We start from the raw sequence: 114757 nt of genomic DNA, 5'->3' as shown, positions 1-114757 counted from the left end.
CGGAAGGACTCGGCGGGGATCTCGGGCAGGTCTCGGGTGTCGGTCCACGCCGACAGCGGGCCGGGCATGCGCCGGGGGACGAAACGGCGCAGCCGTCCGGCCATGCGCTCGGCGCGGGCCATCCGTTCCGGGCGGTCGAGGACCCAGCCGGCCGCGCGCATGCCGAACCGTTCCGCGCGCGGGTGCGGGGCCCTGCCACGCAGGCTGACCAGGACCTCGGGGATGTCGATCGCGACCGGGCAGACGTCGAAACAGGCGCCGCAGAGCGTCGAGGCGTAGGGCAGCGAGGCGTCCAGGGGTGAGGACATGCCGCGAAGCTGCGGGGTGAGGATCGCCCCGATGGGACCCGGGTAGACGGAGCCGTAGGCGTGCCCGCCCGCGCGTTCGTAGACGGGGCAGACGTTCAGGCAGGCCGAGCAGCGGATGCAGCGCAGCGCCTGCCTGCCGACCTCGTCGGCCAGGACCCGGGTGCGGCCGTTGTCGAGCAGGACCAGGTGGAACTCCTGGCCCTCGGTCGCGCCCGTCCAGGTCGAGGTGTAGGGGTTCATCCGCTCGCCGGTCGAGCTCCTGGGCAGCAGCTGCATGAAGACCTCAAGGTCCCGCCAGGTCGGCAGCAGCTTCTCGATGCCGACCACGCTGATCAGCGTCTCCGGAAGGGTCAGGCACATCCGGCCGTTGCCCTCGGATTCGAGCACGACGAGTGTCCCGGTCTCGGCGATCATGAAATTGGCGCCCGAGATCGCGACCTTGGTGGACAGGAAGCGCTCGCGCAGGTGGCGGCGGGCGGCCTCGGCCAGGGCGCGCGGGTCGTCGGTGAGCTCCTCGGGGGCGGGACGTCCCCAGGCGGCCATCCTCTCCAGGAAGATCTCGCGGATCTCCGCGCGGCTGCGGTGGATCGCGGGCACCAGGATGTGCGAGGGCAGGTCGTCGCCGAGTTGCACGATCAGTTCGGCCAGGTCGGTCTCGTAGGCGGTGATCCCGGCCTCGGCGAGGGCCTCGTTGAGCCCGATCTCCTGGGTGGCCATCGACTTGACCTTCACCACGTCGCTCTCCCCGGTCTCCTTGACGAGCCGGGTGACGATGCGGTTGGCCTCCCGCGCGTCGGCCGCCCAGTGGACGTGGCCGCCGGCCGCGGTGACCGCCTCCTCAAGCTGGAGGAGGTAGCGCTCCAGGTTCCGCAGCGTGTGGTCCTTGATCTGCTTGCCCGCCTGCCTGAGCCGCGCCCAGTCGGGAAGCTCGTCGACCACGGAGGCCCGCTTCTCGCGGATCGTGTGGGTGGCCTTGCGCAGGTTGAACCTGAGCTGGGAGTTCCCTACGGCCGCCGCCGCGTTCGCCGGGAAGGCCGGCATGCCGAGGAAGGTCACCGGCCCCGTCGCCGGCCTCATCGGGCGGCCTCCGTCGAGGCGAGGATCTCGGCCAGGTGCATGGTCCTGACGCCGGTGCGCTGGCGGCCGAGGGTGCCGCCGATGTGCATCAGGCAGGAGTTGTCCGCGGCGCAGAGCACCTCGGCGCCGGTCGCGGTGACGTTGCGGGCCTTGTCGGCGCACATGGCGGCGGAGACGGCGGGGTTCTTCACCGCGAAGGTGCCGCCGAAGCCGCAGCACTCGTCCGCGGCGGGCAGCGGGACCAGTTCGAGGCCCCTGACCTGTTCGAGCAGCCGTACCGGACGGTCGCCCAGGCGCAGGCCGCGCAGCGAGTGGCAGGTCGGGTGGTAGGTCACCCGGTGCGGGAAGTAGGCCCCGACGTCGGTGACCCCGAGGACGTCCACCAGGAACTCCGAGAGCTCGTGGACCTTCGGCACCGTCTCGGCGACCCGTTCGGCGAAGGCCGTGGCGGCGGGGGCGAGTCTCGCGTACTGCTCGCGGATCATCGCCGCGCACGACCCGGAGGGCACGACGACCGCGTCGTGTCCGGCGAAGACGTCGGTGAAGTGCCGCGCCAGACGTCCGCCCTCCTCGGGGTATCCGGTGTTGAGGTGCATCTGGCCGCAGCAGGTCTGCCCCATGGGGAAGACGACGTCGCAGCCGAGGCGGCGCAGCAGCGTCACCGTGGCCCGGCCGGTTCCGGGGAACATCGTGTCGTTCACACAGGTGACGAAGAGGGCGACGCGCAAGGCGCGCTCCTTCCGGTAAAGGTCGCGATCAACCGCCATGATGCCCGATCCGCCCACTTTTCGTTACGAATGACCGGGAGTGAGGGAGGGCGGTTCGACGGAGTCGGCCGTACGGCAGGTGGCTCCCGAGCATGAGGCCAGGGCGTCGAGCTGCCGGTTGAAGTCCGTGATCACCGAGGGGGGAACCCGCGCGGCGAGGTTGTAGAGCTGGTAGGGGTCCCTGCCGTCGTCGTAGAGCTGGTACTCGCCGGTCGAGTAGCGCACGAAGGTGTAGCGGGCCGTGCGCATGCCCTGGTAGGCGGGGACCGGGGTCTGGCGGGCCGAGCTGCTGTTCGTCGGCCGGTAGAACTCAAGCAGGACGTTCTGCCGCCACGGGGCCGGGGTCTGGCCGCGCAGCAGCGGCAGCAGCGAGCGGCCCTCGGCGAAGGGCGCCGGTGTCGCGCCTCCGAGCTGGGCGAAGGTCGGGGCGAGGTCGACGTTGGCGGCCATCGCGCCGACGGAGCCGCCCGCCCTGACGCCGGGCCCCCTGACCACCAGCGGCACCCTGATCGACTCGTCGAAGGGGGTCGTCTTGCCCTGGGCCAGCCGGTGCTGCCCCAGGTGGAAGCCGTTGTCCGAGGCGAAGAAGAGGTAGGTGTCGTCCAGCTTCCCGGCGACGCGCAGGGTCTCGACCAGGGAGCCGACGAGGTCGTCCACGCCGAGCATGGCCCTGAGCCTGCGGCGGTAGCGCTCGTCGATGCCCGCGATCGTCCTGTCGCCGAACCGCTCGCGCGAACTCAGCCAGTGCGGTTCGGCGCTGACGTCCTCCTGGTCGAAGGACGGGGTCCGGGGGGCGGTCGCCCCGGCGAAGGCGTCGCGGTGCCTGGCGGCGAAGTTGGACGGGTTGTGCGGCGCGATGGGGGCGAGGTACAGGAAGAACGGCCTCTCCCCCGCCTGCGAGACGAAGGCGTTGGCCTTGCGGGAGAGCACGTCGGGCAGGTAGTCGGCGTCCGCGGAGCCGTACGGCCTGAGCGTGCCGTTCTCGTTGAGCGTGTAGCCGTACTCGTTGTAGAGCTTGCGCACCGGCACGTCCCACTCGTCCCAGCCCGGCGGCACGTAGGTGGGTTCGGCGGCGCCGCCGGGATAGTGGTTGAGGTATTTGCCCATCAGGCCGGTGCGGTAGCCAGCCGCCTTCATCCAGGTGCCGATCGTGGAACGTTCCAGATCGGAGTCGTGGAACTTGGTGAAGCCGCCCTCGGGGGCCGTGTTGGTCAGCACCCCGTGACTGTGCACGTACTGCGAGCGCAGGATCGACGACCGGGAGGGACAGCACCAGGAGTTGGAGACGAAGAAGTGCTCGAAGGAGGTGCCGCCCCGGACGAGCTCGTTCCAGATGTTCGGGAACTTCTGCAGGTCCCCCGCCTCCTGGTCGTCGACGAGGATGAACACGATGTTGGGCTGGGCGACCGTCCGCGCCACCGCGGGACCGAGTCCCGAGGCTCCGAGGCCGGACAACAGGACCAGGCACATGAGCTTGCGGACAGCATTAAGCACACACATCACGCTTCCCAGAAGGCCGAATCCCGACACCTCACCGAAGGGGCACCGGTACGGAACGAGCTCTGCTTCCGGGGAGAGAGACGGCCCGGCCGCGGCGGGCGCGCCACAGCCGGAGATCGGCGGAGACCGGCGGTCAGGCCGCGACGCCCTGGACCCGCCGGGGCTCCCCAAGCCGCGCGGCCACGACCTGGTCGAGGGCGGGCACGACCGCCGCCCGCGCGTCGACGCGGCCGGTCAGGAACCCGGCGTCGTAGAGCACGTCGGCGGCGTCCTGCTGCTCGGCGACGAACGTCCCGCTCACCGGTTCGAGCCGCCAGGGGAGCCGTCTGAGCGCGGTCGTCCAGGAGTCGACGGAGCCGCCGACGGCCTCGACGACCAGTTTGGCGGCCTCGACGGGATGCTCCGCCGCCCACCTGTCCGCCTCGCGCAGCGCCGAGACGACCGCGGCCAGTTCCTGCGGCGCCGACTCGGCCAGGCTCCTGCGGGTGAACAGGACCGAGCGGTCCGCGACGACCCCGGCGGTGCCGGAGAGCCTGGTGAAGTGCCCCGCGCGTTCGGCCTCGACCAGGTCGGCGCCCTCGGCGACCCAGCCGGCCACCACCCCGTCACGCAGCCAGAGCCTGGCCTCCGAGGCGGCGGGCCTGGGTTCGATGTCCTGGTAGGACAGCCCGGCGTCGGCGAGGACCTTGGCCAGGAAGTGGGTCTGCCAGGAGCCGACACGCAGTGAGACCGGCTGGTCCCGCAGGTCGGTCACGGTCATGACCGGCCCGTTCTTCGCCACCAGCAGGGCGCCGTGGCCGTGGCGCGGCGCGGAGGCGGCCACGTAGGCGACGGGCAGGTGCGCCGCCTGGGCGGCGAGCGGGAGCGTCGAGCCGGTCCCGCCCAGGTCGATGACCCCGTCGGCCAGCAGTTCCCCGGTCCTGCCCGCGTCGGAGTAGCGGTGGATCTCGATGCCTTCGAGCAGGTGGTCGAGGTGGGACAGGAAGAACAGCGAGGGATTGTCGACGTGCACCCCGACACGGATCGCCATCGAATCGCTCCTTGATCTTTTCCCGGAGGGCCCGAACGGTCTTTTCCCGCAGGGCCCCGAACCGGAGCCGGCGAACGAGGCGAGCCGCCGGCTCCGTCCCGCGGGCGGCGCCCGTGGCCGTGAGGCGCCGTCCCCGTCTTCGGAGAGATCCCGGCGGGAAGGTCAGCGCCCGCCGCGGCACCTTCACCTGCCGGGGTCTCCGTGGGTCCTACCGTAACGACCCGTCGGCATATTTACAACTTTCCCTACCAGTTGAATAGGGATACTAGTCGGGTCTGGGCGCGGGGTTGGCCGTGACCGAGCGCAGCAGCGGCGCGCTCGCCGCCCCCGCCGCGGCGACCCCCGCGAAGCCGAGCCCGACGCAGACGAGCAGCGTGACCAGGCCGGAGACGTTCATCGTGGACAGCGCGAACGGCAGCGCGCAGAACATGCCGACCGCGATCGCCCCGCCTCCCATGACGGCCAGCGGCAGGAGCGTCTCGGTACGGCGGGCCGCGTCGAGCACCTTCATCGGGGTGCCCGCCAGGTGCAGCAGCGCGTAGGTCTGCCTGCGGTCCAGGATCGAGGAGGCCGCGGTGATGCCCGCGCTGGCGACGGCCACCAGGAACGACACGGCGAGCACGGTGACCGTGCCGGTGCGGATGTCGTCCAGGACGCGGAAGCCGGAGCGGTCGTCGTCGGCCGCGGTGGTCGCGCTGCGGCCCGGCACCAGGCCGTCCAGGGCGGTGCGCGCCCGGTCCGCGACGGCGACGTCGGAGGTGCCGAGGGCCGCGACCAGCACCCTGCCCTGCCCTTTACCGCGTCCGCCGCCTGCCTTGACGGTGACCGTGGCCCGCACCCCCGCGGCCGACAGCCGTTCCCTGGCCGTCGCCGAGAGCTCGGCCGCCTTGGCGGGCGGCACGGACAGGCGCAGGTTCTCGGCGTCGGCGTGACCGAGCAGCCCGGCCCCCGGGGTGAGCAGGCCGATGAACCCGGCCACGAACCCGGTCAGCGCGACACCGCTCACGGTCCGCCAGGCGGCTCGGGGATCGTCGATCATGCGGCGCCCGGCGAGGAGCCCCGCGGGACGTCTGGCCGAGGCCGCGACGATCCTGCCCAGCAGGCCGACCACCCACGGGCCGACCAGGTTGACCGCCAGGAAGGCCAGACTCAGGACGACCGTGACCACGCCGACGCTCGCCCCCATCCCGAGGGTGGGCACCACGGCCAGGACGGCCAGCAGCGCCAGGACCCGGACGAAGCGCATCGCGGGCGGCGTCTCCCTCTTGGCGACGCCGAGCGGGCTGACCACGACCCGGCGCAGGCCGACGACGGCGGACAGGCCGACGAGCAGCGGCACCACGGCCAGCACCCCGAGCACGGGGAGCACCCCCGGCCAGGTGTCGGCGACGAACCAGGGGCCTCCGTCGATCGAGATCCTGGTGAGCAGCGGGGTCATCAGGAAGTAGAGCACGGCGCCGAGCACCGCCCCGGCGAACGCCGTGATCATCGCCTCGGCGACGGTCATCGTGACGACCTGCCCGGGAGTGGCCCCGACCAGCCGCAGCGCGGCCAGGCGCTGGTCCCTGCGGGCCACGGTGAGCCTGGCCGCCGCTCCGCCGAAGACCAGCAGCGGCACGACCATCAGCACGCTCGCGATCAGCGCCAGGATCTGGTAGCCGATCGCGTTGTCCGTCCTGGTGCCGGTGAAGCCGGAGATCCTCGTGGGGGCGATGTCGTCGTGCCCGTCGACGGCGGGTCCCGCGGTCATGGCCGGGGAGCCGGGGGCCTGCCCCCGGACGGCGACCAGCTCGTCCGGATGGACCAGGGCCGCGTCGCCGACCCTGCCGCCGCCCTTCCCCGTGAACCGTCCGGCGAGCCGGTCCTCGGGCAGCCGCTTCACCAGCTCGGCCAGCGCCGGGGAGAGCCACACCTCGCCGGGCGCGGGGAAGCGGTCGAGCCCCGGGGGCGCGGGCGCCCCCGGTTCGAGGGCCGCCACGTCGACGACGGTGATCGGCCGGTTCTCCACGTGGTCCAGGTGCACGGCCTGGATCGCGACGGCGTCCCGGGTGGCCTCGACCGGGTTGCGCCACGCCCCCCGGTCCGCCCTGCCCTGGAAGGCGAGGTTGGCGGTCACGGCGAACAGCAGCAGCCCGGTGGACACGGCCACCGCGACCACGGTCAGCGCGGAGCCGAGCAGTCCTCTGCGACCGCCGCCGCGCAGCAACCGCCAGGCGAGTCCGACGACCCCGTTCATCCCCCGACCCCGATCGCCTGGGTGGAGCCGGGGATGACCTGCCCGTCGCGGACCTCGACGACGCGGTCGCACCAGCGGGCCACCTGGAGGTCGTGGGTGACGACGACCAGGGAGGCGCCGTTGTGCTTGGTCGCCTCGACCAGCAGGCTCATCGTGTCGTGTCCGGTGCCCTGGTCGAGGGCGCCGGTCGGCTCGTCGGCGAAGATCACCGCGGGCCCGGTGACCAGCGCGCGGGCGATGGCGACCCGCTGGGCCTGGCCTCCCGACAGCTCACCCGGCCTGCGCCCCTCCATGCCGCCCAGGCCGAGCGGGCCGAACCACTCGCGGGCCCGCCGTACGGCGTCGCCCCTGGACACGCCGCCGAGCATCAGCGGCAGCGCGACGTTCTCCTCCGCGGGCAGTTCGGGCAGGAGCTGCCCGAACTGGAAGACGAACCCGAAGCGGGTACGGCGCAGCTCGCTGCGGCGGCGCTCCCCCAGCGCGTCGATGCGCTCGCCGAGCAGCCTGACCTCGCCCGCGTCCGGCTTCATGATCCCGGCGAGGCAGTGCAGCAGGGTCGACTTCCCCGACCCTGAAGGCCCCATGATGGCCAGCGCCTCCCCTCCGGCCAGGGCGAGGCCGACCCCGCCCAGCGCCACGGTCGGGCCGAACCGCTTGACCAGGCCGATTCCCTCAAGAACAACACTCATGGCCAAGACCCTCTCCCGGCGGGGCCGTACGGCGGATCGGCCGACCGGCCCGACAACCGGACTCCCTTATCAGCCGAAAGACCGACATCGGCGTTGGGCTGGCAGAATCGATCGCGTGACGATTCGGGTACTCATCGCCGACGACCAGGAACTCGTGCGGACCGGCTTCCAGATGATCCTGGACGCCCAGCCGGACATGGAGGTCGTGGCGACCGCCGCGAACGGCGCCGAGGCGGTCGAGCACGCGCGCAGGCTCCGGCCCGACGTGTGCCTGCTGGACATCCGGATGCCGAAGCTGGACGGCCTTGAGGCCACCAGGCTGCTGGCCGGGCCCGGGGCCAGGGACCCGATGCGGGTGGTCATCGTCACCACCTTCGACCTGGACGAGTACGTCTACGGCGCGCTGCGCGCCGGGGCGACCGGGTTCCTGCTCAAGGACAGCGGGCCCACCCTGCTCATCGAGGCGATCAGGGCCGCCGCGGCCGGGGACGCCCTCGTCTCGCCCTCGGTGACCGTACGGCTGCTCGAACACCTGGCGCGTCCCCGCCACGGCGGCGGCAGGCCGCCGAGCGAGCCGCTCACCGAACGCGAGTTCGACGTCGTCCGTCTGGTGGCCAGGGGAAGGACCAACCAGGAGATCGCCGCGGAGCTGTTCGTCTCGCTCTCGACGGTCAAGACGCACCTGGGGAGCATCCAGGCGAAACTCGGCGCGCGCAACCGGGTGGAGGTCGCGGCCTGGGCCTGGGAATCTGGCGTTGTGGGCTGATTAGCCGGGCGGCCGACGGGATACAAGAAGGGCAGGTCCTTCAGCGCGTCCCGGGGGGAGAGACACATGCGCTTCGTCCCGCCGGTGCCCAGGAGATCGGCCCTCGTCGTCCACGTGACCCTCGCCGCCCAGGTGCTCACGGTCGCCGCCCTGGTGGTCTTCGAGCACGTGCGGGGCAGGCGGCTCGCCCGGGAGATATCGGCGCTCGGCGGTGACCCGCACGCCCCCGGCGCGCAGGCCGTCGTCGGCGCGGTGACCGTCTTCGCCGTCCTGGTCATGCTGGTCGCGGTCGCCACGGTCGCGGGCGCGGCGGCCTATCTGACCTGGCTGGTCCAGGCCAGGCAGAACGCCGCCCTCTCCTGGACGCCCGCCCTGCCCGTACTGGCCGCCTGGCTCGTCCCCGGGGTCAACCTGGTCCTGCCTCCGCTGCTGGTCCACCGCCTGTGGCGGGCCTCCCGCCCGCCCGCCGACCGGCGCCCGCGCTGGGTCGCGCTGCTGGCCGCCTGGTGGCTGAGCTGGCTGGCCACGCTCGCCGTCGCCGTGATCCGGCTGCCCTTCGGCGCCCCGCACGGGAACTCCGACCTCACCGGCCTCGGCCTCGCCGACCTGGCGGTCGTCGCGCTCGGCGCGCTGCTGTGCTCGGCGACGGTGCGGCAGGTCACCGCGATCCAGACGGCGGGCGCGCGGGCCTCGGCGCACGCCCTCACCCTGGCCGCGCAGGCGGGGCCGTTCCACGTGGCGGCCGGAGGGTGGCGTCAGTCCCAGGCCCGCATCAGCAGCCAGCCCTCACCCGCGGTGTCGAAGCGCAGTTCGTAGGTGCCCCGCCCGTCTCCGGGGTCGGCCTCGACCCGCCAGAAACGGCGCTCTCCCGGGTCGCCCTCCGAGGTCTTCCACCACTCGCGTGCGACCACCCACCGGTCGAGCACCTGGCGCACGGCGTAGAGCCGGTCGCGCCAGACGAACTGGACCGGCTGGCCGTCACGGGTCCAGACCTCGATCGGATCACCGTAGAGTCTGCTCACGGCACATCTCCCCGCGGTTCGCGTCCGCGCCCGGGGGAAGACGGGCCTGGCCCGTCGAACATACGTTCTCATGACATGAGGCGCAAGTCCCCCATCTGTCTCACCAGTGGGTTGGCGTCAACCGAGTTGCGGATGCTGAAGGTCACACTGCCCGCACGGTAGCGGTCGTCGGACCACTCCACGGGACGGCCCTCGTGGGTCGTGGTGACCCGGCGCTGACGCAGCAGCGGGCTGCCACGCCGTACGACCAGGAGGCGGGAGTCCTCGACGCCGGCGGAGACCGCGTCGATGAGGTGCTCCCCGTAGGCGAAGACCAGGCCGACGTCCTCGTAGAGGGCCTGGGTGATCGACTCGCAGTCCGGGGGGATCCGTTCGACGGCCGGGGCGATCCAGCCCGCGTAGACGGTGCGTTCGAGCATCACCGGTTCGCCTTCGAGGGAGCGCAACCGCAGCACGGAGAGCACCTGGTCACCCGGCTGGAGCGCCAGCCGTACGGCCTCGGCCGCGTCCGCGCCCCGGCGGCGCTGTTCGAGCACCTGGCCGCTGACCCGGTAGCCCATCGCCTGCGCCCACTGCGCGAAGCTGTTCAGCTCGGCGAAGCTCTGGCTGCGCTCGCGGCCGACCACGATGCGCCTGGCCCCCTGCCGGGAGCCGACCAGGCCCTCGGCCGCGAGCAGGGCGACGGCCTGGCGGACGGTGCCGCGCGAGACGTCGAAGCGGGTGGCGAGCGTCGTCTCCGAGGGGAGCTGGGAGCCCACGGCGTACTCGCCGCACATGATCGCCTCCCTCAGCTCGGCGGCGATCCCCACGTAGCGCGCCGCGGCCCGGCCGCCGGGCTCCGCCCCGTTTCCCGTGTCAACCAAGGCCCCGTCCATTCCTCGTGTCCGCGCTGCGCGCATCGGACGCATCGGGTGCTTCGCCTTCCTCACCCTAGACAAGGGTGAATGACTCATGAAGCCACAGCTCATGCGTTCCCCTGACGTACTTCGAGCGTTCATCGAGGGGCAACCGGGAGCCGACCCGCCAAGGCTAGCTTGTTTGGACAAGTTCGTGAATTTCTGTGCTTAGTGCACGACATCCCCTCTGGGAGAGAACGTGATCTCATCTCGCGTCCGCCTCGCGGGCCTGGCCGCCCTCCTCGCCGCGGGCGTCACGGCGTGCGGCGCGGCCCCGACGACCGCGTCCCCCGCCGCGTCCTCCTCGGACGCGGCCTCCGGCGCCGCGGGACAGGCCCCGGCGGCGGGCGCGGCGGCCACCGCCACCTCGGCGGCCGACCTCGGCGGGCTGGACAAGCTCGTCGAGGCCGCCAAGAAGGAGGGCAGGCTGCACGTCATCGCGCTGCCCCCGGACTGGGCCAACTACGGCAAGATCATCGAGGCGTTCACCGCCAAGTACGGCATCGAGATCGAGAGCGAGACCCCGGACGCCGCGAGCGCCGACGAGATCAACGCGGTGAAGACCCGCAAGGGCCAGGACCGCGCCCCCGACGTGCTCGACCTCGGCCAGTCCTTCGCCATCAGCGGCGCCGCCGAGGGCCTGTTCGCGCCCTACAAGGTGCAGACGTGGGACAAGATCCCGGACAACCAGAAGGAGCCGACCGGCCTGTGGTTCAACGACTACGGCGGCTACGTCTCGATCGGCTGTGACGCCAAGAAGATCGCCAAGTGCCCCGAGTCCTTCGCCGACCTGCTCAAGCCCGAGTACAAGGGCAAGGTCGCGATGAACGGCAACCCCACCAAGTCGGGTTCGGCGTTCGCGGGCGTCTACGCGGCGGCCCTGGCCAACGGCGGTTCCTTCGACGACATCCAGCCGGGCCTGGACTTCTTCAAGAAGCTCAAGGCCGCGGGCAACTTCAACCCCGTCGAGACCACCCCGGCGACCATCGAGAAGGGCGAGACCCAGATCAGCGTCGACTGGGACTACAACAACGCCGCCTACGCCCCCAAGCTCGTCGACAAGGGCCTCGACTGGAAGACCGTCATCCCCTCCGACGGCAAGTACTTCCAGCTCTACGCGCAGGCCATCAACAAGGACGCCCCGCACCCGGCCGCCGCCCGCCTGTGGCAGGAGTTCCTCTACAGCACCGAGGGCCAGAACCTCTACCTCGGCGGCTTCGCCCGCCCGGTGCTGCTGCCCGCGATGCAGGCCGACGGCTCGGTGGACAAGGCGGCCGAGGCCAACCTGCCTCCCGTCGAGGGCGAGCCGACCTTCCCGACCGACGCCCAGGTCGCCAAGGCGAAGGAAGTCCTGGCCACCGGTTGGGGCGCCGCAGTCGGCGGCTGACCCATGGCCGAAACCATGTCCCCTCCCGGTACGGCCGCCGCGGGACGCCGTACCGGGCGCGCCTGGCCCGCCGCCGTGCCCCTGCTGGCCTTCATGGCGTTCGCGTTCGGGATTCCCGCGGTGGCGCTGCTGTCGGGCGCCTTCACCGTCACCGACCCGGCGAGCGGCCGGACCTTCCTCGGCACCGCCAACCTGGCCGAGAGCCTGCGGGGCAACTACCTCACGACCCTGCTGGGCAGCGTGCGCCTGTCGGCGGTGGTCGCGGCGCTCGGCGCGCTCCTGGGCGCCCTCCTCGCCCAGGCGGTGGTCACCTCCTCCTCGGCGGCGCTGCGCGGGGCGGTGCTGTCCGCCTCGGGCGTGCTGGCCAACTTCGGCGGGGTGCCGCTGGCGTTCCTGTGGGTGGCGACCCTGGGCAACTCCGGGGTGGTCACCACGGTCTTCGGGCTCGGCGAGTCGGGCTGGAGCCTGTACGGCTTCTGGGGCCTGGTCCTGGTCTACATGTACTTCTCCGTGCCGTTGATGGTGCTGGTCATGGCGCCCGCCCTTGAGGGCCTGAGACCGCAGTGGCGGGAGGCGGCCGACAGCAGCGGGGCCAGTGCCTGGCAGTACTGGCGGCACGTCGGCGTCCCGGTGCTCGCCCCCTCGCTGCTCGGCGGTTTCGTGCTGCTGTTCGGCGGCGCGTTCGCCGCGTACGCGACCGCGGCGGCGATCACCGGCAGCACGGTCCCCCTGGTGACCCTGCAGATCGCCGACGCCCTCACCGGTGACGTGCTCGTCGGGCACGAGAACGTCGCGCTCGCGCTCAGCCTCGACATGGTCGTCGTGGCGGGCCTGGTCATGGCGGTGCACCTGCCGCTGCAGAGAAGGAGCGGCCGATGGCTGCGGTGACCCCCGTCCTTGAGGCCGCCCCCCGGAGCCTCGCCCCCGCCGGGAGGCGGCGGGTCCGCCTGTGGCGCGGCCTGGCACTGGGACTCGCGGCGGTCTACTTCCTGCTCCCGCTGGCCACCTCGTTCTGGTTCACCGCCTACAACGAGCGTCAGGGGTTCTCCCTGGCCCCCTACCCGAGGATCGTGTCCGCCGAGGGCTTCGGGGCCAGCATGCTGCTGTCGCTCGGCCTGGCCGTGGCGACGATCGTGGTCACGCTCGGGCTCACCCTGCCCGCGACGCTGGCCGTACGGCTCGGCGCGCCCCGGCTGCGGCCGGTGCTGGAGGTGGTCTGCACGCTCCCGCTGGTGGTGCCGCCGATCACGTTCGTCTCCGGGATCGGCACGGTGCTGCGGTTCGGGCCGGACGCGCTGGCCGCGACGCCGTTCTGGGGGACGCTGATGGCGATCCAGGACGAGCGGTTCCCCGTGGTGCTGGTGCTGGCCTACGTGGTGCTGGCGCTGCCGTTCGCCCACCGGTCGCTGGACGCGGGGCTGCGGGCGATCGACGTGCGCACCCTCGTCGAGGCGGCCCGCGGCCTGGGGGCCTCGTGGCCGTACGTGCTGCTGCGCGTGATCGTCCCCAACCTGCGTTCGGCCATCACCGGCGCCGCGTTCCTCACCCTGGCGCTGGTGTTCGGCGAGTACACCGTCGCCGCGCTGCTCGGCTACCGGACCTTCCCCGTCTGGATCGTGACGGTCGCGGGCTCCGAGGGGCAGCTGTCCGTCGCCGTCTCGCTGCTGAGCCTGTTGATCATCTGGTTGCTCTCGCTCGCCCTGTCCGGCGCGGGCGTCGAACGAAGGAGGTCGTCGTGACCGCCGGTGTCGAGTTCCGCGGGCTGCGGCGGGTGTTCGGCCGTACGGTCGCCCTGGACGGCCTCGACCTGACCGTCCGGCCCGGTGAGCTGATGGCGCTGCTCGGGCCGTCCGGCTGCGGCAAGACCACGGCGCTGCGCTGTGTCGCGGGCTTCGAGCACCCCGACGAGGGCGCCGTGATCGTCGACGGCGAGGACGTCACCCGCAGGCCGGCCAACCGCAGGGACACGGGCATGGTCTTCCAGTCCTACAGCCTGTTCCCCAACCTGAACGTCCGCGACAACGTGGCCTTCGGCCTGCGGGTCCGCAAGGTGCCCGCCGCGAAACGGCACGCCAGGGCGGCCGAACTGCTCGAACTGGTCGGGCTTCCCACGCACGGCGAGCGCTACCCGCACGAGTTGTCCGGCGGCCAGCAGCAGCGCGTCGCGCTGGCCAGGGCGCTGGCACCCGAGCCCCGGGTACTCCTGCTGGACGAGCCGCTGTCCGCGCTCGACGCCAAGGTGCGCCTCACCCTGCGGGAGGAGATCCGGCGGCTGCAGCTCGACCTGGGCATCACCACCGTCTTCGTCACCCACGACCAGGAGGAGGCGCTCTCGGTCGCCGACCGGGTCGCGGTGATGCGGGAGGGACGGCTCGAACAGTGCGCCCCGCCCGCCGAGGTCTACGACAGGCCCGCCACGCCGTTCGTGGCCGAGTTCGTCGGCACGATGAACCACCTGCCGGGCCGCCTCTCCGGCAGGGAGGTCACGGTCCTCGGCCTGAGGCTGCCCGTGGAGGGCCCGCTGCCCGCCACACCCGAGGTGGACGTGCTGGCCCGCCCCGAGGCCGTGCTCCTGTCCCCCGACCCGGAGGGGGAGGGACTCGTCGTCGCCTCCTCCTTCCGCGGTTCCTCGGCCAGGCTGCGGGTACGGCTCGGCGACCTGGAGATGCTCAGCGACGTGCCCGGCCACGACACGGCCCGGCTGGCGCCCGGCACCAGGGTCGGCGTCGGTCTCGTACGGCGGCCCGTCCTCGTCGCGGGCCGCGCCGATGCTCCCTGAACCGCCGCCCCCTGAACTGGGCGCCGTCCTGTTCGACATGGACGGCACCGTCGTGGACACCGAGGGGCTGTGGCGGCGGGCGTGCGCGGCGGTGGCCGCCGAACTCGGCCTGCGGCCCGGTGAGGTCGACCCCGAACACGTGCACGGCCGCCCCGCCGAGCACACCGCCGCCCACCTCCAACGGCCCGGCGTTCCCCTCGGGTGGATCAGCGAGCGGCTCACCGGGGAGTTCGCCCGCCTGATCGCCCTCGGGGTGACCCCGCTGCCCGGCGCGCTCGCGCTGCTGGACGGCCTGGCCTCGGCCGGGGTGCCGACCGCCCTGGTCACCGCCTCCTCCCGGCGGATCGTCGAACCGGTGCTCCGTACGGTCGGGGCTGAGCGCTTCCGTCTGGTGGTCGCCGCGGAGGACGCCCCGCGCGGCAAGCCCGCGCCCGACCCCTACCTGCTGGCCGCAGCCGGTCTCGGCCTCGACCCCGCCGTGTGCGTGGCCGTCGAGGACAGCCCCGTCGGCCTGGCCTCCGCCCTGGCCGCGGGGTGCAGGGCGGTCGCCGTCGCGGGGGCGCGCGCCGTGCCGTACGGCGTGCTCTCCGTGAACAGCCTGGAAAAGATCGACGTCACGCTGCTGCGGAGGCTGGTGGCGGGGGAGATCTCGATAGGCTGAGCCGTTCGTGCAATGGCGGATGCGGTGGTTAGGTGTGGCGGTGGACGATCTGGATGCGGGTGATTCCTTCCAAATAGGGCAGTACCGGGTGGTCGGCCAGCTCGGCAGAGGGGGAATGGGCACCGTCTACCTCGGTGAGGCACCCGACGGGCAGCGAGTCGCCATCAAGGTCATCAACCCCGAGTACAGCCGCCACGACCAGTTCAGGATGCGCTTCCGCCGCGAGGCCGACGCCGCCCAGCGGGTACGCAGGTTCTGCACGGCCGCCGTGATCGAGACCGCGCTCGACGGCGACCAGCTCTACGTCGTCACCGAGTACGTCCCCGGCCCCAACCTGGAGGAGGCCGTACAGAACGGCGGGCCGCTGCGCGGCTCCAGCCTCGACTCGCTCGCGGTCGGCGTGGCGACCGCGCTGGCCGCCATCCACTCCGCCGGGGTGGTCCATCGCGACCTCAAGCCCTCCAACGTGCTGCTCTCCCCGGTGGGCCCCCGGGTGATCGACTTCGGCATCGCCCGCGCGCTCGACACGCTCGGCGGGATCACCGGGACCGGAGAGATCCTCGGCACCCCCCGCTACATGGCGCCCGAGGCCCTGCGCGGCGAACCGCTGTCGGCGGCGTGCGACGTCTTCTCCTGGGGCTGCCTGGTCGCCTTCGCCGCCAGCGGCAAGGCCCCCTTCGGCGGGGAGAGCCTGCCGTCGGTGCTCTACCAGGTGCTCAACACCGAACCCTCCCTCGACGGCCTTGAGGGGTCGCTGCGCGAGCTGGTGACCCACGCCATCGCCAAGGACCCCCTGCGCAGACCGACCTCCCAGCAGATCCTCGACCACCTGGTCGGCCGCTCGGCCCCGCACGAGCAGGCCGCGGACTCGGTCCAGGCCGCCTGGCAGCGCGGCCCCGCGGTGCCCGACTTCGTCGAGGCGGGCGGGACGGCCGTGTGGACCGGCCAGGAGCCGCTCGGGACGACGGTCCTGCCGGGCACGCCCCCTCCGCGGCGACGCCGTACCACGAGGACGGTCGTGGTCGGGGCGGTCTCCGCCCTGGCCGTGGTGGTCGCGGGAGCCGGGCTGTTGCTCAGCCTGGCCTCGGGAGGGCCGCCGGAGAACCTCCCCCTGCTCTACCAGGAGGACTTCACCCAGAGCGGCAACGGCTGGAGCGGCGGCGTCTACGACGGCACGTCCGACCGGTACGGCTACTCCCCCGACGGCTTCTACGCCGTGGACGTGGACGGCGGCTACCCGGTGGGACGGCAGAAGGCGCCGATCGGCTTCCTGACCGCCCCGCCCGTGGTCCCCAACCTCCTGGCCAGCCCGACCCCGGTCATTCCCGACCGGTTCCTGCTGGGCGTCGACGCAGGGACCCGCCCAGGAACCGAGGGGCCCGGCGAGTACGGCCTGTTCTGCCGCGGCGAGGAGAGCTACGAGGCGACCCGCTACGAGTTCCTGGTCGACACCCTCGGCACGGCCCGCATCCGCAAGGCCGTCAAGAGCGGCGGCGGCGAGCTGATCAAGGCCGTCCCGGTCGACCTGCCGGAGAAGGGCCCGGTGCGCATCCAGGCCGAGTGCGCCGGCGGCCCCGACGGCGTGCGGCTGACCATGTGGGTGGACGGCGAGCAGGTCGGGACCGTCCTCGACGCCAACCCGCTGCCCAGCGGCCAGGTCGGCGTGCTCGCCCGGGTCGGGGAGAAGAGCAGCGCGACACTCAGGGCGTCCTTCGACAACTTCACCATGCGCGGCGTCCCCCGCGAGGACGACTCCCCCACGCCCTCCGGCGGGAACAGCGAGTGACCCCCACGGGGTTGGGGACGATGATCGAACCATCCAACGAGCGAAGGAGCCAGCACGATGCGTGCCATAGTCGTCTCCGCGACCGGCGGTCCCGAGGTCCTCGCCTACACCGACCACCCGGACCCGGAGCCGAATCCCGGTGAGGTGCTCGTCGACGTCGCCGCCAGCGGGGTGAACTTCATCGACGTCTACCACCGGATCGGCCGCTACCCGCTCTCGCTGCCCTTCGTCCCCGGCAACGAGGGCGCGGGCACCGTGGCCGCCGTCGGCGAGGACGTGACCGGTCTGTCCGTCGGTGACACCGTGGCCTGGGCCGGGGTGATGGGCAGCTACGCCGCCCGCGCGGTGGTGCCCGCCTCGCAACTGCTGGCCGTACCCGAGGGGATCGACGCCGAACAGGCGGCGGCGGTGACCCTGCAGGGACTGACCGCCCACTACCTGACCCACTCCACCTACGAGGTGAAGCCCGGCGACGACGTGCTGGTGCACGCGGCGGCCGGGGGCGTCGGCCTGCTGCTCGTCCAGATCGCGAAGCTGCGCGGCGCCCGGGTGATCGGCACGGTCTCGACCGAGGAGAAGGAGACACTGGCCCGCCAGGCGGGCGCGGACGAGGTGCTGCGCTACGACGGCTTCGCCGAGGCGGTGCGCGACCTGACCGGTTCCGGCGTGCACGTCGTCTACGACGGCGTCGGCGCGGCCACCTTCGACGACAGCGTCGCCTCGCTGCGCCCGCGCGGCATGATGGCCCTGTACGGCCAGGCCAGCGGCCCGGTCCCGCCCGTCGACCCGCAGGTCCTGGCCAGGGGCGGCTCCCTGTTCCTGACCCGCCCCAGCCTCGGTCCCTACGTCGCCACCCGCGACGAGCTGGCCTGGCGGGCCTCGAACATCTTCGGCTGGGTGGCCTCCGGCGACCTCAGGGTCCACATCTCCGCCCGCTACCCCCTGTCCGAGGCCGCCCAGGCCCACAGGGACCTGGAGGCCCGCCGCACCACCGGCAAGCTCCTCCTGCTCCCGTAGGGGCCCTGCGAGGGTTCAGCCCCGCAGGACCCGCCACATGACGGACGGGCGCATGAGGGCGGACGGGGGGTCGAGCAGGCCGGTCACCCGGGTGAAGGCGACCGCGGCCTCGGCGTCGTGCGAGGCGGCCCGCTGCAGCCTGCGGACGTAGGCGTCCATGAACCTGGCCTGCGGGGTCATGGGCACCCCCGTGTCGCGCGCGGCCAGGTCGGCGCCCGTCGACAGCTGCCAGGCGGGGTCGAGGGCCTTGGCCGCCGCGGTGAAGTAGCGGCGGGCCAGGCCCTCGGTGCCCTCGCGCAGGCACTCGCGCATCGCGGACGCCTCAAGCGCGGCGACCGACATCCCCTGCCCGTAGATCGGGTTGAAGTTGCACAACGCGTCCCCGGCGACCAGCAGCCCCTCCGGGAAGCGCGTCAACCGCTCGTAGTGGCGCCGTACGCTGGCCGGAATCCTGGCCAGCCCGATCTCTCCGAGCGGTTCGGCGGCGCGCACCGCCGCGGCCACCTCGGCGGGGACGACCTCATCGACCCAGGCGAAGAAGTCGGCGGGGTCCGCGGGCGCGGGCGCGCCCGCGTTGCCGCCGAGCGTCGCCAGCCAGCGGTCCCCCTCGACCTGGCACAGCGCCACCCCCTTCGGCTGGCCCGGGTAGGTGCCGACGAGGACCAGCCTGTCCTTCATCGACCCCTCGGGAAGGCGCAGGTACCACGTCGCGTAGGACACCTCGACCTTGACGACCTCCTCCTCGGGCCGCTCGAACCCCATCGTCTCCAGCCAGGCGAGCGTCCGCCCTCCCCTGCCCATGACGTCCACGACGAGGTCGGCGGGCAGTTCCTCGTCGGCACCGGCCCGTCCGGCGGTGGCGATCCGCACCCCGGCGACCCGTGCCGTCCCGGAGGAGTCGTCCGTCATGAGGCCGGTGACCTGGCTGCGGTCCCGTACCGTCACCGTCGGCAACGCCCGTACCCTGCCCAGCACGTGCCGTTCGAGGAAGGGCCTGGTCGCCGAGATGCCCCGCTCCCCGGTCGGCGTCCGCGCGAACTCGTGGCCCCCCATGATCATCCGTAAGTGCACGATCATCTCGTACGACACCGCCCCGGCCGCCACCATCTCCTCCGTGACGCCGGGGAACAGCTCCTCGATGATCCGTAACCCCCTGGGCAGCAGGGCGTGGGCGTGGAAGCCCTGCGGCACGCCCCTGCGCGGCCCGTCCGGTCCCTCCCCCGACAGGTCGTCCCGCTCGACGAGCGTCACCCGGTCGTAGAAGTCGGCCAGCGCCCGCGCGGTGAGCAGCCCGCCCATCCCCGCCCCCAGCACAACCGCGTGTTTCCCAGCCCTGCGGATCATCATCGCCTCCCGTCGCCGTACCAACGGTTCGAATCTGCCGGAAAGATCACCGAAGATCGAGACTTGACGTCAGGAAACAGCCGGGACGAAGCCGTCTATCGTGAAGCCATGGATGTGGACACCGCTTTCGTGCTCGGCGGCGGAGGCGTGCTCGGGGCCCACGAGGTGGGCATGCTGCGCGCGCTCGACGAGGCGGGCGTCAAACCGGACGTGGTCGTCGGCACCTCCGTCGGAGCGCTGAACGGCGTGGTGCTCGCGGCCCACCCCGGTGACGCGGTCAGGCACCTCACCTCCCTGTGGCGCTCCGAGGTCGTCCGTACGGCCTTCGCCGGATCGTGGGTCACCCGCCTGTCCACGCTGGCCAGGAGCGGCACCCACCTGCACTCCCCGGAGCCGCTGCGCGAACTGCTGACCCGGACGCTGCCCGTGTCCCGCATCGAGGAGCTGGCGGTGCCGTTCCAGTGCGTCGCCGCCTCCGTGGAGCACGCCCGCGCCCACTGGTTCACCGAGGGCCCGCTGGTCGAGGCGGTCCTGGCCTCGTGCGCGGTGCCCGGCCTGCTGCCGCCGATCCGGGTCGGCGACGACCACTTCCTCGACGGCGGCCTGGTGCACAGCATCCCGGTCGGCCGGGCGGTCGCCCTGGGCGCCCGCCGCGTCTACGTCCTGCACGTCGGCCGGATCGAACGGCCGCTGACCGTCCCGCGCCGTCCCTGGGAGGTCGGCCTGATCGCCTTCGAGATCGCCCGCAGGCACCGTTTCGCCGAGGAGATGGCCGCCCTGCCCGGAGGGGTCGAGGTGCACGTCATGCCCTCCGGCTCGGAGAACAGGCCGGGCGTCGACCTCTCCCAGCTGCGTTACCGGGACTCCTCGCAGATCTCCGGACACATCCGGCGGGCCTACGAGGCCTCCTCCCGCTACCTCGCCGAACTGGCCCGATAGAAGAGGGGGTGGCCATGCTTCCTCCGCGCATCATCCGCCGGTTGGTCCTCGCCCCCCTCGTCATCGTGCTCACCGTGGCCGCGGTGGTCACCCTGCCTGTCTGGCTGCTGGTGGTCACCGCGGCCTCACTGCGCCTGCCGCCCCCGCAACGGCGCGGCACCCGGCTCGTCTGGTTCGCGGTGGCGTGGCTGACGCTGGAGTCCATGGCGCTGATCGCCTGCCTGTGGCTGTGGATCATCGACCTGGGCGGCAGGCTGAGCCACGACGAACGTGAGGAGCGGCACTACGCCCTGGTCAGATGGCTGCTGTCCAGCGTGTACGGCGCCGCCGTACGGATCTTCGGGCTGAGCGTCGAGATAGACGAGCCGAGGGCGACCCCCGAGGAGCTGTCCCGCCGCCTGACCCGTCCGGTGATCGTCCTGTCCCGGCACGCGGGCCCCGGCGACTCCGTCCTGCTCGTCCACCACCTGCTCACCCGGTACGGCAGGCGCCCCAGGATCGTGATGAAGGCGGCGCTGCAGCTCGACCCGTCCCTGGACGTCGTGGTCAACCGGCTGCCGAACGCCTTCGTCCCGCCCGACGTGGAGACGGGCGGCGTCGTCACCGAGATCCGCCGCCTGGCCTCGGACATGGAGGCCGACGACGCCCTGGTGATCTTCCCCGAGGGGGGCAACTTCACCCCGAAACGCCGGGGACGGGCGATCCTGCGCCTGGAGGACCGGGGGCTGCGTGAGGAGGCCGCCCGCGCCCGGCGCCTCGAACACCTGCTGCCGCCCCGCCCCAACGGGGCCCTGGCCGCCATCGAGGCCTGCCCGTCCGCCGACGTGGTCTTCGTGGCCCACACCGGCCTGGACGACCTGGTCACCCTCGGCGACGTCTGGCGCAGGCTGCCGGTGCGCGCGGAGGTAAGGGCGGGGTGGTGGCGGGTGCGGGCGGAGGACGTGCCCACAGGCCGGGAGGAACGGATCACCTGGCTGTTCGACCAGTGGGACAGGATAGACGCCTGGATCACCGAACACCGCTCGGCCCCGGTCGCCGGGGCCGAGGGTTAGGACCTCTCGATCTTCGCGCTGCGGTGCAGCAGGTGGACGTTGCGGAACTTCTGGGTTGGGTCAGCGATCACGCGAAGCCCCGGCTTCCCGGCCAGCGGGGCCAGGTCGAGGTCGGATGTCATGCCTCGCACACTGACCGACCGCAGCTCGGTCAGAGAAGCGAGCGGCGACAGATCCGTCACCTGGGAGGATCTCTCAAGGGAGAGAAACTCAAGTTTCGACAGCTCGGCCAGCGGACCGAGGTCGGAGGCCGGGGTCTCGTAGAGGGTCAGGCTTTCGAGGCCGCGCCGACGGGCCAAGGGTGACAGGTCCCTCACCGGGCACGTCCCGAGACGCAGCAGGAAGAGGTCGTCGAAGGCGTCGAGCGCGTCCAGGTCGTCGACGGTGGTGTCCCACAGGCTCACCGAGCGAAGCCGCGGACAGTGATCGGCCAGGACGCGTAGCCCGCCGGCGACGTCGCCGCCGGAGAGAGCGAAGCTCCCCAGCCGCGGAAGATCCGCGAGGAATCTCAGGTCCTTCAGGCGGGGAGCCTGATGGAGGTGCAGACTCCTCAGCTCGGTCTGCCTGGCGACCGGACCGAAGTCGTCGATCAGCGCCAGACCCGCGAGGGTCAATATGTCGAGACGGGGCATCCGGTCGAGGAAGGCGAGATCTCCGGTGAAGCCACGGCCCTGCAGGATCAGATCCTCCAGCGCGGACAGCCGGGTGAGGGGCTCCAGGTCGGCGGGAAGTGACGACTCCACGTCGATCGACAGCCACTCCAGGCCCGTCAGAGTCCCCACGGCGTCGAGGTCGGCCTCGTCCATGGAGTCCATGGAGTACACGGTCAGCCCGCGTAACCTCGGCAGGCCGCGCAGGAAGTCCAGCCCACCGGAAACGGGACAGGACACGTGGAGGCTGCGCAGCCGCTCCAGACGGTGGAGGCTGCCCAGCAGACGCGGGTTGTCGACCTCCAGCCTTTCATCGAGCAGTGGCGCGTCCGCGAGGACCTCGGTGGCGTAGTGGTCGGGGTCGAAGTAGTCCCACCCGGCGACGAGTTCCTCCTGGACCTTCCCCCGGGGGTCGTCCCGGTACCCGGCGAGCCTGCGCAGCGCGCGCGGGCCGTTGACCAGCCAGCAGGTCCGCACCGTCGCCACCGCCCGCGCCTGCGACAGGCCGCCCAGGTCGTCGGGAAGACGGCGCAGGACCTCCTCTCCCGCGAGCGCGAGCACCCTCGCCTCGGCCGCGTTCCTGGGCGGGATCACCTCGGCCAGGCACGCCTCGACCCGTTCCTCCAGGTCGCGCGGGAGTTCCTGGATCGTCTCCAGGCAGCCGGCGACCAGCAGCCGCAGCCTGCGCGCGTGCCTGTCCCGGCCGTCGATCCGGTCGAGCAGGCCGCCGAGCAGTTCCCGCCGTACCGGGGCGTTGGCGTGCCCGGCGGCCATCACCACCGTCTCGCGCCACTGGTCCAGGTGGGCCCGCTCGACCAGCGGTTCGACGTCGGCGTCGTCGGCCGCCTGCTTGGCCGCGAGATACTCCTGGACCGTCCGGTGCACGAAGTCGATCCGCCCGGGAACCGGCTCCCTGATCACCCCGCTGCGCTGCAGCAGATGGTCGAGTACGGCCCGCGCGGGTGCCTCGACCCTGGGCATGGTCCCGATGCGCTCCTCGACCCGTTTGAGCGCCGTGGCCGAGGAAAGTTCTGAGCGGCCCAGCATCGTGAGCCGCCAGGCCAGGTCCTGGAGGATGCGGACCTTCTGCTCGGGTTCGAGGGTGACCTCGACGGCGATGCCGCGTTCTGCGTCCCGGCGTTCGAGCAGCAGTTCCAGGGCGGCCTCGTACAGGCCCATCCGGTTGCGCGGCAGCTGTTTGCCCCGGTCGAGGTTGAGCGCGCACAGCATCGCCGCGAGCAACGGCGTCGAGGCCAGCGCCCGCAGGTGCGGGCTGCTCTCGAACCTGGCCAGCAGCGCGCCCTCGTACTCGTCGAGCCGCTCCGGCGCGCACGGCAGGCTCCGGGAGCCCCGCATCGCGACGTGCCACTGCCGTACCAGCTCGCGCAGGTCGGCGGGGGTCATGGGCTCCAGCAGGACCGGGGAGAAGCCCTCCTCCGCCAGCCAGCGCGCGTCGGCCGCCGCGGGCCGGGAGGTCACCACGGTCACGGTCCCCGGGTAGGCGGCCAGCAGCCCGCCGAGCCACTGCCTGACCGCAGGCCGGTGCCGTACGGCCAGCTCGTCCACCCCGTCCACGAGCAGCAGGGCGCGTCCCGCGTCGAGAATCCGGTGCGCCCAGCCCTCGGGCATCCGGCCCGCGAGCGGCGCCGCGACGTCGGCGAGGAGGTCCTCGGGGCCCGGCAGCCTGCCCGAGGGGTGGCTGCGGAGCTTGACGAAGAGCGGGACACGGCCCTTCCAGGGGGCCAGGTCCCCGAAGAAGCCGTTCCGCGCGGCGGTCACCGACAGCCAGCGCAGCAGCGTGCTCTTGCCCGAGCCCGCGTCGCCCCGCAGCAGCACCCGGCGGGAACGGCCGAGGGCACTCTCCACCCGCAGGGTCGCCGCCTCGTACCCACCGCCCGCACCGGGCAGGTCGGTCAGGTCGGCGAAGCGCATCCGCTCGGGGACGCGCTCGCGCGAGCGGTCCTCCAGCGAGACGTTGAGGCTGATGTAGGCGACGCTCAGCGTCGCGCGGGGGCGGTAGTTCTCCACCCGGACGCCGAACAGCTCGACCTCGTCGAGGGTGGTGCCGAGGTGTTCGAGATAGCGGCGTTCGAACTCCGCGTCGTCCTGGGTGCCGGTCGGCGCGTCGAGCGAGCGGGCGGGCAGCCTGGCCAGTCCTGAGGCGACCTGCTGGCCGAGGGCGGCGATCCGCTCCTCCACGGCGGACAGGCGGCTCAGGGCCTCGGTGGCGGCCCTGGGGAGATACTGCGGCAGCTGCCTGACGATCCTGAGCAGGCAGTCGAGGCACTCGTCGAGCAGCACGTCGTACAGCCTGGCCCCGGCCTCGCCGAGCTGGCGCGCGGGGTCGCCGAGGCCCTTCCTGAGATCTTTGGCGAGCTTGACGGGGTCCATGTCGGCGGCCATGAGGGCCCTGTCCGACAGATCGGCCGATTCGAGGGCGGCGACGACCTCGTGCAGCACGGCCGTCCTGTCGTTCTCGGTGAGGCCGCCGTACTCCTGCTCGGCGAGGACCGCGATCCGCCGTTCGACGCCGTCCGCGATGGCGGCGAGCTGGCGTTCCAGGCTGCGCCGTACGAACCGGTCGGGGAAGCCGGCCCGGATCAGCTCGGACAGGTCGGCGTCGCGTTCGGCCTTGGCGGCGCGGGCGGCCAGGCCCTCCCGCAGGGCGCGTTCGGCGACGGCTCTGCCCGCTGCGGCGACGACGGCTTCCAGTCCGGACATGCTGCTCCTCGGCGCGCGGTGATCCCCTCCAATGATCAACCAAAAAGACGCCGGTTACTGAAAAATCCGGATAACCACGGAGCTACCAGTCCTGGGAGAGCCCCGACATGCGACGGAAGTACTCGTCCTCGTCGATCTCTCCCGCCGCGTAACGGCGCTTGAGGATCTCACGAGGGTCTTCTTCGAGCGCGGGCCGCGGCTTCCCCCGCAGCATGCGCACGAGCGGCCCCGGGCGGACGACCACCAGGACGATCACCGCGATGACGAGCAGGGGCAGTACGAGCCGGAGCATCACTCACCTCCCATGCTTCTGTTGTGCGAAATTCTGCGAGAAGTCCGGCGCTTCACGCAAGGACCCGCCCGGCGGCAGCACCGGCAGACCCCGGGGGGCACCGCCGTCGAGCAGCCGGAGCAGGGCGCCGGTGTCCAGGTGCCGCTCGACCATGTCGCCCAGGGCGTCCAGCCTCTCCTGCCGCAACGCGGCGAAGGAGACGTCCGGAGCCGGGACGAAGTCACGCCCGCTGACGGCCGCGACGTCGGCGAGGAAAGCCCTGCGGAAGTCGTCGTTCTCCAGCGCCCCGTGCCAGGTGGTACCCCAGACCGAGCCGGAGCGGCAGCCGTCGAGGAAGGGCTCTCCCCCGTGCGCGGTCACCACGCCGTGGTGGATCTCGTAGGCCTCGACCCGGCAGCCGTAAGCGACCCCCGAGGGCCGCCCCAGCGTCTTCTCCGCGGCGAACTCCACCGTCGCCGGCAGCAGCCCCAGCCCCTCGACCGTCCCCTCCCCCGACTCGACGTCGTCGTGGATCGTCCCGGCGAGCATCTGGTAACCGCCGCAGATGCCCAGCACCGCCCGCCCCGGCAGCGCGCCGGCCAGTCCGCTCGCGCGCAGCCACGCCAGGTCGGAGACCGTGGCCCTGGACCCTGGCAGCACCACCAGGTCGACGTCGTCGAGTTCGGCGGGCGAGGTCACGAACCTGACCGTCACCCCGGGCTCCGCGGCCAGCGCGTCGAAGTCGGTGAAGTTGGACACCCTCGGCAGTCTCACCACCGCGACCCTCAGGGTCTGCCGGCCGTACGGCGGGCGGGTGGCCGTGGGCCTGCCGTTCAGGGCCAGGGAGTCCTCCACGTCCAGCCACAGGCCGTCCAGCCAGGGCAGCACGCCGTACACCTCGCGGCCCGTCAGTCCCCTGATCATGTCGAGGCCGGGGGCGAGGATCTCCGGTGCCCCCCTGAACTTGTTGATCACGAACCCGGCCACCAGCGCCTGGTCGTCCGGATCGAGAAGGGCGACCGTGCCGTACAGCGAGGCGAAGACACCGCCCCTGTCGATGTCCCCGACCACGACCACCGGCAGGTCCGCCGCCCTGGCCAGGCCCATGTTCGCGATGTCGCCCCTGCGCAGGTTGATCTCGGCGGGACTGCCCGCCCCCTCGCAGACCACCACGTCGTAGCGTTCCCGCAGCCGCCCGAGCGCGTCCACGGCCACCTGGCGCAGCCGTTCCTTGACGTCCCAGTACTCCATGGCGTCCACCTCGGCCAGCGGTCTGCCCATGACCACGACCTGGCTGCGCCGGTCGCTGCCCGGCTTGAGGAGGATCGGGTTCATGTCCGCGGAGGGCTCAAGGCCGCACGCGGCGGCCTGCATCGCCTGCGCCCTGCCGATCTCGGCGCCGTCGGCGGTGACGAAGGAGTTCAGCGACATGTTCTGCGCCTTGTACGGCGCCACCCGCACCCCCTGCCTGGCCAGCCAGCGGCAGATCCCGGCGGTGACGACGCTCTTGCCCGCGTCCGAGGTGGTCCCGGCGACCAGCAACGCCCCTTTGACCGGGGCCGGAGCATCATGTGGGGGAAGGCTCGTCATACCTCACAGCATGCCGTACCGCCCATGTCGGCCTGGCGGCGTGGGCGGACCTGCCGGCGTGGGGCCGAAAAACGCCGCCTTCGTCGATGCAGGCCAGGGAGCGGGGCCTGGGGCTCGCTCGCACCGCCGGGGACCGCTCTCGCCTCTCTTGCCGCCGCAGGCGCAAAGGATCGCTCCCGGCGCCGTCGGCACAGGAGGCCCTTTCCGGCGCCGTGAACTCAGAGGTCCCCTACCGCCGTCGGCGCAGGAACGTCGCCAGCACCGCCACGCCCGCCGCGGTGAACCCGACCGCCCTGGCCAGCCGTACGGCGCGGCGGATGTCCGGCACCGAGGGCTTGGGGCCGTCGCCCATCTCCGGGCGGTGCTCCACGCGGTCGCCGTACACGTTGACGCCGCCGAGCGTGACGTCGAGCGCCCCGGCGAAGGCCGCCTCGCAGCGACCCGAGTTCGGGCTGGGATGGCGGTGGCCGTCCCTGCGCAGCATCCGCGCAGAACGCCGGGCCGAGCCGCCGACCACGGGCGCGCACACGGCCGTGAGCAGGCCGGTGATCCGTGCCGGGGCGAGGTTGGCGACGTCGTCGAGCCGGGCGGCGGCCCAGCCGAACCGCTCGTAGCGGGCGCTGCGGTGGCCGACCATGGCGTCCAGGGTGTTGACCGCCCGGTAGGCCAGCAGCCCGGGAACCCCGGCCACCGCCCCCCAGAACAGTGGCGCGACCACGGCGTCCGAGGTGTTCTCCGCGACCGACTCGACCGTCGCCCTGGCCAGTTCCGCCGCCTCAAGCCGGGAGGGGTCGCGCCCGCACAGGTGCGAGAGCCTGCCGCGTGCGCCCGCGAGGTCGTCCGCCTCAAGGAACTCCGCCATCGCCACGCCCTCGCGCCCCAGCGTCGTGCCGCCGAGCACCGCCCAGGTGGCCACCGCGCTCAGCGCGCCCCGCAGCACCGGATTGCCCGTCCTGGCCACGGCCACCCCGAGCAACGCCACCGGGCCGACGCACAGCGCGACATGGACGACCCCGGCGGGGCGGGCGTCGCCGTACAGACGGCTCTCCAGCGCCGCCGCGGCCCGGCCGAACAACGCGACCGGATGTCCACGCCTCGGATCACCCAGTACGGCGTCCGCGACGACCCCGGCGAGCATCCCCAGAGCCTCTGCCCGGGTTTCAGATGAGATGGCCATGAAGCCGGTCCTGGTTCCTCTCAAGCCAGGCGCACGCCCGACGGATGCGTGCCCCGGCGCCACCCTCCCACATCCGGGCCCAGCCACCGCCCAGGGACTCCGCCCTGGCGCGCATGGCGACGTAGGAGCGGTTGAAGCGAAGCCTGGACAGGTCGAGCAGGCGGCGACGGTCCCGGGCCGCCAGGCCGTACGCGTCGCAGAACAGTCGCAGCCTCGGCCCGACCGCGAGATCGGCCTGGAGCGGCTCCAGGTCGACGGGGTCGGCGATCGGCGCCCAGTGCCGCAACGTCGTCACCACGTCGAACAACCGGGTCGTCGGCCTGGCCATGTCGAAGTCGATCAACGCGGCGGGCAGCCCGTCCCTGAAGATCACATTGTCGAGGTTGACGTCGCAGTGGCCGACCAGTTCGGCGGGCGCGTCGTCGTTGGACCCCGTCTCCCAGCAGGCGCCCCGGGGCGGGACGAACCCGGCGCAGGCGTCGTGGAAGCGCCGCAGCAACTCCGCCAGGGCGACCAGTGACTCGTCGGTGAGCGCGTAGGCGGGCAGCGGCCTGGGGGCCGACTCCCCCACGACGTAGGTCAGGATCTCCCTGCCCTCCTCGTCGAACCCCATGGTCCTCGGCGCCCCGTCGAATCCGGCGCTCTCCAGGTGCCGCAACAGCGCGTGCACCGACCGCGTCGAGGTGCGGACCGGTCTGCGGACGGTGTCGCCGACCCGCACGACACCGTCGGTCACGTCACCGCCCAGCAGGGGAATCTCCTTCTGGAACGTGACGGCGAACATGGCATACGAGCGTAGACCGCCTTTCCCTTCGAGGAGAACGATTTCCGGTGAAACGCCCAACGCGCCGCAGATCACCGCCCCTACGACCACTCCGCCGGGCAGATGTCCCCTGGGTACGCTCCCCGGCCTCCGGCCTGCGGAGTGATCCTCGCGACACAGACGGGAAACCGATGCGTACGCACTCCCCGGATCATGCACAATTAAGCGGGAGCGCCCTTAGCTCAGCTGGATAGAGCACCGGACTTCTAATCCGACGGTCGCAGGTTCGAATCCTGCAGGGCGCGCTTCGCATGACCAGCCAAAAGAGCCTCTGACCAGCGGCGACGCCGGGCGGAGGCTCTCTTGACGTGTGCGGTTGGGGGCGGGCGGCTGCGGCTGGTTGTGCCTAATGTGTGCACAAGTTTCCAGGCCTGCCGCGGATCACGCGCCGTCTCCTCCCGGGCGCTTGGCGATTCGGCGCTTGGCGGCCTCGTCCTGGCCGGCGATGCACTTGGCATAGATCCTGAGCAGGACTTCGGTTTCGGTTTCGGCGTCGAGCTCCTGCCCCGCTTTGTTCAGCTGCGGCCCAGCCCTGTGAAGAACAGCGACAACGGCCACGACCGTGAGAGCCGTCAAGGTGGAGCGGCACGCGCTCCTCACGGTCGATGTGAAGACCCGCGTCGGCGGTGTCTCCGTCTTCGGCGTCATGGTCATGGCGGCTTCGAGAGCGTCGCGGGTAGTGGTGTTCCTCGATCGGGTGGTGGCTCTTCGTACCTGGGTGAGGCGCAGAAGCCGCCTGGCGGGTTGCATGGGCAGGGTGATCGTGCGCAGGCGAACAGCAGGATGCCCCCGCCTCCGGCCGGAGACTGCGGGGGCGCCAACCGCGCCGGCCATGGGACAGGCGGACGGGATATGTCCCGTTCGTCACAGGTATATGTCGTAGTAGTACCCCCGCATCCCCGGGCGCGGATCGCCGTTGTAGTAGTAGCAGTCGGTTATCAGCAGGTCGGTGAACACCTCCAGCAGCGCCGCATTGCAGGCGGCCAGGGTCGGATAGGGGCCTCTTCGATACCACTGCTCCATCAGGGAGGGGTGCTCACCGGCAGAGGCGGTGGTGGCGCTCGCCCGGCTGGAGGCGACGGCGGGTGTCGCGCCGGCCAGGACGCCGGCGCTCATCGCCACCAGTACGGCTGCGGTGGACAGTCGACGGATTTTCACGAGGTCTCCTTGCGGCCGGCGGGGGGACGCCTTCAGATGAGCACCGATCGGCCGGGGCGGGGAGTTCCCGGTTTCCCGTATTTCGGCGGCATGGTCCGATGAACGGGCCGGTTTGTGCCGTGCTGAGGGTCATGGGAGGTACACGTCGAAGTACCAGCCCGTCGGCCAGCCCTGGTCGCCGTCGTAGTGGTAGCAGCCGCTCGCCGAGGTGTAGTCGCCCCGGTCGGCGCCCTCCTGCCGGGCCGTCCGGCATGCCTCCTGGGAGGAGAAAGGTCCCTGCCGGTACCAGTCCGGCGGTAGGGACACAGAGGAACGGGCCTCAGCAGCGGACGTTGTGGCGGTGTCGGCGGCGGTCGCGGTCATCGCACCGGACAGGGCGCCGGACAGGGCGCTGACTCCCGAGACGAGCACGAGCACCGCTACGGCGCGCAGGATGCGGATCTTCACCACATGGCTCCTCTGCAAGGCAGGAATGATCGCCTCAAGATGACCATCGAATGCCCGGGTCGAGGAGCTAACGCTTTCTCATATTTCGGTCGCATGGTGCCGTTCCGCGACCTGCCGGACCGGGCCCGAATCAGTCGCTTACCCGGTCGGCTGTCACGCCGCCCTCGTGCCCGGCCTCGGCGGCGTTCGTGAAACAGCGAGGTTCACGCAGCCGGTGACTCTGGACCCGTCACCGAGGCGGCCCGGTGGACGGCGGGACGCCTTCGCGCGACATCACAATGTCCTGCCAGCCTTCGACTGACAGGACATTTGATATTTCAGACACGGCGAAGAGGGTCGGTTTCTTGTTTTATCCGGGGCATTCGCTGCGGGCGATGAATGCCGGAGGGGTCAGCAGGGTTCGATCACGGAAATGCGGTCGTTCCAGGAGCCTCCGCCCGGATAGGTGTCCTTCGTGAGGTTCTTGTAGTAGTGGCCGTGGTCAACGGCCAACTCGAAGCTTGCGCCCGCGGTGTCTCGTGCGCACAGCAGGTATCCGGTGTCGTTGTACACCGAACTGACCTGGTTGTCGTTGTATGTGAGAGCCCCGCCGGGCGCCGAGAAGCACTCGCGCGCGCCGCCGAAGTCCTTGTGCTGGTAGGTGCAGAACAATCCGGCCTGAGGGGCCGTTTGGGCTGCCGAGGCTGGAAGCGCGCCCATCCCTGCGATCACCGCCACGGCCAAGGCGGTCAACGTACGCGCGGCGAGACGCGCGGATTCCTTGCGCATGAGAGCGCCCTTTCTTCATGGGGATTTCATTTACTTAGACCCTGCTGGAGGCCGCGGCCGCGACAGACATAGGGTGGCATTTCTTCGGGAGCCGCGCAATGGTGTTTACGGTAGCCCGAAAACACTTTCCGAAGCTTCCTTATTAATTTCGCTCAGGCGCGGGCGATCGGTGGCGCTCTCGACTTGGCGAAGGCACAGAAAGCGCTTACCGAACTCTTTAATGTCCGCTTCTGGCCAAGGGGTGAGACCGCTCTCCCGGGTTACCTTCGAGGCGCTCCCCCGAACGGTCTCGCCGGCCCCCTCCGTGAAAGGGCGCCCCCATGTCCTTCAAGCGCTTCGCCGTCACCGCCGCGGCTGCGGTGCTCGCCGCCCCGCCGATGGCCGTTGCGGCCGCTTTCTCCGATCCTCTGCCGGAGTTCGTCTGCGCGACGGCGAGGTGGTGGGACGGCGGCAGCCTGACCTGGTCCGGGAGGCCGACGCCGTTCCTGGACGCCAATGGCTGTGACGGGCCCGGACCGGTCAACGGGCCCGCTCGGATCGCGGTCACGTCTTGGGGCTATGTCTTCGTCTGCCGTGTGACGATGGCCGGAGTAGGGCAGCCCAATGTGACGGGCTATGACTGCGAATTCGCCGGCTAGCCGGGAGTCTCGCCCGGCGCGGCCCCCTGCCCGGCCTTCCTCATCATCCTCATCGCCCCTGTGAGGGGCCGGCGCCCCGCCTCCAGCATGGAGGCGGGGGCGCTGTCGCTTGCGGTCGTCGACGTCGCGGAGCAGACTGAGGGGGCTCATCATCCTCAGAGGGGTCGCAGCAAGAACACCGGAACCGGCGACTCCCCGACCTTGCCTCATCACCCTTGTGAGGGTTCGCGACATGTAAGGCCAGACGCCGCCGTTCTGGTACTCGCCTCATCACCCCGTGAGGGGTCACAGCGCGCAGACGCCGTTCACGCCCCGTGCGGGACGCCGCGTCCTCATCGCCCCCACGAGGGGTCGCAACACGTCCGAGCAGGAGCCGTCTGTGGCCTGCAGCGAGACTTCCTCACATGAGGACGCCCGGTCCTTCTGGACGGAGGCGTTCCCGGCTTGGCGAAGGCGCGGAAAGCGCTTGCCTCGTCCTTCCTGGTGCGTATCGTCCGCTTAGGAAAGTTTCTTACTGGAAGTGCCATTTACCTTCGGAATCGGAGGAAGCGCACATGAGAAGAAACCGGGTTACGGCCGCGTCCGCCACCGCCCTGCTCACCGCCTCCCTGCTGGTGGGCTCCGCATCCCCCGCCCACGCCACCCTGACAGGCTGCACCGCGTGGCACTCGGGTAACACCGCCTACAGCCAGTGCACGGGCGGCACGGGCCGGCAGGCGATCCACGCCGAGGGCCTGCACGTAAACCCCCAGGTGGGGTACATCTACCGCGATGGCGACCCAGTAGGGGTGGGCGAGATCTCGTCCGCGTACATCTCGGGCACCCTCCTCGGCTACAGGATCATCCTGCTCGACTGACGCGGCACTGAACGGCATGACGGCGCCCCCGCCTCCACGGAGGACGGGGGCGCACCGTTCGTCAGGCCACGGGCGCGGTCACCACATGCCGACATCCTTGGCACAGCCGCAGGAGCCTGGAACGTCGTTCGAGAGTTCCGGAGCGTCCAGGGCGGGCAACGGGACGGGACCGGTCAGCGCGGAGGCGTCCAGCCGGGACAGAGTCACGGTGCCGGGGTCGGCTTTCTTGTAAGCGGCAGGGAGGGCGGCGGCGTGCGCACGCGACGCGGCGTCGGCCCGCTCGCCGTCGAACTCTCCGTTCGCGTCCAGTTCCCAGGCGTGGGTGCGCATCGGCATCGTGATCCGCTCATTACGGCTGTCCGCGGTTCGTCCTTGGCGAAGACGTCCGGCTCATGGGGTGAGTGGTGGGGCTCCCGCCCAGTTCGGCAGTGGTTCGCATCTGCTTGCCCACTCCGGAGGGAGGAAACCGGTGGTGCCCGAAGCCGCGACGATGCCGCCGACGATGGCGCAGGTGGTGTCGACGTCGCCGCCGGCTGTCGCGGTGGTCCACATGGCCGCTTCGAAGTCACGACGTTCGCGGGCCGCCACCCAGAGCGTGAAGGGAACCGTGTCGTGGGCGCTGACCTGTCGCCCGTTCCCCAGGGTCTGAGCGGCGAGCACGGGATCACCGATGGTGAGGAGCCTGCGGGCTTCGTCGATGCCTTCCCGGACCAGGCTCGCGGGCACGTGTTCCCTGACCCTGTCGAGAAACCGCCCTGGGGAGAGGTCGGGTTCCCTGACCACCGTCGCCGAAGCCACGGCTACGGCGACGGCTCCGGCCACCGCTTCCGGGTGTGTGTGGGTGACCTGCGCCGACAGGGCCGCCTGTCGGACGACCTCCGCGAGGTCATCGGCGAGCCAGGCACCGAGCGGTGCCACTCGCATCGCGGCGCCGTTGCCCCATGAGCCCTTGCCGTCGAACAACTCAGCCGAAAGCGCTCGCCAGTCGCCGCCTTCACGGACAAGGCGAAGCATCCGGTTGGTGGCCGGGCCGTACCCGCGGTCGAAATCGTGACGGGCCGCGAAGCTCGCGGCGAGCCTGTCCTGGTCGGCGACACCGTGATCAGCCAGGACACGGTAGATGGAGCACGCCATCTCGGTGTCGTCGGTCCACTGCCACGGGTCGGGCGGAAGCAGACGGCCGGAGAGAGCGTGACGACTGGCCGGAACGAAGAACTGGGAACCGAAGGCGTCGCCGAGGGCCAGTCCGTGCAGAGAGGCCGTGGCGCGCGCGAAGGGAGTGGATGGCATCCCCTTCATTGTGAGGGGTGACGGGCCGGATGTGTCCGACCGTGGGAGCGCCTGCGAACCGCCTTCGGCACTCCCCAGGAGGGTTCGGCCACCTCGTCCCGGCTGACGATGCGGTTGGCGTACCGACCGGAACCTCCGGCCCGTGCGGCTGCCTGCGGCCGGAGGATCCTCGGTGACCTCACGCCGTACGGCGGTGATCAACCGCAACGGTGGCGGTTGCCTGCGGTGCGGTACGGTCTGCTCTGGTCCGTAACGATCCTGGTGAAACGTGAGGAAGGAGTCGTCATGGACGATGACCGGCTGCCGGACGAGGTCGTGTTGGATATGGTCGCCCGGCGGTTGACCGAGGCCACGGACAAGCCCTGGCACGTCACGGACGGCATGGTCAGAGGGTCCGGCTCGGTCGCCGTCGTGCTCGGCGAGGATCACACCGGCAGTCCCGGCCACCTTGACCTTGATTTCGTTCTCAACGTCGACCGGCCGGACGACACCACGATCAGCGACTGCGTCGCGGGGTACGGCGGCACCACCGAGGAGGCCGTGGATCGTGCGATCCAGCTCTGGCTGGGCACCACCGGCAGCGCCCTCTTCGAACTTCTCAGCCAGGACGGCTCCTTCGCCGGGCACTTCGCCGCCGACGCGCCCGACGGGTTCCCCGGCTGGCATGCCATCCACGGCGGTATCACCGGGTGGGGCACGGGCGACGACTTCCTGGCCGTCCAGCACTGGGCGGTGGACAACCCGCTTCTGCCCCGGCTGGCCCCGGTGCTGGGGAGCACGTTCGAGCGTGACCACCTGATCGGCATCAAGGCGTTCTTCGGCGGCGGCAAGGACACCGAGACCACCGAAATCCGGGTCAACGGCGTCCGTCACGAGGAGGCCTCGGAAATGCTGGCCGATCTGGACTGGCCTCGACCGGCCGAAGGTCTGTCCTACGCTCGGACGTTCGTGCTGCTCGTGCACAACGAGACCGGGTGAGAGCGGGACACCGCGGTTCTCGAACGAGAAGGCCGGCGAAACAGGTGGGACGCCCCGGCTTTCCACGCTCGGCCTGCTTCGCCGTACCGTAGATCCTTCGCGCCCGCCGCCACGCCGTACGGCACGGCATCCGCGTCCGGTTCGCCCGCGTCCTCACCGAAACCACATCCCTGGCCGGATGACCCAGGCGGAACCGCTGCGAACACGGCCAGGCCGCGGTTCACGAGGCCTGGCATCCCGAGGCCCTCGCCCGCGTCTCCGGCGGACGGACCCACGTCCTGCCGTGCCCCTCCAGCGTGTCCACGCCCCCGCCGGTGCCCGGTGTTCAGCAGGCCGGGTCGTGGCGGGTCGGGGTGAAGGCGTGGGCGACGAGGGAGCGGAGGGTTTCCAGGTCGCCGTTGGCGAAGCCCGCGGAGCGGGCCTGGATCAGGACGTTGCCGATGGCCGTGGCCTCCACGGGGCCCGCCAGCACCGGCAGGCCCGAGCGGTCGGCCGTACGTTGGCAGAGCAGCGTGTTGAGCGCGCCGCCGCCCACGACGTGGATCGTCTCGACGCCGACGCCCGAGAGGGCCGACGCCGTGCGCACGGCGTTCGCGAACGCCTCGGCCAGGCTTTCGACGATCGAGCGGGCGAACTCCGCACGGCTTCGCGGCGCGGCGACCCCGTGTTCCGCGCACCACCGCGCGATGCGCCCCGGCAGGTCGCCCGGGGCGAGGAAGCGCGGGTCGTTCGCGTCGAACACGGGCACCGCGGTCGTGACCGCGGCCGCCTGCGCGAGAAGCCCGGGCAGGTCGATCGGCGACCCGTCGCGTTCCCACCAGCGCACCGACTCCGACAGCAGCCAGAGCCCCATGACGTTGTGCAGGAAGCGCACCCGGCCGTCGACGCCGCCCTCGTTCGTGAAGTTCGCCTCGCGCGCGGCGTCCGTGGTCACCGGCCGTTCGAGTTCGACGCCGACGAGGCCCCAGGTGCCGCAGGAGATGTAGGCCGCGGCCTCGGGGCGCATCGGCACGGCGACGACCGCCGAGGCCGTGTCGTGCGAGCCGACGGCCACGACCCGCGTCCCGGCGGGAGCGCCGAGTTCCGCGGCGACCTCGGGCCGCAGGCCGCCGAGCGAGGTGCCCGGCGAGACGAGACGCGGCAGTACGGACGCGTCGAGCCCGAGCCGGTCGGCGAGTTCGCGGTCCCACTCGCCCGTCCTGACCTCCAGCAGTCCGGTCGTCGAGGCGTTGGTGCGCTCGGCGGCCTTCTCGCCCGTGAGCTGGAAGCCGACGAGGTCGGGGATGAGCAGGAGCGAGTCGGCGAGGCCGAGGCATCCGCCGGCCCGTTCGGCCGCGAGCTGGTACACGGTGTTGAAGGGCAGGAACTGCAGGCCGTTGCGGCGGTAGAGCTCCTCGAACGGCACCCGCGCGTGCACCGCCTCGACCGCGGCCTCGTTGCGTTCGTCGCGGTAGTGGAACGGCTCGCCGAGGACGCGGTCGCCGCGCAGCAGCGCGTAGTCGACGGCCCAGGAGTCCACGCCGATCGACGTGACGCCGGGCTCGCGGCGGAAGGCGTCCGCGAGCCCGTGTGTGAGGTCGCGGTACAGGCCGGTGAGGTTCCAGTGCAGGCCCGACGCCAGGCGCACGGGCCCGTTCGGGAACCTCGCGACGTGGTCGAGTCCGAGCGCGCCCGCCGCCTGGTCGACGTGCCCGACGACGACCCGGCCGCTGGTGGCCCCGAGGTCGACCGCGGCGACCGACCCGGCGGTCATCGCAGGAACGCGGTGGCGACCCCCGCGTCGACCGGGATGTGCAGGCCGGTGGTGTGGCCGAGTTCGGGGCCGGTGAGCACGAACACCGCGTTCGCGACGTGTTCCGGCAGCACCTCGCGCTTCAGGATCGTGCGCTGGGCGTAGAACCTGCCCAGGTCCTCCTCGGGGATGCCGTAGGTCTTCGCCCGGTTGGCGCCCCAGCCTGAGGCGAAGATGCCCGAGCCGCGCACGACGCCGTCGGGGTTGACACCGTTGACCCTGACGCCGTACTCCCCCAGTTCGACCGCGAGCAGACGCACCTGGTGGGCCTGGTCGGCCTTCGCCGCCGAGTAGGCGATGTTGTTCGGGCCGGCGAACACCGAGTTCTTCGAGGAGATGTAGACGATGTCACCGCCGAGTCCCTGCTCGATGAGCACCCGCGCGGCGGCCTTCGACACGAGGAACGAGCCCTTGGCCATGACGTCGTGCTGCAGGTCCCAGTCGGCCTCGGTCGTCTCAAGGAGCGGCTTCGAGAGCGAGAGACCTGCGTTGTTCACCACGAGGTCGAGGCCGCCGAAGGCGAGCACCGCCTCGTCGATCGCGGCCTTCACCTGGGCGGCGTCCGTCACGTTCGCCGACACTCCGATCGCGACGTCCGTGCCGCCGAGTTCGGCCGCGACCGCCCGCGCCTTCTCCAGGTCGAGGTCGGCGACGACGACGCAGGCGCCCTCGGCCGCGAGCCGGGTGGCGACGGCCTTGCCGATGCCGGAGGCCGCGCCGGTGACGAGCGCGACGCGCGTGGCGTGTGTCCTGGGCTTCGGCATCCGCCGCAGCTTGGCCTCCTCAAGCGCCCAGTACTCGATGCGGAACTTCTCCTCGTCGGAGATGGGGGCGTAGGTCGACAGCGCCTCGGCGCCGCGCATCACGTTGATCGCGTTGACGTAGAACTCCCCGGCCACGCGCGCGGTCTGCTTGTCCTTGCCGAAGGAGAACATGCCGACGCCGGGCACGAGCACGATCGCCGGGTCGGCGCCGCGGATCGCGGGAGAGTCCTCGGTCGCGTAGGCGTCGTAGTACGCCTGGTAGTCGGCGCGGTAGCGCTCGTGCAGTTCCCTGAGGCGCGTGATGCTCTCCTCGACGCTCGCCGACGCCGGAAGGTCGAGCACGAGTGGCTTCACCTTCGTGCGCAGGAAGTGGTCGGGGCAGCTCGTGCCGAGCTCCGCGAGCGGCCGCAGCTTCTCTCGGGAGAGGAAGTCGAGCACCGCCTCACCGTCGGTGAAGTGGCCGAGCTGCGGCCTGTCGTGCGACGCGAGGCCGCGGATCGTCGGCGCGAGCGCGGCGGCCTTCGCGCGCCGTTCGGCCTCGGGCAGCGGCTCGTAGCCCGGTACGACCGCGCCGAACGGTTCCGGCCTGCCGTGCTCGGCGATGTACGCCGCGGCGGTGTCGATGATCCAGAGCGAGTTCCGCTCGCTCTCCTCGGAGGTCTCGCCCCACGCGGTGATGCCGTGGCCGCCGAGGACACAACCGACCGCCTGCGGGTTCTTCGCCTTGATCTCCGCGATGTCGAGGCCGAGCTGGAAGCCCGGGCGGCGCCACGGCACCCACACGACCCGGTCCCCGAAGATCCTCTTCGTGAGCTCCTCGCCCGCGGCGGAGGTCGCGACGGCGATGCCCGAGTCCGGGTGCAGGTGGTCGACGTGCGCGGCGTCGACGAGGCCGTGCATGGCCGTGTCGATCGACGGCGCGGCGCCGGCTCCGCCGTACGGCCCGCCAAGGCCGAACAGGCAGTGGTCGAACGCGGCGACCATCTCGTCCTCGCGTTCGACGCCGGGGTACACCTTCACGAGGTCGCGGAGCCGGTCGAGGCGCAGCACCGCGAGTCCGGCCTCGGTGAGGGTGCCGAGGTCACCTCCTGAGCCCTTCACCCAGAGCAGTTCGACGGGCTCGCCCGTGACCGGGTCGGTCTCGGTGCCCTTCGCCGAGGTGTTGCCTCCTGCGTAGTTCGTGTTCTTCGGGTCGGCGCCGAGGCGGTTCGACCGCGCGATGAGGTCGGCGGCTGCCTGGTTCGTCATGAGTGGAGTCCTTCGGTGTGGCGGATGGTGGTCACAGGGCCGTACGGGTTCACGCGCCCCAGCCCGCCTGTGTGCCGCCGACGCGTTCCTCGGCGGTCCTGGCGAGGTAGCCCGACGCGGCGAAGGCCCTCATCGGGTCGGCGGGCAGGCCTCGCGACTCGCGCCACCCCGCGAGGGCCGGGCGCACGTCGGTGTGGAAGGCGTCCATGAGGACGCGGTTGGCCTCCAGCACGTCGCCGCCGCGCTGGGCGGCGGCCAGGGCCGCACGGTCGACCAGCAGGGCGCGCGCGGTCATCTCCTGCACGTTGAGCACCGAGCGGATCTGGCCGGGGATCTTGTCCTCGACGTTGTGGCACTGGTCGAGCATGAACGCGACGTCGGGGTGGTTGAGGCCGCCGCCGCGGATGACCTCGAAGAGGATGCGGAACAGCTGGAACGGGTCGGCCGCGCCGACGATGAGGTCGTCGTCGGCGTAGAAGCGCGAGTTGAAGTCGAAGGAGCCGAGTTTGCCGAGGCGCAGCAGCTGCATGACGATGAACTCGATGTTGGTGCCGGGCGCGTGGTGGCCGGTGTCGAGGCAGACCACGGCCCTGTCGCCGAGCGCGGCGACCTGGACGTAGCTCGTTCCCCAGTCGGGCACGTCGGTGTGGTAGAACGCCGGCTCGAAGAACTTGTACTCAAGCACGAGGCGCTGCCCGTCGCCGAGCCGGTCGTAGATCGTCCTCAGTGACTCGTGCAGGCGGTCCTGGCGGCCGCGCAGGTCGGCCTGGCCCGGGTAGTTCGAGCCCTCGGCGAGCCAGATCTTCAGGTCGCGGCTGCCGGTGGCGTGCATGACGTCGATGCACTCGAAGTGGTGGTCGATCGCCTTGCGCCGGATCCTCGGGTCCTCGTGGGTGAGGGCGCCGAACCTGTAGTCGTCGTCCTGGAAGGTGTTCGAGTTGATCGTGCCGAGGGCGACGCCGAGCCCTTCGGCGTGCCGGCGCAGGTCGTCGTAGGAGTCGACCCTGTCCCACGGGATGTGCAGGGCCACGGTCGGCGCGAGGGCCGTGTACGCGTGTACCTGTGCGGCGTCGGCGATCTTCTCGTACGGGTCGCGCGGTGTGCCCGGCGTCGAGAAGACCTTGAAGCGGGTGCCCGAGTTGCCGAACGCCCAGCTCGGCAACTCGATGGCCTGCCGTTCGAGCTCGGCCAGGATGTCGGGGGAGAGCGTGGTCACGGTCGTCTCTTTCTGCCGGTCGGATGCCGCCGTCGAACGGGCTTCGCGGTGGCGGGGCTTGGCCGAGAGCGTGAAGGGTAGAATTGAAACGTTTCAAACTGTAGTTACAACGACCCGGCGCGGGCAAGTCACGTCGGCCGCGGCGCGCTATCTTCTCGAAGAGTCCCGGCGATCCGGGGCCGGACCGACGCAGCGAGGGAGAACCCATGACGGTGAGCGTCCGCGACGTCGCAGCCGCGGCGTCGGTCTCGGTGGGCACCGTCTCCAATGTCCTGAACCATCCGGACAAGGTCGCCCCGGCGACCGTCGAACGCGTGCTCTCCGCGATCGAGGAACTGGGCTTCGTCCGCAACGACGCGGCCCGGCAGTTACGGGCCGGGAGGAGCCGTTCGATCGGCCTGGTCGTGCTCGACGTGCGCAACCCCTTCTTCACCGAGGTCGCGCGCGGCGCCGAGGATCGGGCCGCCGCGGAGAGCCTGACCGTGCTGCTCGGCAACAGCGGCGCGAACGGCACCCGCGAGGCGGCGTATCTCGATCTCTTCGAGGAGCAGCGGGTTCACGGCCTGCTGATCACGCCGCTCAACGAGGATCTCGCCAGGCTCGAACGGTTGCGCCGCGGCGGCACCCCGGTCGTGCTCGTCGACAGGCAGGCTCCCCCTCGCAGCTTCTCCTCGGTGGCGGTCGACGACGTCGCAGGCGGGTTCCTCGCCGCACAGCACCTGCTTGGGCGGGGCCGCCGCAGGATCGCCTTCGTGGGCGGGCCGCTGGGCATCCGGCAGGTCTCCGACCGTCTTGAGGGCGCCCGCCGCGCCGTCGCCGAGGTCGCGGGCGCCGCGATCGAGGTGGTCCCGACCGGGAGCCTGACCGTGCCGGAGGGCTGTGCCGTCGGCGAGGCCCTGCAGGAGCGCTCCCCCGCCGAGCGCCCCGACGCGGTGTTCGCCGCCAACGACCTGCTCGCGATGGGGCTGCTGCAGGCACTCATGCTGCGGGGAAGGCTCCGGGTTCCCGAGGACATGGCGCTGATCGGGTACGACGACATCGACTTCGCCGCCACGGCGATCGTGCCGTTCTCCTCGATCAGGCAGCCGGCGGCCCTGCTCGGCCGGACGGCGGTCGACCTGCTGCTCCAGGAGGCGTCGGGCCAGGGAACGGAGGAGCCCAGGCAGGTCGTCTTCCGGCCCGAACTCGTGGAGCGGGCCTCGACGCGGGCCTGACTCCGTCCCCGCTCCGACGGCGCCACGCGGGCAGGGCGCCCGTGGTCACCACCCGAGACGAGTGGTGACCGCGGGCCTCATGACCGGTTCACCGGCCGAGCCCGAGCAGGCGCACGCCCTCCTCGCGCATCTCGACCTTTCGGATCTTGCCGGTGACCGTCATCGGGAACGCGTCGACGACGTGGACGTAGCGCGGGATCTTGTAGTGGGCGAGTTTGCCCGCGCAGAACTCCCTGACGGCCTCGGCGGTCAGGGGGACGCCGCCCTCGCGGATGACGATCCAGGCCATGAGCTCCTCGCCGTACTTCTCGTCGGGCACGCCGACCACCTGCACGTCGGCGATGTCGGGGTGGCGGTAGAGGAACTCCTCGATCTCACGCGGGTAGACGTTCTCGCCGCCCCTGATGACCATGTCCTTGATCCGGCCGACCACGTTGACGTAGCCGTCGGCGTCCATGGTGGCCAGGTCACCGGTGTGCATCCAGCGGGCGTCGTCGATGACCTCGGCCGTACGCTCCGGCTCGTTCCAGTAGCCGAGCATCACCGAGTAGCCGCGCGTGCACAGCTCACCCGGCTCGCCGCGCGGCACGGTCAGCCCGCTCTCCGGGCTTGTGATCTTGACTTCGACGTGCGGCATCACCTGTCCGACGGTCTCGGTGCGGCGCTCCAGGCTGTCGTCGAACCTGGTCATGGTCGAGACGGGCGAGGTCTCGGTCATGCCGTAGCAGATGGCGACCTCGGCCATGTTCATCTCGGTGACGACGCGCTTCATCACCTCGACGGGGCAGGGCGAGCCCGCCATGATGCCGGTGCGCAGGCTGGACAGGTCGTACCGCCCCGCGAGGGCGAGTTCGGCGATGAACATGGTCGGCACGCCGTACAGGGAGGTGCATCGTTCCTGCTGTACGGCCCGCAGCGTCGCCTCGGGGTCGAAGCCGGGCGCGGGGATGACCACGCACGCGCCGTGGGAGGTGGCGCCGAGGTTGCCCATCACCATGCCGAAGCAGTGGTAGAAGGGCACCGGCAGGCACACCCTGTCGTGCTCGTCGTAGTGGAGGAGCTCGCCGACGAAGAACCCGTTGTTGAGGATGTTGTGGTGCGAGAGCGTCGCGCCCTTGGGGAAGCCGGTCGTGCCGGAGGTGTACTGGATGTTGATCGCGTCGTCGGCGCCCAGCGAGGCCATGCGCTCGCGCAGCCGCTCCTCGGGGGCGGTCAGCGCCAGCAGCCGGTCCCAGCCGGGGTCGCCGAGGTAGACGACGTCGGTGAACCCGATCTCCTCGACCATCGCGCGGTAGTCGCTGCCCTTGTGCGTGAGCGCGCTGACGAGCAGGCGCAGTCCCGACTGCCTGACGACGTAGTCGAGCTCGTGACTGCGGTAGGCGGGGTTGACGTTGACCAGGATCGCGCCGATCTTCGCGGTGGCGTACTGGACGATCACCCATTCGGCGCAGTTGGGTGCCCAGATGCCGATCCGGTCGCCCTTGGCGATCCCGGAGGCCAGGAGCGCGAGGGCCAGCCGGTTCACGTCGGCGTCGAGCTCGGTGTAGGTCCAGCGGCGACCGGAGGGCACATCGACGAGCGCCTCGCGGTCGCCGAAGCGCCGTACGGTCCGCTCGAAGTTGTCGCCGATGGTCTCGCCCAGCAGCGGAGTCGGCGCCGCCGCGTTCGAGTAGGACTGCATGTCACAACCTCCGGTCGTCGGTGGGTGCGTTGAAGATCATGGTGTGCCCGGACGGCCGGGGGCGCCGGTGCGCGTCGCGTGGGCCACGGCCCGCGGCGTGTCCGGCGCCCGGCGCCTCGGAGACGAAGGGCGGCGTACCGGGGAGGACCGGCCCGGCGGTGGTCCGCGTGATCACGCGCGGCGCCGTCCGGTCGCCGCCCCGGCGAGCGGGTCCGCGCCGCGCGTGATCCGCCACGATGGTTCTCCTAGGTGAGGTTCTTGAGGGCCTGGTTCTGCCAGGCGGTGTTGGTGGGGAGTTCGGCGGTGGCGCCGACGAACGCCCCGCGGGCCTGGGTGTCGGCCTGGAGGCGGTAGCGCAGCCAGGCGGTCACGTAGCCGAGGAAGGCCCCGCCGGTGTTCTGGATGTCGTTGTGTCCCGCGCCCTTGAGCAGTGCCTTACCCGCTCCGGCGCCCGCCTGGTCGTAGTAGCCCTGCAGGGTCCCGGCCGAGGAGATCAGCCAGTCGTCCGCGCCGCTGAGGAAGAGCACCGGGCAGGTCAGGGCGGCGACGGAGAACTCGTCTCCGGGGCCGGCCATCCACTGCGCGGGCACGGCGATCGGCACGACGGTCTTGATCAGCCCGGCCGACTTGTTGGCCGCGTTGATGGACCCGCCCGCGCCCTGGGAGTGGCCGACGGCGGCGACCTGGGCGGTGTCCAGTTTGCCGTGGAAGACGCTGGCGGGGTCGGTGTTGAGGCCGACGAGGTGCTGGGCGGCGTCGATGATCTCGGCGCCGGTGCCCGTGGTCGTGTCGGTCGAGGCGACCACGGCGAAGCCCCACGAGGCGAGGTGGTTGAGCAGTCCCGGATAGTTGTCGGGGGTGGCCCACGAGCCGTTGCCCCAGGTGACGATCGGATGGACGACGCCGCCCGCGCCCAGGGTCGAGGGGTAGTAGAGCCGGTGGCCGCCCGAGGTGCCGGTGGCGACCGGCCACGGACCCGCCGCCTTGTAGATCGTCTCGATGGTCGAGGCGGCGTTGGCCTCGGCGGTCCACGACAGGAATCCGGCCGACATGAGGCCGAGCGCCCCTGCCCGCAGGGCCTGCCGACGGGTGAAGTTCTCCATGGTCACCTCGTGGATTGTCCGGAGGCGCGAACGCCTCCAAGGAGAGGGAAATGCGATCGGTGAGTGGTGTCAAGGAACGAACACGCCCGGTGCCGGTCACGTCCAGGACACGGGCGAGGACATGTGCGCGGACTCAGGTGGGGTCGCGGCGTAAGCCGTACGGCGTGCGCGTGCGTGGTGTCTGTCGGATCTGTCCGGGTACCGCCGTCGCCGGCGGCGGTGCGCCGACGCACGGGCGTCCTGTCGTCCACGCTCACGCGCATCCCGGCGTGCCGGAGGCGCGCTGCTGGCGCATGGCGGTCACGTCGCCCGCGACGGCCGTCTGGGCCATCGGGCCGAGGTCGAGCACGACGTCGGTGAAGGCGAGCGACGCCTTGCGCATCACCTGCAGGTCGATCGCCTCAGGACCGAACTGCGGCGAGAACAGCGTCTTGGGCGCGGCGATGGGCGAGATGACGGGCAGCAGGTGCTGGTTGTACGGCGTGCCCTCGCCACCGAAGCTGCAGTGGCGCGGCACCGTGCCGAGGTCTGCCGCCGACAGGCCCTTGAGGATCGCGGTGCGCCTGACGTCCCAGTACTCGATGTGGCCCTTGACCAGCTCGCGCAGCGGCGTGCTCTCGCTGACGGGGACCAGCAGCAGTTCGGTGAGGTTGGGGCTGGCGACGAGCTGCTTGCCCGGCAGGCCGTTCGGCCTGGCGACCGCGTCGTAGCGCTTGGCGCCGAGGTGTTCGAGCACGACGACGGAGGAGACCTTGCCCTGGTCGTACTCGGCGTCGAGCTGGGCGGCGAGCTGGCCCGCGCCGCCCTCACGGACGTTGGGGCCGGTCAGGTGCTGGTAGAGGTGGCCGGTCACGAACGCGAACTGCACGGTGCGCGGGCGGCACTCCACCGGCAGCGACGACAGGTAACGGGCCATCTCGATCATGGTGAGCGGGCCGTTGTCCCACACCGGGCTCATGCCGTCGGTGTGGCTCTCCACGACGATCTTCTGGGCGTTCCCGCCGGGAAGCGTCGCGAGCAGGGTTCGGGTCGGCGTCGGCGTCCAGGCGGCGTTCACGGTCAGCGAGGCCTGGACCGGCTGCCCGGCGGCCAGCGCGTCCTTGATCTGCTTGCCCTGGTCGGCGCCGACGTACGCGCCCGGCACGCCGTACGGCAGGCCCTCGTAGGGGGCGTACATGTCCTTGATCTGCGCGTGCGGGAGCTGGCTGATCTCGATCACGCCCAGCGCGCCCGCCGCCGCGGCGGCCTTGAGGTCGGCGTCGGCCGCGGCCGGGGCCTCCATCGACTCCGAGCCGAGCAGGTTGATCGTGAGGCCCGGGTCGTACATGGAGTAGCCGAGGGTGGGCGGATAGAACAGCAGGTTGGGCACGTTGGTCCACGGCAGGTCCCGGACCACGATCTTCCCGGCGGCGTTGGCCGCGGTGATGTTCGTCCCCGCCGCCAGGTGGACGAGCGGGGCCGAGACGCCGCCCGAGCCGGTCGAGGAGGAGAACGGCACGGGGGCCGCGACCTGCACGGCCGTACCGCCGACGGTCAGGCCGGTGCCGAGGTTGTCCCAGCGGTCGATGGTGTAGGGCAGGGCGGAGAGCTGGATGCCGGGGATGGCCGACATCTCCTCCTCCAGCCAGTCGACGTAGTCGGCGTGCGCGGGCGAACCGGTCGGCCTGGCGCCGAACGTCGCCTGCTTGTCGGCCAGGGCGCTCAGGCGGGCCTCTGAGGCGAACGCCGCGGGGTCGACCCTGACCGGGCAGGTCACGGCGGACGGCTGGGCGATGGCCGGTTGCGCGGGCACGGCCACCAGTGGGAGGAGAAGGGCGAGGAGGGAGAGTCGTCTCACGTGGGGGGTCCTTCCATTGAATCGTTTCAACACTTGATCCGCGACAGTCCCCCCGACGTGCGGTCGGTTCTCAGGGGCGAGGCGGTCCTGTGGTTCCGCGGACGATCAGCGTGGGTGACACCGACGACGTCACCGATCGTGAGCGTCCCTCGATGCGTTCGACGAGCAGTTGCGCGGCGGTGGCCCCGATCACGTGCCCGTCCTGGTCGACACTGGTGAGTGAGATGCGCTTGAGCGAGGCGATGCCGATGTTGTCGTATCCGGCGACGGAGAGGTCCTCCGGCACCGACAGGCCCGCCTCGTCGGCGGCGCGTAACACGCCGAGCGCCGCGATGTCGGCCCCGGCGAAGATCGCGGTGGGCCGGTCGTCTCGCGCGAGTAACTCCCGCGCGCCCTCGAAGCCGCCCTCCTCGGTGAAGGAGGTGGCCAGCACGTCGTCGGCGAGTCCGTGGGCGCGCATCGCCTGGCGGTAGCCTTCGGCGCGCACCGTGTGCGGCAGTCCCTGGGCGTGGGCCCGCTCCAGGTGGGTGATGTGCGCGATCCGGGTGTGCCCGAGCCCGACCAGGTGGTCGACCACGAGCCCCGCCCCCATCACGTCGTCGTTGACGACCGCGTCGTAGGTCGTGGCCCCGCCGTGCCTGCCGACCACGACGACCGGGATGGCCGTCGCGATGGCGGCGAGTTCCGCGTCCGTCATGACCGGTGAGATCAGGATGAGCCCGCCCATGCTCCGGTCGATCATGGCGTCGGTCATCCTGGCCTGCGTCTTGGGCTCGATCCCGCCGGGCCCGAGCAGCACCTGGTACTCGGTGTCGCCCAGCCGGCCGGTGACACCCTCGATGATGTCGGGGAAGAACGGGTTACGGGTGTCCGAGAGCATGACACCGAGGGTGTAGGTGCGTCCACGCAGGGCACGGGCCGCGGCGTGCGGGCGGTAACCCAGCTCGTCGATGGCCTGTGTCACCTTGGCCTGCATCTCCGCGCTCACGCCGTAGGCCCCGCGTACCACCTTGGACACGGCGGCCGTGGAAACCCCGGCCCGCCTGGCCACGTCGGCGATCGTCACCCGTCGGCTCGTCACGCGTCATCCTTCGCAGAGTTTTCGTAGAACGAACTACACACTTTTCTTGTGGAGGGAGGCTAGCCCGTCATTGATCCTCAGGTCTACCTCTTGACGGACGATTCTCTCGTGCCCTACCAATGGAGAACGTTCTACACGATACCTCCCAAACGAACAGGAGCACGGGCGTGAACGCACCATCCCGTATGCTCAGCGCGGCGATCGGCGCCGTCCTCGCCCTGTCCCTCTCCGGCTGCGGATCCTCCGCCCCGGAGGGGACCGGTCAGGTGAAGCTGACCCTCTGGCACAACAGCGCGGACCCGGCGCCCCTGCTGGAGATGTACAAGAAGTTCGAGAAGCAGTCCGGCCACAAGATCGAGCTCGTGTCGATCCCGTCCGACGGCTTCGAGGACACCACCCAGACCAAGTGGGCCACCGGCGAGCGCCCGGACATCCTGGAGTACCACGCGACGGCGAGCGGCCTGCTCGCCCTCAACCCGGCCGAGAACCTGCGCGACCTGACAGGCGAGGCGTACATCGCCAGGTCCGGTGACCTCTACCAGAGCGCCGGAGCCGTCAACGGCAAGGTCTACGCCGCCATCACCGGCTTCCCCCAGGTCTTCGGCCTCTACTACAACAAGAAGGTCTTCACCTCGGCCGGGCTGACCCCGCCCACGAACTTCACCGAGCTCTCCGCCGCCTGCCCCAAGCTCAAGGCCGCCGGGGTCACCCCGGTCTTCGAGTCGGGCGGGTCCATCTGGCCGGTGCAGATCCTGCCCATCCTCTACCTGGCGAGCGCCAACCAGTCCAACGCGTACGGCAAGGCCATCTCGGGCCACACCAGCACCCTGGCCGACCCGGGCTCGCCCTTCGTCGCCGGCCTGACCGCCTACGCCAAGCTGCAGGCCGACGGCTGCTTCAACAAGGACATCGTCACCGCCAAGTTCGAGGACTCCATGAAGGCCCTCGTGACCGGCAAGGCCGCCATGGTCGCCCAGCACTCCGACATGCTCCCGGCCCTCCTCGCGGCCGCGGGCGGCGACCAGAAGACCGTCGACGAGTCCGTCGGCTTCGTCGGCCTGTCGAGCGAGAAGCCGCTCGCGACCTACGCGCCCGGCCCGATTGGCACGTTCTATCTGCCCAAGACCGGTGACGCGGCGCGGGAGAAGGCCTCGCTCGACTTCGTGCGCTTCATGACCGGCCCGGCCTACAACGAGTACATCACCGCGTCCAAGACCTTCCCCGTCTTCAAGGACGTGCCCAACCCGCAGGGCGTCTCGTCGGTGCTGCAGGACGTCAAGAAGGCCTACGACACCGGCGCGGTCATCGCCTTCAACTCCGACATCCCCGGCATGGGCGGCCTGGCGCAGCTCATGTCCGAGCTGATCGCCGGACAGAAGGACCCGCAGAAGGCGGCGACCCAGCTGCAGGGCCAGGTCGAGCAGGCGGCCAAGGCGGCAGGGCTGCCCGGATGGTGATGCGGAACAGGGCGGCCTGGCTGCCGTGGGCACTGCCCGCGATCGTGCTGGTCACGGTCTTCTTCGTCGCCCCGTTCCTGCTCAACGTCCGGTTCGCGTTCTCCTCCTGGACGAGTTTCCGAGCCGAGATCACCTGGAACGGGCTGGAGAACGTCCGCACCCTGATCGAGCAGGACCTGCTGGCCAACGCGGTCACCGTGACCGTGCTGTACGCGATCATGTGCATGGCGATCCAGAACACGGTCAGCCTCTCGCTGGCCATGGCCCTCCAGCGGACCAGCGGGGTCAACACCGTCTTCCGTTCGGCCTTCTTCCTGCCGACGCTCATCTCGCCGCTGGCCGCCGGATACATCTGGCGCGGGCTGCTGGCCCCCGACGGGGCGATCAACTCCTTCCTCGGCATCGAGTGGGCGTGGCTTGGCGAACCGTCGACCGCGCTGGTGACGGTCGCGTTCATCGACGCATGGAAGTGGAGCGGGCTGATCACCCTCGTCTACATCGCGGGCCTCAACTCCATCCCGAAGTCGCTGCTGGAGTCGGCGACCGTCGACGGGGCCGGGCCGTGGACCCGGTTCCGGCGGGTGGTGTTCCCGATGCTCGCCCCGGCGCTGACCTTCAACGTGGCGGTCACGCTGGTGGGCGCGCTCAGCGCCTACGACGTGATCGCCGCCACCACCGGCGGCGGGCCCGGCGACCACACCCGGGCCCTGAACGTGGTGATGCGCCAGCAGTGGGGGCAGGGCTTCTTCGGCTCCGCCAGCGCGCTGGGCTTCACCGTGACACTGCTGGTGATCGCCACCGCCGTGCCCCTCGTGTGGTGGCTGCGGCGTAGGGAGGTGACGGGATGAGGGCGGTCCTCAAGTACACGGCGCTGACGCTCTTCGCGATCCCGTGGGTGCTCGTACCCGTCTGGCTCGTGGTCGTCAACTCGTTCAAACCCGCGGGTGAGGCCGCGGAACTGGGCCTCGGACTGCCCAGGACGTGGGCGGTCGCCGAGAACTACGGCATCGTGCTCGACCGGGGCGGCTACCTGACGGGGTTGTTCAACAGCCTCAAGGTGACCGTGCCGATCGTGGTGGCCGTGGTACTCCTCGGCGCGGCGGCGGCGTGGGCGTTCGGACGCAGCCGGTCGCGGTGGCTGCAGGCGGCCTACTTCGTGATGGGGCTGTCGATCCTGCTGCCGCCGTCGATCATCCCGACCGTCTACCTGCTGCGCGCCCTGTCGCTGGACGGCGGCACGCTCGGCTACGTGCTGACCATGACCGGCTGCCGCCTGGGCGTCGTGATCTTCCTGGCGACCGGGTTCGTCCGCGCGTTCCCCCCCGACCTGGAGCACGCCGCCTCCATCGACGGCGCCTCCCGCCCGCAGGTCTTCTTCCGCATCCTGCTGCCCCTGCTGCGGCCGGTGCTGTTCGTCGGCGGCGTGATCCTGATCATCAACGTCTGGAACGACTTCTTCTTCGCCCTCTTCCTGCTCCAGGGCAGCGCGAACGCCACGCTGCCGCTGAGCCTGTTCCAGTTCGCCTCGGGCACCCTGCAGAGCCTGAACTGGAACCTCGTCTTCGCCCACGTCCTGCTCACCACGCTGCCCCTCGTGGCGGTGTACGTCGCCGCGCAGAAGCGCGTCCTGGCCGGCCTCACGGAAGGTTCCCTGAAAGGATGACCACTCACGACATCGCGCTCGACTGGGTCAGGCGCGAGATCAAGGAGGGGCGGCTGCCCTGTGCGGTGTTCGGCGCCGCCACCTCCGACGGGATCCAGGTGCTGGAGGCCTTCGGCGAGCACGACGGCCGGGCGACCCGGATCGAGGACCACTTCGCATTGTTCTCGGTGACCAAGCCGCTGACGGGGCTGGTCGCCATGCGTCAGGTCGAACGCGGGCTGCTGTCACTGCGCCGCCCGCTGCGGGACGCGCTGCCGAACTTCGCGCGGCCCGACGTGACACTCTGGCACCTGCTCACCCACACCGGCGGCATCGCCGAGCAGACGCTCACACCCGACGACCTGCTGGAACACCTCGCCACCGCGCCGTCGATGTTCGAGGCGGGCACGCTCAGCCACTACTCCAACCTGGCCTTCGCCGGCATCGCGGAGATGGTCCGCGACGTCACCGGGCGCGACCTGGCCGACCTGATCGACTCCGATCTGAACACGCTGGTGCCGGGCGGCGGGCGCATCACGTTCGACCCGGCGTGCGACGCGGCCGAGGTCCACGGTGTCGAACTGCTCGGGCCCGGCTTCGACTTCGACAAGTTCGTACGGCTCCGCCATCCGGCGGGGGCGCTGTTCTCCCGCGCCGAGGACCTCCTGGCGCTGGGCGGGGCGCTGCTGCGCGGCGACCGCGGGCTGGTCCACCCGACCACCCTGGCCGCCATGACGACCCCGCAGACGACGGGCCTGGTCAAGCTGCAGCCCGACCCGGTCAACGCCGGGCAGGACTGGGGCCTCACCTGGAACCTGCGCCACTCGGCTCCCGGGCTGCTCGAACGGCGGCTGTACGGACACGGTGGCGCCTCGGGGTGCCAGTGGTGGATGTACCCGGAGCAGGACGCGTGTTTCGTGCTGTTGATCAACGTGCTGGCGCCGCACCTGTCCGGTGTGGACATCGACGGCCTGCACAACGCCTTCACCACCGGGCTAGATGCGTGAACCGGGATTCGGGGGTGCTGGAGGTGCAGGTCTCAGGCGCGCAGACGCCGTTCATCCGTTCGGCCCCGCCCCGGTCACCGGCGGGCCTGACGTGCGGCCTGGCGGATCCGGTCGGCGTGGACGAGCCGTCGCCCCGGCTGTCATGGAACGCCCGGCTGTCCGGGGAGGCCACCGTGGTGGTGTCCTCGGACGGGCGCGAGGTGTGGCGGTCGTCCGTACCCGCCGGGTCGCACGACGTGGACGTGCCGGATGGGCGGCTGGAGCCGCTGACGCCGTACACGTGGAGTGTGGAGGGGCACGCGGCCGGCGCGTTCACCACGGGCCTGCGGGCGCGCGGCGCGTGGGACGCCCCCTGGCTGGCGGGTGACCCCCAGGCGGCGGTGAGCCTGCGCGGGTCGTTCACCTGGCGTCCCGCTCCCGGGCGCGCCTGGCTGGCCGTCACCGCGCTGGGCGTCTACCGGGCGCTGCTCAACGGGGTACGGCTGAGCGAGGAGGAACTGGCCCCCGGCTGGACCGACTACGCCCACCGGACGCGTTACCGGCTGCTGGAGCTCACTGAGCTGCTCGTGCCCGGGGAGAACGAGCTGGAGCTGTGGCTCGCCCCCGGCTGGTACGCGGGCCATGTCGCCGGCGGAGGCCCGCGCCGCTACGGCGACCGGCCCGCCGCCAGCGCCCAGGTGCTCGTGCGCGACGACGACGGGGTCCGCCGCGTGCTCGCCACCGACGTGGCCTGGACCCGGCGGGACCTCGGCCGCCCACGCGCCGACCTGGTGATGGGCGAGACCGTCCAGGCCCCCTCCCAGCGGACCGCCGAACCCGCCGAGACGACGGCCGTCCCGGAGATCCTGGTCGAGGCCGACCCCGCTCCCCCGGTGCGGGTGATCGGCACGGTGCCCGCCGTCTCCGTGACCGAACCCGCGCCGGGCGTCCAGGTGGCCGACTTCGGGCGCAACGTCGTCGGACGGGTACGGCTGCGCGTCGACGCGCCGGGCCCCGTACGGATCGTGGTGCGGCACGGGGAGGAGCTGACCGCGACCGGGCGGCTCTACACCGACAACCTGCGCACCGCGGACCAGCGTGACGAGTTCGTCCTCGGCCCCGGCTCGCACGTCGTTGAGCCCGCGTTCACCCTGCACGGGTTCCGCTACGCGGAGGTCACCGGCTGGCCGGGCGCGCTGACGCCGGACGACCTGGAGGCGGTGCTGCTGTCCTCCGCGCTCGCCGTCACCGGCTCGCTGACCGTGAGCGACCCCGCCGTACGGCAGCTCGTCGCCAACATCGGCGCGTCGGCGGACGGCAACCTGGTGAGCGTGCCGACCGACTGCCCGCAGCGTGACGAGCGGACCGGCTGGACGGCCGACATCTCGGTGTTCGGCTCGACGCTCAGCTTCCTGCGGCACACGCAGGCGTTCCTGTCCGGCTGGGTGACGACGCTGATCGACGGGCAGCGGGCCGACGGCGCGATCCCGCACGTCGCGCCGGTCCTGCCCGAGTACGGATACGACTCCCCCGTGTGGTCCGACGCGCTGGTCGAGGTGCCGTGGCTGCTGTGGCGGCGCTACGGCGACGACCGCACGCTGCGCCGCGCGTACGACCCGATGCGGCGGTGGGCCGACTACTGCCTGGCCCAGGCCGAGGACGGCATCAGGCCGGGCAGGGCCCTGGGCGACTGGCTGGCCCCCGGCACGGTCGAGACGCCCAAGAGCCTCATCTCCACCGCCGCCCTCGCCCGCAGCCTCCGCCTGGTCGCGAACGTGGCCGACGTGCTCGGCGAGCCGCACGCGCCGGAGTACGGCGAGGCGTTCACCCGCGTGTCGGGTGCCTTCCAGCGGGCCTTCCTCAGCGGGCCGAGGCTGCACACCGAGACGCAGACCGGCTACGCCGTCGCCCTCGCCTGGGACCTGGTCCCGCCCGAGGACCGGACCGCGGCGGCGCAGGCGCTGGCCGACCTGGTCCGCGCCGACGGGCACCGGCTCATGACGGGCTTCGTCGGCACCGCCCTGCTGCTGCCCGTGCTGTCGGAGACCGGCCACCACGACCTGGCGGGCCGGATCTTCAACCAGGAGGGCTACCCGTCCTGGCGCTACCAGCTCCGCGCCGGGGCGACGACCATGTGGGAGCGCTGGGACGCCTGGCACCACCGGCACGGCCTGCAGACCCCGGCCATGAACTCCTTCAACCACTACGCCTACGGCTGCGTGGGCGACTGGCTGTTCCGGCACGTGGCGGGCCTGGGCGACGACCCGCGCGGGACGGGTGGCGGCTTCGGCGAGCTGCTGCTGCGCCCCGGCCCCGTCCCGCTGCTGCGCCAGGCGCACGCCCGCTACGAGAGCGCGTCGGGGACCGTCGAGTCGGGCTGGCGGGCCGGGCCCGACGGGGTCCAGTTCACCTTCTCCGTCCCGGAGGGCGTGACCGCCCGCGCGGTGCTGCCCGTGCGGGGCGCGTGGGACGGGATGACCGTCAACGGCACCTTCCTCATGGGCCTCAACGAACAGCTGCCGACCACCAGGCTGGCCGACGGGGGCTGCGCCCTGAACCTGCCGCCGGGCCGCTGGTCGTTCACGGCCCCCGCCGCGGCCACGGCCCACCTCCTCCAGGAGTGGGACGACCTGGCCCGGTGAACCTCCGCGCGGACGTCTCTCCGGCTCACCGGCTGGAGGGACGTCCTTCGGCGGTACGGTTCCGGCGCTACCGGGGCGCCGGAACGCGGTCGGGAACCTCGCCCGTGGCCGGGCGCACCGTACCCCCGCCCGCCGCCAGCGCGACGATCGTCTGGCCTGCCGCGGCGGCGCACATCACCACGATCGGCACCCGCCACCCGGCGCTCACCGTGTGCAGCAGCCCGAAGACCACCGGCCCCGCCGCGGCCAGCAGGTAACCGATCGACTGCGCCATCGCCGACAACGCCCCCGCCACGTTCGCGTCCTGGGCGCGCAGGCCGATGAAGGCCAGCGCGAGCACGAGGCAGGCTCCGCCGCCCAGCCCCAGGACGACGCTCCACAGCGGCGCCGCCCCCGGCGCCACGAGAAGCCCGAGGTAGCCGAGGAACATGACCGCCGAGCAGATCGCCGCCAGCACGCGTTGGTCACCCGCCCGGCGCATCACACCGGGTACCGCCAGGCTGGTCAGCACCGCGACCGCCTGGAACAGGAACAGCAGCCATCCCGCGGTGGCCGCGCTCGTGCCGTTGTCCTGAAGGAACCGGGGCAGCCACGTCACGACGACGTAGAAACCCAGCGACTGCAGCCCCATGAACGCCGTGACCGCCCACGCCAGCCCGGAGCCCCACGGCAACCGGTGCCCTCGAACGGCCTGTACGGCACGCCGTGGAGCCCGCATCTGCGGAAACCACAGCAGGACGGCCACCAGCGCGAACAGGACCCAGCAGCCCAGCGCGGTGTACCAGCCGCCGGGAGCGACCTCGCTGATCGGCACCGCCACCCCGGACGCGACCGCGGCGACGCCGCCCATCACCGTGGCGTAGGCGCTGGTCAGCATCCCCACCCTGGTCGGGAAGTCGCGCTTTATGAGACTCGGCAGCAGCACGTTGCCCACGGCGATGCCCGCCCCGATCAGTACGGTTCCCGTGAACAGGCCGGCCGCCACCGGCACCCACCGCAGTGCGATCCCCAGCGTCAGCACCATGAGCGCGCCCCCGAGGAGCCGCTCGGCCCCCCACCGCGCGGCCAGCCGGGGCACCAGCGGGGACAGCGCCGCGAACGTCAGCAGCGGCAGTGTGTTCAGCAGGCCCGCCACGGCCGGGACCAACCCCAGATCGGCCTGCACCTGATCCAGCAACGGCCCGACACCGGTCAGACTCGCCCGCAGGTTCGCCGCCACCACGAGCAGCCCCCACACCAGCAACGCCTGACCGGAACGTCGTGTCGACACATTCTCCATGCGCACCACGATCACGCCACACGGTGTCCGGCGGCCAGACCGAACCCAGGCTGGCCCCAGGAGGGCCACCCTCCTGGGCGCACGACCGGATACCTTTTCGGAGTGGGAACGCCACTGGGGGATTTCATCCGGGCCAGACGTGACAGCATCCAGCCGGAGTCCTGCGGGCTGCCGGACCGTGACCGCCGCCGGTCACCCGGTCTGCGGCGGCAGGACCTCGCCGCGCGGGCCGGTGTCAGCGTCGAGTATCTGACCCGTATCGAGCAGGGCCGCGACCGCAACCCGTCTCCGGCGGTCGTCAACGCCCTCGCCGACGCGCTCCGTCTCAGCCCCTCCGAACGCAACCACCTGCGCTACCTCGCGAAGATCACCGGCGAGGGGTGCTCGGTCCACATCCGGCCCGTGCCGCCGTCCCGGCACGTGCGGCCGTCCGTCCTGCGGACACTGAGTCTCCTCGAACCCGGTGTCGCCATCGTGACCAACCGGCTGGGTGACGTCCTCGCCCACACCAGCGGCTACCGGTCGATCACCGAGGGAACCGGCCTGCTCGACGCCGCCCGTCCGAACCTCAACCGCTACCTGTTCACCGACCCCCGCGCCCGGACGTTCTTCGTCGACTGGGACGACGTCGCGGACGAGCAGGCCTTCGACCTGTGGCAGGCGCCGTCCCTTGAGAACCTGGAGTGGCTCACCGCCGAGCTCACCCCCGTCGCCGGGCCTGACCTCACCCGCCGCCTGAGGCGTCACGCGGTGCCGCGACGTGGTGTTCTCCGGCTCGACCACCCGGAGGGACACCGGCTTCGCCTGCTTCGCGAGACGTTCGAACTGCCCGCCGAGGCGCAGCAGCTCGTCGTCTTCCTCCCCGCCGACGACCGGACGGCCGAGGCCGTCGACCACCTCCGGCGCCGCTCCCACGGCCGTCTCCGGTCCATCTCCTGAGGGATCTCAGGAGACGGGCTTCGACCGGGCCGGGCAGACCTCTCAAGCCGGGCCGTGGCGCCGGCCGCGGACACAGATCACTCCCTGAACTGCTCGGCGTACTCGGCGGAGGGCTCGATCGGTGTGATCACGTCGATCAGCACCCCGTTGGGGTCGGCGACGATGAAGTGCCGCTGCCCGAAGTCCTCGCTGCGCAGCTCCAGTTCGGGCCGCAGGCCGTGCCGTACGACCAGCCGCTCCCACTCCGCGTCGACGTCCTCCACCTCGAAGTTGAGCAGCAGTCCCCGCACCGGCGCCCGGTAGGCCTCGGGCAGCGACGGGTGCCGGTGGTCGAGCAGAGCCAGCTCGTACGGCTGCGCGCCGGGACGCCGCAGGCTCACGTACCAGTCCGCCTCGAAGGTCGGTTCGAAACCGAACAACTCGACGTAGAAGTCCCGGCTCTCGGCCAGGTGCTCGGTGCAGACGACCGGATAGAAGCTGGTCAGGATCATGGCGAACCCCTTTCACATACCGTTGGTATGCGAAAGCTAGTTGGCGTACCATCGGTATGTCAAAAGCGCGAGGAGGGACATGGGCAGAGCAGAGCAACGCGAGCAGACCAGGCGCGCACTGCTGCGGGAGAGCAGGCGGCTGTTCGCGGCCGAGGGGTACGGAGCCGTGGGCCTGACCCAGATCGTCGACGCCGCCGGCGTCACCAAGGGTGCCCTCTACCACCACTTCGACGGCAAGACGGCGCTGTTTCGCGCCGTCCTCGCCCAGGTGCAGGAGGAGGTCGGCCGGCACGTGGCCGCGACCGCCGACGCCGAGCCGGACCCCTGGGACCGGCTCGTCGCCGGATGCCACGCCTTCCTCACCGCGAGCACCGGCCCGGACGTCCGGCGGATCATGCTGATCGACGGCCCCGCCGTACTCGGCTGGAGAGAGTGGCGCGCCCTCGACGAGGCCGCCTCGGCGCGTCATCTCGCCGACGCGCTGACCCTGCTGATGGAGACCGGTGTCATCCCCGAGCGACCGGTCGCCCCCCTGACCCACCTGCTCTCCGGCGCCATGAACGAGGCCGCCCTGTGGCTCGCCGACTCGGCCGACCCCGGCGACCTCGCCGAGACCGAAGCCGCCCTCACCCGCATGCTGGAGTCCCTGCGCTCCTGACCCTCACCTGAGGACGACCGTGACCCCATGCTCCTCAAGGTGGCCCACGACCTCCCCGAAGTAGGAGGGCAGCCCCTCCGCCGGCGCCCGGCGGGCGACGGCGGCGTCATGCCAGATCAGGGTGAAGGGCGCCACCACCCCGAATCCACCGCACAGACAGTCCGTGAAGGCGCTCCATCCCCAGCCGTAGTATCCGCCGGGACCGAGGAGGGCCTCACCCATCGCACAGTGCAGACCGGGCACGTCCGTGGCGAACCGGCCGTCGAGGTGGTACACACCACCCGAGCGGTCGGGCCGCCTGGCACCCATGTCGCGGTGGATCGCGAGATGGCTCCACTGGCGCCTGCCCTCCGCGGAGTACGGCGCCCACTGGTTCGGCGTCGCCGGGATACCCCGGTACCAGACATCCCAGATCGGACGGGCGAGCAGCGGAGGGCGGTCCTTCCCACCGTCGGTGAGGGTGATGTCGATCAGGGTGCCGCCGAGCGTCGACGGGCGTGCTCCACCGATGCCCAGGCCGACGGTGTGGTGCGCCATCACTCTGCCGTCGCGGTCCAGCGCCCACAACCCGGCCCAGCCCCCTTCCCACTTCCGCGGCCTGCGCAGTACGGCGCGCAGCCGTTCGGTGGGCTCGCAGCCGACGAGTTCCAGGGGAATCGTCTCCGGCGCCGCACGCGGGGCGAACAGGCCGTCCACCCGGAGGCAGTGGCCCACGGTCTCAAGGTCTCCGGCGGTCGCGACGGACAGTTCGAACCGCGGTGACGTGGGCAGTCTTTCCCTGCTGAACCCGTCCTGCCTGACCCCGGCCCCCACGACGACGTCGACCAGCGCCGGATCGGCCTGGCAGGGATGGTGGGTGATGACGACGACGTCCGCCAGCTCCCACCGCCGCGTCGGTCGCGGGTCGTCCCTGATCTCGACGCACAGGTCACCCAGCAGACCCGTCGCCTCACCGGGCCGGTCGATCGCCGCACGCAGCGGGCCCTCGGGGGCGCACCCGCGCAGCGTCAGGACCTCCCTCGGCGGCGGCACCGGGTCCGCGAACAGCCCCTCGACACCCGCGCAACGCCCCCAGAGCTCCGGTTCGCCGTCGTCGTCCTCATCGACCAGGAGGTACTTCACCGGGAAACCCCGGTCCCATGCCGTGTCGTTCATCAGAGGAGGTCAGCCTTCCGCGGACCAGGTGCGGGTGTAGGCGTCGATCAGCCATCGGTCGGCGCGGTCCCCGTCGGGGGTCTCGGGCAGCGGCGAGGTGGACAGCAGCTTTTCGAGACGCGCTTCGAGGTCGGCGGCGACGGCGAGGGTCTCCTCCCTGGTGTACTCGCCTTTCCTGATGCCGATGATCAGGGACCGCCACGGTTCGGGCATGGGGAGGGTGATCGTGCCGTTTTCCATGAGCTCGACCCCCTGCGCGCCGAGGCGGACCATGTGCCCCGCGAACTTCGTGTCGTACCCGTGCAGGGCGATCAGCTCGGGCCGGTTGGTGCGTTTCCCGTTGGGGTGCCCCACCATGCGGTCCCGCTGGGACCGGAGATAGCCGAGGAAGCGGTGGCCCGCCTGGCGGGACAGGATGAAACCGGGCCCCTCCGCGAGAAGGTCACGGCCGAGGTCGGTGATGGAGACGATCTCGGACTCGGGCACGAAGAGCCCCAGCAGGACCGTGGGGTTGCCGTCCAGGGCCAGCCGCATCCACTTGCGGAGACTGTAGACGGTCAGATCGAGATCACCGTGGCCGGAGCGGACGCCTTCGGGCTGGGTGCGATAGACGTACTGGTCGAACCTGCGCAGCCCCACGACGTAGGCGGCGGGCTCGACGCAGATGCCCATCTCGTCGCGGTCGTCGGTGCCCGCGATGGCCGTGCCGTGCAGCCCGGACCCGACCTGGAAGCGGAAGATCGTGTGCTTGTCGGCGATCTCCTGAAACTCGGGGCCGCCGTGCTTCATCCACCCGACCATCAGTAGTTCCCCTCGGCGACCTGGAGCACGGTCAGGCCCAGCGAGCGCCACATGGCGGTGACGGAGGCCCGGTCGTCGATGACCCCGGCGACGGGACGGTGGGCGAAGCGCCTGGTGTAGATCTCGCGCTTCACGACCGTGTCGGGCCGGTCGTCGTGGTCACCACGCATCCACACCTCGGTGTCGCCGAGGCTGGTGACGTGGGTGGCGAGCCACATCTCGGTCTGGCGGCGGCACTGCTCCTTGCGTCCTGAGACGAACGCGACGGGGTGTCCGGCGAGGAGAAGGGCCTGGACGACGGCGACGACGGGAGGGTTGGGCACGTCCTCCCCCACCCGGTGCCAGTCGTACGGGCGCCGGTCTCCGCGCAGAGCGAGAGTGCCGTCGATGTCCACGATCCACACGGGATTCACCGGACATCGCACCTTTCAACCCCGAAGACTGGCATTTCGCTCACTTTTCTTCCTCTGTGGAGGGAACGGAGGAAAGAGGCTAACAGTGAGATCGTTATTTCCTCTTCGGATTTCCCCTTGAGAGCGACACCCCGAGGCTGACGACCGCAGCCAGGAGGGGGAAGACGGCCGTGGCGCCCCAGCGCCACTCCCCCGCCCAGATCCAGGCGAGCAGCATCGCCACCGCCATGGCGAACAGGGCGAGCGCCAGCCACATGGCGGGGCCGGAAGGGGTCACCTCGGCCTGGGTCCTGACACTCCACTGGCTCGGTGGCAGACCGGCGTCGCGAAGCGCCTGGACGACGGCGCCGTACTGGTCATCGGTCACGTCGGTGACCGTGATCCGCAGAGTGGTCACTGCTGTTTCCTCGCTTCCGGTCCGAAGAGGTCCATTTGACCCTCTCCCGGACCGGGACCACCACCGGCGTGCCCGCTCGTTCCACCCCCACGGGGAGGCGGCGCACAGGGCCGCGTGCGGGACGCCGACCGGTTGGGTTCACGGGCGCGGGAAAGGAAGCCGTCCTCGTTCAGGGGAAAGGCGTCTGAAACTCCGTGCCGACGGTCAGGCCCGTGGGAGGGATTCCTGGGCGAAGGCGATGACGATGTATCTGCCGTTGGCGTAGCTGGTCACGGGGCGCTGGAGCAGCTCTCCCGCCCTGCGGGCCACCGACTGGAACAGTTCGACCATCTCCGGGGTGTCGGCGGACACCCGGAAGCTCCCGTCGGTGGTGAGGTGGTGGACGACGAGGGGGACGAAGCCCGCCTCCGCCCGGACTCTCTCCTCCTGGTCGAGGGGGGTGCGCCGTGTGCTGGGGGGAAGGGTCATCGCTGTGCTCCTCGTGGTCGCCGGCCCTCCAGCATGCCACCGCGCACGACCGGCACGAACTCCGTGCCTCGGGACGAGAAGACCACCGAACCGCGTCCGGCCGGCGGGGGAACCGGGGGCGGCCGGACGCGGGCCGTCACTGCACGAGCTGCCACAGGCCCGGGGTGTTGGGCGGCGCCCAGCTCAGGTTGCACGTGTGACTCGCCAGGCAGCGGTAGATGTGGCCTTCGTAGTAGTACAGGTCGCCCACGTTGCAGGAACGTCCGACCTGCCAGGCCTGGATCCCCACCGCGTGGTGGGCGACCTCGGCCGTCGCGGGCTGCGCGCCGTACGGGATGGCGCCCAGCGCGGCGGCGGTGAGAAGGGCGGCGATGACACTGCGCTTCATGGTGCCTCCTTCAGGGGGTTCCTCCCACAATGTCCGTGCTCGGCGGGAACCGATAGCCAACGTTTTTCCATGCCCCGCCGCTATACCTCCGGCCGGACCGTGCCCTGATCCGCCCTCCCCGTTCTCCGGGAGGCCCGGTCGTCAGTGTGGCCGTACGGCCTGGAGCGGGCGCAGGGGGGCACGGGCCTTCAACAGCATCTCCTCGTACTCGGCGACCGGGTCCGAGTCCAGCACGACGGCCCCTCCCGCGCCCACGGTGAGGTGGCCGTCGCCGATCACCGCGGTGCGGATCACGATGTTGAGGTCGCTCGCGCCGCTGAGCGCGAAGTAGCCGAGCGTCCCGGAGTAGATCCCCCTCGGAGCGCCTTCGAGCCTGTCGATGATCTCCATGGTCCTGATCTTCGGCGCGCCCGTCATCGAGCCGCCGGGGAAGCAGTGCCTGGTGGCGGTCAGCGCGTCCACGTCCGCGCGCAGCCTGCCCCGTACGGTGGAGACCAGCTGGTGCACGGTCGTGTACGACTCGACCGCCATGAAGTTCGGCACCTCGACCGTGCCGACCTCGCAGATCCGCCCCAGGTCGTTGCGGAGCAGGTCCACGATCATCAGGTTCTCCGCGCGGGTCTTGGGGTCCCCGGCCAGGCCGTCGCGGACGAGACGGTCGAGGACGGGGTCGGGGTTGCGCGGGGCCGTACCCTTGATCGGTTTCGACTCCACGGTGCGGTCACGGGTGACCCGCAGGAAGCGTTCCGGTGAGGAGCACGCGACCCGGTGCCGGTCCCACCGCAGGAAGGCCGCGTACGGCGCGGCGTTGAGCAGGCGCTGGCGCGTGTAGAAGTCCAGCGGGTCCCCGGTGTACGGCAGCCGCGCCGTGGTGGTCAGGCAGATCTCGTAGCTCTCCCCCGCCCGCAGCAGGCGGTGGCATTCGGCGATGTCGGCCAGGTAGCCGTCGCGGGAGCGGGCCAGCCATGGTTCGACGTCGAACTCCTCCTGGGCGGCGGGTCGGGCGGCGGGTTCCCCGGGGGTTCCCCCGGCGGGCAGGTCCGCGGCGACCAGGTCGGCCCAGTGGTCGGCCTCCCGCGCGTCCTCGGGGCCGGGCCCGGCCAGGGCGACCACGTAGGTGCGGCCCGCCAGGTGGTCGATCGCGACGAAACGGGTGGCCGAGATCCACACGGCGTCCGGCAGGCCGGAGCGGTGGGCGGCGGCTCCGGACGACCCGAACGACTCGGCCTTCATCTCGTAGCCCAGGTAGCCGACGTATCCGCCGTCGAGGTCGAAGGGCAGGCCGGGGTCGTCGCCGAGCGCGCGTTCGGCCAGCCGCCTGGCGAGAACGTCGTAGACGGAGCCGGGCAGGGAGGTCGTCGTGCCGTCGGCGGCCGTCGAGGTGACCTTCCCGTCGCCGACCCGGTAGCGCAGTGTCTCGCCGTGGCGGCCGCCTCCGTCGCCGACGAAGGAGAACCTGGACAGACCGGGTTCGACCCGGCTGCTGTCGAGCCAGAAGGCCGAGGGGCTCTCGGCGAACCAGCGGCGGAAGGTCCGCTCGGCGTCGGCCTCGAAGGCGGCGGTGCGCACCCTGAGGCGCCATCCACCGCTTAGCCCGCGCTCCCCCGGTGCCACCGGGCCGTGCTCCACCAGGGGATCGCGGTCCCGTGAGGGCACGGCCTCAGGCTCGTGCTCCCGTGAGGGTACGGCGTCACCCCGGGTGAGGGTGATCCGCTCGCGGGCGAGGGTGGCGAAGTTCTCCACCAGGCGGGCGCCGTACCGGGTGCCGACGGACTCGGGGTGGAACTGCACCCCCCACCAGGGGCGCGTACGGTGCCGCAGCGCCATCGTCACCCCGTCCCCGGTCCAGGCGGTCGTGACGAGGTCGGGCGCCCCGCCGGGTTCGACGCACAGCGAGTGGTAGCGCACCGCGGCGAAGTCCTGCGGGATCCCGGTGAACAGGTCCGTCCCCAGATGCCTGACCCGGTCGACGTAGCCGTGACGCGGCTCGGGGGCGGGCACGACCTCGCCACCGGCCAGCCAGCCGAGGGCCTGGTGGCCGAGGCAGACGCCGAGCACGGGCAGCCGGGTCGTGCGCAGCAGGTCGGCGGCCAGTCCGAGATCGCGTGGCTCCTGCGGTCTTCCCGGGCCGGGTGAGACCACGATCGCGTCGTAGCCCGCCTGGTCGGCCTCCCGCAGCGCGGCCGAGTCGTTGCGGGCCACGACCGGCATCCGCCCGTAGACCTGGGCCATGAGCTGCGCCAGATTGAAGGTGTACGAGTCGTAGTTGTCGATGAGCAGCACCCGCACGACGCCTCCAGGGTCAACGGCCTGCCGCCGGGAACGGAACGCCGCCTGGAGCTCGTCGGCCCGTGAGACGATTCGGCGCGGCCGTTTGTCCCTTTCGTCCCCACACGGCGCCGCCAAGTCTACGGTCACCCCGGAGGTTCCCCCGGACGGCGGAGACCGCGACCGGAGTTAGCCTGAGGGGGTGGACATCGTCACCGGCACCTACCCGCTGGGCCCGGGCAACGGTCCGCTGCTGGTGCGCACGACCCGCACCGGGCTGGGCGCCAAGGCCGGGCACGACCTGACGCTTGAGGCGGCCCGCTGGCACGGCGAGGCGGTCGTGGACGCCGAGGACCCGGCCCGTTCCTCGGTGTCCGTCGAGGTGGACGCGACCTCGTTCCAGGTGCGCGAGGGGGTCGGCGGGGTCAGGCCCCTGAGCGACGCCGACCGGCGGGACATCCTGCGCAACATCGGGGAGAAGGTCCTGGGCACGGCCCGGCATCCGGTGATCGCGTTCCGGTCCTCCCTGGTAGCGGGCGCCCCGGAGGCGTTCCGCGTCGAGGGCGACCTCACCCTCGCCGGGGTCACCCGGCCCGTCACGATCGACGCCCTGCTGGCGGACGGGCGTGTGCGCGGCTCCGTCACGCTCACACAGAGCCGGTGGGGCATCAAGCCCTACTCCGCCCTGTTCGGCGCGCTGCGCCTGAGCGACGAGGTCGGCGTCTGGTTCGACCTGGTTCTCGCGCCGGACGTCCCTTCGCGGGACGCCTGACGGATCCCGCCCCTCACAGGGCTCTTGACACCCCGCCCGATCGCCCCGAACCTCTCACGGGGCGCCTCACACCGCGCCCGTCCGGCTCCTCACCCCGTGAGCCGCCTCTCCCGCGGGGCGCTTGACCCGGCGCGCCATCAGACTTCCCAGGCCGCCAGATAACCCCTGTTTTAGGGGAAAATATGACGATATATGGTACGCGCTTGCGGCATTCCGTGCACTGCGGAAGGATCACCGGACACGCTCCGCCACCGTCCGTCATCACCCCCCGGGCGGGCGGACGCGCCCGCACATTGACAGATGACGCCACAGGAGGCTGTCGTGCAGCCGCAGGAGAGCATCGAGCGGTTCGGATACCGGCAGGAGTTGCGCCGTGGGATCGGCCTGGTCGACCTGGTGTTCTACGGCCTGATCTTCATGGTCCCCATAGCCCCGTTCGCGATCTTCGGTTCGGTCTACTTCACCTCGGGCGGCATGCCGGTCCTGACCTACCTGGTGGGAATGGTCGCGCTGCTGTTCACCGCGGCCTCCTACGCGCAGATGGTCAAGGCGTTCCCGCTGTCCGGTTCGGTCTACAACTACGCGGGCCGTGGCATCTCCGCGCCGGTCGGCTTCATGACCGGATGGGCGATCCTGCTCGACTACGTGCTCGCCCCGTGCCTGCTGTACCTCGTCGCCTCGATCGCGATGCACTCGACCGTGCCGCAGATACCGGTGTGGCTGTGGCTGCTCTTCTTCGTGGCCGTCAACACCGTGATCAACCTGCGGGGCATCCGGATGACGATGAACCTCACCAAGGTGATGATCATCGCCGAGCTGGCCGTACTGGCGCTGTTCCTGGTGATCGGCTTCTGGGCCCTGCTTGAGGGCAGGGGCAGGGACTTCAGCCTCTCCCCGCTGTTCAACCCGGAGACCTTCTCCTGGCCGGTCGTGTTCGGCGCGGTGTCCATCGCCGTCCTGTCCTTCCTCGGCTTCGACGGGATCAGCATGCTGGTCGAGGAGTCGACCGGCGGATCCGCCCAGGTCGGCAGGGCCATGCGGCTGGCCCTGATCCTGGCGGGCGTGCTGTTCGTCGCCCAGGTCTGGGTCGCCGCCCTGCTGGTGCCCGACCCCGAGGGGCTGCTGAAGCAGGCCTCGGACACCGCCTTCTACGACGCCGCGGCCGTCGCGGGCGGCGAGACGCTCTCCCACATCGCCGCGACCGCGACCGCGATCTCCTGGGGGCTGGCCAACACCCTGGTCGCCCAGGTCGCCGTCTCCCGCCTGCTCTACGCGATGGCGCGGGACAGGCAGCTGCCGTCCTTCCTGGCCAAGGTCTCGGTGCGGCACTCGGTGCCGACCAACGCCATCCTGCTCGTCGCCGGGCTCTCCGTCACGCTCGGGCTGTTCATGTCCGCCAGGGAGGACGGCGTCAGCCTGCTCGGCAGCCTGATCAACATGGGCGCGCTGGTCGCCTTCGTCGTGCTGCACGTCTCGGTCATCGTGCACTACGTGGTCCGCATGCGCTCGACCGCCTTCTGGTCGCATCTCGTCGTGCCGCTGGTCGGGATGGCGATCCTGATCTTCGTCGTGATCAACGCCAACGTCATGGCCCAGACGGTCGGCCTGCTCTGGCTCGCCCTGGGCGCCCTGGTCCTGGCCGCCCTGTACGCCATGGGCCGCAGGCCGTCCCTGCCCGACCTGCCGGGTTCCCACGAGGCAGGGGAGAGCAAGGCCGTACACGGCCGGTAGGGGCCCCGCCCTGTCCCGGACCGGCCGCTGCTAAGGACGACCTCGGCGAAGGCGAAAGACGACCGTAGCGAAGGACGACCACGCATGAACGGGCTGCCGCTCCCCCAGGAGCTGTACCTCATCGCCCACGACCAGTCGGGCAGACCCCTGGTCCATCCCTCGTCGATGGCCATCGGGCTGGCCGGGGCCGCGCTGCTCGAACTGGTCGTCGGCGAACGTGTCACCGTCTCCGGCGGCAGGGGCGCCCTGGCCGACGACACCCCTCTCGGTGACGCGGTCGTGGACGGCCTGCTGTCCCTGGTACGGCGGGACCGCTCGGGCGGGGACGTCAGGTCCTGGATCAGGCAGGCCGCCGGGGAGGTCTACCAGCACACCCAGGCGAGCCTGGTCGCCGTGGGCGCCCTCGCCCAGGTGACCAGGCGCCGCATGGGCCTGCTCTCGCAGACCCGCCACGAGATCACCGACATGGCGTGGGTGGTGCGGGCCTGCTCCGGGGTGCGCGCCGCGGCGGAGGGCAGGGAGCCGCCCGACGCGCGTTGCGCCGCGCTGTGCGGCCTGGTCGGCGTGCTGGAGGTGGACGCGGCGCTCTATCTCGGCCAGCCGTCGAACCAGCTCGTCGTCCGCCTGCGCGCCATCGCCGCCGAGCACTCCCCCATGATCAGGGAGGTCATCGGCATCGTCGAGACCCTCATCCGCGATGCCGCCGTCGCCATCTACCGCTGACCCCCAGGAGACCCGGTGCCGTTCACCGCAGTGATCTTCGACTTCTTCGGGACGCTCACGCCGTCCACCCCGGCGCATGTCTGGGACGACCACGCGGCCCGCAGCGCCGCCCCACTGGGCATCCCCGTCCCGGTCTGGCGGGCCGCCCTCGACTCCTCCTTCGAGGAACGGGCCACCGGCTCCCTCGGTGACCTCAGGAGCACCATCCTGACCCTCGCCCGCCGCTGCGGCGTCGATCCGGGCGAGACCGCCCTCACCGCCGCGTGCTCCGCCCGCGCCGAGGCCCAGCGGGAGCTGTTCACCCTGCGCGACGACGCGCTCGGCACGCTGGGCGCGATCCGGGAGCGTGGGCTGGCCGTCGGCGTCCTGAGCGACTGCACGGCCGAGCTGGTGCGGGCGTGGCCGGAGCTGCCGCTCGCCTCCCTGGTGGACGCGGCGGTCCTGTCGTGTGAGATCGGCAGGCGCAAGCCCGATCCCGAGCTGTTCCTGCTGGCCGCGCGGCGGCTCGGGGTGACGCCCGGGGAGTGCCTGTACGTGGGCGACGGCGGCGGCCGTGAGCTCACCGGGGCCACGGCCTGCGGCATGACGGCGTTCATGCTCTACGCCGACGACTGGGAGAGCGCGGACGCCCAGCCGAGGGAGCACGACTGGGCCGGTCCCCGCCTGTCCCGCCTGTCGGCGGTGCTCGACGTCCTCGGCGCGGCCTGAGCACGGTTCATCCGCCGGGAAGCAGGGTGGGCAGCACCACCTCCTCGATGACGAAGACCGGGGTCTCCTGGGCGTCGGGCAGGTTGTACCGGCCCGAGGTCACCACGACGACGAGCCCGAGGTCGGGCCGTACGTACAGCCGCTGCCCCCCGTTGCCGACCCCCGCGACCCAGCCTGGCCCGAGAAACCACTGGTAGCCGTAGTCGAGCCCCTCCCCGATCGCCACGTACGGCGTGAGCATGCGGGAGATCCACGGGGAGTCCGACTCCAGGACGTGCCGGCCGATCCCGGCCAGGTCCCTGGGGGTCAGCCTGAGCCCGGAGGCCGCCGCCGCGACGCCGTCGCCGCCCCTGGCCCACTCGAAGGCCGTGATGCCGAGCGGTTCGAACAGCGCCGTACGCGCGAACTCCTCAAGCGGCACGCCGGTTCCCCTGGCGATGAGGCCGCCGAGAAGGGTGGAGGCGCCGCCGCAGTACCGCCAGGTCGTGCCCGGCTCCTCGACGGACGGACGTTCCAGGACGTACCGGTAACGGTCGGGCGCCGTCTCCATCGCGATCTCGCTGTTGGCCGGGCTGGTGTAGGGGACGCTCTCGTCCCACTCCAGGCCCAGCGTCATCGTCAGCGCGTGTCCCACCGTCAGTCCGGTACGGCCCGCTAGATCAGGATATTCTGGGAAACACGCGTACAGCGGTTCGGCGGGGTCGGGGACATGGCCTCCCTCCAGGGCCATGCCGTACAGCAGGCCGACGACGCTCTTGGTGACCGACCTGAGGTCGTGGAGCGTGTCCGGCCCGAACGTGACGGTGCCGAGGGGGGCGTTCCAGGCGACGTCCGGCCCCTCCCCGTAGTATTCGAAGATCAGGTCCCGCCCGCGTGTCACGACGACGCCGTGCAGATCCGGCGCCCTGCCCTCACGCACGATCTCGGCCAGCGCGGCTTCCATGTCCATCGGCATGCCTCCCCTTGTACGGCCTGACACGGTGTCAGGGTCCAGCGGCCGGTGGCCGTCAGGGAAGGGCCCGTCGTGAGGGCGGCCTGAGCGCGGACCCCGGAAAACCCCCTTGACCTCAACGTTTGTTGACGTCCCACGCTTAAGAAATCCCGAAATTTCCCGTTGAACAGGAGAGATATGCGAAAAAAACAGATCCTCGTCCTTGTGGCCGTCCTGCTGTCCACCGTCTCCCTGCCGATCACCCTGACCGGCGCCTCCGTCGCCCTGCCGGACATCGCCGCGGACCTGGGCGCGCGGCTCGCCCCCGTCCAGTGGGTGGTGAACGGCTACAACGCCACCTTCGCCAGTTTCATGCTGGTCTCCGGTTCGCTGGCCGACCTGGTCGGCAGACGCCGTGTCTACGCGGCCGGGGTCGCGGTGTTCGCCGTCACCGGCCTGCTGAGCACCCTCGCCACCGACATCGTGCTGCTCGACGTGGTCCGCGCCGTCGCGGGAGCGGGCGCGGCCGCCGCGGGGGCGAGCGGGGGCGCGCTGCTCGCCACCTCCTTCGAGGGGCGGGCCAGGACCCGTGTCTTCGGCCTGTTCGGCACCGCGCTCGGGGTCGGCCTCGCCTTCGGTCCCACCGTCGCCGGAGCGCTGATCGGCGCGTTCGGCTGGCGCATGGTGTTCGGCCTGCCCGCCGCGGTGGCACTCGCCGTACTCTGCGTGGTGCCCCTGCTGCCCGAGTCCCGGGACCCGGCGCCCCGCCGCGTCGACACCGGCGGGGCCGTCACGTTCACCCTGTTCCTGCTCCTGCTGATCACCGGCTTCGTCGAGGGGCCCGACCTCGGGTGGACCTCGCCGCTGCCGTTGGCGGCCTTCGCCGCCTCCCTGGTGTGCCTCGCGGTGTTCGCCGGGATCGAACGGCGCAGGCCGGACCCGATGTTCGACTTCGGGCTGTTCACCGGCCCGCGTTTCCTGGCCTTCTCCACGGCGGCGGCGACGATCGTCTGCGTGCTCGTGCCGCTGCTGGTCTACCTGCCGTCCTACTTCACCGAGGTGCTGGAGATGAGCCCGCAGCGGGCGGGCGCCACGTTGATCATGCTCACCGCCCCGACGCTCGTCCTGCCCTCGCTGATCGGGCCGGTCACCAGATGGGTGTCACCGGCGGCCGTCGTCGTGCTGTCGCTGGTCCTGGTCGGCGCCGGGGCCGCCTGGCTGGCGCTGGCCGGGCCGGAGGCCGGGACACCCGGTCTCGCGGGACCGCTGCTGACGATCGGGCTCGGCGTCGGCGCCTCGATCGGGCTGATCGACGGGGTGGCGATCGGCAGCGCCCCCGCCGACCGGGCGGGCACCGCCGCGGGCATGCTCAACACCGCGCGGCTGGGCAGCGAGACCATCGCCATCGCGGTGTGCGGTGCCGTACTGGCCGCGACCACCGGAGGACGGCTGGCCGGACCCGGCTTCACCGAGGGGCTGCGGCTGACGCTCTGGGCGATGACGGGTCTCACGCTGCTTTCCGTGCTGCTGTGCGCGTTCCTGCTGCGCGGCGGCTCCGCCGTACGGCAGGCGGCGGGGAAAGGCGTTTCCGTGTGATTCCGAAGGGCCCGCAAATTACCCCCAAAACCTCCATGGAATTAAGGCCGGGAAAGGGCGACCGTTCACCGGCAGCATGCCGTATTCGCCTCCGCCCGTTTGGCCTCTCCCACCCCCTCCAGCAGGCGCCGCGGGCCGGAGCCCAGCCTGCCGAGCGTGTCGTCCGGGTTGGCCATCGGGCAGCGGTCGATCGACAGGCATCCACAGCCGACGCAGTCGGTGAAGTCGTCACGCAGCTTCTGGAGCTCGCGGATCCGGGCGTCGAGCTGGTCACGCCACCGCGTGGACATGCGCTCCCAGTCCTGCCGTGTGGGAGGACGCGCGCTCGGCAGGTCCTCCAGGGCGGTGCCGATCTCGGCCAGCGGTATCCCCACCCGCTGCGCGACGCGGATCAACGCCACCCGCCGCAGTGTGTCACGCCGGTAGCGCCGCTGGTTGCCCTCCGTGCGGCGGCTCGTTATGAGCCCCTGCCGTTCGTAGAAATGCAGAGCGGATATCGCGACACCGCTGCGCGTGGAGAGTTCCCCGACACTGAGTTCAGCCGGAAGGTCACCCATCCTCCCCCCTCCCAGGCATCAATAAATATTGAGGTTCTCGCGCGAATATTACTCCAGCCGACGGCCGGGTTTTCCGGGGAGAAAGAACGACCCCCGTGGGCGCCGAGGAGGCGGCGGCCCACGGGGGTCGTCGGGAGAGGGGATTGCGGGGTTACCTCAGCGGGCGGGGCAGGCTGATGGTCAGGATGCGGCTGGTGACGCCGGAGTCGACCAGACGGCCGTCCGAACCGAAGGAGCCGAGGCCGAAGTCGTTGTCGTTGGCGATCGCGATGGTCTTGGGGCCGAGGACGGTGACGCCCTCGATCTTGCCGGGCAGGCCGGGGATCGCGGCCAGGTCGACGGCCAGGGACTTGGTGGCGACGGTGACGTTCTTGGGCAGCGAGGCCTCAAGGGAGGGCTTGGTCGCCGGGTCGTCCTGCGCGCCGCCGAGGAGGTTCGTCGCCCGGCGCACGTCGACGGTGTACAGGCGGGCGACCGCGTCGGTGCGCTCCTGGAGCAGCAGACGGCCGGGGCTCAGCACGTTGAGGGCGGAGATCTTCATGTCGCCCTGCTCGGCCTTGGGGTCGAAGGTCGCGACGTTCTCCATGCTGTAGGCCCACTCGGCGGTCGGCCGCCCGGTGCGCAGGTCGACGCGCAGGATGCGGGTGACGCTCGACGCCTTGCCCGTCTTCTTGTCGGGGTTGCCCAGCGGGCTCTGCACGGCGACGTAGAGGGCGCGCTCGGAGGGCGAGATGCCCAGCGCCTCGAAGCCGCGGTTCTGCTGGCGGTTGGCGAAGATCGCGGGCAGCGTCTCGCGGACCGGGTAACCCGTCCCGGTCAGGTTGAGGCCCTTGGGCACGTACCTGGCCAGGATCCGCCCGTCGGCCGCCACGTGCACCAGGGAGGGCGAGTACTCCTCGACCAGCCAGAAGCCGCCGCGCCCGTCGGCGACGATGTCCTCGGTGTCCAGGCCGTTCGGGTCGTAGGGCAGTTCGGCCGTGCCGTCCCAGGTGTAGGGAACCTCGTCGTGGCCCTCCTGGTTCGACACACCGGTGATGGGCGTGCCGTCGGACGTCTTCAGCGTGATCGTCTCGGCGATCTTCGCCTTGCCGTTCCGTACGGCGACGCGCACGATGGCGGGCGCGAACTCCGGCACCGGGAAGGTGCGCCGCTTCTCACCGTTGATCTTCGGCTCGCCGTTCGGGCCCCGGTCGGTGACCATCCAGTACTCGCCGGGACGGCCCGCCGGGTAGAGGCCGCTGCCGACACCGCCCAGCTTCACACCGCGGTCGTCCTTGACGAGACCGCTCTCGAACTCCGCCAGGGCGGGGGCGGGCAGCGTCACGTCGGAGGTGACCCGCGGAGCCTTCTCCTTGGGAGCGGCGGCGGCGGGAGCCACGGCCGCGCCGGTGAGGGCGACGGTGAACGCCGCCGCGGTGGCGAGGGCGGCGAGGAGGGGACGTGACATGGAGCTTTCCTTTACGACCTGGTCTGTGACGAGATCCGGAAGCTATCGACGCCGGGCGACCTGAACCCTAAGCCCGGGTGAACACGAAGAGAAGGCGTACGGTGACACCGGACACACTGAGCTGCCTCCCACCTGCGATCTTGCTCATCCACGGGCGGGATTTTCCGTACGGCCACGGCCTCCCGGGTGGCCCCTCGCGGGACAGGGACCTCCTCGCAGGGCAGGTGCCCATCCGAACGCGGCCCCTCCCCTACGCGCCCCGTCCGGGCGCCGGACGCCGGACGCCGGAAAAGGAGAGCCGGTGTGTCCACGCGGAGCCCACCGCGCGGACACACCGGCGTACCCGGCCCCCTACCCCTCGGTCACCGGGCCTGTCACCGGCCGGGAACCCCCGGGGTTCCTCACCGGTCCAGGTTGACGAAGACTCCCTTGACCTCGGTGTAGGCCTCCAGCGCGTACGGCCCCATCTCCCGGCCGGTCCCGCTGGCCTTGAAGCCGCCCCAGGGCGCGGCGGGGTCGGGGACGTGCAGCATGTTGACGAACACCGTGCCCGCCCGTACGGCGGCGGCCAGCGTGTGCGCGGTCGACAGGTCCTTGGTCCACACCGAGGCGGCCAGGCCGAACTCGCTGTCGTTGGCCCGCTCCGCGATCTCGTCCAGGTCGTCGTAGGCCATGACGGGGATGACCGGGCCGAAGATCTCCTCCCTGGCGATCCGCATGTCGTCGGTCACCCCGGCGAAGACGGTCGGCCGGTAGAAGAAGCCCTTCTCCAGGTCCCCGTCGGCACGCTGCCCACCGGTCACCAGCTGGGCGCCCTGCTCGACACCGGAACGCACGAAGCCGTCCACGTTGCGCAGGTGCTCCTCGGTGACGAGCGGGCCCAGGTCGGTCGTGTCGGACAGGCCGGGGCCCAGCCGCAGCGCGGCGGCAGCGGCGGCGGCCTTCTCGGTGAACTCGTCGACCCGGCTGCGGTCCACGTAGAACCTGGAGTAGGCGGCGCACACCTGGCCGCTGTTGAACAGGGCGCCCTGGACACAACCGGCGACGGCCCTGTCGAGGTCGGCGTCGTGCGCCACGATCGTGGGGGTCTTGCCGCCGAGCTCCAGGGTGACCCGCTTGAGGTTGCCCGCAGAGGCGCGCATGATCTCCCGGCCGACCTCGGTCGAGCCGGTGAAGGACACCTTGTCCACCCCGGAGTGCGCCACCAGGGCGCGGCCGACGTCGGGGCCGCCGGTGAGGAGGTTGACGACGCCCTCGGGCACCCCGGCCTCGACGCACAGCTCGGCCAGGCGCAGGGCGGTCAGCGAGGTCTGCTCGGCCGGCTTGATGATCACCGTGTTGGCGCAGGCCAGCGCGGGGGCGAGCTTCCAGGTGAGGATCATCAGCGGGAAGTTCCACGGCGTGATCAGCGCGCAGACCCCGACCGGCTCCCTGCGGGTGTAGTGCAGGGTGTTCGGCAGGGAGATCGGAGAGGTCGCGCCCTCGATCTTGGTGGTCCAGCCCGCGTAGTAGCGGAAGTGCTCGGCCGCGCCCGTGACCGAGACGCCCCTGGCGACCCCGAGCGGCTGTCCCTGGTCCCTCGTCTCCAGGTACGCCAGCTCCTCGCCGTTGGCCTCGATCAGGTCCGCGATCCGCCAGAGCACCCGCGCCCGTGCCGCGGGCGACATCTGCGCCCAGTCGGGGTTACGCAGCGCCTTCCTGGCCGCGTCGACGGCGGCGTCCACATCGGAGGCGTCGGCCTCGGCCAGTTCACCCAGCGGGGCGGCCGTCGCCGGGTCGTAGGTCGTGAAGGTCCGCCCTGAGTTGCCGGAGCCCCACTCACCACCGATGAGCAGCCTGCCGGGCTTCTCCAGGACGGGAGAGTCGGGACCGCTCTCCTGCGGTCGCAGAAACGTCGACACTGCCATGTTCTCCACGGCCTCCCCGTGCTCGCTGTCGCCCTTCGACCGCCTGTAGGGACGGTCAGGATCAGTTGTACGGCGTCGCGCACCGAGCGGCCTTGTCTGTGACGGCACAGCACTTGCCTGTCACGCTCCAGCGGTTTCCGGTTACTGTCATGTGACAGGGACACTGCGGGACCATTGCCAAATAACGGCACGCGATGCACCATTCCTGCAGTTGGACGCACCGCCCCATGCAGGAGGAAGCATGTCGTCTCTACTGCGCACAGCCGACCTGCCGGCCCGCGAACGCGCCGACTTCTGGTGCTCGGCGATCTCCGAGGCGTTCGTGCCCCTCGACATGACCCTCGCCAACGGCGAGACGTTCCGGGGCCAGATGCGCAGCAGAAGCCTCGGCGTGATGCTGGTCAGCGACGTCGCGGCCGACGCCCACAAGGCCGAACGGACCCGCCGTCTGATCGCCAGGTCGGAGACCGACTACTACAAGCTGAGCATGCCGCTGCAGGGCTACTGCCTGGTCATGCAGGACGGCCGTGAGGCCCCCCTCACCCCCGGCGACCTGGCCGTCTACGACACCAGCAGGCCGTACACCGTGGCCTTCGACAACACCTGCCGGATGCTGGTGCTGATGTTCCCCCAGCGCTTCCTGAGGCTGCGGCCGCACGAGATGCACCAGGTGACGGCCAACCGCGTCTCCGGACGCCAGGGAGTCGGGGCGCTGGTCTCCCCGCTGCTGATGAACCTCGTCACCAAGATGGACGAGATCGGGGAGAACCAGTCGCTCCAGCTGGCCGACAACATCCTCGACCTGCTCGCCACCCTGTTCTCCGAACGGCTCGGCAAACAGGGCACACCGCCGCCCAGCTCCCCCCAGTCGCTCCTGCTGCGCATCAGGGCCTTCATCGAGGCCCACCTCGACGACGGCAACCTCACCCCGGACACGGTCGCCGCCGCGGTGCACATCTCGACCGGCTACCTGCACAAGCTCTTCAGGATGGAGGGAACCACGGTCTCCCGGTTCATCAGGGAACGCAGGCTGGAGCACTGCCGCCGCGACCTCGTCGACCCGGACCAGTGGACGCTCTCGGTCAGCACCGTCGCCGCCCACTGGGGCTTCGTCGACGCCGCCCACTTCAGCCGCCTCTTCAAGGCGACCTACGGCGTCTCCCCCCGCGAATACCGCCTCACCAGGGACGCCCAGGGCGGGATGGCGGTTTCTGCTTGGGAAACGGCGTAGTCCTACCTCTTTGCTCCGCCTTCGGCGTCGCAGGGCTTGGGCGCCCCGAGTCGGCGCTTTCCCTCGTCACTCCGTCGCTGCGCTCCTGCGTTCCTCAGTCCAAGCACCGACGCGCCCAAGCCGAAACTCTTCACTCTTGGGGCCGGTACCCCCAACCTAAAACCCTTCCGCCACGCAACGGCGCGTTCAGGTCGGGTTCTCTTGCGATGTGAGCCTGACGTTCCACCGCTTCGGTGGGCTGCGCTGACTCCATGCCGGGTCGCCCACGCTCTCGGTGGGTTCCCCGCGCCCCAGCAGAGACCGGGGAGGCCGATGTGGCGCAGGAGATCTGGGTCAAGTACCGGGTGCGTGACCTCACGGCGCCGTAGGGACTATCCGCCGTTGAGGAGGGTTCTGATGTCGCTTTCTCGGTAGCGGCGTTGGCGGCTGGGGGTTCTCACCGAGGGGATGCGGCCGGTCAGGGCCCAGCGGTTGACGGTTTTGGGGTCCACACCGAAGATCCTGGCCACCTCGCCGGGGGTGAGGAGGCGTTCGGTGGTGTCCGGTCCGGTGGTGAAGGTGCCGTCGGGCGTGACGACCTTGAGGGGGGACATGTGGTTCTCCTTGGGTCCCGTATGGGGCGGGTTCAGGCGCGGATGATGTGGGTGATCTCGTCCTGGCGGCCGAGGGCTTGGGCCAGGCGGTGGACGGTGGTGCGGGCGAGGACGTCACGTGCCCCGGCGGCGTGCTGGGCCGGGGTGACCGGCTGGTAGCGACAGGCCCACCACCGGGGCAGACCGGGCACGTTCCGGGCCTGGTATCTCCAGCCGCGATGGATGGTGCCGAGCAGTTCTATGAGCCGCTGCTCACGCTCGGGATCATGGTCGGTCATGGACGGTCCCTTCGTAGCCGGACAGCGATCACCGGCCATGCGAGAGAGTCCCGCGCCGTGATCCACAGAGTCGGCTCGACCCCGGCGCCATGTCAGGAGTTCTCCCGGTTCTCCGGAGGCGCTGTGGGCGTGGGCGGGTTCAGAGGCGCTCCGGGGGGTTGAGGCTTGGTCTCTGCGCCCGGGAGCCCGGGGAGGGCTATGGAGAGCAGGTCGAGCAGAGCGCTCAGCGGGTTCTTCACGGGACTCCTGTCCGCGACGGATGGCGACGGATGGCAGGCAGGGCGCCCGGCCGGCGGGTCCGCCTGGCCGGGCACCCGAGGAGGCCGGTCACTCCGTGGTGACCGGCGCCGACGGGCTCCCCTTCCCCGATGCGCTCGGGAGCCGCCGTTGGGTGTGCGGCCCAGGCCCCTCCTCCTGGACCGCACGTTCACGGGGTACGGCGGGCAGGGGGTGGGATGGGTTCCCCGCCCGCCGTACCGGCTCGGAAGATCACGCCTCGGAAAGCGGTCGGGGACGGTCCGGCGCTCGGGACCGAGGATCGCCACGCTCGCCCAGGGACGGTACGGCTCCGCGCCGAACGGCCGGGAGTCGGGTTCCGCCGCGTTCGGCCAAGGGCGGTACGGCGTCGCGCCGGACATCCGAGGCCGGGCGTCGCCGTACCCGCTCAGGGGGCCGTGCCCGCTCGGGAGCTCGCCCCTGCCCGGAAGGCCCTGCCTGCCCGGGAGGCCGTACCTGCTCAGGAGATCCTGCCTGTTCAGGAGGTCGTGTCTGCTCGGGGATGGGTGGGAGGGTCCGCCGGATGAGGGTTGTCTCCACCTGGTGGATCTGTTGCCGAAGCCCTTCTGCGTCGGGGTCGGAGACGATGAGTGGTTCGGGGGTCGGCCAGGCCGCGATGGCGTAGAAGCGGCGCCGGCCCAGGCTGTAGAACACGCTCCATCCCTGGATGGAACGGTCCATGTTTTCCGCCTCGGAACGGGCGGGGCCGTCCCACAGCCGCCGGTACACCTGCGTGAGCGGTTGCCCGTCCCGGTGCCGCCCGCTGTGCCGGGGTCGTCCGATCACGACGCGGCTCCCCGGGCGATCTCCTCCTGGTGTTCGACGACGGCCCGAATCTCGTCGAAGGTGTCGGCGTCCACATCCGGTTCGGCCCCGGCCCTTCGTGCCGCATCGGAGAAAGGTTTCCGGCGAAAAGCCCAGAAACGGCCCTGGTCACTGAGAATAAGCCGCCAGCCCGGGATGGTGGGCGAGGGCACAATGGCTTTACCATCGTGCACGGATCGCACCTCCTTTGCGATCAAGGGACCCCGTACGGCACTGCCCGCCTGCGGGGTTCCGCTTTACAAAGACCTTGCTGATGCCATAGTTGAGGCACGTCGTAAGCGGGACAAGACCCGCCGACTTTCAAGCGAAACATGTAAGCCATGTAGCAAACACAGGCGAGGACCAATGAGCGCGGAATCCCAGGAGTGGCACGAATTCGGCAGGGCATTACGAAAGTCACGAAAAGGACATCAGATAACCCAGCGGCAACTCGGTGAGCTGATCGGCTGGGCCGACTCGATGGTGAGCCGTTGGGAGTCGGGCACCCTCACCCCTTCGGCCGAGGCGATCGAGGCTCTCGACTCTGCACTCACCGCCGAAGGGAAACTGATTTCTCTCGGACTGCACGCCGCCATGGCCGATAGCAATCGGCTCCGGAAGGGTACCGTCGAGGCAAAAGCCTCAACGCGGGATGAGGATGACAGCATGGAGCGCAGACGACTGATGCGAGATGCCGCCGCCGTCGCTGTCGGAGGGGCGGTGGCACCCGTACTGGCCACCCTGACCGATGCCTGGCAGAGCTACGGACCGCGCATCTCCGGAGCGAGCGTCTCACAGGAAATGATCGACGACTGGGAGGAGGCGGCCGAAGCCCACTGGGAACGGAGCTACTACGACTCGCCCGCCGCCGTCCTCGCGGCCCTTGCCGTGGACTACGCCGACCTCGCACCTCACCTCGGCCGCACCCAGCCGGAGGCCGTCGAGCGGAACCTCTCCCACGCCGCCGCGCGTTTCAGCGCCCTGATCGCCGGGGCCTGGTACGACCTGGACAACCGTCGAGAGGCGTTGCGGTGGTGGAATCGGGCTCACACACTGGCCGACGCCTCCCGGGACAGCGCGCAGTCGTCCCTGACACGGAGTTGGGAGGCGTCACATCGGCGCCATGACGGCGACGACGTCCTGCCACTGCTTCAGGAAGCCCGGCGCCTGGCCGGGGATCGGCCAAGCCTAACGCTGTTCTCCGCGCTTCGCGTGGAGGTCCAGGCGCTCGCGATGCAGGGCCGTACCGAAGAAGCGATCATCGCCCTCAACCGGGCCGAGAACGTGCTGGAGGCCCTTCCCGCGCAGACTCCGGGAATCCGACCCGACTGGTACAGCCGCAGCCTGGTCTATACCCTCGCGGGCGACGATCGGAAGGCCGAGGAAGCGCGAGACGCCGCGGGAAAGGCGTACGACGCCGCCCACCTCATGTCCACCGTGCTCGAACTGCACCGAGCGGCGACACAGGCGCGGACCGATCCCGAGCAGGGCGCACAATATGCCTTGAGCACCTTGAACGGCCTTCCCGCCAAACGACGTGACCGTCAAGTCACATCGAGCGCTCGGCTTGTCCTCACCACACTTCCCGAGAGGGCGAAAGCCCTGCCTGCCGTGAAGGAACTCCGCGTGCTGACGGCCAGTAAGCCAGCCTGACTCACACACGACAATGCCCCACCGGTCGGCGATCGGTGGGGCATACGTTTCCGGGTTCACGGTTCTTGACGGCTCAAATGCCTGGGCCGTCAAGAACCGTGAACCCGTAGAACTCCGATAACACCATGAACGGAGAAACCCCAGTTCGGGAAGGGTCCTCAGAAAGCCCGTGTGTTCGCCAGGCGGGTAGGTCCCAGGCTGGACGGTGGGGTCGCCGGGCCATATGCAAGGAACAACGGGCATGAAATATACCGAAAGGAAAGAAATTCAACCCCTGCTAAAGATGACCGGCATGGGCACCGACCAGGCCAAGCGGGGTGCCGGGACAGCCCGAACCGGGAGAAGGTCGAGGTGGCCCCAACATCGACGGAACAGACCCCGTTGCCGGAGGGTGGAAAGCTGGCCCTGTTCTCCGAATGTGGCTTTTGATCAGAGGCGCCGTGCGGATCGACCCCTGAAGCGACCGGGGTCATCAAGACACGACTGGATCAGTCGTCCGCGCGGGTGAGAGAGCGCAGGCAGGGACGTAGCAGATCGATGATCTGTTCTGGAGGGGTGTCACGGAGGACGTCGAATTTGAGGAAATGCCGGCTGACGGCCACGCCGATAAGAGTGGCGCTGATCAGTGCGGCCCGCACGTCGGCGTCGTCGGCGGGGATGGCGTCGCTGAGTTGCGCCCGGTAGCGGGCGGCTCCTTCGATCGCGGCTTCGGAGGCTCCGGCGTGGGTGAGCATCGAGCGCAGGACGGCCAGTGACGCGATCGGTTCGTTGACCAGCGAGTCGGCGATCTGGGCGAGTATCTGTTCGGCGACCTCTTCCGGGGTTCCGCCGACGGGTCGGACGGGTCCGGCCTGAGTGGCGCGATGGAAGAGTTCTTCCTTGGAGCCGAAATAGTGCATGACCAGGCCGCCGTCCACTTCCGCGGCGCCGGCGATCGCCCGGATGGTGGTCTGGTCGTATCCCGATTCGGCGAACAGGCGGCCTGCCGCAGCGAGGATCCGCGCCTCGGTGGCGCGGCGTTGCTCCGCCCGTGACAGGCGTGGTCTGGGCTCGCTCACGGGTTGATTCTACGGGCGTTGACCGCTCCTTGATTTCGTTCTACATTCGTTCAATCAACACGCGTTCAATGAACGGAGGCCCCATGGGTCTGCCAACCCCACAGGACGTCATCGCGCGCAGACGAAGCCTGGTCCTGGAGCACGACATGGACGGCTTCGCTGAGCTGTTCGCCCCCGATGGGGTGATCGAGATGCCCTTCGCACCGCCGGGCATGCCCAGGCGGATCGAGGGCCGCGAGGCGATCCGCGACTTCTCGGCGGCGGCCACGATCTCGCTGCTACGAGTCGAGGACATGTGGACCACGCAGGTTTACCAGACCACCGATCCCGAAGTGCTCATCGTCGAACTTGAGGCCAAGGCGGTGGTGACCACGACAGGTGCCCCGTTCCAGGCCACGTCCGTGCAGGTGTTCCGGATCCGCGACGGCAGGATCCTGCTGTTCCGCGACTACTGGAACCCGCAAGGCCTGGCCGAGGCCCTGAACTCCTGACCCGACCCGCCCAACGCCGAGCCAGCCCGTCAAGCTCTACGAGCGCGTTCCGCCGTCAGCGGGGTTTCCCGGCGTCGGCGCCGAGCAGGTCGAGCAGCCGAAGTTGGCGGATACCGACCGAAGAATGATCTTCGTGGAGGCAGGCGCGCCGAGAACAAGTCCGCCGGTGGGAATGACCGACCGTCCGGCGCACAGAAAGTCAATCGCGGTCGTGCCACAGCCGACGGGGGCCGCACGTAGGTCTTGAAGGCGGGTGGTGTCCACACCGAACACCTCGGTCCCGGCGACCTTCGAACGACCCACGTGCGAAAACAAGGTCGGCCGACCTTCACCCTCGCAGAGGCTCAAGCGCCTTCCCGCCGCTGTGCGAGAACTCCACACGCCACAACGAGCACGACGCCCCGCCGGTTGACCGGCGGGGCGTTCGCGGTCTCCACTCACCCAGAAAATCCAGAAAAATCAGGATTCGCCGGTGTTCATGGTTTCCAGGATGTTGTGCTGGGTCAGGGATTCGCCTTCGAGGATGGCCGCCACCCTGCCCCGGTAGAAGACCGCCACCCGGTCACACAGGGAGGCCAGCTCCTCCACGTCGGTCGAGCAGAGCATCGTGACGGTCCCCGTCTGGGTGGCCGAACGGATCAGCGTGTGCATCTCGGCCTTGGCGCCCACGTCGACGCCCCGGGTCGGGTCGTCGAGCAGCAGCACGGAGGGGTCGGCGTCGAGCCACTTGGCGAGCACGACCTTCTGCTGGTTGCCGCCGGAGAGCAGGCCGGTGCGCTGGTCGACGCTGGAACAGCGCAGGCTCATCCGTTCGCCGTGGTCACGGGCCCGGGTGCGCAGGGCCGTACGGCGCAGGAAGAGTCCGTCGCGGTTGAGGGCCACGGCCCGCACCTGGGCGATGTTCTCCCAGATGGGCTTGTCCAGCATGAGGCCGAACCTGCGGCGGTCGCCGGAGACGACGGCGACGCCCGCCGCGATGCTGCGGCGCAGCCCGTTGGGGGCGCGGCGTCCTGAGGGGAGCCGCACCTCGCCGCTGTCTGCTCTGCGCAGGCCCGCGACCAGTTCGAGCGTCGCCTGGTGTCCGGAGCCGGCCAGGCCCGCCAGGCCGAGGATCTCCCCGGGCCGTACGGTCAGCGACACGTCGGACAGCGCGCCCTGCGATCCGGCGTTCACGATCCTCAGCTCGCCACCGGCCGTCTCCTGAGGGGCCGTGAGCGTCACCTTCTCCTGGACCTGAACGGTCTTGTCCCCCAGCATGGCCGTGACCACCTCGGCCATGGACAGCGACTTCCTGTCCTGGGCCTCCATGACGACCTGGCCGTTGCGCAGGACGGTGATGACGTCGCTGAGCGCCATGACCTCTTCGAGGATGTGCGAGACGAAGACGACGCCGACCTGGTGTTCGCGCAGGACCCGTACGACGTTCAGCAGCCGGTCGGCGCTGGCCTGTTCGAGCGCGGAGGTCGGCTCGTCCAGGATCAGGACGCGCGGCTTGGTCAGCAGCGCCCTGGCGATCTCGACGAGCTGGCGCTGCGCCAGGGAGAGGTCGCCGAGCCTGGTCCTGACCGGGACGTTCAGGCCGAGCTGGTCGAGCACCGGGGCGGCGGCCTCCGCCATGGCCCTGCGGTCGAGGAAGGGTCCTCTGCGCGGACCGGTCACCGGGTAGAGGTTGGCCAGGATGTCCAGGTCGGGGAAGAGGTTGAGCTCCTGGGACACGACGGCGACGCCGTGCCGCGCGGCGTCGCCGGTGTTGCGGAAGCGCACCTGCTTGCCGTTGAGGGTGATACCGCCCCGGTCGGGGGTCACCGCACCGGACATGATCTTGATCAGCGTCGACTTGCCCGCGCCGTTCTCACCGAGGAGGGCGTGGACGGAGCCCGCCTCGATGTGAATGCCCGCGTCCTTGAGGGCGACGACGCCCCCGTACGTCTTGCCGATGTTCCTGGCCTCCAGGATCGCCATGGTGTGCGCTCCTCCTACTGCGGATGCTGCGGGCTGACTGTCGGGGAGAGGGGTACGGCGGGGCGGCCGGGCCGAAAGAGCGGGGTGGCCGACCGCCCCGCGGAATCAGTTGGCCTGTCCGATGGGCTTGAGGTAGGTGTTCGGGTCGGCGAGCTGCTTGTCCACGACCGCCTTGAAGTAGGCGGCCCGGCTGGTCTCGTCGGTCTGCCGCTTGATGATCTCGTCCACGTTGTCCTTGTTCACGACCAGCGTGCCGGGGTTCCACCAGCCGGTCGGCACCGGCTTGCCGGTCCGCTTGCTGTCGATGAGCAGGCGCATCGCGATGTAGCCCTTGAGCCAGTGCTCGGGCGAGGAGAGCGCGAACAGCTGGCCCTTCTTGACGGCCTGCAGCGCCTCCGGCGGGATGTCCGCCGAGCCCGCGAGGAAGTCGCGGCCGGTCTGCTGCTTGATCAGCGGCAGCGAGACGCCGTCCTGGCCGCCGACGCCGAGGAAGGCGATGGCCTTCGGGTTGGCCTTGACGATGCCCTGCCAGGCGTTGAAGTTGTCGGTCGGCTCGGACTTGGCGTCGAACGGGCCCTTGATCGTCAGCTTGGGACGCTTGGCCTTGATGACCGAGACGAGCCCCTCGATGCGCTGGTTGAGCAGCTGGAGGCCGGGGATGTCGTTGCCGATCACGACGTCGCCGGTGGCGTCCTCGGGCACGTGCTTGATGAACTCCTCACCGAGCGCGACGCCCAGCTCGGTGTTGCTGTTGCCGACGAAGAGGCCGACCTTGGTCCCGGGCGGGGGCGCGGTGTCCACGGCGGCCATCGGGATGTTCTGGTCGGTCGCCTGGTTGATCGGCCGGACGAACAGGTCGGGGGTGAGGGTCTCCAGGCCGATGCCGTCGGGGGAGTTCCTGATCGCGGACTGGAAGAGCTGGACCTGGGCGGGGCCGTTGACCCCGACGGGGGCGGCCTGGTTGAGGGTGACGTTGCCGTCCTGGTCGGCGGCGGCCTTTGCGCCGAACGCCATCTCCTGGAACGGGTTCTGGGTGGACGTGGCGTAGATGAAGCCCATCTTCAGGGGCTTCTTGGCGTCCCCTCCCCCGCTCGCGCCCGCCGTCTCCTGCGAACCGGACGAGCCGGACGGGCCAGAGGAACAGGCCGTGAGCGCGATGGCCGAGGCGGTGAGAATCGACAGGGCGGTGAACGTACGGCGGCGTCGCCTCGGTCCAGCGGTCATGGGTTGGCTCCTCTTAATTTCTATTTTTATGGGATAAATCAGGTTTCTCCGGATAGCCGAGTTCGGCTCACCGGGTTTTGTTAGAGGTGGATGGAACAGTCCCCACAGGCCGTTCCCCGCGGGTCCCCGCAGGTCGAAGGGCCTACAGGCCGAGCGCCTCGTCCTTGCGCCTGCGGCGCCTGCGCAGCAGGCTGTCCAGCGAGACGGCCAGCAGGATCACCGCGCCGGTGGCGAAGGAGCTCCAGTTGACCGGGATGTTGAAGTACTGCAGGCCGCTGCCGACCACGGCCAGCAGGATCGCGCCGAAGATCGCGCCGACCACCGTCGCCGTGCCGCCGCGCAGCGGGGTTCCGCCGATGACGGCCGCCGCGATCGCCTGCAGCTCGAACCCGGTGCCGATGTTGGGGTCACCGGAGGTGAAGAAGGCCAGGCCGAGGGCGGCGGCCACACCCGCGAGCAGGCCGACCAGCACCAGGACCTGCATCCTGACCCGGTTGGCCGAGATGCCGGAGAAGGTGGCGGCGTCGGGGTTGGAGCCGATGGAGCGCACCCGGTAGCCGAAGGAGGTGAAGCGCAGCACGACCGTGAGCACGATCGCGAAGATGATCAGCACCCACACGCTCGTGTAGACGCCGAAGATCTTGCCGCCCAGGATCGTGAAGAAGGAGTCCTCGACCGGCATGCCGGTCACCTGCTGGCCCTCGCTCAGGGCCAGGGACAGTCCTCGGTAGACCGACAGGGTCGCCAGCGTCGCCACGATGGTCGGGATGCCGATGTACTGCACGACGAGCGCGTTCACCAGGCCGAGGACGCCGCCGAGCACGACGCCGAGCAGCCCCGCCAGCCACGGGGAGAGCCCCTGGTTGATCAGCAGGCCCATGCTGATGAGTGACAGGCCGAACATCGAGCCGACCGAGAGGTCGATCTCCCGCATGGAGATCAGGAAGGCCATGCCTCCGGCGAGCAGGCCGACGTAGACCGACGCCTGCAGGGTGTCGAGCAGCTGCGCGGCCGACAAGAAGTCCGGGTGCAGGATGCCGATGACGACGACCAGCGCGATCGTCGCGACCAGCACGCTCATGGACTCCATCGCGGGAACGCGGCGCGCCAGGGCGGCAAGTCCACCGCCAGGACGCTCCCCCGGAACATCCGGGGCGTCCAGCGCGGGCGTCCCCTTAGTTCCGACATCGTCGACACTCACGGCGTCCCTCCGTCTCTTGTCGTGGTACCGGACTTCCGCTAAGGCTCCCGGACAGGGAGGTGAACGTACTTGACCCTGAGTGACCACTCCTTGTCTTTCGCTCACCCTGTCCCTCTCCGGCGAGGTGCGCGGAGCTTACCCGTGGTTAGCGTGACTGTCATCGCGCCTGGCGTGACTCAAGAAGGACATAGAGGTGAGCACACTCGTGAACCCCTTGGAAGGCCCCTTGAAAGACAGGGTCGCCCTGGTCACCGGAGGTGGCTCGGGCATCGGTGAGGCGATCTGCAGGCGCCTCGACGCGGACGGGGCGACCGTGGTCGTGCTCGACCGGGTGAGGTCGGCGGCGGAGCTGACCGCGGGGACGCTTCGTAAGTCCCACGCGCTGGTCGCCGACGTGTCCGACTCGGCCTCGGTCGACGCGGCGGTCGCCGAGGTGGCCGCCACCCACGGCCGTCTGGACATTCTGGTCAACAACGCCGGGGTACGCGGCGGGCAGGAGGCCGAGGACGCCTTCGCCAGGCTCGACACCCGTCTCGACGAGCTGCGGACCGACGGCACCGCGGCCACCACGGTCGACGCCACCGTGAGCATCTCCGACGAGGCCTGGCGGGACATGATCGCCGTACACCTCGACGGCACGTTCTACTGCACCAGGGCCGCGCTGCGGGTCATGACCGGGCAGCGCTCCGGGGTGGTCGTCAACGTCTCCTCGATCTGCGGCCTCACCGGCTGCGAGCACCTGCCGCACTACTCGGCGGCCAAGGGCGGCATCCAGGCCCTGACCAGGGCCGTGGCCCGCGACGTCGCGCCGTACGGCATCCGCGTCAACTGCGTGGCGCCCGGCTACATCGAGACCCCGCTCGGGTCGGTCATCGGCGGGCGGATGCGCGCCGACCTTGAGGAGCGCATCGCCCTCGGCCGGTTCGGACTGCCCAGGGAGATCGCCGACACGGTGGCCTTCCTCGCCGGGGAGGGCGGGAGCTACTTCACCGGCCAGACGCTCAGCCCCAACGGCGGCCTGGTGATCGCATGACCCGACTCCAGGCCGACGTGATCGTGGTCGGCGCCGGTTCCGCCGGGTCCGTGCTCGCGCGCAGGCTCGCCGACGCGGGGGCGAGCGTGCTGCTCGTCGAGGCCGGGCCGCAGGGACGCTTCCCCGCGGTCGACGACCCGACGCGGATGCACGAGCTGTGGGACTCCCCCCTCGACTGGGGTTACCGTACGGTCCCGCAGCGGCACGCCCACGGCCGCCGGCTGCACCTGCCGCGCGGCAGGGCCGTCGGCGGGTCGCACAACCTGAACGCCATGATCTGGGTGCGGGGCAACCCGGCCGACTACGACGACTGGGCCGCCAGGGGCAACCCGGGGTGGGCGTGGGAGGACGTGCGGCCGGTCTTCGCCAGGATCGAGGCCGTCGACTCGGCGCAGAGCCGGCCGCGTGGCCCGCTGCACATCCTGACCGGCTACGAGCCCTCGGCCGCCCACCTGGCGATCGTCGAGGCCGCCCAGCAGGCCGGGCTGCCGTTCAACCCCGACTACAACGGGGCGTCGCAGGACGGCGTCTCCTTCATGCAGTTCACCATCCAGGACCACCGCAGGCTGACGACCGCGGACGCCTATCTCGGGCCGCTGGCCGGGCGTGACGGGTTCACCCTGGTCTCCGGCGCGCACGTCCACCGGCTGCTGTTCGAGGGCGAGCGCTGTGTCGGCGTCGAGTGGGAGCGCGACGGCGTGCTCGAACGGGGTCTGGCCGGGCACGAGGTCGTGCTGAGCGCCGGGGCCATCGGCTCGCCGGAGATCCTGCTGCGTTCGGGCATCGGCGACGCCGGGGAGCTGGGCGCGCACGGCATCGCCGTACTGGCCGACCTGCCCGGGGTCGGGCGCAACCTCCAGGACCACTGGCTGGTCCCGGTGATCGCCGGGATGGAGCGGCAGCTTCCCGTCTCGCACGGGCTGCCGCGCACCCAGAGCCATCTGTTCTGGCGCAGCAGGCCCGATCTGGCGGTGCCCGACCTGCAGCCGCTGCACTTCGACGCGCCGTTGTACGAGCGGTGGATGGAGGGGCCGCCGGACGGCGTCTCGCTCATGGCCGGTCTGGTCCGCCCGGCCAGTCACGGCGACATCCGGCTCTCCGGCCCCTCGCCGGCGGACCCGCTGCTCATCGACCCCAACGTGCTCTCCGCGCACGCCGACGTCGAGGCGCTGGCGGCGGCCGTACGGCTGTGCCAGGAGATCGCGGCGGCTCCCGCGCTGCGGGAGGACCTGGGGGCCTACGAGCTCTACCCGGGGGCGCTGGCCGACACCACCGAGGGGCTGTACGCCTACATCAGGGAGAGCGTGGTCACCTACCACCACCAGTCGGGCACCTGCAAGATGGGGGTGGACGAGGCGGCGGTGGTCGATCCGAGGCTGCGGGTCCACGGCGTCACCGGGCTGCGGGTCGCGGACGCCTCGATCATGCCCGCGGTGACGACGGGCAACACGAACGCCCCGGCCATCATGATCGCGGAGCGGGCCGCGGAGTTCATGACCTCCTGAGGGAGTGTCCCGGCGGCGGTCGCCCGCCGCCGGGACGCGTCACTTGTCCTCGCCGGTCTCCCTGACCTCGGCGTGGTCGAGGTCGATGTCGTAGGTCACCGGGAACAGGCGCCGCAGGGCCGTGTCGACCCCTCCGCCGGGGTTGATCTCGAACACCACCTTCTTGCCGCCCCTGGTGATGTCCCTGACCTCCTTGACGACGTGTTCGTGGCTCTGGTCCGTGTGGTCACCCGACCTGCGGACCGCCTCGGGAACCCATGTGTTCTCGTCCTCCCGCGCCACCGCGACCTCCTCGACCCGGTATGGGATATGTCACCCGCAACCAGGCTAACTCCGGCGACCGCTCAGTGGCCCCGGACGGCGAAGGCCAGGAACTGGGTGATCTCACTTTCGTCGAAGTTGTCGTCGGAGCCGACGACCAGGACGCGTTCGCCGGAGGCCAGGCGCGGCCCCCAGCCCAGGCTCTCCAGGTTCTGCACCGTCGCCCCGCCGGCGTTGAAGTCGTGGACCAGGCGCTTGGTGACGGCCCGGTACGGCGCGCCGCCGGTCAGGCTGTCCCTGCCCAGCACGTTCGTCGCGCCGCGCAGGTCGATCTCGTACAGCTTGACCCGGTAGCCGACGCCCTCGATCCAGAACCGTTCGAGGGACAGCAGCCGGTCGTCGTCGACGGCCAGGATCTCCGAGACGCCGCCGTCGTACCTGCCGGTCTCCGGGACGGGGGCGGCGGGCAGCCGGTCGATCGGGTAGGCGTACTGCGCGCGGGTCCTGCCGTTCCTGTCCCACACGGTGATGCGGGAGAGCGCGCCGCGCTCGGTCGTCATGATGTCGCCGTCCTCGAAGCGGGGTCCCTCGACGATGGCCGCGATGCCGTGGGGGGTGAAGGTCAGGCCCTCGAACCCGGCGTTGTGGCGGGGGCCCGAGGTGGTGTTCGTCATCGTGAGGTTGCCGGGGATCGGCAGGCCGCCGCGGTCGTGGCCGCCCCGGTCGACCCAGCGCAGCGACATCTGGACGACCGGGTTGCCCGTGGTGCCCTCCCTCGGCCTGTCCCCCTCGCTGCTCCACAGGATCCTGCGGCTCCACGGGTCGAAGCGGATGGCCTCCGGGTCGGCGGCCTCGGGCTGACCGTAGCCGGGGTAGGGCGTCCCGTCGGGGCGCAGGAGGGTGGTGACCCCGGTGATGCTCACGCCCTCGAAGCGCCGGGTGAGCGGATTGATGTCGATCTTTCCGGTGTAGTAGCGGGCGGGGTTGTAGCGCGCCCGGTCGTCGGAGATGAAGTACCACGTTCCGGTGAGCGGATCGCGGTCGATGCCGGACAGGCCACCGACGACGGTCCCCTGGAACTGGGCCCTGTGCGGCAGGTCCCGCTCACCGAGGAAGTGGGTGATGCGGATCCCGTCGGCGGGCGCCGCCGCCGCGGGCTGCGCCTGGACGGTTCCCAGCCCGGCCATCATCACGACCGCGAGGAGGGCTCGCGTCATTGTTCGCCGATTCTTCATGCGTTTCTCCGAATCCCGAAAATGCCTCATACAGAACTGGCGGAGACATGAGACCGCGAAACGCGACGACTGTCCACGGAAATCGGAATCCGGGTGTACGGCTGGCCGGAGGAGGCCACGGAGAACCCGGCAGAACACGCGTCGAATCACTTTCCCGGCGACGGCGGAGGCCGTTATTCACCTGGTCAGCGACCCAACAAGGGCCACAAACCCCTCAAATGCGAAGAAAACTCAAGAACAGAAAAAAGGGCCGATAAATGTATATTTATCAGCCCTTTTCTAAGGTGAGCGAGACTCAGACCTGCTCCACCTGTTCCCGGGAATCCGCCGGAGACCCGGCCCCCTCCATGACGGGTGTCGCGATCGGGCGCAACAGGGCCCAGGCGATGAACGCGGCGGCCACCGAACCGACGGCGCCGACGATCATGCCCGAGGACATCGCGTTGACGAAGGCCGCCTTGGCCGCGCTCGCCAGCGACGGGTCGCCGAGGGAGAGCGCGACGGCGATCGACTCCTTGGCCGGAGCGGGCGCTCCCTCCGGCATGCCCGAGGAGTAGGCCGCGGCCAGGACGCTGCCGAGCAGGGCGACGCTGAGCGCGCCACCGGTCTGCTGGACGGTGTCGTTGAGCGCCGAGCCGATGCCCGCCCGGTCCGGCGGCACCGCGCTCATCAGCGAGGCGTAGGCCGCGGGCCCGACCAGTCCGCCGCCGACGCCCATCACCATCAGGCCGCAGATGAACAGGCCGTAGCCGCTGTCCGGCGTCAGCCGGGTGAGCACCACGAAGCCCGCCGCGAACACCAGCATGCCCGCCGTCACCAGGGTGCGGTTGGACAGCTTCTTGCCCAGCGTCGCGCCCAGGCCGTTGAAGACGATGGCCGCGATCATGTAGGGGATGAGCGCCAGGCTCGCCTGGAGGACCCCGTACCCCAGGACGAACTGCAGGTACTGGGTGAGCATCAGCAGCAGGCCGCCCGCGGAGAAGGCCAGCAGCACGATCGAGAAGCTGGCGCCGCTGAAGTTGCGCTCACGCCAGAGCCCGAGCGGCAGCATGGCGTGCGGGTTGCGCCGCTCCCAGAGGAAGAAGACGGTCAGCAGCACGATGGCGGCCAGCCCGGAGGCCAGCACGGCGGGCGAGGTCCAGCCCCGTTCGGGCACCGAGATGATCATCCAGACCAGGGCGACCATGCCCGCGGTCGACAGCACCGCCCCGAGGAGGTCGATGGGCCTGGCCTGCCCGCGGGACTCCGGCATGAGCAGCAGCGCCGCGGCGATCGCGATCACGCTGATCGGGACGTTGACCAGGAAGACCGAGCCCCACCAGTAGTGGTCGAGCAGGAAGCCGCCGAGCGAGGGCCCGGCGATCCCGCCGGCCATGAGCACCGAGCTCCAGGCCGCGATGGCCTTGCGCTGCTCGGACTGGTCGAAGACGTTCATGATGATGGACAGGGTGCTCGGCATGAGGAACGATCCGCCGAACCCCATCAGCGCCCGGCAGGCGATGAGCTGGGCGGGGTTCTGGGCGAACGTCGCGATCAGCGAGGCCCCGCCGAACAGCGCCAGGCCGATGACCAGGAAGCGCCGCCTGCCGTAGCGGTCGGACAGGGCGCCGACCGTGAGCAGCACACCGGCGAAGGCCAGCATGTAGGCGTTGATGATCCACTGGATGTCCGCCGGGGTCGCGCCGAGCTCCCGCATGAGGGAGGGGATGGCGAGGTTGAGGATGCCGTTGTCGACGACCAGCACGAGCAGGCTCAGGCAGAGGACACCGAGGATCAACCACCGTCTTGGGTGGGGGGACGACATGACTACTCCATGACTCGTACGGTGTTCGAGACCTTTCTCGCACACCGTACTATAGAACTCGCACATCGTGCGAGTTCTTAATCGACGCCCTTTCCCGCTCCCTTCCGATGGGGGTTTCCGGCCGGTGCGGCGCGCGGCCACTGCACCGGCCGGAAGTTCACATCACGACATGTCACCGCACGTCAGGACGACTTTCGGCGTGTGTCGCGGTCCGGCCAGCACCAGGAGGACCAGGGGCCTCCACAGGAGCGGCGCCTCACCGGCCCGTCCCCTCTTCGAGCACCGGCAGGGCGGCCCAGCCGTCCGGGGAGGCGGGCGCGCCGTCGTGGACCACGTAGTGGTGGGGGGCCATCGCCGCCATCCGTCCCGACAGCCTCCCCACGCAGGCGGTGTGGACCTCGACCGGCGAGACGGGCCCGGCGAGGTGGCACACCAGCCGCCCGCCGTCCTCGGTCACGTGGAAGGGACGGTCCCCGACCGCGTCGCGGACGAGCCGCTCGACCTCGGGCAGGTGGACCCAGCACGCGTCGATCGTCGTCCACCCCTCCCCCCGTTCCAGGGGAACGACCCCAGTCAGCCCGGACACCTCGGACAGCGGCACGTCCCGGTCCGCCGCCTCGATGAGCAGCCGTGCGATCCCCTCGCCGAACGCCTCGGCGTCCGCGCGCGGCAGGCAGCGCGGGTCGGCCCAGAGGGTGAAGTCCACCTCCCCCTCGACGGTGCGCACCCACAGTGAGACGCGGGTCGGCATCGTCGCCTCGGGCAGCCAGTGGGAGCGCACGTCCTGCTCGTACTCCTCGGTACGGCCCGCCCGGCGCCCCTGGCCGTGGACGCTCATGTCGTTGAAGACGATGTCCCTGGCGAAGAAGACCCCCCTCGACCGCTGCACCTCCTCCATGACCTGGATGAGCGCGTCGGAGTCGAACCGGCTGTTCTGGTAGGCGGCCAGCGCCGCCGCCCTGGTACGCCGCAGCACACCGTCGAACGTGGGCTCGTCGAGGTCGATCGGGACCAGGGCGTCCTGGGCGAGCGGGCCGACGTAGTCCCGCAGTTCGGGACGGAACCGGTTGCCCGAGATCGCCAGGGCGACGGCCGTACGCTGTCCCGACCGCAGCCCGGCGAGCAGGGTGTAGGCGGCGAGCACGGCGGCCGAGCGGCTGACGCCGGTACGGGCCCCGATCCGTCCCAGCGCCCGGGCCGCCACCGTCGAACGCACCTGCAACCTGGGCATCAGCCAGTCGTTGTCGCCGTCGTCCACGGAGGCGGTGAAGGTCGAGCGGGGAATCCGCTCCAGGTTGGTCCGCCAGTACTCGATGGCGGCCTGCGCCCGCTTGAGGCTCGCCGGGCTCCGCTCCGTCCACGCCACGTCGAGCGGCTGGGGGGCGGTGACGGGCTCCGGGGTCTCCCCGAACAGCAGGCGGTTCAGCTCCACCCGCAGCAGGCTCAGCCCCACGGCGTCAACCGTGGTGTGCGTGAGCACCAGGATGACGCGCTCGGGCACCCCGTCGGAGAGGGTCACCGCCGCCCGCACGGGAAGCTCCCCCTCCGGGTCGAACCGTACGGCCTGCAGCCTGGCGGCAACCTCGTCGGCGAGGTCGGCGGAGCCCTGTGAATCGTGCACCCCGATGACCAGTTCGCCCTCGCCCGCGACGTGCTGGAGGCCGTCGCGGAACGTGGTGCGCAGCGACTCGTGCCGGGAGATGAGCAGGACCACGGCCGCGACCACGTCGTCGAGCGTCTTCCCCGGCGGGACGGTGAGCACGAAACCGTAGTTCATGTGTTCCGGCGGGTCGGTGAGCACGCAGCGGATCATGTTGGCCTGACCGGAGGTCGGCAGCCCGCTGGCCGTGCGCCCGCCCTGGAAACGGACCACGAGCCCGGCGGGGCTGCCGGGCAGGGCCTCGGCGACCTGCCCGCCCGCGCTCATCGGGCGCTCTTCGGCCGCAGGTCGGTCCACACCTGTTCGATGTGCTCCAGGCACTCCTGTCTACTGCCCGAGGTCCCGTCCGGCCGCCAGCCTCCGGGGAGGGGGCGTTCGGCGGGCCAGATCGAGTACTGCTCCTCGTGGTTGACCACGACTTGGTAGGTCACGGGGGGATGCTCCTTGCTGTGGTTGTGCGGAAAAGCCGCCGCCGGACCGGGCGGCGGCCTTTCCGTGGATGGGGTCCCGGCCGGTCAGGAGGCCCCTTGGGCGAGGCGGGCGACCTCCTCGTCGGAGAGCCCGGCGATCTCCGCCAGGAGCAGTTCCTCGACGAGACCGGCCAGACCGGCGACCGTGCTGTTCTCGAACATCGCCCGGATCGGGATGTCGATGTCGGTGATGGCCCTGATCCGCGCGATGACGCGGGTGGCCAGGAGCGAGTGACCGCCGATGGCGAAGAAGTCGTCGAGCGCGCCGACCTCCGCGGCGCCGAGCACCTCACAGAAGACCTCGGCGACCAGCTGCTCGGCGTCGGTCCTCGGCGGCACCGAGGGGGCGCGCCGGTCGATGGACGGCGCGGGCAGCGCCTTCCTGTCCACCTTCCCGTTGCGGGTCAGGGGCAGCTCGCCGAGCGTCACCCACACGGAGGGGACCAGGTAGGACGGCAGGCTCCCGGCGAGGAAGCCGGGCAGCTCGGCCACCGGGTCCGCGCCTCCGTCCTCAGCCACCACGACGTAGCCGACGAGGGTGTCCTCCACCGCGGTGACCACGGCCTGCCGTACGGCGGGGTGGGCCAGCAGGCGCGCCTCGACCTCGCCCGGCTCGACCCGGAAACCGCGCACCTTGATCTGGTCGTCGATCCGGCCGAGGAACTCCAGGTTCCCGTCGGGACGCCAGCGGGCGCGGTCGCCGGTGCGGTAGAGGCGCTCACCCGGCGCGCCGTACGGGTCGGGCACGAAGCGCTCGGCGGTCAGGCCGGGGCGCCGCAGGTAGCCCCTGGCCAGGCCCGAGCCGCCAAGGCACAGCTCGCCGGGGGCGCCGGGCGGCACGAGCGAGCCGTCCTCGGCGAGGATCGCGGCGTGGACGCCGCCGATGGGCCGCCCGATGGGGGGCCGCTCTCCCGCCTCCCCCACGCGCGCGCCCGGCCCGGCGATCTCGGCGGCGGTCGCGATGATCGTCGCCTCGGTCGGGCCGTAGGTGTTGACCAGGCGCACCCGGTCGCCGAAGCGTTCGCGCCACCTGGCGACCGCGTCGGCCTTCAGCTCCTCCCCGCCCAGGATGACCAGCCGCAGCGCGGGCGGCCAGGCGATCTCGTCGATCTGGCCGACCAGGTGGTGCCAGTACGCCGTGGGCAGGTCGAGCACGGTCACCCTGCTCCCCTCCGGCGTGGCGAGCAGGTCGGGCAGGGTCACCGCGCCCTCGGGCAGCAGTTCGAGGCGCGCCCCCGCCGCCAGCGCCGGGTAGATCTCCTCGGCGTGGGTGTCGAAGCTCAGGGTCGCGAACTGCACGACCCGGTCGTCGGGGCCGAGGCCGTACTCCCCCGTCATCCAGGCGACCCGGGCGGCCAGGCCGTCGTGTTCGACGAGCACGCCCTTCGGCGTCCCCGAGGAGCCCGAGGTGTAGATCACGTAGGCGACCCCCTCGGCCGCGACGCCCTCGATCTCCTCCTCGACGAAGGCGCGCCGCTCCTCGGGCAGCGCCGGGTCGAGCGGCAGGTAGGCGGCGCCCGCACGCCAGGCCCCGAGCAGCGCCGCGACGCCCTCCGGGGTGCGGTCGACCGGGACGACGGCGATCCGTCCCCTCTCGAAGCCCGCGGCGGCCTTCTCCGCGAGTTCGTCCAGCTCGTGGTAGGTGACGACCCGTCCGGCGCAGCCGAAGGCCGGGGCGTCCCCGCGCTCCCGCACGGCCCGCGCGAGCAGTTCGGGCACCGGCACCGGGGCGGTCAGCGCCGGTCCGCGCGAGGCGGTGGCGAGGAAGGCCTCGTCGGCCTCGGTGAGCATGGGCAGCTCGGACAGGCGCCGGTCGGGGTCGGCGATGATCCCGCGCAGCAGGGTCTCCAGGCGGGTGGCGTACGCCTCGGCGGTCGCCCGTTCGAACAGCGTCGTGTCGTACTCAAGCTCGACGTACAGGTCCCCGGCGTCGTGCCAGGCCTCAAGCATCAGGTCGAACTTGGCCTGCGCGCGGCCCCCGGAGAACTGGCCCGCCGACAGCCCGGGGAAGGGCTTGGGCACCCGCCCGGAGTTCTCCGTGTGCAGGACCGCCATCGTCTGGAAGACGGGGGTGCGGGTCAGGTCGCGTTCGATCTGGAGTGAGCCGACGAGTTCCTCGAACGGCAGCCCCTGGTTGGCGAAGGCGTCGAGCACGGTCGCGCGGGTCGCGGCGAGGAACTCGGTGAACGTCGGGTCGCCCGACAGGTCGCCGCGCAGCACCGGGACGTCGGTGATGTAGCCGATGACCGACTCCAGCTCGACGGTGTCCCTGCCCGCGTTCGAGGTGCCGACCAGGATGTCGTCCTGGCCACTGTGCCGGGACAGCAGGACCTGGTAGGCGGCCAGCAGGGTCATGAACAGCGTCGCGCCCCTGCGGCGGCCCATCGCGACGAGCGCGTCCGCCTCCGCCGGGTCGAGCCTGAAGCCCACGACGGCGCCGTGCCTGGTGCCGCCGACCGCGTGCGGCCGGTCGGTCGGCAGGGCCAGCGGGGTCGGGTCGGCCAGCTGGGCGCTCCAGTAGTCGAACAGCTTCGAGGAGTCCCGCCCGCGCTGCCACACGACCAGATCGCCGAACTGCAGCGGCACCGGGGGCAGCGAGCCTCCCGAGTACAGCACGGCCAGTTCGTCGCGCAGGATGTTCAGCGACCAGCCGTCACCGAGGATGTGGTGGGCGACCACGCACAGGACGTGGTCGTCGGGGCCCTGCTCGATGAGCGTGACCCGCACGGCCGGTTCCCCGGTGAGGTCGAAGGGGGTGTTCACCCGCTCGGGGACGAGTGTCGTCGCGTCCCCCTTGAGGTGTTCGATCTCCACCGGCCTCGGCGGGTCGATCACCACGACCGGCTGGCCGTCCACCTCGGGGAACCGGGTGCGCAAGGTCTCGTGGCGGGCGACGACCCCGTCGAAGGCCCTGCCGAGCGCCTCGACGTCGAGGGAACCGGTCAGCCGCAGGACGAGGTTGATGTTGAAGGCGGCGTTGCCCGCGGGGTCGAACCGGTTGAGGAACCACAGCCGCTCCTGCCCGGGCGACAGCGGCGGCGTCATCCCCGCGGGGCGCGGGACGGGCACGTCGCCGAGGCCGGTGTCCTCGGTGTCCAGCAGTTCGGCGAGCGCCGCGACCGTCGGCCTGGTGAACACCTCCCGCACCGGGACGCGCACCGGCAGCCGGGCGGTGACCATGGTGGCCAGCAGGGAGTGGCCTCCGAGGGCGAAGAAGTCGTCGTGCGCGCCGACCGTCTCGCGCCCCAGCACCTCGGCGAACACCTCGGCGACCAGCCGCTCGTTCGGGGTGCGCGGCGGCGTCGTGTCCGCGGTGGTCAGCTCCCGCATGGCCCCGGTCAGGATCGCCGGCAGCGCCTTGCGGTCGACCTTGCCGTTGGGGGTCAGCGGCAGTTCTTCCAGGACGACGAACGACTGCGGCACCAGGTAGCCGGGAAGCTGGGCGGCCATGTGCTCGCGCAGGGCGCCGGTGCCCGGCAGATCGGGTGCGACGACGACGGCGACCAGGGTCTCCTCGTGCACCGTGGCCACGGCCTGCCGTACGGCGGGGTGGGTCTCCAGGACGGCCTCGACCTCGCCGAGCTCGATCCGGTGACCGCGTAGTTTGACCTGGTTGTCGGTCCTGCCGAGGAACTCGATCGTCCCGTCCGGCAGCCAGCGGCCCACGTCCCCGGTGCGGTAGAGGCGCTCCCCCGGCCCGCCGTACGGGTCGGGCACGAAGCGTTCGGCGGTGAGGGCGGGCCTGCCGAGGTAACCGTCGGCGACGCCGAGGCCGCCGATGAACAGCTCGCCCGGCACGCCGAGCGGCGCCAGGCCGCCCGCGGGGTCGAGGATGTGCACGGTGTTCCCGGCGATCGGCCGCCCGATCACGATCTCGTACGGTTCCACGGGGATGTCCCACGTGGTGGAGTAGATCGCCGTCTCGGTCGGGCCGTAGCCGTTGATCAGGCGGTTCGTCCTGGACCGCAGTTCCCTGGCCAGTTGCGGCGGGATCGGCTCCCCGGCGGTCACGCCCGTGACCTTCGGCAGGTCGCCCGTCAGCAGGACGCGCCAGCCGGACGGCGTCGCCTGGACGTGGGTGACCCCGGCCCTGCGGGCCAGTTCGGCGACCGCGGTGCCGTCCCTGGCGTCCTCGGCGACGACGACCCTGCCCCCGGTGACCAGCGGGAGGTACAGCTCGATGGCGGAGATGTCGAAGGCGATCGAGGTGAGGGCGAGCCAGGCGTGCTCGGGGCGGGCTCCGACCAGGGAGCCGATGGCCAGCAGCGTGTTGGCCAGCGCGGAGTGCGGTACGGCCACGCCCTTCGGACGGCCGGTCGAGCCGGAGGTGTAGAGCACGTAGGCGGTGTCGTCCAGGTGGGGACGGGGCAGGGTGACGGCCGGGTCCGCCGGGGGCAGGTCGAGAAGGTCGTCGTCGGTGAGGACGAGCGCGGCGCCGGAGTCCTCGGTCACGTAGTCCACCCGCGCCTGCGGGTAGGCGGGGTCGACGGGCAGGTAGGCCGCGCCGGACAGGGTGACGCCGAGCAGCGCGACCAGTGTGCCGGGGCCCCTGCGCACCCTGACCGCGACCAGCGACCCCCTGCCGACGCCTGCCTCGCGCAGCCGTACGGCCAGCGCGGTCGCCCTCGCGCAGAGTTCGGCGTAGGTGAGGCCGGGGCCGTTCTCCGCGGTGACGGCGACGGCGTCGGGCCGGGCGGCCACCTGGGTGAGGAACATGTCGGCCAGCGTCTCGCTCGGCCGTTCCGCGGGGTTCGCCCTGTCCAGCAGCCACCGGCGTTCCCCGTCGGGCAGGATGTCCAGGGTGCCGACGGGCGTGTGCGGCGCGTCGAGCGCGGCGGCGAGCAGGACGGGCAGCCGGGCGGCGAGCCGTTCCGCGCTCTCCCGGTCGAACAGGTCGGTGCTGTAGACGAGGGAGCCGGACAGGCCTCCGTCGGGCAGCGGCCACAGGTCGAGGGACAGGTCGGTCCTGGCGGCGGCCCAGCCGGGCGGGAAGGACTCCTCGCGCAGGCCGGGCAGCGGGCCCTCGCTCACCTCGCCGCTCTGGGTGTGCAGGGCGAAGATCGTCTGGAACAGCGGGGTCCTGCTGGCGTCGCGTTCGAGGCCGAGTTCGCCGAGCAGCCGTTCGAGCGGCACGTCGGAGGCGCCCATGGCCTGGATGACGGTCCTGCGGGTGCGCCTGAGCGCCTCGTCGAAGGACGGCTCGTCCGACAGGTCGGCCCGCAGCATGAGCATCCTGGACAGGAAGCCGATCATCGGTTCCAGCTCGGTGCTGTCGCGGCCCGCGACGGGGGTGCCGACGCAGAAGTCCGTCTGGCCGCTGTGCCGTGACAGGAGCACCTGGTAGGCGGTCAGCAGCACCATGAACGGCGTGGCCCGCCGGGCGCGGGCGAACTCCGAGACCCGCGCGACCAGCTCCGGGGGCAGGCCGAAGACCAGTTCGGCGCCGTCGCCGCTGCGTTGCGGGGGGCGCTTCCTGTCGGTGGGGAGGTCGAGCGCGGGGACGCCCGACAGGCGAGCGGCCCACTCGGTCACGTCGGCCTCGTCCTGTCTGGCGCGCTGTTCACGGACGTGCTCGCCGTACTGCAGGGCCAGCGGCGGCAGGGGGTCGCGGCCCGCGTAGTGGTGGGCCAGTTCGTCGCGCAGCACGATGACCGAGGCGCCGTCGGCGATGATGTGGTGCAGTGTCACGGCCAGGACGTGGTCCTGCGCGCCGAGGCGGACGAGTGAGGCCCGCACCGGCGGCGCCGCGGACAGGTCGAAGGGGGCGTTGGCCCGTTCGGCGACGATCCGCCTGGCCTCCTCCTCCGAGCCGGCCTCGAACCGGTCGATCGTCACGGTCCCGGCGGGCAGGACCACGGCGGCGGGCCTGCCGTCGATCTCGTCGAAGCGGGTGCGCAGGGTCTCGTGCCTGCGTACGACCGCCGCGAAGGCGGCTTCGAGGGCGGGGACGTCGAGTTCGCCCTGTAGCCGGTAGGCGTGGCAGGTGTTGTAGGAGTGGTCGCGGGGGTCGAAGCGGTGAAGGAACCAGAGCCGTTCCTGCCCGTAGGAGAGCGGCTGGATCTGTTCCATGGCTTACCACCCAACTATGACGCACTTACTGGAAAGTTTACTTACAATTGCCGAGACGGCGACAGTGAACCACGCGTTGCTGGAGCGTTACAAGCCCCCTTTTTGCAGGGCTTTCTCTCTCTACGCTGGTGTGCCGCATTGACGAATCGGCGCCAAATTTAAAGACACTTTCAAGTAAGAACGCCTTTTGACAGCGACGAGGGCGCCCCCGGGGAATATGACTCCCCCGGGAACGCCCTCGCCTCGGCGCGGAACGGTCGGATCGCCGGGCCGGTCACGGTGCGTGGCCGGCCCACCGGCTCACCGATCGTCCGCCGCGTGGACCAGCTCGGCGAGCAGGCGCTGGCCGCCGGCGTTGGGGTGGAAGTAGTCCCAGGCGTTGATGTCGGACAGCTCGAAACGCCGGTCGAAGACCGCTCCGGCGTCGTGGCGGCAGGTGGGGTACTCGGCGCAGACCTTCTCCGCGACCAGGTTGAAGTCGACGACCCTGGCGTGCACCCGCTCACGCCTGGCCACGTCCTCCGGGTCGTTCGAGCGGGGCCGTTCGAGCAGCGACTGGCAGATGTGCAGGGTGGCCCAGGCCACACGGGCGGCCGTCTTGTCCTTGGCGACCTCCCACAGCCGCCGGACGTCGGGAATGCTGGCGACGAGGATCTCCGCCTCGGGCAGGCCGCCGCTCAGGGTCCGCAGCGCCGTACGGAAGGCGGCCTCGTAGTCGGCGACCGAGGTCATGTCCTCCTCGGATGCGGTGCAGACGTCGTTGGCCCCGATCAGGATCGTGACGTATCCGGCCTGCTGGGAGACCGCCTTCTCGGCCTGGCCGGGCAGTTCGGCGACCTTGGCCCCCGTCTTGGCGTCGTTGTGCGCGACGATGTCGGGGTTGTCCTCCTTCAGCCTCAGGTAGAGGCTGTTCACCGACGAGGACGAACCCGTCGACCAGGATCGGGAGGGGCAGTCGAGGTAGAAGCCGCAGGCGTTGAAGCCACGGGTGATGGAGTCGCCGAGCGAGGCCATCGAGGTGATCGGCGCCCGGGTCCGGGCGGTGGCCGCACCTGGGGCGAGGGCGGGTGCGAGGACCACGGAAAAAGAGAGGGCGACAGCTGGAAAAAGACGGGGGGCGAACAAACCAGGCCTCCTGAGCTGCGGATTCGTCGGTTCCGGTGCTCAGAATGTGGGCCGCTTCCCGAGTCCTGACAAGCGGAACGACTGCTTCCTCACGGATCGGTAAGGAAGGTCAGACCCCGGAGGCGCCCTAGATCGTTTAAGGATGAGGTGATTACACTCGCCGCGTGAGCCGCGACCAGTCCCCGCCCGACGGCATCGACGTCGGCACCCCCCACGTGGGGCGCGTGTACGACTACGTGCTGGGCGGCAAGAACAACTACGCGGCGGACCGCGAGTACGCCGACAGGATCGTCGCCCAGATGCCCGACTATCCCGTGCTGGCCAGGGCGAACCGGAGCTTCCTCAGCCGGGCGGTCGAGTACATGGCGCGGGCGGGAATCCGGCAGTTCCTCGACCTGGGCGCGGGCATCCCCACCTCACCGAACGTGCACGAGGTCGCCCGTGAGACCCACCCGGACGCGCGGGTCGTCTACGTGGACAACGACCCCGTCGTCTCGGTCCACAACGACGTGCTCCTGGCCACCGACGCCCTGCTGGTCTCCATCCGGGCCGACCTCGGGAGCCCCGGGACCGTGCTTGACCACCCCGACCTGCTGCGGCTCATCGACTTCGGCGAACCGGTCGGCGTGCTGCTGCTCTCGGTGCTGCAGCTGTTCCCCGGCGAGACGCCGGAACGCGTCCTCGGACCGTTGCGTGAGCGCCTGCCCGAGGGGAGCCTCCTGGCCGTCAGCCACCCGAGCGCGGAGGGCGACCAGGAGGCCGTGGCGCGGGCCCGCGCCGCGCTCGCCGGCGGTCCGGTCACGGTCGCCCTCAGGAGGCACGAGGAGATCCTGCCGTTCTTCGACGGGTTCGACCTGGTCGAACCGGGCCTGGTCGACGTGACGACGTGGCGCCCCCGGATGCCGTCCCGCCCGACGAGCATGATCGTGCTCGGCGGGGTGGCCAGGAAGGGCGGCGCGGAACCGGCCTGATCAGTACGGCAGCCGCTCGCGCAGCTCGCCGAGGAAGCGCCTGCTGTCGGAGATCGAGTAGGCCTGCACGCACAGGCTGTCCATGACCTGCGTGTAGTGGTCGGTCTCCTCCCGCTTCTCCACGTAGAGCGCGCTGGTGAGCTGCTCCATGTAGACCACGTCGGGGAGGTCCTTGTCGGGGAAGCGCAGGATGGAGAACGGGCCGCCCGCCGCCGCGTGCCCGCCCCGGTGGAAGGGCATGATCTGCAGCCTGACGTTGGGCAGCTCGGTGACCCGGAGCAGGTGGTCGAGCTGGGCGGCCATGACCTGCGGCCCCCCGATGGGACGGCGCAGCACGGCCTCGTCGACCACGGCCCACAGGATGGGCGCGTTCGGCCTGCTGAGCCGTTCCTGCCTGGCCAGCCTGAGGGAGACCCGGCGGTCGATCTCCTCGGCACAGGCGGTGCCGTGGACGAGCATGATGACCGCGCGGGCGTAGTCGGCGCTCTGCAGGAGTCCGGGGACGAACTGGACCTCGTAGCTCCTGACGACGGAGGCGGCCTCCTCCAGGCCCACGTAGACCTGGAACCAGCCGGGCAGCAGGTCACCGTACTTGTGCCACCAGCCGGGGGCGTTGGCCTGCCTGGCCAGCGCGAGCAGCGGGTCCCGGTCTGCGGGGTCGATCACGCCGTACAGGGTCAGCAGGTCGGCGACGTCGCGCTCCTTGAAGCCGACCCGCCCGAGCTCAAGACGGCTGATCTTGGCATGGGAGGCGCGGATGGCGTACCCGGCGTCCTCCCTGGAGACGCCCCTGGCCACGCGCAGCCTCCGCAGCTGCGTGCCGAGGAGGATTCTCAGGATGGTCGGACTGCTCCCGCCCGAGTAGGCGAGGACACCACCCATCGCACCGTCTTCGGCATGCTGTATGCCCATGGCTTGCTCCCTGTCACCCGAGGACGGTGCAACGGCTTCTGTTCCAGACGCGGATAGTACAACTTTGGCAGCCTTGTCCACACATTGGATATCTGGATGACATGGGATCTTTCCCTAATGGAGACTTAAGGTGGTGTTCGAAAGCGTTCGTCTTTTTCGTTAATCCCCTACGCCTCGCATGTCGTGCAAACCTCGCATATTCCATGCGTTCTATGCATTTCGGGCGTTTCGTCCGACCAATGTCCCCACCGACGGCCTGACCAGCGCCCTGACCCGGTGCGCGTCCAGCCGTACCAGTGCCGCCGCGGCCGCGACGCCGAGGGCCGCCACCGCCGCCAGCAGCACGGCCCCCGAGAGCGGGGTGAGGTCGGCCGGCGCGAGCCCCTGGACGGCCTGGAGCACGCTCACCACGACGAGCCCGCCGTACCCCGCGACGGCCAGGGCGACCAGGCGCGTCCTGGCGCGCTCGCCCCAGGAGGTCAGGGTGAGCAGCGCCGCGAGCGCGGGCAGCACCTGCAGGGCGTGCAGCGTGACCGCGTGCGGGACCTTCAGCTGACCGGCCGCGCCGAGGATCGACAGGTCGGTTCGGTCCGGCGGCAGCCCGATGATCCTGCCGTTGGCGATCAGCGCCCCGCCCGCGACCTGACTGAGCAGCAGTACGGCCAGCCCCGCCCTGATCGCCAGGCTCATGCTCGGCGAGGCGTCGAGCCCCCGGAAGGCCCGGACCGCGATGACCACGATCGGCGGGATCAGCCCGGCGAACGCGGTCACGGCCAGCACGGCCGAGACGGCCGTGTCGAACGGGGTGCCGAAGTTCAGATGGGAGGGCACCCCGCGCCAGCGCTGGAGGTCGATCAGCGCCACCTCGACCACGCAGGCCGTGCCGAGCGCGCCCAGCAGCAGCCGGGGCCGCGCGAGGGGCGGCTTAAGCCTGCCGGTGACCCAGACCAGGCATGCCAGCGTCAGACCGAAGGAGAAGCCGAACAGGATCGGCTTGCGCCAGGAGACCGGCCCCGCCCAGCCGCCGCCGTCCACGGCGTAGACGGCCAGGTGGAAGGCGCTCCCGGCGAGCAGCAGAGTCGCGACGCCGTACCAGAACCGTTGATGAGGGCGCATGGGCCAAGCCTCGTCCGCTTCCCCGGTGCGGGAATCCCACCGGGGAGGGCCCCTCGGCTACGCCCCGTGGAGTAGGGCGTGGAATCGGCCCCCCGGATGGGGGTATGGACAGCGGATGAGCATCCACGATGAACTCCGCCAGGTCGAAGAGGACCTGGCCAGGCTGCGTTCCGAGGTCGCCGGGCTGCGTGAACAGGTCGGCGACCTCGGCCCGACGGACGCCATGGACCGGTCGGCGCTGATCTCCATGGCCGACCAGCAGGAGGCCCTCGCGGACGAGCTTGAGGAACGGCGGGAGCGCCTGCTCAAACAGGTCGGCGACCTCTAGAACACACCCCCCGATCGGGACATTTGGTTACACAAAACCCGAAAGGGTACCGATATCAGCGAACACTCATCGGGGGGGAACAATGATCAACATGCTTCGCAAGATGGGCGTGAAGTCCGGCACCATGTACGCCGCGGGTTTCGCGTCGATCGGCCTGTCGGTGGCGTCCTGGGTGGCGTCCCGCTCGGCCGAGCACGCCGGAATCGACCGGGCCGACCGCTGGGGCATCTTCGTCGGCCAGTGGGCGCCGACCTTCTTCGCGCTGGGCGTCGCCCTGCGCATCGAGGAGACCCACGGCCCGGAGATCTCCTCCAGGGAAACGCACGGCACGCGCGACGAACTCATCGAGGCGGGCTACGCCGAGGGCAGGATGCCCTCGCGCACCGGGGTCTGACGACCCGGCCGGGCGGGCGGCCGACCACCGCCCGCCCCCACTCCTGTCTCACCTCTGCCGTCTCATCTCTGGCCGACCAGCGCGGGATGCCGGGGGTCGTCCATCCGGACGACGACGTCGGCGGCACCGACCGGCCCGACCTCCCGCTCGTAACGCTCGTAGGCGGGCAGCGTCCAGCGCGCCCCCTCCTCCGTCCGCCTGGCCAGCGCGCCCGGCGAGAGCCACAGGTGCACGGTCAGGTCGAAGGCGAGCCCCCTGCCGAGCAGCAGGGCGCCGTCCAGCAGCAGCACCCCGCCCGGCGGCACGGTGACGTACGGCGCACGCGTCGCCCGGTCGGTCCTGACGTCCCACAGCGTGGGCAGGACCCTGCCCGAACGCCCCGGCTCCAGCGGGCCGAGCACCTCCCTGCCCAGGGCCCCGGCGTCGAGCCAGTCGGTGTAGAAGGCGTCGGGGTCGGTCTTGCCGTACTCGAAGCGCAGCGACGCCGGACGCAGGAAGTCACCGGCGGACACCCGCATGACCTCGCGCCCGCGCAACCGCAGCGGGGCGACCAGTTCCTCGGCCAGCCGTTCCGGGCGCGCGGCGGGCGCGCCGTCGAGAGCCACCCGCACCCAGGAGGCACGGGGTCCCGCGGCGATCCGGTCGGCGAGGTCCTCGACGAGGTGTGCCGGCGAGATAGGAGTGATGTCCACGGGACATCTTTATCGAACCGCCCGCACCGTGGACTCCGCCGACCGTCTCCACGAGCATCGGCAGGTTAACCCGAACCACCGGAGCATCACGATCCAGTCAAGGTCGGACGTGAACCCGGCCAAAACTCACCACCCCATGTTGCCGATCGATGACTGGCGGTAACCATCCATGTGGATCGTTACCGCCAGTCGTGACCCGGATGTCGGCTTCCTGATCGCGGCCCACAGGTGAGGGCCGCGGCCGAGGCCCGTGCCGCCTGGCCGATCACGGTCGGTTACCTACGGAGACAGTGATGTCAGGAGAGACTCGATGATCAAGCGTGGTAAGCCCACCAAGAACGGGAAGGTCAGACTCACCTTCACCGTGCCGTTCGACCGGGCCGTCGGCGGAATCTCACTGGTCGGCGACTTCAACGGCTGGGACCCTTACGCCCACCCGATGGAGCGCAAGGAGAACGGCACCTACCAGGTGACCCTCACCGTCCCGTCCCAGCAGCCGATCCGCTTCCGTTACCTCGCCGACGGCGGGGTCTGGTTCGACGACGCGGACGCCGACCACCACGACGAGCAGGGAGGCCACCTCCACCCCGCCGGGCAGCTCGCCGGCGCCTAGGGACGGTACGACGGGACCTCGCCGTCTCCACGGTCACCTCCGGCGAGACGGCCTCCCCCCACACGTCCCGCCTGTTTCACGCCCGACCGGCGGGTATCCGTAACGGTGGGCACGACGACAGGGGGAGCGGATGCGGACGACCCACACCGGCCGGGCGGCCGGCACCGCCACCGGGCCCGTCGCGGGAACCGTCACCGGAGCCACCGTCGGGGCCACTGTCGGGGCCACCGTCGGAGCCAACGTGGGGGCCAACGTCGGAGCCACTGTCAGGGCCACCCTCAGGGCCGCCGCCGGGACCCTCGCGCGAGGGCTCGCCTCCGCGCGCGGCGAACGCGCGATCTTCGCGGACGGCGCCACCTTCCACGCCACGCTCCGCCCGCTCGACCATCCGATGTTCGGCGTCCCCGCCCTCGACGGACCCGGCGACCACCCCGCGCTGGTCCGCCTGTCCAGGGCCGGACTCCTGCCCGCTCCCCTGCCCGACGTGCTCGGCCTGGCCGTACGGCTGCCCGGGGCGGGCGGGGCGGGGGGCGACCTCGACCTGCTGCTGTGCTCGGCGCTGTGGCCCGGCCTGCTGCCCCTGCCCCGGCGCCGTTTCGTCCCCGGGGTCTACTCGACGATCCTGGCCTACGACCGCGCGGGGGAACCGCTGCGCTTCCTCGCCGTCGGGCACGGCCCGGCCGCCGGAGTGCCCGCCGTCCCCGCCCTCCTCGGGGAGGCCGTCGCGGACGGGCCGCTGGAGTTCACCCTCGGCGTCGACGGCGCGGACAGACGTCCCCTGGTACGGCTGAGCGTCCACACCCCCCTGCCGGACCAGGCCGGTGATCTGCCGGGATTCGACCCTGTCCTGAACAGCCACCCCGCGCTGCGGCCCTCGGAGCGGCTGCAGGCGACCCGGCTCGCCGCCTACGCGGGTTCCCGCCGGGGACGGGCCGTCCGCTGACCGTCCGCCGTTCCTGCCCGCCCGTTGAACTGTCCTCAGCCATGGGCGTACGGTGGTTGGAGTGGTTTCCGTCTTCGCACGGCTCCCATAAGGGCGCTGTCTCAGGCTGAGGTAGACAGCGGGGCATCATGACACGGCTTTCCGTCACCGTGAACGACCATCCACGGTTCTCCGTGGTCTCGCTCGACGGCGATCTCGACAAAACATCGGCCCCACGGCTTGAGGAGACGCTCACCGAGGTGCTGACGCGGAGACAGTCGCGCGTCATCATCGACACGACGAGACTCGGCTTCTGTGACTCAAGCGGCGTCTGGACCCTGCTCACGACGCTGCGGCGGGCCTACGAGCTCAACGGCTGGCTGCGTCTGGCGGGCGTGCACGGGGTGCTCGGCCGGATGCTCGAACTGACCAGGCTGGCCGACGCGTTCCCCATCGACCGGGACGTGCAGGAGTCCCAGATGAGGGTGTTCGGGGAGAGCGTCCCCACCCCCCGCTGAACGGGTAAAGACCCGTCGACGAAAGGGCCGTGACACGGCAACGACGACGTCGCGGGCCCCACACGGCTTCCTAGGGTGATCGGGCCAGGTAGGCCGAGCCCACAGGGGGAGCCAGGGATGCGTCGTGTCCGCATCACGATGGACAACGCCGCGCTGCGCGACGTGGTACCCGGCGCCGCCGCGCGTGAGGCGGGCTTCGACGTCCGGGCCTCCCAGGTGATCCGCCGGGTCGGCGCCTCACACGAGGGGCACCCCGTCGAGGAGGTCTACGAGACGCTGCGCGCGAGCCTGCTGCAGATCCCGGGGGCCCGCACGTTCAACGAGGCCCGGGTGCGCAGGTGCGCGACACTGATCAGCGAACGACGCGACCCGCTCTCCCGCGACTGACCCTCCCGGTGGCCTTCAGGAACCTTCAGGAACCTTCAGGAACGCAGCATGGTCAGCCGTACCGTCGAGGCGCCACGCTCGGTGAGGATCTCCACCGAGTCGCACATCTCCCGCATCAACCACAGCCCGTAGCCCCTGCGGGAGCCGATCGGCGGCTGGACACGTCCCGCCCCGGTGTCGGTGAGCAGTCCCGCCTCGTCGATGATCTCCGCGACGACCCGCTCGGCGTCACAGCGCAGGACGACCAGGCCCTCGGTGCCCGCGTGGTCGAGCACGTTGTTCGCGGCCTCGCTGATGGCCAGGACGAAGTTGGTCTCCCGCAGTTCGCCGAGCGCCGCCGCCGCGAGGAACTCCCTGGTCCGGCGCCGCATCTCGGACAGGTCATCCCCGATCGGGAAGGACGTCCTGCGCGCCTCGCCACGGGTCGTCTCAGCCACGGGGGTCGTCCCCCGCGGCGCGGACCGTCCGCCCCGGCTCACCGGCCGGGACGAGGACGGGGGACCCGTCGAGGTCCGTCCGTCTGTCCGGGCGAATGGCCATGTCCTCACCGAGAGATCCGTTGGTGGTCCAGGTATCGTCACACTACCCGACCCCCTGAAAGCGATCTTCGAAGGGCCACCCGTCAGTCGCCGACGACGATCCTGACGAACTCCTCGAAGGACAGCCGCCCGTCGCCGTCGGCGTCCGCGTCCCGGTTCAGCGAGCCGAGGGCCTCCGCGGGCAGGCCGGGGAAGTGAGCGCCGAACTCCTCCTCGGTGACGAAGCCGTCCCCGTCGGCGTCGATGGCGTCGAACCTCCGCCTGAGCTCCGTCAACCGCTCACCGGTCGGCTCTTCCCGCATGGTTGCCCGCCTTTCCCGACGTTTCCGACATCCCGTGTGTGACCAGACAACCTACGGGACGCACCCCCGGTACGGCCACGCCGGGCCGCCCGGCCCGTGACCCTAGACTGCGGGCATGATTCGTCCCGCAACGCCGGAGGACGTCCCGGCGATCGTCGACCTGATCCGCGGCCTCGCCGAGTACGAGAAGGCCCTGCGGGAGGTCGAGACCACGCCCGAGCAGCTGCACGAGGCCCTCTTCCGCCCCGAGCCCGCGGTGTTCTGCCACGTCGCGCAGGACCCCGACGAGGGACGGGTCGTGGGCTTCGCGATCTGGTACGTCACCTACTCGACCTGGCTCGGCAGGCACGGCATCCACCTTGAGGACCTCTTCGTCCTCCCGTCCGCCAGGGGGCGGGGGTACGGCAGGCGGCTGCTGGCCGAGCTGGCCCGCCTCTGCGTGGCGCGCGGGTACGGCAGGCTCGAATGGCAGGTGCTCGACTGGAACACCCCGGCCGCGGAGTTCTACGTCTCGCTCGGCGCCGGGCCCCAGCAGGAGTGGATCCCGTACCGGATCACCGGGCAGGCGCTTGAGGAGCTCGCCGCACGGTAGGGCTCGGCCGCCCTGCTCGTCCCGGGCGGCCTCCGGCGGGAACGGGCTCAGTCGCCCTGTTCGTCCCAGCTGACCTGCGGCGATCGGTGGAAGTCGATGCCCATGACCGCCCATCGGGGCCCCTGCGCGCCGAGGCGGCGCGCGAAGGCCGCCCAGTCGTGGGTGGCCCCGGGCGACCAGCCGAGTTCGGCGACGGCGGGCAGCCTGGGGAAGGCCATGTACTCGATCTCCTCCTCCGTCGAGATCGCCTCGGTCCACAGCGGCGCCTCGACGCCGAGCACGGCCGAGGCGGGCACGCCCTCCAGGTGGGAGCCCGGGTCCCAGTCGTAGGCGTCGCGCACCTCGACGTAGCCCGCCCACTTCTGGCCCGGCACGGTCTCCGGGTCATACTTCATGTCGAGGTAGGCCCGGTTCGCCGGTGACATGACCACCCGGGCGCCCCGGGCCACGGCTTCGGCCACCAGCGGGTCGGAGCCGGTTCGCCCCCAGTACTGCAGGACGCGTCCCTCCTGGTGGCGCACCCCGGGCTCGCCGATCTGGTGCCAGCCCACGACCGTCTTGCCCGTCGCGGCGACCATCGGCTGGACCCGGTTCATGAACGCGGCGTACCTGGCGGTCGGGGTGGCCCGTGCCTCGTCGCCGCCGATGTGCAGGTAGGGGCCGGGGGTCAGCGCGGCGACCTCCCCCAGGACGTCCTTGACGAAGGTGTGGACCTCCTCCTTCGTGGTGCACAGCGAACTGAACCCGACGTCGGTCCCGGTGTAGGGCGGCCTGGCCCTGCCGTCGCAGTTCAGCTCGGCGTAGGAGGCCAGCGCCGCGTTGGTGTGGCCGGGCAGGTCGATCTCGGGGACGACCGTGACGTACCGCCGCGCCGCGTGGTCGACGATCTCCCTGTACTGCGCCTTGGTGTAGTGGCCGCCCGGGCCGCCGCCGACCTGGGTGCGCCCGCCGTACGCGGCCAGTCTCGGCCTGCTGTCCACGGCGATGCGCCAGCCCTGGTCGTCGGAGAGGTGCAGGTGCAGGTGGTTGATCTTGTAGAGGGCGATCCGGTCGATGTACCGCTTGACCGTCTCGACCGGGAGGAAGTGGCGGGCCACGTCCAGCATCGCGCCCCGGTAGGGGAAGCGCGGGTAGTCCACGATCCGCCCGCCCCGTACCGTCCACGGCCCCGGCACGGCGGTCGGGCTCTCGACCTTCGGCGGCAGGAGCTGGCGCAGCGTCTGCACCCCGTTGAAGAGCCCGGCGCCCGTCCTGGCGCGGATGACCACGGCCTCGCCGGTCACGTCGAGGCGGTACCCCTGGGAACCGACGACCGGGTCCGCCCCGGTGAGCAGCAGCGAGACGCCCCTGCCCTCCCCGTCCTGGACGACCGGCAGGGCGTAGCCGGTCGAGGGGCGCAGCAGCCCGGCGAGGTAGGCGCCCACCTTCGCCGCCTCGGCGGAGCCCGCCTCGGTGTGGACGACCGCGTCCGGCGGCAGCGTGTAGGAGGCGTCCGCCGCGGGCCGTACCGAGACGGGGACCGGCAGGACCTCCCCCATCGGGGCGGGGGCCGTACGGGCACCCGTGGTCAGCGCCACCACGCCCGCGCCGAGCACGAGAGCCGCGACGGCGGTGAGACGTGCGGGCCTGGAACGCCACAGGCGGGCCGGAGTCGGTGCCATGGCGTCCCCTCACCGGATGATCTCTGGCTGAAAACCCTCGCCGACGGCGACGATCGGCGTCAAGCAGGACACGGCGCCCAGGGGAAGCCATCATGACCACCGGGACGTAACCTCCCGGCAACCCCCCGGCCATCCGGCACCTGTTCGCTGTGCTCCATGGCCTGGCCGGACACCGAAGCCGTCGGATCGGACGTCACCACCCCCGTCATCGTGTACGGCGTCGCGGAGCGGACCCCCGACGGGGAGCTGGCGCACGAGGGCAACCGGGTCCCCGACATCGTCGCCCTCGACGCCCGGCGCCTGGTGGTCGCCTGGCGGGCCGGGGTGGGCGACCCCCGCGACCCGGCGCCGACCGACCAGGGCTCCATCATGTACGCCAGGTCGGCCGACGGCGGGACGACCTGGACGGTCGGCACGCTGGCCGGGGCGACCGCCGCCCACCGCTACCACTACGTGATCTTCCTGAAGGACGGGGACGCGCTGTACGCGCTGCTCGGGCGGATCGCGGTCGCCGAGGACCGCGACCCCTCCGGCGACCTCGACGGCTTCCCCGTCACGATGACCGCGAAGCGGAGCCTCGACGGCGGCGTGACCTGGGCCGACTTCCCCGTCGTCGTCGACGTGCCCGGCAACGCCAGAGGGGTGGTCGTCGCGGGCAGACCGCTCAGGCACGACGGACTGTGGCTGGTGCCGTACTGGCGGCGGGCGGGGAACACGACCAGGGCGGGGGTGCTGCGCTCGGCGGACCTGGTCACCTGGACCTCCGGCGGCCTGGCGGAGAACCCGCCGGGCGTCGCGGTCGAGGAGCCGCAGATCGCTCCGTCCCAGGACGAGCCGGGTGCGATCGTGATGGTGGCCAGGACCCTCGACCTGACCGGCGGGACCTCCCCCGCCGAACGGGACGCCCACTACCGCGCGAACGCCGCCTACTGCGCCACGGCCGTCAGCCGGGACGGCGGGCTGACGTGGTCGCCGATGAGACCGGACCCCGAACTGCCCAACTACTACGTCAAGACGTTCTTCTGCGGCGACTCCCAGGGCCGCCACCTCGCGATCTACAACACCTTCGCCGGGCCGTTCACCGGCCCCTCGGCCGCCAGGCCCGACCAGTACCGCGAGGTCCTGCACTACAAGGTCAGGCGTCCCGGCGAACCGTGGGAGCCCGGACGGCTCTTCGCCGACGGCCCCAGGCTGACCAGGGGGGCGGCCAGGGGGTGGGACGTCTACCCCAGCGCCGACGAGTACGAACCCGGCCGCCTCGTGGTCGTCTGGGAGCACAACCAGACCAACATCAAGGTCGCCGGACTCGACATCTCCCGCCCCTTCCCGGACGGCGACCTGCCGACCGGCGACTGGACGCTCACCGGCGGGGCGCGGATCGACGCGGGCCGGATCCGTCTCAGGAGCACCGGCCCCGTGCCCTCCCACGCCTGGCGCCCCCTCGACGTCTCCAGGGGGTGCGACTTCACCCTGGAGTTCAGGGGGCGGGTCGACGACGACAGCGCGCTCGACCCGCGCACCGGCGCCGGCGTCTGCCTCGGCGCGAAGGTGGCCAACGGCGCGAGAAGGCTGATGCTGACCGTCCAGCGCGGCGGGGTCTGGACGATGCGCAAGGGTTCGGCCGTCTGGGAACGGGTCCACCCCCTCGGCGGCGCGGGAGCGCTCGCGACGTGGCGGGTCGACGTGGACAGCGCCGGGGTCGCCCGCCTGTTCCGCGACGGCGCGGACACCGGGGTCACCTGGGTCGTCCAGGACAGCAGGGAACGGCCCCAGCTCGCCCACTGGGTGACCGGGACGCCCGGCGGGAACGCCGCCGAGGCGACCGTCGAGTGGACACGGCTGACCCCTTTCCGCCGGGATCGCGCCCGGCTCTGACCGTCCCGTTCGATCCGCCTTCCCCGAGGTCGGCGCCGCCCGTCACGCGGTAGCTTGGTGGCTGCCATCACAAGGGAAGAGAGATCGTGACGACGTCTATTCATCAGCGGATCGCCGAAGAGCTGGGGGTGCGCGAGCGGCAGGTGCAGTCGGCGGTCGAGCTGCTCGACGGCGGGGCCACCGTGCCGTTCATCGCCCGCTACCGCAAGGAGGTCACCGGGGCGCTCGACGACGCGCAGCTCCGCACGCTTGAGGAGCGTCTGCGTTACCTGCGTGAGCTTGAGGAACGGCGTGCCGCGATCCTGGAGTCGATCCGCTCCCAGGGCAAGCTCGACGACGCCCTGGCGGCGCAGATCGCGGCGGCCGACTCCAAGGCCCGCCTTGAGGACATCTACCTGCCCTACAAGCCGAAGCGGCGCACCAAGGCGCAGATCGCCAGGGAGGCCGGGCTCGAACCGCTCGCCGACGGCCTGCTGAACGACCCGTCCGTCGATCCGCAGGCGGCCGCCGCCGCGTTCGTCGGCGAGGGGGTCGCCGACACCGCCGCCGCGCTCGACGGGGCGCGGGCGATCCTGGTCGAGCGCTTCAGCGAGGACGCCGACCTGGTCGGCGAGCTGCGTGAGCGGATGTGGTCCAAGGGCCGCCTGGTCGCGGCGGTCCGCGAGGGCAAGGAGGAGGGCGGCGCGAAGTTCTCCGACTACTTCGACTTCGCGGAGCCGTTCACCAAGCTTCCCTCCCACCGCATCCTGGCGATGTTCCGGGGCGAGAAGGAGGAGGTGCTCACCCTCACCCTTGAGCCCGAGCCCGAGCCGACCGGCACCTACGAGGGGCGCGTCGCGCACCGCTTCGGCGTCTCCGACCAGGGCAGGCCCGCCGACAAGTGGCTTGCCGACACCGTCCGCTGGGCCTGGCGCACCCGCATCCTCGTGCACCTGGGCATCGACCTGCGGATGCGCCTGTGGCAGGCGGCCGAGGACGAGGCGGTGCGCGTCTTCGCCGCCAACCTGCGTGACCTGCTGCTGGCCGCCCCCGCGGGCAGCCGCGCCACCATGGGCCTGGACCCGGGGCTGCGCACCGGCGTCAAGGTCGCGGTCGTCGACGCGACCGGCAAGGTGCTGGACACCGACACGATCTACCCCCACGAGCCGCGCAGGCGCTGGGACGAGTCGCTGGCCACGCTGGCCGCACTGGCCAAGCGGCACGACGTCGAGCTGGTCGCCATCGGCAACGGCACCGCCTCGCGGGAGACCGACAAGCTCGCCGGCGAGCTGGTCAAGCTGGTCCCGGGACTCACCAAGATCGTGGTCTCCGAGGCCGGGGCCTCGGTCTACTCCGCCTCCGCCTTCGCCTCCCAGGAGCTTCCCGGCCTGGACGTCTCGCTGCGCGGCGCCGTCTCGATCGCGCGCCGCCTGCAGGACCCGCTGGCCGAGCTGGTCAAGATCGACCCCAAGTCGATCGGCGTCGGGCAGTACCAGCACGACCTCGCGGAGACCAAGCTGTCCCGCTCGCTCGACGCGGTGGTCGAAGACTGCGTGAACGCGGTCGGCGTCGACGTCAACACCGCCTCGGCCCCGCTGCTGACCCGGGTCTCCGGCATCGGCTCGACGCTGGCGGACAACATCGTCCAGCACCGCGACGCCAACGGCCCCTTCCGTTCCCGCAAGGCGCTCAAGGACGTCGCCAGGCTCGGCCCCAAGGCCTTCGAGCAGTGCGCGGGCTTCCTGCGCATCCCCGGTGGCGACGACCCGCTCGACGCCTCAAGCGTGCACCCGGAGGCCTACCCGGTCGTACGGCGCATCCTGTCGGCGACCGGTGGCGACATCACCCGGCTGATCGGCAACGGCACCGTGCTGCGTTCGCTGCGGCCGCAGGACTTCGTTGACGAGACCTTCGGTCTGCCGACCGTCAGCGACATCCTGTCCGAGCTTGAGAAGCCGGGCCGTGACCCGCGTCCGGCCTTCAAGACCGCGACGTTCAAGGAGGGCGTGGAGAAGCTGTCGGACCTCAAGCCCGGCATGCTGCTGGAGGGCGTCGTCACCAACGTGGCGGCCTTCGGGGCGTTCGTCGACGTCGGCGTGCACCAGGACGGCCTGGTGCACGTCTCCGCGCTGTCGCGCAACTTCGTCAAGGACCCGCGCGAGGTGGTCAAGCCCGGTGACATCGTCAGGGTGAAGGTGCTCGACGTCGACATCCCGCGCAAGCGCATCTCGCTCACCCTCCGCCTTGAGGACGAGCCCGCCCAGGGGCCCGCGAAGGGCGGCGCCCCCAGGGGTCAGGGTGGCGACCGTCAGCGTGGCGACCGTCAGCGTGGCGGCAGGGAGAACGGCGGCGGCCGACAGCGGCAGGAGCGCGGCGGCGACCGGCGGAGCGCGCCGGGCGGCGCGATGGCCGACGCCCTGCGCCGGGCCGGTCTCGGCGGCTCCGACTCAGGGCGTTAGCCGTACGGCCACGCGGGCCCGGCGGCTCTTCCGCCGGGCCCGCTGTGTCCTTCCCGCCGAGTCCGCGGCTGTTTGATTCCCGCGGGCCCGCTGTGTCTCCTCGCCAGGCCCGCGGGCGGTGAGGTCAGAGCAGGCGCCTGATGTCGCCGTAGGCACGGTAGAAGCCGCCCCGCGCCGACTGGCGGACGCCCTCGACGAGGTAGCGGGCACCCGCCTCGCGCACCTCCTTGGGGAACTGCACGTTCCAGCGCGGGTCGTAGCCCTCGCTGACGACCCGCACCCGCAGCCGGTCGCCCTCCCTGAAGCACTCGACGACCACGCCGCCCGCGGCGTCCGTGACGGCGTCGAACACCACGGTCTCCAGCGTCGCGACCGGCTCGACCGCGGCCAGGCTCGCGGCGGCCTTGACGTCGACCGCCTGGGGGACGGTGCCCGCCTGGGCCGCCCTGATCGCCTCCTCGGTGGCGTCGATGCAGGCCAGGGTGCCGTCGGTGGTCACGATGTAGAGGCGGTCGTCGAGGTACTGCATGGAGAAGGCCGAGCCGCAGCCCGTGCCCAGCTTCCACAGGCGCTCGCCGCTCTGGTCGAAGCAGTAGATCGAGGAGTGGTTGTCGCCGGCGAAGACGTACCGGCCGCCGGGGGCGGTCGCGCAGGAGAAGACGGTGGCGTCACAGCGGTAGACCGCCTCGGTCCTGCCGTCCGACTTGGCGAGCCTGTGCACGGCGCCCCGGCCGGTGCCCGCGTAGACCGAGTCGGCCTCCTGCCAGCCGAACAGCACCGCGCCCGCGACACCGGTCTCCCAGACCGGCTTGCCGTCGGCGGCGTCGTAGCGTGCCACGCCGGTGGAGTGGCCGTGGTAGACGGCGTCGTCGTCGCAGCGGACCATCCAGGCGTACTCGCCCCGCCCCTTGCGTGCCCACTGGAACTCGTCCTCGTGGTCGATCGTCGTGATCCGGCCCGCCCTGTCCGACACGCCGAGCACGCCGTCGTGGATGTCCAGCCAGTAGATGTCGACGTCGTCGGCGATCTCGTAGGCGACCCTGGGCACCTTCCCGCTGAGGTCGTAGACCTTGCCGTCGTCGGCGCCCGCATAGATCCAGAAGTCGTCGGCGACGATGCACTTCACCCCGTCGGGCAGCCGGAAACGGCCGGTGACGGTGCCGCCGTGGGTGACGGTGTAGACGTCGCCGTTCTGGTTGCCGACCCAGCAGCGCTCCGAGTCGACGAAGATGCCGAAGGCCGCGGCTCCGCTGGCGAAGCGCCACAGCACCGGGGCCTGGGAGGCGGTCGAGCGGACGCTCTCCACGCTGCGCCGGGTGACCGAGCGGCGCTGCCGCACCCCGCGCACGGCCGGGGCGTAGCCCTTCCTGACCTTCTCCGCGATCTTCTTGGCGGCCGCGGCCGCGGCCTTCTCCTCGGTCGTGAACGAGGAGATCTTGGTCTGGCCCGAGTCGCCGATGCGGCCGTAGCTGATGGTCACCTGCAGCCCGTCGTGCACGACCTCGTAGAACTTGTGGGAGCCTCCGCCGTCCTCGGACAGCTCCAGGTACGTGCTCCGCGCCGCCATGCCACACCTCTCGGTCGATTCGGTCGATCGATTTTCCGGGAGCGTACGGCAGATGGGCGACAAAACAGATGTTTTCCGCTG

At 71.0% G+C, this 114757-nt stretch carries 104 protein-coding genes and 1 tRNA gene (1 of these 105 cut by a window edge); 43 read left to right on the top strand and 62 right to left on the bottom strand.

Annotation, left to right across the window (positions count from 1 at the left end):
- The 6 genes from ABT340_RS11760 to ABT340_RS11735 form a co-directional block, all read right to left on the bottom strand.
- Positions 1–1385, bottom strand: partial view of a lactate utilization protein B gene (locus ABT340_RS11760; protein ID WP_502992480.1) — the 5' portion only. 37 nt of this gene lie to the left of the window's left edge; 1385 of the gene's 1422 nt are visible here — the first part of the coding sequence; the start codon lies at positions 1383–1385; its stop codon lies beyond the left edge, outside the window.
- Positions 1382–2113 carry a (Fe-S)-binding protein gene (locus tag ABT340_RS11755; protein WP_352010665.1) on the bottom strand — a complete coding sequence of 244 codons (732 nt, stop codon included), beginning with the start codon at positions 2111–2113 and terminating at the stop codon, positions 1382–1384. The genes ABT340_RS11760 and ABT340_RS11755 overlap by 4 nt, the downstream gene beginning before the upstream one ends.
- A 63-nt stretch (positions 2114–2176) precedes the next feature.
- Positions 2177–3652 (bottom strand): sulfatase family protein, encoded by a 1476-nt coding sequence (locus tag ABT340_RS11750; RefSeq protein ID WP_502992479.1) that lies wholly within the window; start codon positions 3650–3652, stop codon positions 2177–2179.
- A 133-nt stretch (positions 3653–3785) separates the two neighbouring features.
- A complete protein-coding gene (locus ABT340_RS11745) occupies positions 3786–4682 on the bottom strand; it encodes an ABC transporter substrate-binding protein (protein ID WP_352010663.1) in 897 nt (298 codons plus the stop codon).
- Between the two features lie 265 nt (positions 4683–4947).
- The gene (locus ABT340_RS11740; RefSeq protein WP_352010662.1) at positions 4948–6918 is read right to left on the bottom strand and encodes an FtsX-like permease family protein; all 1971 of its coding nucleotides are present in this window, start codon (positions 6916–6918) and stop codon (positions 4948–4950) included.
- Positions 6915–7607, bottom strand: a complete 693-nt coding sequence (locus tag ABT340_RS11735) for an ABC transporter ATP-binding protein (RefSeq protein ID WP_352010661.1) — start codon at positions 7605–7607, stop codon at positions 6915–6917. The genes ABT340_RS11740 and ABT340_RS11735 overlap by 4 nt, the downstream gene beginning before the upstream one ends.
- A gap of 115 nt (positions 7608–7722) precedes the next feature.
- On the opposite strand from ABT340_RS11735, the gene ABT340_RS11730 reads away from it, so the two are divergent.
- The gene (locus ABT340_RS11730; protein WP_352010660.1) at positions 7723–8373 is read left to right on the top strand and encodes a response regulator; all 651 of its coding nucleotides are present in this window, start codon (positions 7723–7725) and stop codon (positions 8371–8373) included.
- Between the two features lie 66 nt (positions 8374–8439).
- Entirely contained in the window at positions 8440–9189 is a 750-nt protein-coding gene (locus tag ABT340_RS11725; RefSeq protein ID WP_352010659.1) for a DUF4328 domain-containing protein, read from the top strand.
- Here ABT340_RS11725 and ABT340_RS11720 read toward each other — a convergent pair.
- Positions 9129–9395 carry a DUF6504 family protein gene (locus tag ABT340_RS11720; protein WP_352010658.1) on the bottom strand — a complete coding sequence of 89 codons (267 nt, stop codon included), beginning with the start codon at positions 9393–9395 and terminating at the stop codon, positions 9129–9131. The two genes, ABT340_RS11725 and ABT340_RS11720, sit on opposite strands and share 61 nt — an antisense overlap.
- Positions 9396–9463: 68 nt before the next feature.
- Positions 9464–10258 (bottom strand): GntR family transcriptional regulator, encoded by a 795-nt coding sequence (locus ABT340_RS11715; RefSeq protein ID WP_352010657.1) that lies wholly within the window; start codon positions 10256–10258, stop codon positions 9464–9466.
- Positions 10259–10490: 232 nt separating this feature from the next.
- On the opposite strand from ABT340_RS11715, the gene ABT340_RS11710 reads away from it, so the two are divergent.
- From ABT340_RS11710 to ABT340_RS11680, 7 genes are read left to right on the top strand one after another with little or no spacing between them, the layout of a single operon-like run.
- The gene (locus ABT340_RS11710) at positions 10491–11678 is read left to right on the top strand and encodes an ABC transporter substrate-binding protein (RefSeq protein WP_352010656.1); all 1188 of its coding nucleotides are present in this window, start codon (positions 10491–10493) and stop codon (positions 11676–11678) included.
- A 3-nt stretch (positions 11679–11681) separates the two neighbouring features.
- Positions 11682–12566, top strand: coding sequence for an ABC transporter permease (locus ABT340_RS11705; RefSeq protein WP_352010655.1), 885 nt, complete (start codon positions 11682–11684; stop codon positions 12564–12566).
- Complete coding sequence (locus tag ABT340_RS11700; protein ID WP_352010654.1) at positions 12554–13417, top strand: ABC transporter permease; 864 nt, start codon at positions 12554–12556, stop codon at positions 13415–13417. The genes ABT340_RS11705 and ABT340_RS11700 overlap by 13 nt, the downstream gene beginning before the upstream one ends.
- A complete protein-coding gene (locus ABT340_RS11695) occupies positions 13414–14457 on the top strand; it encodes an ABC transporter ATP-binding protein (protein ID WP_352010653.1) in 1044 nt (347 codons plus the stop codon). Before ABT340_RS11700 ends, ABT340_RS11695 begins: the two co-directional genes overlap by 4 nt.
- Positions 14447–15118, top strand: a complete 672-nt coding sequence (locus ABT340_RS11690; protein ID WP_352010652.1) for an HAD family hydrolase — start codon at positions 14447–14449, stop codon at positions 15116–15118. Before ABT340_RS11695 ends, ABT340_RS11690 begins: the two co-directional genes overlap by 11 nt.
- A 40-nt stretch (positions 15119–15158) precedes the next feature.
- Positions 15159–16904: a serine/threonine-protein kinase gene (locus ABT340_RS11685; protein ID WP_352010651.1), complete on the top strand. Its 1746-nt coding sequence runs from the start codon at positions 15159–15161 to the stop codon at positions 16902–16904.
- Between the two features lie 57 nt (positions 16905–16961).
- A complete protein-coding gene (locus tag ABT340_RS11680; RefSeq protein WP_352010650.1) occupies positions 16962–17921 on the top strand; it encodes a quinone oxidoreductase family protein in 960 nt (319 codons plus the stop codon).
- Positions 17922–17936: 15 nt separating this feature from the next.
- Here ABT340_RS11680 and ABT340_RS11675 read toward each other — a convergent pair whose 3' ends face one another.
- Entirely contained in the window at positions 17937–19265 is a 1329-nt protein-coding gene (locus ABT340_RS11675) for an FAD-dependent oxidoreductase (RefSeq protein WP_352010649.1), read from the bottom strand.
- A gap of 108 nt (positions 19266–19373) precedes the next feature.
- Between ABT340_RS11675 and ABT340_RS11670 the strand changes: the two genes are divergently transcribed.
- Positions 19374–20204 carry a patatin-like phospholipase family protein gene (locus ABT340_RS11670; RefSeq protein ID WP_352010648.1) on the top strand — a complete coding sequence of 277 codons (831 nt, stop codon included), beginning with the start codon at positions 19374–19376 and terminating at the stop codon, positions 20202–20204.
- A 14-nt stretch (positions 20205–20218) separates the two neighbouring features.
- The gene (locus tag ABT340_RS11665; protein ID WP_352010647.1) at positions 20219–21256 is read left to right on the top strand and encodes a 1-acyl-sn-glycerol-3-phosphate acyltransferase; all 1038 of its coding nucleotides are present in this window, start codon (positions 20219–20221) and stop codon (positions 21254–21256) included.
- Here the strand turns inward: ABT340_RS11665 and ABT340_RS11660 are convergent.
- From ABT340_RS11660 to ABT340_RS11640, 5 genes are all read right to left on the bottom strand, one after another.
- Positions 21253–24627, bottom strand: coding sequence for an NACHT domain-containing protein (locus tag ABT340_RS11660; protein WP_352010646.1), 3375 nt, complete (start codon positions 24625–24627; stop codon positions 21253–21255). The genes ABT340_RS11665 and ABT340_RS11660 overlap by 4 nt on opposite strands.
- A gap of 82 nt (positions 24628–24709) precedes the next feature.
- Positions 24710–24919 carry an SHOCT domain-containing protein gene (locus ABT340_RS11655; RefSeq protein ID WP_352010645.1) on the bottom strand — a complete coding sequence of 70 codons (210 nt, stop codon included), beginning with the start codon at positions 24917–24919 and terminating at the stop codon, positions 24710–24712.
- A gap of 3 nt (positions 24920–24922) precedes the next feature.
- A complete protein-coding gene (locus ABT340_RS11650; RefSeq protein WP_352010644.1) occupies positions 24923–26488 on the bottom strand; it encodes a cobyric acid synthase in 1566 nt (521 codons plus the stop codon).
- Between the two features lie 229 nt (positions 26489–26717).
- Positions 26718–27665, bottom strand: a complete 948-nt coding sequence (locus ABT340_RS11645) for a cobalamin biosynthesis protein (protein WP_352010643.1) — start codon at positions 27663–27665, stop codon at positions 26718–26720.
- Positions 27649–28449 carry a phosphotransferase gene (locus ABT340_RS11640; protein WP_352010642.1) on the bottom strand — a complete coding sequence of 267 codons (801 nt, stop codon included), beginning with the start codon at positions 28447–28449 and terminating at the stop codon, positions 27649–27651. Before ABT340_RS11640 ends, ABT340_RS11645 begins: the two co-directional genes overlap by 17 nt.
- Positions 28450–28659: 210 nt before the next feature.
- Here ABT340_RS11640 and ABT340_RS11635 point away from each other — a divergent pair.
- Positions 28660–28733 (top strand) — tRNA-Arg (locus tag ABT340_RS11635).
- Between the two features lie 136 nt (positions 28734–28869).
- Here the strand turns inward: ABT340_RS11635 and ABT340_RS11630 are convergent.
- The 4 genes from ABT340_RS11630 to ABT340_RS11615 all read right to left on the bottom strand — a co-directional run bounded on the left by ABT340_RS11630 (position 28870) and on the right by ABT340_RS11615 (position 30861).
- Positions 28870–29142, bottom strand: coding sequence for a hypothetical protein (locus tag ABT340_RS11630; protein ID WP_352010641.1), 273 nt, complete (start codon positions 29140–29142; stop codon positions 28870–28872).
- 210 nt (positions 29143–29352) lie between these two features.
- The gene (locus ABT340_RS11625; RefSeq protein WP_352010640.1) at positions 29353–29646 is read right to left on the bottom strand and encodes a hypothetical protein; all 294 of its coding nucleotides are present in this window, start codon (positions 29644–29646) and stop codon (positions 29353–29355) included.
- 129 nt (positions 29647–29775) lie between these two features.
- The gene (locus ABT340_RS11620) at positions 29776–30093 is read right to left on the bottom strand and encodes a hypothetical protein (protein ID WP_352010639.1); all 318 of its coding nucleotides are present in this window, start codon (positions 30091–30093) and stop codon (positions 29776–29778) included.
- 390 nt (positions 30094–30483) lie between these two features.
- Complete coding sequence (locus ABT340_RS11615; RefSeq protein ID WP_352010638.1) at positions 30484–30861, bottom strand: peptidase inhibitor family I36 protein; 378 nt, start codon at positions 30859–30861, stop codon at positions 30484–30486.
- Between the two features lie 320 nt (positions 30862–31181).
- On the opposite strand from ABT340_RS11615, the gene ABT340_RS11610 reads away from it, so the two are divergent.
- Both ABT340_RS11610 and ABT340_RS11605 read left to right on the top strand, forming a co-directional pair.
- Positions 31182–31499 carry a hypothetical protein gene (locus ABT340_RS11610; RefSeq protein ID WP_352010637.1) on the top strand — a complete coding sequence of 106 codons (318 nt, stop codon included), beginning with the start codon at positions 31182–31184 and terminating at the stop codon, positions 31497–31499.
- A 554-nt stretch (positions 31500–32053) separates the two neighbouring features.
- Positions 32054–32356: a hypothetical protein gene (locus ABT340_RS11605; protein WP_352010636.1), complete on the top strand. Its 303-nt coding sequence runs from the start codon at positions 32054–32056 to the stop codon at positions 32354–32356.
- A gap of 78 nt (positions 32357–32434) precedes the next feature.
- Here the strand turns inward: ABT340_RS11605 and ABT340_RS11600 are convergent, their stop codons facing one another.
- Together ABT340_RS11600 and ABT340_RS11595 are read right to left on the bottom strand one after the other, a co-directional pair.
- Positions 32435–32692, bottom strand: coding sequence for a hypothetical protein (locus ABT340_RS11600; RefSeq protein ID WP_352010635.1), 258 nt, complete (start codon positions 32690–32692; stop codon positions 32435–32437).
- Positions 32693–32746: 54 nt separating this feature from the next.
- Positions 32747–33655 carry an ADP-ribosylglycohydrolase family protein gene (locus tag ABT340_RS11595; RefSeq protein ID WP_386186749.1) on the bottom strand — a complete coding sequence of 303 codons (909 nt, stop codon included), beginning with the start codon at positions 33653–33655 and terminating at the stop codon, positions 32747–32749.
- Positions 33656–33931: 276 nt separating this feature from the next.
- On the opposite strand from ABT340_RS11595, the gene ABT340_RS11590 reads away from it, so the two are divergent.
- A complete protein-coding gene (locus ABT340_RS11590; RefSeq protein WP_352010633.1) occupies positions 33932–34624 on the top strand; it encodes a DUF6348 family protein in 693 nt (230 codons plus the stop codon).
- A gap of 325 nt (positions 34625–34949) precedes the next feature.
- On the opposite strand, the gene ABT340_RS11585 is transcribed toward ABT340_RS11590, so the two are convergent.
- The 3 genes from ABT340_RS11585 to rhaI are packed head-to-tail and all read right to left on the bottom strand — an operon-like array spanning position 34950 to position 39644.
- Positions 34950–36377, bottom strand: coding sequence for a rhamnulokinase (locus ABT340_RS11585; protein ID WP_352010632.1), 1428 nt, complete (start codon positions 36375–36377; stop codon positions 34950–34952).
- Entirely contained in the window at positions 36374–38428 is a 2055-nt protein-coding gene (locus ABT340_RS11580; RefSeq protein ID WP_352010631.1) for a bifunctional aldolase/short-chain dehydrogenase, read from the bottom strand. Before ABT340_RS11580 ends, ABT340_RS11585 begins: the two co-directional genes overlap by 4 nt.
- Before the next feature lie 49 nt (positions 38429–38477).
- Positions 38478–39644 carry an L-rhamnose isomerase gene (rhaI, locus tag ABT340_RS11575; RefSeq protein ID WP_352010630.1) on the bottom strand — a complete coding sequence of 389 codons (1167 nt, stop codon included), beginning with the start codon at positions 39642–39644 and terminating at the stop codon, positions 38478–38480.
- Positions 39645–39850: 206 nt separating this feature from the next.
- Here rhaI and ABT340_RS11570 point away from each other — a divergent pair, with 206 nt between their 5' ends.
- The gene (locus ABT340_RS11570; RefSeq protein ID WP_352010629.1) at positions 39851–40858 is read left to right on the top strand and encodes a LacI family DNA-binding transcriptional regulator; all 1008 of its coding nucleotides are present in this window, start codon (positions 39851–39853) and stop codon (positions 40856–40858) included.
- An 88-nt stretch (positions 40859–40946) separates the two neighbouring features.
- On the opposite strand, the gene ABT340_RS11565 is transcribed toward ABT340_RS11570, so the two are convergent.
- The 5 genes from ABT340_RS11565 to ABT340_RS11545 form a co-directional block, all read right to left on the bottom strand.
- On the bottom strand, positions 40947–42539 hold the full coding sequence (locus tag ABT340_RS11565; RefSeq protein WP_352010628.1) for an AMP-binding protein: 1593 nt from the start codon (positions 42537–42539) through the stop codon (positions 40947–40949).
- Between the two features lies 1 nt (position 42540).
- Entirely contained in the window at positions 42541–42774 is a 234-nt protein-coding gene (locus tag ABT340_RS11560; protein WP_352010627.1) for a hypothetical protein, read from the bottom strand.
- A 10-nt stretch (positions 42775–42784) separates the two neighbouring features.
- Positions 42785–43642 (bottom strand): poly(ethylene terephthalate) hydrolase family protein, encoded by an 858-nt coding sequence (locus ABT340_RS11555; RefSeq protein ID WP_352010738.1) that lies wholly within the window; start codon positions 43640–43642, stop codon positions 42785–42787.
- Positions 43643–43895: 253 nt separating this feature from the next.
- Positions 43896–45479, bottom strand: a complete 1584-nt coding sequence (locus ABT340_RS11550; protein ID WP_352010626.1) for a zinc-binding metallopeptidase family protein — start codon at positions 45477–45479, stop codon at positions 43896–43898.
- 70 nt (positions 45480–45549) lie between these two features.
- Complete coding sequence (locus ABT340_RS11545) at positions 45550–46560, bottom strand: LacI family DNA-binding transcriptional regulator (RefSeq protein WP_352010625.1); 1011 nt, start codon at positions 46558–46560, stop codon at positions 45550–45552.
- 167 nt (positions 46561–46727) lie between these two features.
- On the opposite strand from ABT340_RS11545, the gene ABT340_RS11540 reads away from it, so the two are divergent.
- The 5 genes from ABT340_RS11540 to ABT340_RS11520 are packed head-to-tail and all read left to right on the top strand — an operon-like array spanning position 46728 to position 53287.
- Positions 46728–48017 (top strand): ABC transporter substrate-binding protein, encoded by a 1290-nt coding sequence (locus ABT340_RS11540; protein ID WP_352010624.1) that lies wholly within the window; start codon positions 46728–46730, stop codon positions 48015–48017.
- Positions 48017–48865, top strand: a complete 849-nt coding sequence (locus tag ABT340_RS11535) for a carbohydrate ABC transporter permease (RefSeq protein WP_352010623.1) — start codon at positions 48017–48019, stop codon at positions 48863–48865. The genes ABT340_RS11540 and ABT340_RS11535 overlap by 1 nt, the downstream gene beginning before the upstream one ends.
- The gene (locus ABT340_RS11530; RefSeq protein ID WP_352010622.1) at positions 48862–49680 is read left to right on the top strand and encodes a carbohydrate ABC transporter permease; all 819 of its coding nucleotides are present in this window, start codon (positions 48862–48864) and stop codon (positions 49678–49680) included. The genes ABT340_RS11535 and ABT340_RS11530 overlap by 4 nt, the downstream gene beginning before the upstream one ends.
- The gene (locus tag ABT340_RS11525) at positions 49677–50666 is read left to right on the top strand and encodes a serine hydrolase domain-containing protein (RefSeq protein WP_352010621.1); all 990 of its coding nucleotides are present in this window, start codon (positions 49677–49679) and stop codon (positions 50664–50666) included. Before ABT340_RS11530 ends, ABT340_RS11525 begins: the two co-directional genes overlap by 4 nt.
- Complete coding sequence (locus tag ABT340_RS11520) at positions 50663–53287, top strand: family 78 glycoside hydrolase catalytic domain (protein ID WP_352010620.1); 2625 nt, start codon at positions 50663–50665, stop codon at positions 53285–53287. The genes ABT340_RS11525 and ABT340_RS11520 overlap by 4 nt, the downstream gene beginning before the upstream one ends.
- A gap of 67 nt (positions 53288–53354) precedes the next feature.
- Here ABT340_RS11520 and ABT340_RS11515 read toward each other — a convergent pair whose 3' ends face one another.
- A complete protein-coding gene (locus tag ABT340_RS11515; protein WP_352010619.1) occupies positions 53355–54566 on the bottom strand; it encodes a CynX/NimT family MFS transporter in 1212 nt (403 codons plus the stop codon).
- A gap of 102 nt (positions 54567–54668) precedes the next feature.
- On the opposite strand from ABT340_RS11515, the gene ABT340_RS11510 reads away from it, so the two are divergent.
- Positions 54669–55505 carry a helix-turn-helix domain-containing protein gene (locus ABT340_RS11510; RefSeq protein ID WP_352010618.1) on the top strand — a complete coding sequence of 279 codons (837 nt, stop codon included), beginning with the start codon at positions 54669–54671 and terminating at the stop codon, positions 55503–55505.
- Positions 55506–55582: 77 nt separating this feature from the next.
- Here ABT340_RS11510 and ABT340_RS11505 read toward each other — a convergent pair whose 3' ends face one another.
- Complete coding sequence (locus tag ABT340_RS11505; protein WP_352010617.1) at positions 55583–55996, bottom strand: VOC family protein; 414 nt, start codon at positions 55994–55996, stop codon at positions 55583–55585.
- 79 nt (positions 55997–56075) lie between these two features.
- On the opposite strand from ABT340_RS11505, the gene ABT340_RS11500 reads away from it, so the two are divergent.
- On the top strand, positions 56076–56654 hold the full coding sequence (locus ABT340_RS11500) for a TetR/AcrR family transcriptional regulator (RefSeq protein WP_352010616.1): 579 nt from the start codon (positions 56076–56078) through the stop codon (positions 56652–56654).
- Between the two features lie 3 nt (positions 56655–56657).
- Here the strand turns inward: ABT340_RS11500 and ABT340_RS11495 are convergent, their stop codons facing one another.
- The 7 genes from ABT340_RS11495 to pabB form a co-directional block, all read right to left on the bottom strand.
- Entirely contained in the window at positions 56658–57809 is a 1152-nt protein-coding gene (locus ABT340_RS11495) for a barstar family protein (RefSeq protein WP_352010615.1), read from the bottom strand.
- Positions 57810–57818: 9 nt separating this feature from the next.
- A complete protein-coding gene (locus tag ABT340_RS11490; RefSeq protein WP_352010737.1) occupies positions 57819–58598 on the bottom strand; it encodes a nucleotidyltransferase domain-containing protein in 780 nt (259 codons plus the stop codon).
- A gap of 11 nt (positions 58599–58609) precedes the next feature.
- A complete protein-coding gene (locus ABT340_RS11485; RefSeq protein WP_352010614.1) occupies positions 58610–59023 on the bottom strand; it encodes a phosphatase domain-containing protein in 414 nt (137 codons plus the stop codon).
- Between the two features lie 94 nt (positions 59024–59117).
- Complete coding sequence (locus ABT340_RS11480; protein WP_352010613.1) at positions 59118–59420, bottom strand: hypothetical protein; 303 nt, start codon at positions 59418–59420, stop codon at positions 59118–59120.
- Positions 59421–59624: 204 nt separating this feature from the next.
- Complete coding sequence (locus ABT340_RS11475; RefSeq protein ID WP_352010612.1) at positions 59625–59888, bottom strand: hypothetical protein; 264 nt, start codon at positions 59886–59888, stop codon at positions 59625–59627.
- A gap of 136 nt (positions 59889–60024) precedes the next feature.
- Positions 60025–60276, bottom strand: a complete 252-nt coding sequence (locus ABT340_RS11470; RefSeq protein WP_352010611.1) for a carbohydrate-binding protein — start codon at positions 60274–60276, stop codon at positions 60025–60027.
- Positions 60277–60417: 141 nt separating this feature from the next.
- Positions 60418–62565 (bottom strand): aminodeoxychorismate synthase component I, encoded by a 2148-nt coding sequence (gene pabB, locus ABT340_RS11465; RefSeq protein WP_352010610.1) that lies wholly within the window; start codon positions 62563–62565, stop codon positions 60418–60420.
- A 181-nt stretch (positions 62566–62746) separates the two neighbouring features.
- Here pabB and ABT340_RS11460 point away from each other — a divergent pair, with 181 nt between their 5' ends.
- The 4 genes from ABT340_RS11460 to ABT340_RS11445 all read left to right on the top strand — a co-directional run bounded on the left by ABT340_RS11460 (position 62747) and on the right by ABT340_RS11445 (position 66478).
- Positions 62747–63316 carry a YceI family protein gene (locus tag ABT340_RS11460; RefSeq protein ID WP_352010609.1) on the top strand — a complete coding sequence of 190 codons (570 nt, stop codon included), beginning with the start codon at positions 62747–62749 and terminating at the stop codon, positions 63314–63316.
- A gap of 321 nt (positions 63317–63637) precedes the next feature.
- The gene (locus tag ABT340_RS11455) at positions 63638–65047 is read left to right on the top strand and encodes an APC family permease (protein WP_352010608.1); all 1410 of its coding nucleotides are present in this window, start codon (positions 63638–63640) and stop codon (positions 65045–65047) included.
- Between the two features lie 84 nt (positions 65048–65131).
- Complete coding sequence (locus ABT340_RS11450) at positions 65132–65770, top strand: GOLPH3/VPS74 family protein (protein WP_352010607.1); 639 nt, start codon at positions 65132–65134, stop codon at positions 65768–65770.
- A 15-nt stretch (positions 65771–65785) separates the two neighbouring features.
- Positions 65786–66478, top strand: coding sequence for an HAD family hydrolase (locus tag ABT340_RS11445; protein WP_352010606.1), 693 nt, complete (start codon positions 65786–65788; stop codon positions 66476–66478).
- Between the two features lie 7 nt (positions 66479–66485).
- Here the strand turns inward: ABT340_RS11445 and ABT340_RS11440 are convergent, their stop codons facing one another.
- A complete protein-coding gene (locus ABT340_RS11440) occupies positions 66486–67433 on the bottom strand; it encodes a serine hydrolase domain-containing protein (RefSeq protein WP_352010605.1) in 948 nt (315 codons plus the stop codon).
- 174 nt (positions 67434–67607) lie between these two features.
- On the opposite strand from ABT340_RS11440, the gene ABT340_RS11435 reads away from it, so the two are divergent.
- Positions 67608–69005, top strand: coding sequence for an MFS transporter (locus ABT340_RS11435; protein WP_352010604.1), 1398 nt, complete (start codon positions 67608–67610; stop codon positions 69003–69005).
- A 65-nt stretch (positions 69006–69070) separates the two neighbouring features.
- Here ABT340_RS11435 and soxR read toward each other — a convergent pair whose 3' ends face one another.
- The 3 genes from soxR to ABT340_RS11420 all read right to left on the bottom strand — a co-directional run bounded on the left by soxR (position 69071) and on the right by ABT340_RS11420 (position 72910).
- A complete protein-coding gene (soxR, locus tag ABT340_RS11430) occupies positions 69071–69562 on the bottom strand; it encodes a redox-sensitive transcriptional activator SoxR (protein WP_352010603.1) in 492 nt (163 codons plus the stop codon).
- A 151-nt stretch (positions 69563–69713) separates the two neighbouring features.
- Entirely contained in the window at positions 69714–71009 is a 1296-nt protein-coding gene (locus ABT340_RS11425; RefSeq protein ID WP_352010602.1) for an esterase-like activity of phytase family protein, read from the bottom strand.
- Positions 71010–71410: 401 nt separating this feature from the next.
- Positions 71411–72910: an aldehyde dehydrogenase family protein gene (locus ABT340_RS11420; protein ID WP_352010601.1), complete on the bottom strand. Its 1500-nt coding sequence runs from the start codon at positions 72908–72910 to the stop codon at positions 71411–71413.
- Between the two features lie 247 nt (positions 72911–73157).
- Here ABT340_RS11420 and ABT340_RS11415 point away from each other — a divergent pair, with 247 nt between their 5' ends.
- Positions 73158–74147 carry an AraC-like ligand-binding domain-containing protein gene (locus ABT340_RS11415; RefSeq protein ID WP_352010600.1) on the top strand — a complete coding sequence of 330 codons (990 nt, stop codon included), beginning with the start codon at positions 73158–73160 and terminating at the stop codon, positions 74145–74147.
- Positions 74148–74518: 371 nt separating this feature from the next.
- Here the strand turns inward: ABT340_RS11415 and ABT340_RS11410 are convergent, their stop codons facing one another.
- The 3 genes from ABT340_RS11410 to ABT340_RS11400 all read right to left on the bottom strand — a co-directional run bounded on the left by ABT340_RS11410 (position 74519) and on the right by ABT340_RS11400 (position 76292).
- Positions 74519–74740 carry a BldC family transcriptional regulator gene (locus ABT340_RS11410; RefSeq protein WP_352010599.1) on the bottom strand — a complete coding sequence of 74 codons (222 nt, stop codon included), beginning with the start codon at positions 74738–74740 and terminating at the stop codon, positions 74519–74521.
- Between the two features lie 32 nt (positions 74741–74772).
- Positions 74773–75018, bottom strand: coding sequence for a hypothetical protein (locus ABT340_RS11405; RefSeq protein WP_352010598.1), 246 nt, complete (start codon positions 75016–75018; stop codon positions 74773–74775).
- A 1058-nt stretch (positions 75019–76076) separates the two neighbouring features.
- Positions 76077–76292, bottom strand: coding sequence for a hypothetical protein (locus ABT340_RS11400; protein WP_352010597.1), 216 nt, complete (start codon positions 76290–76292; stop codon positions 76077–76079).
- A 172-nt stretch (positions 76293–76464) separates the two neighbouring features.
- Between ABT340_RS11400 and ABT340_RS11395 the strand changes: the two genes are divergently transcribed.
- Positions 76465–77751: a helix-turn-helix domain-containing protein gene (locus tag ABT340_RS11395; protein WP_352010596.1), complete on the top strand. Its 1287-nt coding sequence runs from the start codon at positions 76465–76467 to the stop codon at positions 77749–77751.
- A gap of 488 nt (positions 77752–78239) precedes the next feature.
- On the opposite strand, the gene ABT340_RS11390 is transcribed toward ABT340_RS11395, so the two are convergent.
- Positions 78240–78809 (bottom strand): TetR/AcrR family transcriptional regulator, encoded by a 570-nt coding sequence (locus tag ABT340_RS11390; protein ID WP_352010595.1) that lies wholly within the window; start codon positions 78807–78809, stop codon positions 78240–78242.
- A gap of 83 nt (positions 78810–78892) precedes the next feature.
- On the opposite strand from ABT340_RS11390, the gene ABT340_RS11385 reads away from it, so the two are divergent.
- Positions 78893–79300, top strand: coding sequence for a nuclear transport factor 2 family protein (locus ABT340_RS11385; protein WP_352010594.1), 408 nt, complete (start codon positions 78893–78895; stop codon positions 79298–79300).
- Positions 79301–79759: 459 nt separating this feature from the next.
- On the opposite strand, the gene ABT340_RS11380 is transcribed toward ABT340_RS11385, so the two are convergent.
- The 3 genes from ABT340_RS11380 to ABT340_RS11370 all read right to left on the bottom strand — a co-directional run bounded on the left by ABT340_RS11380 (position 79760) and on the right by ABT340_RS11370 (position 83687).
- Entirely contained in the window at positions 79760–81262 is a 1503-nt protein-coding gene (locus ABT340_RS11380; protein WP_352010593.1) for a sugar ABC transporter ATP-binding protein, read from the bottom strand.
- A 105-nt stretch (positions 81263–81367) separates the two neighbouring features.
- On the bottom strand, positions 81368–82486 hold the full coding sequence (locus tag ABT340_RS11375; protein ID WP_352010592.1) for a sugar ABC transporter substrate-binding protein: 1119 nt from the start codon (positions 82484–82486) through the stop codon (positions 81368–81370).
- 142 nt (positions 82487–82628) lie between these two features.
- The gene (locus ABT340_RS11370) at positions 82629–83687 is read right to left on the bottom strand and encodes an ABC transporter permease (protein WP_352010591.1); all 1059 of its coding nucleotides are present in this window, start codon (positions 83685–83687) and stop codon (positions 82629–82631) included.
- 226 nt (positions 83688–83913) lie between these two features.
- Here ABT340_RS11370 and ABT340_RS11365 point away from each other — a divergent pair, with 226 nt between their 5' ends.
- Positions 83914–84720: an SDR family NAD(P)-dependent oxidoreductase gene (locus ABT340_RS11365; RefSeq protein WP_352010590.1), complete on the top strand. Its 807-nt coding sequence runs from the start codon at positions 83914–83916 to the stop codon at positions 84718–84720.
- Entirely contained in the window at positions 84717–86225 is a 1509-nt protein-coding gene (locus tag ABT340_RS11360; protein ID WP_352010589.1) for a GMC family oxidoreductase, read from the top strand. Before ABT340_RS11365 ends, ABT340_RS11360 begins: the two co-directional genes overlap by 4 nt.
- 39 nt (positions 86226–86264) lie before the next feature.
- Here ABT340_RS11360 and ABT340_RS11355 read toward each other — a convergent pair whose 3' ends face one another.
- From ABT340_RS11355 to ABT340_RS11325, 7 genes are all read right to left on the bottom strand, one after another.
- Positions 86265–86507: a hypothetical protein gene (locus ABT340_RS11355; RefSeq protein ID WP_352010588.1), complete on the bottom strand. Its 243-nt coding sequence runs from the start codon at positions 86505–86507 to the stop codon at positions 86265–86267.
- 62 nt (positions 86508–86569) lie between these two features.
- On the bottom strand, positions 86570–87703 hold the full coding sequence (locus ABT340_RS11350) for an esterase-like activity of phytase family protein (RefSeq protein ID WP_352010587.1): 1134 nt from the start codon (positions 87701–87703) through the stop codon (positions 86570–86572).
- Between the two features lie 313 nt (positions 87704–88016).
- The gene (locus ABT340_RS11345) at positions 88017–89570 is read right to left on the bottom strand and encodes an MFS transporter (protein ID WP_386187654.1); all 1554 of its coding nucleotides are present in this window, start codon (positions 89568–89570) and stop codon (positions 88017–88019) included.
- Between the two features lie 211 nt (positions 89571–89781).
- Positions 89782–91452 (bottom strand): condensation domain-containing protein, encoded by a 1671-nt coding sequence (locus tag ABT340_RS11340; protein WP_352010585.1) that lies wholly within the window; start codon positions 91450–91452, stop codon positions 89782–89784.
- The gene (locus tag ABT340_RS11335; protein ID WP_502992477.1) at positions 91449–91616 is read right to left on the bottom strand and encodes an MbtH family protein; all 168 of its coding nucleotides are present in this window, start codon (positions 91614–91616) and stop codon (positions 91449–91451) included. The genes ABT340_RS11340 and ABT340_RS11335 overlap by 4 nt, the downstream gene beginning before the upstream one ends.
- An 84-nt stretch (positions 91617–91700) precedes the next feature.
- On the bottom strand, positions 91701–97724 hold the full coding sequence (locus tag ABT340_RS11330; protein ID WP_352010584.1) for a non-ribosomal peptide synthetase: 6024 nt from the start codon (positions 97722–97724) through the stop codon (positions 91701–91703).
- A gap of 300 nt (positions 97725–98024) precedes the next feature.
- Complete coding sequence (locus ABT340_RS11325) at positions 98025–98804, bottom strand: SGNH/GDSL hydrolase family protein (RefSeq protein ID WP_352010583.1); 780 nt, start codon at positions 98802–98804, stop codon at positions 98025–98027.
- Between the two features lie 209 nt (positions 98805–99013).
- On the opposite strand from ABT340_RS11325, the gene ABT340_RS11320 reads away from it, so the two are divergent.
- Positions 99014–99820: an SAM-dependent methyltransferase gene (locus tag ABT340_RS11320; RefSeq protein WP_352010582.1), complete on the top strand. Its 807-nt coding sequence runs from the start codon at positions 99014–99016 to the stop codon at positions 99818–99820.
- Here the strand turns inward: ABT340_RS11320 and ABT340_RS11315 are convergent, their stop codons facing one another.
- Positions 99821–100732: a Sco1979 family transcriptional regulator gene (locus tag ABT340_RS11315; RefSeq protein WP_386186827.1), complete on the bottom strand. Its 912-nt coding sequence runs from the start codon at positions 100730–100732 to the stop codon at positions 99821–99823. It lies immediately after the preceding gene.
- Positions 100733–100942: 210 nt separating this feature from the next.
- Complete coding sequence (locus tag ABT340_RS11310) at positions 100943–101848, bottom strand: hypothetical protein (protein ID WP_352010581.1); 906 nt, start codon at positions 101846–101848, stop codon at positions 100943–100945.
- A 115-nt stretch (positions 101849–101963) separates the two neighbouring features.
- Between ABT340_RS11310 and ABT340_RS11305 the strand changes: the two genes are divergently transcribed.
- Both ABT340_RS11305 and ABT340_RS11300 read left to right on the top strand, forming a co-directional pair.
- Positions 101964–102176 (top strand): hypothetical protein, encoded by a 213-nt coding sequence (locus tag ABT340_RS11305; RefSeq protein WP_352010580.1) that lies wholly within the window; start codon positions 101964–101966, stop codon positions 102174–102176.
- 91 nt (positions 102177–102267) lie between these two features.
- On the top strand, positions 102268–102570 hold the full coding sequence (locus ABT340_RS11300) for a hypothetical protein (RefSeq protein ID WP_352010579.1): 303 nt from the start codon (positions 102268–102270) through the stop codon (positions 102568–102570).
- 62 nt (positions 102571–102632) lie between these two features.
- On the opposite strand, the gene ABT340_RS11295 is transcribed toward ABT340_RS11300, so the two are convergent.
- The gene (locus tag ABT340_RS11295) at positions 102633–103262 is read right to left on the bottom strand and encodes a nucleoside/nucleotide kinase family protein (protein WP_352010578.1); all 630 of its coding nucleotides are present in this window, start codon (positions 103260–103262) and stop codon (positions 102633–102635) included.
- Positions 103263–103572: 310 nt separating this feature from the next.
- Here ABT340_RS11295 and ABT340_RS11290 point away from each other — a divergent pair, with 310 nt between their 5' ends.
- From ABT340_RS11290 to ABT340_RS11275, 4 genes are all read left to right on the top strand, one after another.
- Positions 103573–103875, top strand: a complete 303-nt coding sequence (locus ABT340_RS11290; protein WP_352010577.1) for an isoamylase early set domain-containing protein — start codon at positions 103573–103575, stop codon at positions 103873–103875.
- A gap of 130 nt (positions 103876–104005) precedes the next feature.
- Complete coding sequence (locus tag ABT340_RS11285) at positions 104006–104818, top strand: hypothetical protein (RefSeq protein ID WP_352010576.1); 813 nt, start codon at positions 104006–104008, stop codon at positions 104816–104818.
- Between the two features lie 128 nt (positions 104819–104946).
- A complete protein-coding gene (locus ABT340_RS11280) occupies positions 104947–105315 on the top strand; it encodes an STAS domain-containing protein (protein ID WP_352010575.1) in 369 nt (122 codons plus the stop codon).
- 117 nt (positions 105316–105432) lie between these two features.
- Positions 105433–105702, top strand: a complete 270-nt coding sequence (locus tag ABT340_RS11275) for a hypothetical protein (protein WP_352010574.1) — start codon at positions 105433–105435, stop codon at positions 105700–105702.
- Between the two features lie 35 nt (positions 105703–105737).
- On the opposite strand, the gene ABT340_RS11270 is transcribed toward ABT340_RS11275, so the two are convergent.
- Together ABT340_RS11270 and ABT340_RS11265 are read right to left on the bottom strand one after the other, a co-directional pair.
- A complete protein-coding gene (locus tag ABT340_RS11270) occupies positions 105738–106139 on the bottom strand; it encodes an ATP-binding protein (RefSeq protein WP_352010573.1) in 402 nt (133 codons plus the stop codon).
- A 185-nt stretch (positions 106140–106324) separates the two neighbouring features.
- Positions 106325–106543 (bottom strand): EF-hand domain-containing protein, encoded by a 219-nt coding sequence (locus tag ABT340_RS11265; protein WP_352010572.1) that lies wholly within the window; start codon positions 106541–106543, stop codon positions 106325–106327.
- 115 nt (positions 106544–106658) lie between these two features.
- Between ABT340_RS11265 and ABT340_RS11260 the strand changes: the two genes are divergently transcribed.
- Positions 106659–107135 carry a GNAT family N-acetyltransferase gene (locus ABT340_RS11260; RefSeq protein ID WP_352010571.1) on the top strand — a complete coding sequence of 159 codons (477 nt, stop codon included), beginning with the start codon at positions 106659–106661 and terminating at the stop codon, positions 107133–107135.
- 47 nt (positions 107136–107182) lie between these two features.
- Here ABT340_RS11260 and ABT340_RS11255 read toward each other — a convergent pair whose 3' ends face one another.
- Positions 107183–108796, bottom strand: a complete 1614-nt coding sequence (locus tag ABT340_RS11255; protein WP_352010570.1) for a beta-N-acetylhexosaminidase — start codon at positions 108794–108796, stop codon at positions 107183–107185.
- Between the two features lie 156 nt (positions 108797–108952).
- On the opposite strand from ABT340_RS11255, the gene ABT340_RS11250 reads away from it, so the two are divergent.
- Together ABT340_RS11250 and ABT340_RS11245 are read left to right on the top strand one after the other, a co-directional pair.
- Positions 108953–110671, top strand: a complete 1719-nt coding sequence (locus tag ABT340_RS11250) for a sialidase family protein (RefSeq protein WP_352010569.1) — start codon at positions 108953–108955, stop codon at positions 110669–110671.
- Positions 110672–110757: 86 nt separating this feature from the next.
- On the top strand, positions 110758–113109 hold the full coding sequence (locus ABT340_RS11245) for a Tex family protein (protein ID WP_352010568.1): 2352 nt from the start codon (positions 110758–110760) through the stop codon (positions 113107–113109).
- A 124-nt stretch (positions 113110–113233) separates the two neighbouring features.
- Here the strand turns inward: ABT340_RS11245 and ABT340_RS11240 are convergent, their stop codons facing one another.
- A complete protein-coding gene (locus ABT340_RS11240) occupies positions 113234–114676 on the bottom strand; it encodes a WGR domain-containing protein (protein ID WP_352010567.1) in 1443 nt (480 codons plus the stop codon).
- Positions 114677–114757 lie beyond the last annotated feature (81 nt).

This window comes from Streptosporangium sp. NPDC000239, assembly GCF_040300765.1.
GTDB lineage: Bacteria > Actinomycetota > Actinomycetes > Streptosporangiales > Streptosporangiaceae > Streptosporangium.
Note: the sequence above shows the minus strand (reverse complement) of the source record. Positions and strands in the feature narration are given on the sequence as shown.

Coding starts and splice junctions, on each gene's coding strand:
- ABT340_RS11750 (WP_502992479.1), bottom strand. CDS start 3,652: ATGTGTGTGCTTAATGCTGTCCGCAAGCTCATGTGCCTGGTCCTGTTG.
- ABT340_RS11745 (WP_352010663.1), bottom strand. CDS start 4,682: ATGGCGATCCGTGTCGGGGTGCACGTCGACAATCCCTCGCTGTTCTTC.
- ABT340_RS11740 (WP_352010662.1), bottom strand. CDS start 6,918: ATGAACGGGGTCGTCGGACTCGCCTGGCGGTTGCTGCGCGGCGGCGGT.
- ABT340_RS11735 (WP_352010661.1), bottom strand. CDS start 7,607: ATGAGTGTTGTTCTTGAGGGAATCGGCCTGGTCAAGCGGTTCGGCCCG.
- ABT340_RS11725 (WP_352010659.1), top strand. CDS start 8,440: ATGCGCTTCGTCCCGCCGGTGCCCAGGAGATCGGCCCTCGTCGTCCAC.
- ABT340_RS11705 (WP_352010655.1), top strand. CDS start 11,682: ATGGCCGAAACCATGTCCCCTCCCGGTACGGCCGCCGCGGGACGCCGT.
- ABT340_RS11700 (WP_352010654.1), top strand. CDS start 12,554: ATGGCTGCGGTGACCCCCGTCCTTGAGGCCGCCCCCCGGAGCCTCGCC.
- ABT340_RS11690 (WP_352010652.1), top strand. CDS start 14,447: ATGCTCCCTGAACCGCCGCCCCCTGAACTGGGCGCCGTCCTGTTCGAC.
- ABT340_RS11680 (WP_352010650.1), top strand. CDS start 16,962: ATGCGTGCCATAGTCGTCTCCGCGACCGGCGGTCCCGAGGTCCTCGCC.
- ABT340_RS11675 (WP_352010649.1), bottom strand. CDS start 19,265: ATGATCCGCAGGGCTGGGAAACACGCGGTTGTGCTGGGGGCGGGGATG.
- ABT340_RS11670 (WP_352010648.1), top strand. CDS start 19,374: ATGGATGTGGACACCGCTTTCGTGCTCGGCGGCGGAGGCGTGCTCGGG.
- ABT340_RS11665 (WP_352010647.1), top strand. CDS start 20,219: ATGCTTCCTCCGCGCATCATCCGCCGGTTGGTCCTCGCCCCCCTCGTC.
- ABT340_RS11660 (WP_352010646.1), bottom strand. CDS start 24,627: ATGTCCGGACTGGAAGCCGTCGTCGCCGCAGCGGGCAGAGCCGTCGCC.
- ABT340_RS11655 (WP_352010645.1), bottom strand. CDS start 24,919: ATGCTCCGGCTCGTACTGCCCCTGCTCGTCATCGCGGTGATCGTCCTG.
- ABT340_RS11650 (WP_352010644.1), bottom strand. CDS start 26,488: ATGACGAGCCTTCCCCCACATGATGCTCCGGCCCCGGTCAAAGGGGCG.
- ABT340_RS11645 (WP_352010643.1), bottom strand. CDS start 27,665: ATGGCCATCTCATCTGAAACCCGGGCAGAGGCTCTGGGGATGCTCGCC.
- ABT340_RS11640 (WP_352010642.1), bottom strand. CDS start 28,449: ATGTTCGCCGTCACGTTCCAGAAGGAGATTCCCCTGCTGGGCGGTGAC.
- ABT340_RS11630 (WP_352010641.1), bottom strand. CDS start 29,142: ATGACCATGACGCCGAAGACGGAGACACCGCCGACGCGGGTCTTCACA.
- ABT340_RS11615 (WP_352010638.1), bottom strand. CDS start 30,861: ATGCGCAAGGAATCCGCGCGTCTCGCCGCGCGTACGTTGACCGCCTTG.
- ABT340_RS11610 (WP_352010637.1), top strand. CDS start 31,182: ATGTCCTTCAAGCGCTTCGCCGTCACCGCCGCGGCTGCGGTGCTCGCC.
- ABT340_RS11605 (WP_352010636.1), top strand. CDS start 32,054: ATGAGAAGAAACCGGGTTACGGCCGCGTCCGCCACCGCCCTGCTCACC.
- ABT340_RS11600 (WP_352010635.1), bottom strand. CDS start 32,692: ATGCCGATGCGCACCCACGCCTGGGAACTGGACGCGAACGGAGAGTTC.
- ABT340_RS11595 (WP_386186749.1), bottom strand. CDS start 33,655: ATGAAGGGGATGCCATCCACTCCCTTCGCGCGCGCCACGGCCTCTCTG.
- ABT340_RS11590 (WP_352010633.1), top strand. CDS start 33,932: ATGGACGATGACCGGCTGCCGGACGAGGTCGTGTTGGATATGGTCGCC.
- ABT340_RS11585 (WP_352010632.1), bottom strand. CDS start 36,377: ATGACCGCCGGGTCGGTCGCCGCGGTCGACCTCGGGGCCACCAGCGGC.
- ABT340_RS11580 (WP_352010631.1), bottom strand. CDS start 38,428: ATGACGAACCAGGCAGCCGCCGACCTCATCGCGCGGTCGAACCGCCTC.
- ABT340_RS11570 (WP_352010629.1), top strand. CDS start 39,851: ATGACGGTGAGCGTCCGCGACGTCGCAGCCGCGGCGTCGGTCTCGGTG.
- ABT340_RS11565 (WP_352010628.1), bottom strand. CDS start 42,539: ATGCAGTCCTACTCGAACGCGGCGGCGCCGACTCCGCTGCTGGGCGAG.
- ABT340_RS11555 (WP_352010738.1), bottom strand. CDS start 43,642: ATGGAGAACTTCACCCGTCGGCAGGCCCTGCGGGCAGGGGCGCTCGGC.
- ABT340_RS11535 (WP_352010623.1), top strand. CDS start 48,017: ATGCGGAACAGGGCGGCCTGGCTGCCGTGGGCACTGCCCGCGATCGTG.
- ABT340_RS11530 (WP_352010622.1), top strand. CDS start 48,862: ATGAGGGCGGTCCTCAAGTACACGGCGCTGACGCTCTTCGCGATCCCG.
- ABT340_RS11525 (WP_352010621.1), top strand. CDS start 49,677: ATGACCACTCACGACATCGCGCTCGACTGGGTCAGGCGCGAGATCAAG.
- ABT340_RS11515 (WP_352010619.1), bottom strand. CDS start 54,566: ATGGAGAATGTGTCGACACGACGTTCCGGTCAGGCGTTGCTGGTGTGG.
- ABT340_RS11505 (WP_352010617.1), bottom strand. CDS start 55,996: ATGATCCTGACCAGCTTCTATCCGGTCGTCTGCACCGAGCACCTGGCC.
- ABT340_RS11500 (WP_352010616.1), top strand. CDS start 56,076: ATGGGCAGAGCAGAGCAACGCGAGCAGACCAGGCGCGCACTGCTGCGG.
- ABT340_RS11495 (WP_352010615.1), bottom strand. CDS start 57,809: ATGAACGACACGGCATGGGACCGGGGTTTCCCGGTGAAGTACCTCCTG.
- ABT340_RS11490 (WP_352010737.1), bottom strand. CDS start 58,598: ATGAAGCACGGCGGCCCCGAGTTTCAGGAGATCGCCGACAAGCACACG.
- ABT340_RS11475 (WP_352010612.1), bottom strand. CDS start 59,888: ATGACCCTTCCCCCCAGCACACGGCGCACCCCCCTCGACCAGGAGGAG.
- ABT340_RS11470 (WP_352010611.1), bottom strand. CDS start 60,276: ATGAAGCGCAGTGTCATCGCCGCCCTTCTCACCGCCGCCGCGCTGGGC.
- ABT340_RS11450 (WP_352010607.1), top strand. CDS start 65,132: ATGAACGGGCTGCCGCTCCCCCAGGAGCTGTACCTCATCGCCCACGAC.
- ABT340_RS11440 (WP_352010605.1), bottom strand. CDS start 67,433: ATGCCGATGGACATGGAAGCCGCGCTGGCCGAGATCGTGCGTGAGGGC.
- ABT340_RS11435 (WP_352010604.1), top strand. CDS start 67,608: ATGCGAAAAAAACAGATCCTCGTCCTTGTGGCCGTCCTGCTGTCCACC.
- soxR (WP_352010603.1), bottom strand. CDS start 69,562: ATGGGTGACCTTCCGGCTGAACTCAGTGTCGGGGAACTCTCCACGCGC.
- ABT340_RS11425 (WP_352010602.1), bottom strand. CDS start 71,009: ATGTCACGTCCCCTCCTCGCCGCCCTCGCCACCGCGGCGGCGTTCACC.
- ABT340_RS11415 (WP_352010600.1), top strand. CDS start 73,158: ATGTCGTCTCTACTGCGCACAGCCGACCTGCCGGCCCGCGAACGCGCC.
- ABT340_RS11410 (WP_352010599.1), bottom strand. CDS start 74,740: ATGTCCCCCCTCAAGGTCGTCACGCCCGACGGCACCTTCACCACCGGA.
- ABT340_RS11405 (WP_352010598.1), bottom strand. CDS start 75,018: ATGACCGACCATGATCCCGAGCGTGAGCAGCGGCTCATAGAACTGCTC.
- ABT340_RS11395 (WP_352010596.1), top strand. CDS start 76,465: ATGAGCGCGGAATCCCAGGAGTGGCACGAATTCGGCAGGGCATTACGA.
- ABT340_RS11385 (WP_352010594.1), top strand. CDS start 78,893: ATGGGTCTGCCAACCCCACAGGACGTCATCGCGCGCAGACGAAGCCTG.
- ABT340_RS11380 (WP_352010593.1), bottom strand. CDS start 81,262: ATGGCGATCCTGGAGGCCAGGAACATCGGCAAGACGTACGGGGGCGTC.
- ABT340_RS11375 (WP_352010592.1), bottom strand. CDS start 82,486: ATGACCGCTGGACCGAGGCGACGCCGCCGTACGTTCACCGCCCTGTCG.
- ABT340_RS11360 (WP_352010589.1), top strand. CDS start 84,717: ATGACCCGACTCCAGGCCGACGTGATCGTGGTCGGCGCCGGTTCCGCC.
- ABT340_RS11350 (WP_352010587.1), bottom strand. CDS start 87,703: ATGACGCGAGCCCTCCTCGCGGTCGTGATGATGGCCGGGCTGGGAACC.
- ABT340_RS11340 (WP_352010585.1), bottom strand. CDS start 91,452: ATGAGCGCGGGCGGGCAGGTCGCCGAGGCCCTGCCCGGCAGCCCCGCC.
- ABT340_RS11330 (WP_352010584.1), bottom strand. CDS start 97,724: ATGGAACAGATCCAGCCGCTCTCCTACGGGCAGGAACGGCTCTGGTTC.
- ABT340_RS11315 (WP_386186827.1), bottom strand. CDS start 100,732: ATGGGCATACAGCATGCCGAAGACGGTGCGATGGGTGGTGTCCTCGCC.
- ABT340_RS11310 (WP_352010581.1), bottom strand. CDS start 101,848: ATGCGCCCTCATCAACGGTTCTGGTACGGCGTCGCGACTCTGCTGCTC.
- ABT340_RS11305 (WP_352010580.1), top strand. CDS start 101,964: ATGAGCATCCACGATGAACTCCGCCAGGTCGAAGAGGACCTGGCCAGG.
- ABT340_RS11300 (WP_352010579.1), top strand. CDS start 102,268: ATGCTTCGCAAGATGGGCGTGAAGTCCGGCACCATGTACGCCGCGGGT.
- ABT340_RS11290 (WP_352010577.1), top strand. CDS start 103,573: ATGATCAAGCGTGGTAAGCCCACCAAGAACGGGAAGGTCAGACTCACC.
- ABT340_RS11285 (WP_352010576.1), top strand. CDS start 104,006: ATGCGGACGACCCACACCGGCCGGGCGGCCGGCACCGCCACCGGGCCC.
- ABT340_RS11280 (WP_352010575.1), top strand. CDS start 104,947: ATGACACGGCTTTCCGTCACCGTGAACGACCATCCACGGTTCTCCGTG.
- ABT340_RS11275 (WP_352010574.1), top strand. CDS start 105,433: ATGCGTCGTGTCCGCATCACGATGGACAACGCCGCGCTGCGCGACGTG.
- ABT340_RS11265 (WP_352010572.1), bottom strand. CDS start 106,543: ATGCGGGAAGAGCCGACCGGTGAGCGGTTGACGGAGCTCAGGCGGAGG.
- ABT340_RS11260 (WP_352010571.1), top strand. CDS start 106,659: ATGATTCGTCCCGCAACGCCGGAGGACGTCCCGGCGATCGTCGACCTG.
- ABT340_RS11255 (WP_352010570.1), bottom strand. CDS start 108,796: ATGGCACCGACTCCGGCCCGCCTGTGGCGTTCCAGGCCCGCACGTCTC.
- ABT340_RS11250 (WP_352010569.1), top strand. CDS start 108,953: ATGGCCTGGCCGGACACCGAAGCCGTCGGATCGGACGTCACCACCCCC.
- ABT340_RS11240 (WP_352010567.1), bottom strand. CDS start 114,676: ATGGCGGCGCGGAGCACGTACCTGGAGCTGTCCGAGGACGGCGGAGGC.